Here is a 114,152-nt window from a genome sequence, read left to right as displayed (position 1 = left end):
CGGCGTCTGTTCATATCGATCCCGCGCCAGTGCAGCGCGGGACGAACGGGGTGCAACCGGGGCGAATGAAGGAATTGATGATGCGTCTCCCCCGCCCCCTGCTGATCGCCGGCCTGGCCGCGCTGGCCCTGCCCGCCGCGCCGGCCGTCGCCCAGGATGATCCGCCGCAGAAGATCTTCAACCTCATCGTCTATGGCGATGATCCCTGCCCGACGGGCCAGGGCGAGGAAATCGTGGTCTGCGCCCGCAAGCCCGAATCCGAACGCTATCGCATCCCCAAGAAGCTGCGCGAAAAGCCCGAAGAAGTGGGTGGCCCCGGCTGGGGCAGCCAGGTCGCGACGATGGAACAGACCCAGCGCCAGATCCTGCCCAACAGCTGCTCGGCCATCGGCAGCAACGGCTTTACCGGCTGCACCGCCCAGATGCTGCAGCAATGGTTCGCCGAACGGCGGATGCAGCAGAGCAGCAGCACGCCCTGAGCTGCTTGCCCTAGCGCGGATACAGCCCGTCCATATGCGCCAGACTCTGCGCGATCAGCGCCTCCAGCGTCCCCATGTCGATATCGGCCAGCCGCTTGACATAGAGGCAGCCCTTGCCGCGCCGATGCCTGCCTAATGCCGTGAAATCGGCGTCATCCAGACCGGCGAGATAGAAGACCAGCTCCGCCTTGCGCGGCGCAAAGCCGATCCGGCACATGTCGCCCTCGCGCCCGCTGTCATAGCGATAATGATAGCGGCCAAAGCCGATGATGCTCGGCCCCCACAGCCGCGGCGACTCGCCCGACAGCCGCGCCATCAACGCCGCGACGACCCGACCATCCGCCTGTCGCTCGGCCGGTTCGACCGTGTCGAGATAGGCGGCGACATCCGCCATCGTCTCCGTGGTCTTGTTCTCGCCCGTCGCCATCGGCTTGCCTTTCGCGGCCTGTCCGACTACAGGCTAGCGCGTCATCTGGGGAGTAGCCAGCCGTTCCGCTGACGGGACGGGCCATATGTCAACATATTTGGCCGAGAGGCCATGGCATATGGGATGCGGTATCAGCCGCATCGGGCGAGACCAATGGCATCGGCTTCCCAGTCCGGCCGGGCGGGGAAGACGGTGGCATTGTGTCTTTTGTCAGAGCCCGGCCCGGACGTTCTTCATGGAAGCCTTCCTCACCTCCACCGCCCTCGTCGCGCTTGCCGAAATGGGCGACAAGACGCAGTTGCTGGCCATGCTGCTCGCCACCCGCTTTCGCAAGCCGGTGCCGATCATCCTGGGCATCTTCGTCGCCACCATCGCCAATCATTTCCTCGCCGCGCTGGTCGGCCATTCGATCGCCGGGGTGCTGACCCAGCCCTGGTTCCGCTATGCCGTGGCAGGCAGCTTCATCGCCATGGCGCTCTGGACGCTGGTGCCCGACAAGATCGATGAGGATGCGCCGCTGAAGGCCCCGTCCAAGGCCGGCGTGTTCGTGACCACCCTGGTCGCCTTCTTCCTGGTCGAGATGGGCGACAAGACGCAGGTGGCGACCGTGGCGCTGGGCGCCCAGTTCGACAATCTGCTCGCCGTCACCGCGGGCACCACCTGTGGCATGATGCTGGCCAATGTCCCCGCCGTGCTGTTCGGCGAGGCGCTGGCGAAGCGCGTGCCGATGCGCGCGCTGCAGGTCGGCGCCGCCCTGCTCTTCCTGCTGCTGGGCCTGTGGATGATCGCCGGACTGCAGGGCTGGATCGGGTAAAATCGGAACGCCGCCGCCGGCGGGCGGTTGTCAGCGGGCGGCGGAAGTTGCATGGGAAACGGCACGAACTTTCCCCTTTTCGAACAGCATGGGACGCGCGTGATGAAGGACAATCTGGTAACCATCTTCGGCGGCGGCGGCTTTCTCGGGCGCCAGGTCGCCCAAGCGCTGATGGCTCGCGGCGCGCGCGTGCGCATCGCCCAGCGCGACCTCGCCAATTCGGTCAAGGTGAAGGCGCTCGGCAATCTGGGCCAGACCCAGTTCGTCGCGGCCAATATCCGCAAGCCCGACACCGTCGCCCGCGCCCTGCACGGCAGCGACATCGTCATCAACCTGGTCGGCATCCTCAGCGGCGATTTCGACGCGGTCCAGCATGAGGGCGCCGCCAATGTCGCCAAGGCGGCGGCCGCCGCCGGCGTCACCGCGCTGGTCCATGTCTCGGCGATCGGCGCCGATGCGGCCAGCCCCTCGGCCTATGGCCGGTCCAAGGCTGCGGGCGAAGCGGCCGTGCTGGCCGCCTTCCCGACCGCGACCATCGTGCGCCCGTCGATCATCTTCGGCCAGGAAGACCAGTTCCTCAATCGCTTCGCCGGCGTCGCCAGCAGCGGCCCGGTCGTGCCGGTGATCGGCGCCGCCACCAAATTCCAGCCCGTCTATGTCGGCGACGTTGCCGAGGCGATCGCCAACGCGGCGCAGCAGCCCGGCCTCTTTGGCGGCAAGACCTTCGAACTCGCCGGCCCGCAGGTCATGAGCATGAAGGAAATCAACGCCTGGGTCGCCAAGGCGATCGGCCGTGGCGACAAGCCGCTGGTCGAAGTGCCCGGCGCCTTCGCCTCGCTGCTGGCGATGCTGCCCGGCGGCCCGATCACCCGCGACCAGCTTGCCATGCTGGGCCAGGACAATGTCGCCGCGCCCGGCGCGCCGGGCCTTGAGGCGCTGGGCGTCGCGCCCACGCCGATGGCCGCCGTCGCCGAACGCTGGATGGTCCCCTATCGCAAGCATGGCCGCTTCGCCGGCCGCGTGAAGGCCTGATCCATTCCCGCCATCGGCTCGACGGGCCGATGATCGGCCACGACCGGCCGTGGCCATGCCGCTTTGCCTTTTCGCTGCACTGCGGCATGGTGCATCCCTGACATATAGGCATTGCCCGGCCCTCTCCCTTCGCGGGGGGAGGGCTTGGCTTATGCGCCCCCTGCTTGAGGATCCGACATCCCCATGGACATGCATTATCTGACGGTCATCCTGCTCGGCATCGTGGAGGGATTGACCGAATTTCTCCCCGTGTCCTCGACCGGCCACCTCATCCTGGCGAGCGAGCTGCTCGGCTATGATGCGTCGGTCTGGGCGATGTTCAACGTCATGATCCAGCTCGGCGCGATCCTCGCCGTCGTCGTCCTCTACTGGCGCACCTTCTGGGCGGTGGCCATGGGCCTGCTCCGCCTCGATCCGGTCAGCATCCGCTTCGTGCGCAACCTGCTGGTCGCCTTCATCCCCGCCGTCGTCATCGGCCTTGCCCTGCACGATTATATCGACACGCTGCTCGGATCGCCCCGTGTGGTCGCGTGCGCCCTGGTCGTCGGCGGCGTCGCCATCCTGGTGATCGAACGCCTGATCAGGGAACAGCGCTTCCACGGCATCGCCGACATTCCGCTGGTCCGCGTCATCGGCATCGGCTTCATCCAGTGCCTCGCCATGGTGCCGGGCGTCAGCCGCTCGGGCGCGACCATCATGGGCGCACTGACCCTGGGCGTCGAGCGCCGCACCGCTGCGGAATTCAGCTTCTTCCTCGCCATCCCGACCATGCTCGGCGCCTCGACGCTGGAACTGCTCAAGAAGGGCGACCAGCTCACCAGCGCCCAGGTCGGCTGGGACAGCATCGCGCTCGGCTTCGTCGTCTCCTTCATCGTCGCGCTGCTGGTGATCAAATGGTTCGTCGGCCTGGTGTCGCGCCATGGCTTCGCGCCCTTTGCCTGGTATCGAATCATTGCCGGCATCGGCGCGCTGGTCTGGCTCAGCCTGAGATAAGTCCGATACGGACCTAATATTTGAAAGATAATTACAGCGCCGCGACAGTCTTTTCTCAAACCGCCAGATAATAGGTCAGCTTAGCTGTCTTAAATACCAGAATCCGCGTGACTCCGCGGGTTTTCCTGCTATGCGCACTGCAAACAATCGTTGCAGGGAAATGCCATGGCTGAAAATCCGATGCTGAAGTTCGTGGGCAAGGAACAGGCCTATCCGGAAAAGCGCGGCGCTGATGCGCGCGCCGAGGACTTTCTGGAAATCAGCAAGTCCTTCATTCTGGACAAGGCCGAGGAACAGGCGTCGCGCTGCTCGCAATGCGGCGTGCCCTATTGCTCGACCCATTGCCCGCTGCACAATCATATCCCCGACTGGCTGCGCCTGACCGCCGAAGGGCGCCTGCGCGAAGCCTATGAACTGTCGAACCTGACCAGCACCATGCCGGAAATCTGCGGCCGCATCTGCCCGCAGGACCGTCTGTGCGAGGGCAATTGCGTGATCGAATTTTCCGGCCACGGATCGGTCACCATCGGCTCGGTGGAAAAGTTCATCACCGACACCGCCTGGAAGGAAGGCTGGGTCGAACCGCTCGTCCCCGGCGCCGCGCGCGGCCAGTCGGTCGGCGTCATCGGCGCCGGCCCAGCCGGTCTCACCACCGCCGAATATCTGCGCGTCGCGGGCTATGAAGTGCATGTCTATGACCGGCACGACCGCGCCGGCGGCCTGCTGACCTATGGCATCCCCGGCTTCAAGCTGGAAAAGGATGTCGTCATGCGCCGCGTCCAGCGCCTCAAGGATGGCGGCATCATCTTCCACGAAGGGTTCGAAGTCGGCCGCGACGCCAGCATGGAACAGCTGCGTGCCAAGCATGACGCGATCCTGATCGCCACCGGCGTCTACAAGGCCCGCGACATCAAGGCGCCGGGCGTCGGCGCACCGGGCGTGGTCAAGGCGCTCGACTATCTCACCGCCTCCAACAAGGCGGGCTTCGGCGATGCCGTACCCGGCCATGAGGATGGCACCCTGCTCGCCACCGGCAAGAATGTCGTCGTGATCGGCGGCGGCGACACCGCGATGGACTGCGTCCGCACCGCCATCCGCCAGGGTGCCAAGTCGGTAAAGTGCCTCTATCGCCGCGACCGCGACAATATGCCCGGCTCGCAGCGCGAAGTCGCCAATGCCGAGGAGGAAGGCGTCGAGTTCGTCTGGCTGACCGCCCCGATCGCCTTCGAGGGTACGGAGCATGTCACCGGCGTCAAGGTCACCAAGATGCGCCTGGGTTCGCCCGACGCGTCGGGCCGCCGCGCGCCCGAGCCCGATCCGGGCAGCGAGCATACGCTGGAAGCCGATCTGGTCATCAAGGCGTTGGGCTATGACCCGGAAGACCTGCCTCGCCTGTTCGGCGCCGACGACCTGTCGGTCACCCGCTGGGGCACGCTGCGCGTCGATCACAAGACGATGATGACCAGCATGGACGGCGTCTTCGCCGCCGGCGACATCGTGCGCGGCGCATCGCTGGTGGTCTGGGCCATCCGCGATGGCCGCGACGTGACCGACCATATGCACAAATATCTCAAGGCCAAGGCCGTCGCCGCTGCCAGCGAGAAGGTTGCCGCGTGATGCGCCTCGCCTTCCTGTCCCTGTTTCTGCTGGCGGCCCCGGTCGCCGTGCAGGCGCAGACGCCGGCGGCGCCTGTAGCCGCCGAGCAGCCGGTCGATCCGGCGCTGCTCGCCAAGGCGCAGCCGATCGCGGCCCTCATCCTGCCCGACGGCACGATGGAAAAGATGATGGGCCCGATGATGCAGAAGATGATGGGCCCGATGATGGACAGCATGACCAAGATGCCCATCCGCGAGTTCCTGAAGGTCGGCGGCATCGACCCCGAACGGGCCGAAGGTCTGGGCGAAGGCACGATGGAGGAAATGATGGCGATCCTCGATCCCAATTTCCGCAAGCGGATGGACGTGATCGTCAACACCATGATGCCGGCCATGGGTCGCTTCATGGGCCGTTACGAACCGGACATGCGCGCCGGCATGGCGGAGGCATTTGCCTATCGCTACAATGCGACCGAGCTGGATCAGATCGCCGCCTTCCTGAAGACGCCGACCGGCGCCAAGTTCGGCGAGGGCTTCATGCAGCTGGCAACCGACCCCCATTATATCGGCCGCATGCAGAAGATCATGCCCGACATGATGAAGGCCATGCCGGAGATCATGCAATCCTCTCAGGCCGAACTCGCCAAGCTGCCCAAGCCGCGCACCTATAAAGACCTGACCAAGGCCGAACGCGACCGCCTCACCGCATTGCTCGGGGCGGACACGCAAAAGGCAAACTGACGATCGACGCCGGCACGCCGGCACCAACAGAATGAAGGCGGCCGTGCCCCAAGAAAGGGACGGCCAGATGCAAGGGTAAGTCATCATGACCGACACCAATTTCATGGCCAGCCCCGAAGAGCGCGCACGCATCGCTGCCGAGGGCATGTATCATCCCGAGATGGAGGGCGATGCCTGCGGCGTCGGCCTGGTCGCCGCGACCGACGGCCGGCCCAGCCGCCGCGTCGTCTCCTCCGCGATCGATGCGCTCAAGGCCGTGTGGCACCGCGGCGCGGTCGACGCCGATGGCAAGACCGGCGATGGCGCGGGCATCCATGTCGACCTGCCGGTCCGCTTCTTCGACGATGCGATCGCCGATTCGGGCCACAAGCCGCTGCCCAACCGCCTGGCCGTCGGCATGATCTTCCTGCCGCGCACCGACCTCAGCGCCCAGGAAACCTGCCGCACCATCGTCGAGGCCGAGATCATCGACGCGGGCTACACCATCTATGGCTGGCGCCAGGTGCCGGTCGACGTCTCCGTCATCGGCGAGAAGGCGCAGCGCACCCGTCCCGAGATCGAGCAGATCATGATCGCCGGCCCGATGCCGGAGGAACGCGACGTCGGCGAGTTCGAGAAGGATCTCTACCTGATCCGCCGCCGCATCGAGAAGAAGGTGATCGAAGCGCAGATCAGCGATTTCTACGTCTGCTCGCTGTCGTGCCGCTCGATCATCTACAAGGGCCTGTTCCTCGCCGAATCGCTGTCGGTCTTCTATCCGGACCTGCAGGATGAGCGGTTCGAGAGCCGCGTCGCCATCTTCCACCAGCGCTATTCGACCAACACCTTCCCGCAATGGTGGCTGGCCCAGCCGTTCCGCACCCTCGCCCATAATGGCGAGATCAACACGATCCGCGGCAACAAGAACTGGATGAAGAGCCACGAGATCAAGATGGCTTCGCTGGCCTTTGGCGAGCAGTCGGAAGACATCAAGCCGGTGATCCCGGCCGGCGCGTCGGATACCGCCGCACTGGACGCCGTGTTCGAAGCGATCTGCCGCTCCGGCCGCGACGCGCCCACGGCCAAGCTGATGCTGGTGCCCGAGGCATGGCAGGCGGAAAGCGCCGAGCTGCCCAAGGCGCATGCCGACATGTATGAATATCTCGCCTCCGTGATGGAGCCGTGGGACGGCCCGGCCGCGCTCGCGATGACCGACGGCCGCTGGGTCGTGGCCGGCGTCGACCGCAACGCGCTGCGCCCGCTGCGCTACACGCTGACCGGCGACAATCTGCTGATCGTGGGTTCGGAAACCGGCATGGTCGTCGTGCCCGAAACCACCATCGTTCAGAAGGGCCGCATGGGTCCGGGCCAGATGATCGCGATCGATCTGCAGGAAGGCGAAGTCTATGACGACCGCGCGATCAAGGATCGCATCGCGGGCGAGCGCCCCTATGGCGACCTGATCAAGGACTTCCTCGACATCACCGACCTGCCCGACGTCCCCAGCGCCCTGCCGGCATGGGACAAGGCGGAACTGACCCGTCGCCAGGTCGCGGCCAACATGACGCTGGAGGATATGGAACTGATCCTCGCGCCGATGGTGGAGGATGCCAAGGAAGCGATCGGCTCGATGGGTGACGACACGCCGCTGGCGGTCATCTCCGACAAGCCGCGCACCATCAGCCATTTCTTCCGCCAGAATTTCAGCCAGGTCACCAACCCGCCGATCGACCCGCTGCGCGAACGGCATGTGATGAGCCTCAAGACGCGCTTCTCCAACCTCCACAACATCCTGGAGGAAGATGCGCAGAACAGCCATGTGCTGGTGCTGGAATCGCCGGTGCTCAACAGCGCCGAATGGGCGCGGCTCAAGGCCTATTTCGGCCCGGCCGTGGCCGAAATCGACTGCACCTTCCCCTCGACCGGCGGCCAGGAACAGCTGCGCGCGGCGATCGCCCGCATCCGTGAGGAAGCCGAGCAGGCGGTGCGCGAAGGGCGCAGCGAACTGTTCCTGACCGACGAGCGTGCCGGGCAGGACCGGGTCGCGATCCAGGGCGTGCTGGCCGCCGCGGCCGTCCACACCCATCTCGTCCGCAAGGGCCTGCGCAGCTATGCGTCGATCAACGTGCGGTCGGCCGAAGCGCTCGACACCCATTATTTCGCGGTGCTGATCGGCGTGGGCGCAACCACGGTGAACGCCTATCTGGCCGAAGCCAGCATCGCCGATCGCCACGCCCGTGGCCTGTTCGGCGACCTGACCCTCGACCAGTGTTTCGAGCGTCAGCGCACCGCGATCAACGAAGGCTTGCTGAAGATCATGTCCAAGATGGGCATCGCGGTCGTCAGCTCCTATCGTGGCGGCTATAATTTCGAAGCGGTCGGCCTGTCACGCGCCCTGGTAAACGATCTCTTCCCCGGCATGCCGGCGAAGATTTCGGGCGAAGGCTATGCCTCGCTCCACTATTCGGCGATGCTGCGCCACGACAAGGCCTATGACAGCGCGGTCGTCCGCCTGCCGATCGGCGGCTTCTATCGCCAGCGCAACGGCGGCGAGGCCCATGCCTATTCCGCCCAGCTGATGCACCTGCTGCAGACCGCCGTCGGCACCGACAGCTATTCGACCTATCTGCAATTCTCGCGCGGCGTGCGCGATCTGCCGCCGGTCTATCTGCGCGACCTGATGGAGTTCAACTTCGCCCGCGAGGCGGTGCCGATCGACGAGGTGGAAGCCACCACCGAGATCCGCAAGCGCTTCGTGACGCCGGGCATGTCGCTGGGTGCGCTCAGCCCCGAAGCGCATGAGACGCTGGCGATCGCCATGAACCGCATCGGCGCCAAGGCGGTGTCGGGCGAGGGTGGCGAGGATGCCGCGCGCTTCAAGCCCTATGAAAATGGCGACAATGCCAATTCGGTGATCAAGCAGATCGCGTCGGGCCGCTTCGGCGTCCATGCCGAATATCTGGGATCGGCCGAGGAAATCGAGATCAAGGTCGCGCAGGGTGCCAAGCCCGGCGAGGGCGGCCAGCTGCCCGGCTTCAAGGTGACCGAATTCATCGCCCGCCTGCGTCACTCGACGCCCGGCGTGACGCTGATCTCGCCGCCGCCGCACCATGACATCTACTCGATCGAGGATCTCGCGCAGCTCATCTATGACTGCAAGATGATCAACCCGCGCGCGCGCGTCTGCGTCAAGCTGGTCAGCCAGGCCGGCATCGGCACGGTCGCGGCCGGCGTTGCCAAGGCGCATGCCGACGTCATCCTGGTCGCCGGCCATGTCGGCGGCACCGGCGCCAGCCCCCAGACCTCGATCAAATATGCCGGCACCCCCTGGGAAATGGGCCTGTCGGAAGCCAATCAGGTGCTGACCCTCAACGGCCTGCGCCACCGCGTGAAGCTGCGCACCGATGGCGGCCTCAAGACCGGACGCGACATCGTCATCGCCGCGATCCTGGGTGCCGAGGAGTTCGGCATCGGCACGCTATCGCTGGTCGCCATGGGCTGCATCATGGTGCGCCAGTGCCACAGCAACACCTGCCCCGTGGGCGTCTGCGTGCAGGATGAGAAGCTGCGCCAGAAGTTCACCGGCACCCCGGAAAAGGTCATCAACCTGATGACCTTCATCGCCGAGGAAGTACGCGAGATCCTGGCCCGTCTGGGCTTCCGCAGCCTGGACGAAGTGATCGGCCGCACCGAACTGTTGAAGCAGGTCAATCGCGGCGCCGAGCATCTCGACGATCTCGACCTCAACCCGATCCTGGCCAAGGTCGACGCGCCCGACGAGCATCGCCGCTTCAGCCTGCCCCAGTGGCGCAATGAAGTGCCCGACAGCCTCGACGCGCAGATGATGAAGGATGCCCGCGCCGTGTTCGAGCGCGGCGAGAAGATGCAGCTGACCTACACGGTGCGCAACACGCACCGCGCCGTCGGCACCCGCCTCTCCTCCGCCGTGACCGAAAAGTTCGGCATGTCCACCTTGGCCGACGGCCATCTGACCGTGCGCCTGCGCGGTTCGGCCGGCCAGTCGCTCGGCGCCTTCCTCTGCAAGGGCATCACCCTAGAAGTGTTCGGCGACGCCAACGACTATGTCGGCAAGGGGCTTTCGGGCGGCATCATCAAGGTGCGCACCACCGTCTCCTCGCCGCTGTCGTCGAAGGACAACACCATCCTTGGCAACACCGTCCTCTACGGCGCGACCAGCGGCAAGCTGTTCGCGGCGGGCCAGGCCGGCGAGCGCTTCGCGGTCCGCAATTCGGGCGCAAAGGTGGTGGTCGAAGGCTGCGGCGCCAATGGCTGCGAATATATGACCGGCGGCACCGCCGTGATCCTGGGCAAGACCGGCGCCAATTTCGGCGCGGGCATGACCGGCGGCATGGCCTTCATCCTCGACGAGGATGGCAGCTTCCCGTCGCGCGCCAACCCGGAAAGCATCGTCTGGCAGCGTCTGGACAGTGCCCATTGGGAAGGCGAGCTCAAGGCCCTGATCGCCGAACATGCGGTCGCGACCGACAGCAAATGGTCGAACACCATCCTGGAGGATTGGGATCGCTGGCGCCGCTACATCTGGCAGGTCTGCCCGAAGGAAATGGTCAATCGCCTGGCCCATCCGCTGAGCGACGCATCGACCCCGGTCGCTGCCGAATAATTACTGCGGCAAGCCCGCCTCTGCCGGTTCTGCGGGGACCGGCGGGGGCGGCGCCGTCGTCGCCGCGACCGGCCTCAGCGCCGGCCCCGGTTCCGCCTCGCCCGCCGCGAATCGCTCGATCCGCGGCGGCAGGCGATCGACCCGCACCGTCGGCTGCGGCAGCGGCGGATAGCCCAGCGCCGCCGATTCAACCGGCTGTTCCTCCTGCGCCAGATAGTCGCGCACCGCCGGATCGCGCGATTCGCCGATCATGCCATCGGCATCCAGCCCCGCCATGTCGGCTTTCATCCGCCGTTCCTCCAGCGTCGGCCCGCATCCGGTGCAGGTCACGAACGCCGGTCCGCGCTCGGCCTCCGGCAAATTCGGCACCGTCGCCATGTCGCCGTTATCCAGTTCCGCCTCCAGCGCAAGCCGCACCGGCTTTTGCGGGCTGGTGACATAGGCGCCCAGGCCCAGCCCCATCACCGCGGCGACCACCAACGCGCCGCCCGACCCCACCCAGAAATGCAACGACATGGGGCCAGCCCCCTTTCGCAACCGACTTTCTGCCAAACAAAGATAACGTTGATGCCGATCACTGGTTGCATGACCCAAAAGCCTTTGCTAAGGGCCGCCTCCTACCAAGGCACCGGCCCCGCCGGTTTCCCTGTTGATGTGCGGTCGTGGCGGAATTGGTAGACGCGCAACGTTGAGGTCGTTGTGGCCGAAAGGCCGTGGAAGTTCGAGTCTTCTCGACCGCACCATCACTTTCCCGATAGCTGCAGATGATGATGACAGCCCCCTGCGGGCACGCCCCATCCTGCCTGCCCGGCCTTGGTTCTCCAGCCGAATTTTCCTATATCCCACGCGGGGCACCGCGATGATGTGGGACAGACGACCATGGACAAATCCGCCGAAGACCTGATCCCCGACACGGTGGAGGGCGTCTCCAATTATGACGGCCCGGCCGGCGGCTGGGGCGCCCTGCGTGCGGTCGCCAGGACGGTCGCGGAACAGATGCGCGCCAGTCCCGACACCCGCGCCCTGCTCCAGATGAACCAGCCCGATGGCTTCGACTGTCCCGGCTGCGCCTGGCCCGATCCCAAGCACACTTCTTCGTTCGAGTTCTGCGAGAATGGCGCCAAGGCGGTCACCTGGGAAGCGACGGTCAAGCGCGTCGATCCCGATTTCTTCGCCCGCCACAGCGTCAGCGAATTGTGGAACTGGACCGACCACAAGCTCGAAGATGCCGGCCGCCTGACCGAGCCGCTGCGCTATGATGCCGCGACCGACCATTTCGTGCCGATCAGCTGGGACGAAGCCTTTGCCCGCGCCGGCGCCGCGCTCCAGGCGCTCGACCATGCCGACCAGGCCGAATTCTACTGCTCGGGCCGCGCGTCGAACGAATCCGCCTTTCTCTACCAGCTGTTCGCCCGCGAGTTCGGCACCAACAATTTCCCCGACTGCTCGAACATGTGTCACGAGGCGACCAGCACCGGCCTCCCCAAGTCGATCGGCATCGGCAAGGGCACGGTGACGCTGGAGGATTTCGACCATGCCGACGCAATCTTCTGCATCGGCCATAATCCGGGCACCAACCATCCCCGCATGCTGAGCACGCTCGCCGCCGCCTCCAAGCGCGGCGTGCCGATCATCGTCGCCAACCCGATGCGCGAACGCGGGCTGGAACGCTTCAAGTCGCCCCAGCATCCCACCGAAATGCTCTCGCCCGGCGCCACCCCGCTCGCGTCTGCCTATCATCAGGTGCGGATCGGCGGCGACATGGCGATGCTCAAGGGGATGATGAAGGCGCTGCTGGCGATCGAGGCGCAGCAGCCCGGCACGCTCGACCACGAATTCATCGCCCAGCATACCGAGGGCCTCGACGCCCTGCGCGCCGATATCGAGGCCACCCAATGGCCATGGATCGAGCGCCTGTCCGGCCTCACCCGCGAAGCGATCGAGAGCATGACCCATGTCTATGCCAGGGCCGACCGGGTCATCATCTGCTATGGCATGGGCATCACCCAGCATCGCCACGGCACGCAAAATGTGCAGGCGTTGGCCAACCTGCTGCTGCTGCGCGGCAATTTCGGCAAGCCGGGTGCCGGCATCTGCCCGTTGCGCGGCCATAGCAATGTGCAGGGCGATCGCACCGTCGGCATCACCGAACTGCCGACCGAGGCGATGCTGCAACGGCTCGACACCGCCTTTTCCATCCAGTCGCCGCGCAAGCATGGCCATAATGCGGTCGAGGCACTGGCCGCCATGCACGCCGGGGACTCGAAAGCGCTGATTTCGCTTGGCGGCAATCTCGCCGTCGCCATGCCCGATCCCGACGCCTGTTTCGCCGCCGTGCGCCGGCTCGACCTGTCGGTCAACATCCTCACCAAGTTCAACCGCACCTGCCTGCTGACCGCGCGCGAGACACTGGTCCTGCCCTGCCTTGGCCGTACCGAACTGGATCTGCAGGCCGCCGGCCCGCAATGGGTGACGGTGGAGGACAGCATGTCGATGGTCCACGCCTCGCGCGGCAAGCTGAAGCCCCCCTCGCCCCATGTCCGCTCCGAACCGGCGATCGTTGCGGGCCTGGCCAGGGCCGCCATGCCCGCCAGCCGCACCGACTGGGACGGCATGATCGCCGATTATGACCGCATCCGCGACGGGATCGAGGCGGTCTATCCCGATTTCCGCGACTTCAACATCCGGGTGCGCGAGCCCGGCGGCTTCCGCCTGACCATCGGCCCCAGCGACCGGATCTGGAACACGCCCAGCGGCAAGGCGCAGTTCATCACCCACCCGGTCGCCCCGGACGAGGGCGCGCTGCCGCTGCTGCTCACCACCATTCGCAGCCATGATCAGTATAATACGACCATCTACAGCTATGATGATCGCTATCGCGGCATCCATGGCCGGCGCGACATAATCTTCGCGAACGAGATCGATCTGGCGGAGATGGGCCTGGCCCATGGCGACAGGGTCGATGTGACCACGCCGGCCGGGCGCGAATTGCGCGGCTTCACCATCGTCATGCACGCCATCGCGCGCGGATCGCTCGCCGCTTATTATCCCGAGGCGAACAATCTCGTCCCGCTCGACGATTATGATCCGGCCAGCGGCACCCCCGCCTACAAGTCGATTCCCGTCACGGTGCGCGCCGCCCGATGAGCGACGCCGACCGGCCCGTCCGCTTCACCCGGATCACCCCGGACGGCGGCCGCGCGCCCGTCACCCGCGCGGTCGCGGTCGAATGCCCGATCGCGCTCGAATATAATGGCATCGGCTATGCCGTGCTGATGGCGACCCCGGCCGATCTCGACGATCTCGCCACCGGCTTCGCCTTGTCCGAACGGCTGATCGATACAGCCGCCGACATCATCGACATCGACATCCATGAAGCGCCCCAGGGCCTGTTGCTGCGCATCCGCCTGATCGCCGATCGGCATGACCGCATCCTCGCCCGCGTCCGCCACCGCGTCGCCGAATCCTCCTGTGGCCTGTGCGGCATAGAGAATCTGGAACAGGCGCTGCGCCCGCTGCCGCGCGTCACCGCCGTCACCCAGGCCAGCGACGATGCCCTGTTCCGCGCCCTCGATGCGCTCGACGCGCGCCAGCCGGGCAATCAGCGCACCGGCGCGCTCCATGCCGCCGCCCTCGCCGCGCCCGACGGCACGCTGCGCTTCGCGCGCGAGGATGTCGGCCGCCACAACGCCTTCGACAAGCTGATCGGCGCCATGGCCCGCGCCGGCCTTGGCTGGGATGGCGGTTTCGCCCTCCTCTCCTCGCGCTGCTCCTATGAACTGGTGGAAAAGGCCGCGCTCGCCGCCTGCCCGCTGCTCGTCACCCTCTCCGCCCCCACCAGCCTCGCACTCGATCGCGCCGCCGAATCGGGCCTGCGCCTCATCACCCTCGCCCGGCGCGACGCCATGCTCGAACGGGCGGATGGACCGGCACAGCGCAATTTGGGCACGGCCAAGCAAAACTTGGTTGAGCCAGACACTCTATCTTATAAGTAGAGATTGCCTGAAACGGAGCGGACTGGTCCCCGCCCGGATGACGACATCGGCATCGGACCCGCGGCTTTTGATCGGGATGCAGCTTGCTCCGCGTCACCAACAGCTAAAGCGCACGATGCTCGGGCGACGACGCCAGCTTCGTGTTCCCCCCAACAGAATGGGGAATGAAACGATGTGCCATCCATCTGAAATCTAGGGCCTGACGCCCGCCACGCAGCGCGCTGCTTCTCAGCGCGCCTCCATCCGCCCGTCCTCCGCCGATGCGTCGTGCGGGAAAGGGGGGATCGCATGCCCGTGGAAGCTCGCGGCCGACGCGCGTCGCCGCACCCAGCCTATTCCGTGTCGCTGCTCCAGGCGGCCGCCGCGCTCTACGGCCTGAATGCCGTGCGCGACGATGCCCTGCGTCCGCAGCCCACAAGCAGAACAGACAAGAAATTCAGGGAGTAAGCCTTTTCATGTCCCAAGTCCTCGCGCCCAGCCGACCCCGGCACGGCCAGTCCGTCCGTCGCCTGCTGCTCGCCGGCGTCGCCATCGGCCTGTTGCCGAGCGCCGCTCATGCTGCCGACGAACCCGCCACTGCGGCGCCTGCGCCCGCGCCCGAAGCGGCCGTCGATGAAGGCGATTATGGCGCCCCCATCCTGGTCACCGCGCGCCGCCGCGCCGAAAAGGCGCAGGACGTGCCGGTCGCCCTCTCGGTCGTCGGCGGCGATCTGGTCGAACAGCGCGGCGACTATACGCTCGCCGCCGTGCAGCAGGTCGCGCCCAGCCTCCAGCTGTTCAGCTTCAACCCGCGCAACACCAACATCAACATTCGCGGCCTCGGCTCCAACGTCGCGCTGACCAATGACGGCCTCGAAAATGGCGTCGGCGTCTATATCGACGATGTCTATTATGGCCGCGTCGGCGCCAGCCAGTTCGACCTGGTCGACCTTGAACGGATCGAGGTGCTGCGCGGGCCGCAGGGCACGCTGTTCGGCAAGAACACCACCGCCGGCGCCATCAACATCACCACCCGCCAGCCGAGCTTCGATTTCGGCGGCCAGGTGGAAGCGACGCTGGGCGACTATGGTTTCCATCAGGTGCGCGGCTCGGTCACCGGAGGCCTCACCGACTGGGCGGCGGTGCGCGTCAGCATTGCCGACACCCATCGCGACGGCTTCCTGACCAATGTCTATAACGGCAAGAAAGTCCATGATTACGACAATTTCACCGCGCGCGGCCAGCTGCTGCTGACCCAGGGTGAGGGCTTCAGCCTGCGCCTGATCGGCGACTATGCCAAGCAGACGCTCAATTGCTGCGTCCGCCTGCCCAGCACCGTCTTCACCACCTATGATGACGGCAACACGATCGCGAACAATTTCGCGATCCGCGCCGCCCGCGCCGGCTACACGCCGCTCGCCACCGATCCCTTCGCCCGCAAGGTCGATGTCGATGGCCAGTTCCAGGCGAACATGAATCAGTGGGGCATTTCGGGCAAGGCCGACTGGGATGTCGGCCCGGTCACGCTCAGCTCCATCACCGCCTATCGCGCCTGGAACTGGTATCCGCGCAACGACAGCGATGCCACCTCGCTCTCGGTCAACACGCTCAACCATCAGGAAAATAACCAGCGCCAGTTCAGCCAGGAATTTCGCGTCGCCTCCAATGGCGACACCCGCCTCTCCTATGTGCTGGGCGCCTATTATTTCTGGCAGATCATCAACGGGTCGGGCGCCGCCGGCTATGGCCCGGACGCCCCGCTCTGGCTCTTCCCCAATGCCGATCCGGTGGTCAGCAATGCGGCGGTCAACGGCTTCGTCGCCCGCTCCAGCTCCAATCCGGAAACCAAGAGCGCCGCGCTGTTCGGCCAGGCCAGCTACGCCATCATCCCCGACAGCCTCTCGCTAACGCTCGGCCTGCGCTACACGCACGAGAAGAAGCAAGGCAGCTACAGCCAGTGGTGGGCGGAGGGGAATGATCTCTCCAGCCTGACCGCGGCCCAGCGCACCGCCGCGATCGCGCTGCGCAACAGCCTCAGCCCCGTCACCAGCTACTCGACCGGCTTCACCGACAACAGCCTCTCGGGTCTGGCCACCCTGTCCTACAAGGTGACGCCCGACGTGCTGGTCTATGCCACCTATTCGCGCGGCAACAAGTCGGGCGGCCTCAACCTCACCAACATCCCGGCCGGGGTCAGCCCCGATGTCGGCGGCGAGAAGGTCGACAATTACGAAGCGGGCGTGAAGAGCCAGTTCTGGGGCGGCAAGGCGACGCTCAACGCCGCCGCCTTCTGGACCAACATCTTCGACTATCAGACCGCGATCACCGAACAGATTGTCGGCACCAACAGCACCCGCAATTATATCACCAACATTCCCGAGGCGCGCGCGCGCGGCTTCGAACTGGACGGTGCGCTGGCGCTCAGCCGCTATGTCAATCTCAACGCCTCGCTCGCCTATACCGACGCCTATTATGTCGACTTCAAGAACGGCCCGACCCCGGTCGAGGCGCTGAACCCGACCACCGGCGGCTCGGCGGTGACCGACCTTAGCGGCAAGCCGCTGTCGGGCGTGCCCGAATGGTCGTGGAGCGCGGGCGGCGACTTCGCCATTCCGCTCGGCACCACCAAATGGGGCGACGCGCAATTCTATGGCCGCGCCGACTATAGCTGGCGCTCTTCCTACTACACCGCCGTGTCGGACAGCCGCTACTCGCTGGTGCCCAGCTACGGCGTCGCCAATGCCCGCATCGGCGTGCGGCTGGACGATGGCCTGATCGACCTGTCGCTCTGGGCCAAGAACCTGTTCGACAAGGATTATGTCGACACGCTCTCGGTCGCGAACACCGGTCTCGTCACCGCCACCGTCGGCGATCCCCGCACCATCGGCGTCACCCTGCGCAGCAAATTCTGACCCCCAATCCGGAGGCAAGATCATGGCTACCCTTCCCTACGCAGACTATCTGGATGACCGGAGCATCACCCGGCCGGAACCCGCCCGCGTCGGGGAGGGGGAGCCCTCCCGCCTGCGCCTCACCGGCTTCGCCTCGATCGCGGTGCCGATCGCCGGCGCCGGCCTGCCGCTCGCCTTGTTCGTGCCCCAGCTTTACGCCACCCAGTTCGGCCTCTCGCTCGCGACCATCGGCTTCATCTTCCTGCTGGGCCGCATCTGGGATGTCAGCGCCGATCCGCTGGTCGGCGCGCTCAGCGACCGCACCCGCAGCCGCTTTGGCCGGCGCCGCCCGTGGATCGCGGCCGGCGGCCTGCTGTTCGGCCTGTCCTCGGCCCTGCTCTTCTTCCCGCCCGCCGCGCTGGTGACGCCCGCCTATCTCGGCGCCGCCCTCTTCTTCTTCTATCTCGGCTGGTCGATGATCGAGATACCGGCCTCTGCCTGGGCCGGCGAGCTGTCGCGCCATTATCATGGCCGCACCCGCGTCGTCAGCTATCAGGCGCTGCTGCGCGCCATCGGCCTGCTCGCCGTGCTGGTGCTGCCAACCATCCTCGACCAGGTCGAGCCCGGCAATGGCACGCTGAAGCTCCAGCTGGTCGGCGGCTTCATCATCGCCACCCTCATCCCCAGCCTCGCCCTCACCCTCTTTTCCGTGCCCGAACCGCCGGTGCCCGCCACCCCGCCGGTCCGCCAGAGCTTCTGGCGCGCCACCAGCGTCATCTTCTCCGACCGGTTGCTCCTGCGCGTCCTCGCCTCCGACGCGGTGGTCACCGCCGGCCAGTCGATCCGCGCCAGCCTGATCGTCTTCTTCGCCGTCTGGTATATGGGCCTGCCCGCCTGGGCGAGCGGCCTCTATCTGCTCCAGTTCATCTTCGGCGTCGCCGCCGCGCCGATCTGGCTGCGCATCGGCACCCGCATCGGCAAGCGTCAGGCCGCGATCAGCGGCGAAATCGCCCAGGCGGCGATCAATATCGGCCTGCTCTTCGTCTTCCCCGGCGGCCTGCCGCTGCTGCTCGCCCTCACCATCGCCCAGGGGCTGACCCAGGGTTCGGGCAACCTCATGCTGCGCGCCATGGTCGCCGATGTGGCCGACGCCCACCGGCTGCGCACCGGCCATGACCGCACCGGCCTCTTCTTCTCGGTCTTCACCCTCTCGGCCAAGCTCGGCCCGGCGATCGGCATCGGCATCGCTTTGCCGCTCATCGCCTGGCTCGGCTTTGCCGCCGGCCCGCACAACGATCCCACCGCGCTCGAAGGATTGAAGACCGTCTTCGCCCTCGGCCCGGCCCTGGCCCACATCATCGCCACCCTCATCATCTGGCGCTTCCCGCTCGACGAAGCCGCCCATGCCGAAATCCGCCGCGCCCTCGACCAGCGCGACGCGATCCCCGCCTGACCGTCCACGCATAAACTCAAGGAGACCTGCCATGACCATCCTGACCCAGAGCTTCCTCAACGCCGCCGATGCCGACGGTCCGCTCGATGTCGTTCCCGTCGCCGGCCGCATCGGCGCGGAGATCCGCGGCGTCGCGCTGGGCGGCGACCTTGACGACGCCACCATCGCCGCGATCCGCGCCGCCCTCGTCCGTCACAAGGTGATCTTCTTCCGCGCCCAGCATCATCTCGACGATGCCGGCCAGGAAGCCTTTGCCGAACGGTTCGGCAAGCCGGTCGCCCACCCGACCGTCCCGGTCGTGCCCGGCTCGAAATATCTGCTGGAACTGGATTCGAAGGAAGGCCGCGCCGCGTCGAGCTGGCACACCGACGTCACCTTCGTCCCTGCCTATCCCGAATCCTCGATCCTGCGCGCCATCGTCATCCCGCAGGCGGGCGGCGACACGCTCTGGGCCAATACGGCGGCCGCCTATGAGGAACTGCCCGAACCATTGCGCCAGCTCGCCAACAGCCTGTGGGCGGTCCATTCCAACCTCTATGACTATGCCTCGGTCGTCACCAACGCGAATGAGGAAGCGGTGAAGCGCTATCGCGAGGTCTTCGCCTCGACCGTCTATGAAACCGAGCATCCGCTGGTCCATGTCCATCCCGAAAGCGGCGAGCGTTCGCTGATCCTGGGCCATTTCTTCAAGCAGTTCGTCGGCCTCAGCCAGGCCGACAGCCAGCGCCTCTTCGCCACCTTCCAGGATGCCGTGACCCGGCCGGAAAACACCGTGCGCTGGCGCTGGCAGCCGGGCGACGTCGCCATCTGGGACAATCGCGCCACCCAGCATCGCGCCATCGCCGATTTCGGCACCCAGCATCGCCAGCTGCGCCGCGCCACCATCGCCGGCACCGTCCCCGTCTCGATCGACGGCCGCAACAGCCGCATCATCAAGAAGGAAGATGGCAAGATTGCCGAAGCCGCCTGAGCAGGGCTTGCTCACCCCCCCACCCTGTCCCTGAACTTCGGCACACTGGGCCGCGTTCCTTTCGGACGCGGCCCCTTTTCACGGAAGACCCCATGAAGCTCCGCACTATCCTTGCCAGCCTGGCGCTGGCCACCGCCCTCACCACGCCCGCGGCGGCGCAGGAAAAGCGTCCCAATTTCCTGGTGATCGTCGCCGACGACCTGGGCTATTCCGATCTCGGCGCCTTTGGCAGCGAGATATCCACACCCAATCTCGACCGGCTCGCTTTGTCGGGCGTGCGCCTCACCGGCTTCCACACCGCGCCGACCTGCTCGCCGACCCGCTCGATGCTGCTGTCGGGCACCGACAATCATCGCGCCGGCCTTGGCACCATGGCGGAAATGCAGGCCCCCAATCAGGTCGGCAAGCCCGGTCATGAAGGCTATCTGCGCACCGACATCGCCGCCCTGCCCGAAGTCCTGACCGCCGGCGGCTATCGCACCCTCTTTTCGGGCAAATGGCATCTGGGCCTCACGCCCGAGCAGGATCCCCATGCCCGCGGGTTCCAGCACAGCTTCGCGCTGCTGCAGGGGGCGGGCAATCATTATGGCACCGACATTTCGGCCACGCCCAAGCCCGGCTTCACCACCTATCGCGAGGATGGCCGCACGCTCGAAAGCCTGCCCAGCGACTATTATTCCTCCGACGCCTTCGCCACCAAGCTGATCGACCAGATCAAGACGACGAAGGACGACAAGCCCTTCTTCGCCTATCTCGCCTTCACCGCGCCGCACTGGCCGCTACAGGCCCCGGCCGAAACCATCGCCAAATATAAGGGCCGCTATGAGGCGGGCTATGAAGCGCTGCGCGCCGAGCGGCTCAAGAAGCAGGTCGCCCTCGGCCTGGTCCCGGCCAGTGCCGCGCAGCACCCCCTTGAAAACAGCAAGCCTTGGGCAGAGCTGACCCCGGACGAGAAGAAGACCGCGTCGCGGACGATGGAAATCTATGCCGCGATGGTCGACCGCCTCGACCAGAATGTCGGCCGGGTGATCGATGCGCTCAAGGCCAGTGGCGAATATGACAATACCGTCATCCTCTTCCTCGCCGACAATGGCGCCGAGGGGATGGACCTGGTCCATGCCAAAAATCCCCGCTTCCGCGCCCGCGCCGAGGCGGCCGACAACAGCTATGACAATCTCGGCAAGGACAGCAGCTATATCAGCTATGGCCCCGGCTGGGCGCAGGCGGCGACCACCCCCTCCTGGCTCTACAAGGCGTTCGCGACCGAGGGTGGCACCCGCACCACCGCCTTTCTCTCCGGACCAGCGGTGAAGAAGCCCGGCAGCATCGCCCATGATTATCTCAATGTCATGGACGTCGCGCCCACGCTGATCGACCTTGCCGGCATCGCCCCGCCCAAGGGGACGTTCCAGGGCCGCACCGTCCAGCCGATCCGTGGCACCAGCTGGGCGCCCTGGCTCGCCGGCACGGCGCAGACGGTGCATCCCGCCAGCGAGGCGATCGGCACCGAATTGTTCGGCTCGCGCGCATTGCGTCAGGGCGACTGGAAGATCACCGATGCCGGCGATGGCCAATGGCATCTGTTCAACATCGCCGCCGATCCGGGCGAGACCACGGACCTGTCCGCCCGCGAACCGGCACGCCGGGCGGCGCTGGAAAAGGCGTGGGACGCCTATGCCAGCGATGTCGGCGTCGTCCTGCCCAACCCGCGCATCATGGTGGAATAACCCGCGCATCAGGGGGATGGCACGCCCATCCCCCTCTTCTCCATCGCATTTTCCCCTTGCCCCGGCGGCGATCCCATGCACAAAGCTTGCCAATTGCCGCAGGCGGACCCATGTCCGCCGCACCCCGATTTGGCGGCACAAGGATTGAAGTGATGGACGATGTGACGATCCAGGACAGGGCCGCTTCGGCGCGACCGCTCGCTCCGCAGGAAGTGGGCGAGGGCCTGTCCGTCATCTCGATCGCGAAAAGCTATGACAAGCGCGTCGTCCTGTCCGACGTGTCGCTGACCGTGGGCAAGGGCGAGGTCGTCGGCCTGCTCGGCCCCAATGGCGCGGGCAAGACGACCTGCTTCTATTCGGTCATGGGCCTCGTCCGTCCCGATCAGGGCCGCATCATCCTCGACGGCCAGGATATTACCGGCCTGCCCATGTATCGCCGCGCGATCCTGGGCCTGGGCTATCTGCCGCAGGAGACCTCGATCTTCCGGGGCCTGACGGTCGAACAGAATATCGGCGCCGTGCTGGAAATGGCCGAACCCAACAAGGCCGCCCGTGCCGAGAAGCTGGAACAGCTGCTCGACGAATTCGGCCTGACCCGTTTGCGCGATTCCGCCGCCATGGCGTTGTCGGGCGGTGAACGGCGTCGCTGCGAAATCGCCCGCGCGCTGGCCGCCGATCCCTCGATCGTGCTGCTCGACGAGCCATTCGCCGGCATCGATCCGCTGTCGATCGCGGACATTCGCGACCTGGTGAAGCAGCTCAAGACGCGCGGCATCGGCGTCCTCATCACCGACCATAATGTGCGCGAGACGCTGGAAATCGTCGACCGCGCCTGCATCATCTACAGCGGCCAGGTGCTGTTCGCCGGCAGCCCGACCGAACTGGTCGCCCATCCCGATGTTCGCCGCCTCTATCTGGGCGAGAATTTCCAGCTCTGACATGATTGCCCGGCGCCCCCTCGCTGATGCAGGACGGCCCGGCTGATGGCGCTCGGGCCACGCCTCGACATCCGCCAGAGCCAGTCTCTGGTGATGACGCCGCAGCTCCAGCAGGCGATCAAGCTGCTGGCGCTGTCCAATCTGGAGATCGAGGCGTTCGTCGCGGGCGAACTGGAAAAGAACCCGCTGCTCGAACAGGGCGCCGCCGATGACGGTGGACGGGAAGGCAGCGGCGTCGACCGCGAGGTGGAGGCGCCGACCCTGGCCGCAGAAACCGGCGCCAGCGACGATCTGATCGCCCAGGGGCTGGGCGGCGCCGACAGTCCGCTCGACGTCGATCATGGCACGGAAACCTTCATCGACGATGGCCCGGCCGACCGCATGGCCGCGGGCAGCGGTTCAGGCTCGCTCGACATGCTCGGCGGTGGCAGCGGTTCGGGCGAAGCGGTCGATTTCGACAGTTTCGCCAATGCCGCGCCCAGCCTGCAGGAACATCTGATGGACCAGGCCCGCAGCACGCTGTCGGGCATGGAGCTGCTGATCGCCACCCAGTTGATCGGCCAGATCAGCGAAGCGGGCTATCTGGAGGCCAATCTGCTCCAGACCGCCCATGGCCTGGGCGTGCCGCTCTTCACGGTCGAGGCCGTGCTCGAAGTTATCCACAGCTTCGACCCCACCGGCGTGGGCGCCCGCTCGCTCGCCGAATGCCTCGCCCTTCAGGCGAAGGAGGCGAACCGCTACGATCCCTGCATCCAGCGGCTGCTCGCCAATCTCGACCTGCTGGCCAAGGGCGCCCTGCCCCAGCTGCGCCGCATTTGCGGCGTGGATGAGGAGGATCTGGCCGACATGATCCGCGAACTGCGCGGCTATGATCCCAAGCCCGGCCTGCGCTTCGCCAGCGACAGCGCGACGCCGGTCACGCCCGACCTGTTCGTCAGCCGCACCCGCGAAGGCTGGGGCATAGAGGTCAACAGCGCCACCCTGCCGCGCGTGCTGGTCAACCGCACCTATTATGTCGAACTGGCCGGCGGCCCGCAGGACAAGGCGAGCAAGGCCTGGCTGGCCGACTGCCTCGCCAGCGCCAACTGGCTGGTGAAGGCGCTCGACCAGCGGCAGAAGACGATCATCAAGGTGGCGAGCGAGATCGTCCGCCAGCAGGAGGATTTCTTCCGCAATGGCGTCGCTTATCTCAAGCCGCTGACGCTGCGCGCGGTCGCCGACGCGATCGAGATGCATGAATCGACCGTCAGCCGCGTCACCTCGAACAAATATCTCTCCTGCCCGCGCGGCCTCTACGAACTCAAATATTTCTTCACCAGCGGCGTCGCGGCGGCGGATGGCGACGGCGCCGTCTCGGCCGAGGCGGTGAAGAGCCATATCAAGGCGCTGATCGGCGCGGAGGAGGCCCATGCCATCCTCTCCGACGACACTTTGGTCGACCTGCTGCGCGCCAAGGGCATGGACATCGCCCGCCGCACCGTCGCCAAATATCGCGAATCCATGGGCATCGGCTCCTCGGTCCAGCGCCGCCGGCAAAAGGCGCTCAAGGGCAAGGCCGCCTGAGCCTGTCCTACAGCGGGCCTTTCCCCTATCATCGGCGCTGCCATCCCCTGACTTTCCGATAGGATCAGGCCAGCGCAAGATAATGTCACGATGTGCGGGAAATATGCGAAGTTAAGCGCCGCAAATCCTATTTCGCTGCCTTGACCCCGGCCGCCGCGGCGGCAAAAGCGGCGGCGTAAATCACCAGACCAAGGATCGCCCGCCGCCATGTCCGTCGCCTATCTCAACGGCCAGTTTCTGCCGCTCGAAGACGTCCGCATCTCCCCGCTCGATCGCGGCTTCCTGTTCGCCGACGGCATTTATGAAGTGGCGGCCGTGATCGATGGCCGGCTGGTCGACAGCGCCAGCCATCTCGCCCGGCTGGAACGTTCCTGCACTGAAATCGGCATCGCCCTGCCGCTGACCCTGGACGAGATCGAGGCGGCGCAGAAGGCGCTGGTCGCCCATAATGGCCTTGGCGAGGGCCTGGTCTATCTCCAGATCACCCGCGGCGCTGACGTCACCCGCGACTTCATCCCGCCGGCCGGGCTACAGCCGACCCTGTTCATGTTCGTCCAGAACAAGACCTTCCTCGATGTGCCCGCCGCCAGGACCGGCGTCGCGGTCGCCACCATGGCCGACCTGCGCTGGGCGCGGCGCGACATCAAGAGCGTCGGCCTGCTCGCCCAGGCGATGGCCAAGATGGCCGCCAAGGAAGCCGGCGCGCAGGAAGCCTGGATGATCGAGGATGGCTTCATCACCGAAGGCGCCTCCTCCACCGCCTTCATCGTCACCGACGAAGGCATCGTCACCCGCCCCTACAGCCAGTCGGTGCTGGCCGGCTGCACCGGTGCGGCGCTGACCGCCCTTGCCGAGGAAAGCGGCGTCGCCGTCATCCGCCGCCCCTTCACCCTCGCCGAAGCGCTCGCCGCCAAGGAAGCCTTCATGACCAGCGCCTCGACCTTCTGCCTTTCGATCGTCAAAATCGATGGCCAGCCGGTCGGTGACGGCACGCCCGGCCCGGTCGCGACCCGGCTGCGCGAACTCTATATCGACTTCGCCCGCCGCACCGCGGTCTGACCTGCGACGAAATGACTCCATTTCGGATCGAATAGGCAGAACAGGGCGCCCGCATCAGCCGGCGCCCTTTTCGCTTCCGCATTCCCGCCGATATCGCGGGCGCGTGACGGCCATCACGACAGCCCCGTGCATTTGCGCCATTATGGAGTCAGCGCCGGCTGCGCCCGGTGGGCAAGCGGCTAAGCTGCGGAACATAACAGGCACGGGAGATTGCGTGGTGATGGCCGATCCCTTCTCGACCGATCATAATAGCCCCTATGCCGCGCCGGATGACCGGCGCGGGCTGCTGATCGTTGCCGATGACGAATGGTTCGACGATGCCGCCATGCTGGCCGATGCCGCCGGCCTCCGCCTGCTCGGCACCGTGCCGCTCGGCCAGGCCGCCGCCCGGCTCGACATGCAGGTGGGCTGCGACGTCGTGCTGCTGCTCTGCCACCAGCCCGATCCGTTGCTCGAACGGCTGATCGTCCAGGTCGAGACGATCGCGATTCAGAATCGCATGGCGGTCGTGCTGCTCGCCGGGATCGAGACGCTCGACATGGCCTATGCCTGCATGCGCAGCCCGCAGACCCAGTTGCTGTGCAGTCCCGACAATGGCGACATCGCCGCCGCCCTGCTCGCCGCCGCGCACGGCGATGCTATGCCCCATAATCTGCACGACGCCACCCATGAAAGCGACGGCAACCGGCTGCAGCGGCTGAGCGAGGAAGTCAGCCGTCTTGCTCGCACGATCGAGGCCCTGACCGATCGGCCGCGCCCGACGCTCCCCGCGTTCGACATGCCCGCCCGCATCGCCGATCGCCAGGGCGGCTATACCGCCATGCCGGCCATGGCCGCGATCGGTGCGGCCACCATGGCGGAAACCGCCTGCGTCACCGCCGCACAGGTCCGCGACCTGCTGCGCGCCCGCCGGCTGCGCGCCGATTTCCTGCCCGGCGACCTGTTCGCCGATCCGGCCTGGGACATGATGCTCGACCTGCTCGCCGCCCGGCTGGAACAGGCCCATGTCTCGGTCTCCAGCCTGTGCATCGCGTCCGCCGTGCCGCCGACCACGGCGCTGCGCTGGATTCGCACATTGACGGACAAGGCCCTGGTCGAGCGTCGTGCCGATCCGCATGACGGTCGCCGCATCTTCATCGCGCTCGCCGACGACGCGGCTGACCAGTTGATCCGCTGGTTCGGCGCCAGCCATCGCTATCGCGCGCACTGATCTACCCCATCGGATAAAGGCCGCTTGACCCGCGCGCCAAAAGCCCTAGAAGCGCCCGCACCCCATGGGGGCGATTAGCTCAGTTGGTAGAGCGTCTCGTTTACACCGAGAATGTCGGCGGTTCGAGCCCGTCATCGCCCACCAGTTTTGCGGCCTTTAGAGCCCGTCCGGGGGACGGGCGGCCGCAAAACTCCGAGCAGCTATGCTGCGAGGGCGCCGGATATGGAACGTCCGTGGGACGGCTTCCGGCAAAACTCCCGAGCGACAGCGAGGGCTTAGCCATCCAGGCAAAACCCGCCCCAATCCGCACCCGTAACATTCATCCTGCAGCAAGCATGGTTCCGGCATCTTCCCGCCCATGCCGATCAGCTTCTTCCTTGGCGGCTCCGTCGCGCCGATATTGCTGATGCTGTCGCCCTTCGCGGTGATGGCGGTCGGCAATTGCGCCGACTGGCAAGCCAAGGCCCCAAGCGCAAGGATCGCGGCAAAGCCCCCCGCCGACGCCGGCTGTACCCAGCCCCGCTATCCGCTGATGTAATCGCGCGCTGCCAGATATTGCGGCGGCGCGTCACCGCTGCTAATTCCGCCTCCCATGATCCAGCCGCCCGAAATCATCCGAGTCACCAAGTCCCGCGTCTCCTGCGACGGTTCGGGTGACATTCCCGCCGCCCTTGGCCATCCGCGCGTCTTCCTGGAAATCGACGAGCATGGCTATGTCGATTGCGGCTATTGCGATCGCCGCTTCGTGCTGGCCGGCGGCGTCGCCGACAATGCCGATCTCGGCAACAAGCCGGACATCGCTTCGGGCGCCAGCCTTTAAAATTTCCATTGGGCATCCGTCATGCCGCGCCTATATCGGGCGGCATGACCGATCTCGCTTCGCAATTCACTGATGCCCGCGGCCTGCTCTATCGTCCGGGCCTGCTCGATCCCGATGGCGCGCGCCGCCTGACCGCGCAGGCGCTTTCGGCCTGCGACGATGGCGAGCTCTACCTCCAATATCGCGCCAGCGAGAGCTTCGGCTTTGACGACGGCCGGCTCAAGACCGCCGATTATTCAACCGATGCGGGCTTCGGCCTGCGCGGCGTCTCGGGCGAGATGACCGGCTTTGCCCATGCCAATGACCTCAGCGAAGCGGCGATCGCCAAGGCGGCGCAGACGCTGACCCTGCTCGATCCGGCCAAGGGCCAGCCCGCCCCGCCGCCCCAGCGCACCAATCGCCACCTCTATACCGACGCCAATCCGCTGGAGCTGGTGCCCTTCGCCGAGAAGGTGACCCTGTGCGCCGCGATCGATGCCGCCGCCCGCGCCCGCGACCCGCGCGTCGCCCAGGTCTCGGTCAGCCTCGCCGGCAGCTGGTCGGTGATCGAGATCGTTCGCGCCGACGGCTTCACCGCCAGTGACATCCGCCCGCTCGTCCGCCTCAACGTATCGGTCACCCTGGAAGAAAATGGCCGGCGCGAAACCGGCGTGTTCGGCATTGGCGGCCGCTATCTCTACGATCAGGTGATGGACCCCAAGATCTGGAACCGCGCCATTGACGAGGCGCTGGCCCAGGCCCAGGTCAATCTCCGCTCGGTCGCCGCCCCCGCCGGCGAGATGACCGTGCTGCTTGGCCCCGGCTGGCCGGGCGTGCTGGTCCATGAAGCGATCGGCCATGGCCTGGAAGGCGATTTCAACCGCAAGGGCACCAGTGCCTTTTCCGGCCGCATCGGCCAGCGCGTCGCCGCGCCGGGCGTCACCGTGGTCGACGATGGCAGCATCCTCGATCGCCGCGGTTCGCTCTCGATCGACGACGAAGGCACGCCGACGCAGGAAAATATCCTGATCGAGGACGGCATCCTCAAGGGCTATATGCAGGACCGCCTCAACGCCCGGCTGATGGGCGTCGCGCCGACCGGCAATGGCCGCCGCGAATCCTATGCCCATGCGCCGATGCCGCGCATGACCAACACCTTCATCAAGGGTGGTCAGGACGATCCGGAAGAGCTGCTGTCGCGCGTCAAGTCGGGCATCTTCGCCAAGAGCTTTGGCGGCGGCCAGGTCGACATCGTCTCGGGCAAGTTCGTCTTCTCCTGCACCGAGGCCTATAAGGTCGAAAATGGCAAGATCGGCGATCCGATCAAGGGCGCGACCCTGATCGGCGACGGCCCGACCGCACTGACCAAGGTGATCGGCATCGGCAATGACTGGGCGCTCGACGAAGGCATCGGCATGTGCGGCAAGGGTGGGCAGAGCGTGCCGGCCGGCGTCGGCCAGCCGACCCTGTTGATGGACGGGCTGACCGTCGGCGGCACCGCCGCCTGACCCCATTCCTGCCATGGCGGCGCGGTCACCCGACCCGCCGCCGCCATGGGCCGAGGAACCGGGCGGCGATCGATACGTATTTTGCGTATGAACATGCTGACCGACAGCCATGACGCCGTGACCGCCGACTGGGCGGCGGCCCTGCTCGACTTCTGGTTCAACCAGGTGGGCGAGGAAGGCTGGTACAGCCATGATCCGGCGCTCGACCAGCATTGCATCGACCGCTTCGCCGTCCTGTGGAGCGAGAAGCGGACGCTTCCGGCCGAAAGCTTCCTTGACCGCGCCGACGATGCGCTGGCCGCGGTGCTGCTGTTCGACCAACTGCCCCGCAACATGTTCCGCGGCCAGGCCCAGGCCTTTGCCACCGACCCGATCGCCCGTGAGGTAGCGCGCGGCGCCATCGCGCTGGGCTATGACATCCAGATTGGCGGGGCGGGCCGGCTCTTCTTCTACATGCCCTTCCAGCATAGCGAGGATCTGGCCGATCAGGAGCTGTCGCTCTCCCTATTCGAAGGGACCGGCGACGCCCGGTCGCTCGATTTCGCCCGCCAGCATCATGCAACCATCGCGCGCTTCGGCCGTTTCCCCCATCGCAACGCTACCCTTGGTCGCACCACCCTGCCCGCCGAAGCGGCAGCGGTCGCCGAAGGATCGCAATGGTAGGCGGGAACATGCCTATTTTTTAGGCATGGCTGTGCATCTGCACATTTTTTCGGCGGCACAACAATCTCCCCTAGTGGAAATCCCGCGTTAATGCGTCATTAGCAAATTGGCACGCCTCTTGCTGGTATGTCGCCGCACACCAAATAAGGGGGCGACATGAAACTTGTCATGGCTATCATCAAGCCGTTCAAGCTTGACGATGTCCGCGAGGCTCTTTCCTCGCTTGGCATCGCCGGTATGACGGTCAGCGAAGTGAAGGGCTTTGGTCGCCAGAAGGGCCAGACCGAAATCTATCGCGGCGCCGAATATTCCACCAACATGGTTCCCAAGATCAAGATCGAGGTGGTCTGCGACGACGACCTCGCGCCGCGCGTGGTGGAAGCGACGCAGGCCGCCGCCAATTCGGGCGCGATCGGCGATGGCAAGATCTTCGTCCTCGATGTCGGCCAGGCCGTGCGCATCCGCACCGGCGAGACCGGCGAAACCGCGCTGTAAGAAGGGGGGAATGATGACCTTTTCGAAGAAGATTTGCGGCGCGCTGGGGGCCACCGGCCTCTCGCTGTTCGCCGCGCTGCCCGCCTGGGCACAGGACGCGGCCGCGCCGGCCGCGACCGTGGACAAGGGCGATACCGCCTGGATGATGACCTCCACCATCCTCGTCTTCCTGATGATCCTGCCCGGCCTCGCCCTGTTCTACGGCGGTCTTGCCCGCAGCAAGAACATGCTGTCGGTGATGACGCAGATCGGCGCCGCCGCCTGCCTCGCCATGCTGATCTGGGTCATGTACGGCTATTCGATGGCCTTCGGTCCCGATTATACCAGCGGCCTCTCCAACTTCGTCTCGACCTTCGACAAGGCCTTCCTGAAGGGCATCACGCCCGCTTCGCAGGCCGCGACCTTCACCGCCGGCGTCGAGATTCCGGAATATGTCTTCGTCTGCTTCCAGATGACCTTCGCCGCGATCACCGTTGCGCTGGTGCTGGGTTCGGTGGTCGAACGCATCAAATTCTCGGCCGTGATGGTGTTCGCCGCCATCTGGCTGACGATCGTCTATTTCCCGATCGCGCACATGGTCTGGGCTGCTTCTGGCTATTTCTTCAAGGCCGGCGCGCTCGATTTCGCGGGCGGCACCGTCGTTCACATCAACGCCGGCGTCTCGGCGCTGGTGGCCTGCCTCATCCTAGGCAAGCGCATCGGCTTCCCCAAGGAACCGATGGCCCCGCACAGCCTGACGCTGACCGCCGTCGGCACCGGCCTGCTGTGGGTCGGCTGGTTCGGCTTCAACGCCGGTTCGGCGCTCGAAGCCAATGGCTCGGCCGCCCTCGCCATGATCAACACCTTCGTCGCCACCGCATCGGGCGCTCTGTTCTGGATGCTGGCTGAGCGCGTCAACGGCCACAAGGCGTCGGCCCTGGGCTTCTGCTCGGGCGTCATCGCCGGTCTCGTCGCGGTCACCCCGGCCGCCGGCAACTCGGGCCCGTTCGGTGCGATCGTCCTGGGCGCCGTTGCCTCGATCGTCTGCTTCTATGCCGTCACCGTGCTCAAGCCCAAGCTTGGCTATGACGACAGCCTGGACGCCTTCGGCATCCACGGCATCGGCGGCATGATCGGCGCCATCGGCACCGCGATCGTCTACTCGCCGGCCCTCGGCGGCCCCGGCGCGGCGGACTATGAAATCGGCGCCAAGCTGCTCGTCCAGATCGAAGCGGTCGTCGTGACCATCATCTGGGCCTCGATCGGCACCGCCATCGCCATCTTCATCGCCAAGGCCATTACCGGCCTGCGGGTCAGCCAGGAGGTCGAATATGAAGGCCTCGACCTCGGCGAGCATGGCGAGCGCGCCTACAATTACTGAGATTGGCAGAGCGGCCCATCCCACGGGCCAGGGCCGCCCGCCTCACCTTGTTCCTCCTGCGAACATGCCTTGGGGTCGGTACGAAAGTACCGGCCCTATTTTTATCCCCAGGGCAGGCAGTCGGAATTGGGGGGCTGGCAGCGACCAGGAGCAACCCTAACCATCATCGTCACCCTGAACTTGTTTCAGGGTCCATTCCTCCGAACAGACCAATGGCTTGTTGGGCTTGATGGATGCTGAAACAAGTTCAGCATGACGTTGGTGGAATAGCGGAACCCACCCCAATCAGGCAGTCGGCCGCGTCCACAACCCGGCAGCCCGCGCCGTTCCTGCCGGCCAGCGCCGCGCCCGTCCCGGCACCTGCCGTCCCGCGCGGATCACCCAGCCCAGCTTCTCGCGCCCCGGCGTCACCACGCGATGGTCCCAGGCATGCTCGCCCCGCCGCGCCACTTCGCGCGCAATGTCGCCATAGATGCCCGCCGCCGCCAGCACTGCCCAGGCCGCCCGCGCCGGCAGCGCGCCGGTGCCATGGCGCGCGCTGTCCTCATAGGCGGCCGCCATGTCGGCCAGCCGCTGGCCCAATATCGCCAGCTTCGGCGGCAGCCAGGGCTTCATATGCTCGCCGGGTGGCATGTCCATTTCCACCAGCCATTCGACCGGCAGGTAGCAGCGGTCGGCCAGTTCATCCTCGCTGATGTCGCGGGCGATATTGGCGAGCTGGAAGGCGATGCCCAGGTCGCAGGCGCGGTCGAGCGTCGCCTCATCATCCGGGTCGACGCCCATCAGCACCGCCATCATGCAGCCCACGGCGCCCGCGACATGATAGCAATAGCGCAGCATGTCCGTCTCGCTGCGCGGCCGCCAGTCGCGCGCATCGAGCGCAAACCCCTCCAGCAGGTCATGGGCATAGCGGTGCGGGATCGCGCATTCGCGCATGACGACGCCAAAGCCGTCAAAGGCCGGGTCGCCGGTCGGCTCGCCGCGCAGCGCCGCATCGGTCAGCACCCGCAGCGTCGACAGCCGCGCCTGCCCGTCGGCGACGCCGCGCATCGTCCCGCCATGGTCCTGCCCATCGGCGATATCGTCGCATTTGCGGCACCAGGCGTAGAGCAGCCAGGCCCGCTCGCGCGTCACCCGGTCGAACAGCTTCGACGCCATGGCAAAGCTCTTCGAGCCCCGCGCGATGCTGTCGCGGGCATGGGCGACCAGGGCGGGGCGATTCCATTCGCCCCTCCCGCCTGCGGGAGGGGCCGGGGGAGGGCCTGTTAAGTCCATGAAGCGGACATGCCCTCCCCTAACCCCTCCCGCAAGCGGGAGGGGAATATTATTTCAGAGCCGTGCGGCCTTCATCGCGAAGATCGTCTCATGCGGCTGATAGGCGGCCATCTGCTCCAGCAGCCCCTCGATGCTGTCATCATGGATCATGATGCCGGCATGCTGCGGCCGGATGAAGCCGGCTTCCACCATCTGCCGGTTGAAGCCGATCAGCTGGTCATAGAAGCCCGCGACATTGAGCAGGCCGACCGGCTTGTTGTGATAGCCCAGCTGCGCCCAGCTGATCGCCTCCCACAGCTCGTCCATCGTGCCGACGCCGCCCGGAATCGTGACGAAGCCGTCCGACAGGTCGGTGAAGAGCTGCTTGCGCTGGTGCATGGTCTGGACAACGTGCAATTCGGTGCAGCCGCGATGCGCGACTTCGGCGCCGACCAGCGCCTCGGGGATCACGCCGATCACCTCGCCGCCCGCCTCCAGCGCCGCATCCGCCACCGCGCCCATCAGGCCCAGCCGCCCGCCGCCATAGACGACGCCGATTCCGCGCTGTGCCAGGGTGCGGCCGACATGGCGCGCCGCGTCGATATAGGTGAGGTCGGCCGGCGTCGCCGAACCACAATAAACAGCCAGTCTTTTCATCATCTTCCAGTCCCGAAGCGCCGCGCGCTCCTCAAGCCATGTCCTGCAGCATCAGCGCCGCGGTCGCCTTGGCGCTGCCCACCACGCCGGGGATGCCCGCGCCGGGATGGGTGCCGGCCCCTACCAGATAAAGGTTGGGAATGACATCATCGCGATTATGGGCGCGGAACCAGGCGCTCTGGGTCAATAGCGGCTCCAGGCTGAAGCCGCTGCCCAGATGGGCATTGAGGTCGCGGCCGAAATCGCTCGGCGCATAATGGAACTGGGTCACGATGCGCGACCGGATGTCGGGGATCAGCCGATGCTGGATCTCGTCCAGGATGCGCTCGGCATAGGCCGGCGCGAAGCGGTCCCAGTCGATCGGCAGCTTGCCCATGTGCGGCACCGGCGCAAGCGCATAGAAGGTCGAATAGCCTTCCGGCGCCATCGACGGATCGGTGACGGTCGGATGGTGCAGATAGAGCGAGAAATCCGCCGGCAGCACGCCATGGCTGTAGATATCGGTCAGCAGCCCCTCATAGCGCGGGCCGAACAGGATCATATGGTGGGGAATGCCCGGCCAGCTGCCCTTGATGCCGAAATGCAGCACGAACAGGCTGGGCGACCATTTCTTGTGCTGCAGCTTTTCCGCCTGCTTCTGCCCGCGCGGGTGATGGCCCAGCAGGTCGCGATAGCTGTGCATCAAATCGCCATTGCTGGCGATCGCGTCCGCCTCCCCGCGCCAGCCCGACGCCGTGCGCACCGCCACCGCCCGGTCGCCATGGGTCTCGATCTCGACCACCGCGTCGCCCAGTCGCAGCACGCCGCCCAGCCGCTCGAAATGGGTCGCCATGCCCTGCACCAGCCGGTTGGTCCCGCCCTTGGCGAACCACACCCCGCCATCCTTCTCCAGCTTGTGGATCAGGGCATAGATTCCGCTGGTCGTCATCGGATTGCCGCCGACCAGAAGGCTGTGGAAGGACAGCGCCTGGCGCAGCTTCTCGTCCTTCACATGGCTCGACACGATCGAATAGACCGATCGCCAGGCCTGATATTTGGCAAGGCTCGGCCCCGCCCGCACCATTGAGGCAAAGTCGAGGAAGGCGACCGAGCCGAGCTTGCGATAGCCCTCCTCATAGACGCCGTCGGCATAGTCCAGGAACCGCTCATAGCCCGCGACATCCTCGGGATTGAGCTTGGCGATCTGCGCGCGCAGCGCCACCTCGTCGTTGGAATAGTCGAAATTGGTGCCGTCGCGCCAGTTGAGCCGGTAGAAGGGCGACACCGGCACCAGGCTGACATCCTGCGCCATGTCGTTCCCCGACAGGCGCCACAATTCGGCGAGGCAGGCCGGATCGGTGATGACCGTCGGCCCCGCGTCGAAGGTAAAGCCGTCCTTCTCCCACATATATGCGCGGCCACCGGGGCGGTCGCGCGCCTCGATCAGGGTGGTTGCCACCCCGGCCGACTGCAGACGGATGGCCAGCGCCAGGCCGCCAAAGCCCGCGCCAATGACAATCGCTTTCCGCTCCATCAGGCGGGTGGGTTCAGCAATGCGTGCATGGCATCCCTTATGCGCACCGGGGGACGCCCGCACAAGATGCGGATGCGATCGGCGATGGTCGATCGCCCAGCATAGAAGCGCTGGATCAGCCCCGGCCGCAACCGATAGAAGCGGGCAAAGATGCGCCAGCGCTGGTCCGGCACTGCAGCGCCGAAGAGCATCCGGCCAAGCAGCCGATAATAAAGTCCCTTCTTCCAGTGCGCCGCAGCATAGGTCCGCGTCGCCACCGGCAGGCCCTTCAGCGGCTGTTCCAGCAGCCAGGTCGCGAATCGCACCGCATCGGGCAGCGAATAGCCGGTCATCGGCTGGAACAGCCCGGCCTTCACCCCGGCCCGCGCAACCGGGTCATCGGCCGGCCAGTAACGGTCGAAATCGCCGCCATGCACCACCGGCAGCACCCCGCTCTCGCTGTGGATAACTTCCTCCACCTGCCAACCCTGCGCGTGCGCATAGGCGGCGATCCGCTCCGCGATCCCTGCCTCGTCCAGCGCGGGGCCGTCGCTATAATAGGTATCCTCGACAAAGATCGTCCGGGCGTCGCGCGGCAGCAGATAGACGAAGCGATAGCCGTCAATCTGCGCCACCGTCGCATCCATGATCACCGGCCGCGTGATCCCGTGCGGCTGTGCCAGCCGCAGCGTCTGCCCGACGAATTTCTGCCAGCCGCAGCGCAGCGCCGACAGCTCGCCCGCGCCGCGCGCATCGATCATCGCAGACGCGCTGATCCGCCGCCCGTCCTCCAGCACCAGAAATTGCCGGCCGATCGTCGCCACCCGCGCGCCGGTCAGCAGGTGATCGCCCAGCGCCGCCCGCACATGCGCGTCGAAACGGGGGGAGGCGATGCTGTTATAGGGGGTGTCGAGCTGCCGCCGATAGCCGGGAAAGCGCACTTCATGCCCCTGCGACCAGCGGCTGCTGACCAGCGGATCGACCAGCCAGCGGTCGCGCGCATCGACATCCCCGTCGAAGAAGGACCAGATATGATTGCCGCCGACATGATCGGCCTGCTCGATCAACAGGATGCGCGTACCCGGCCGCCGCTCGGCAAAGGCAAGCGCGATCAGCCCCCCGGCAAGGCCCCCGCCGATAATCGCAAGATCGCATTCCAGATCAGCCACTCACTCCTGTTAGCGACGCCAACGCCAAAGGCAAAGCCGGACGGGCAGGCAGGGGTGTCCGGGATGGGTGGGAACAAGACATAGCCCCTCCCTTCCAGGGAGGGGTTGGGGTGGGTTGCGAGCGTAGCGAGCTTCTGCCCTATCGACCGTAGACCGCCGCTACGCGGCGCACCCACCCCCGGCCCCTCCCTGGAAGGGAGGGGAGTAGGAAACGTCCGCTTCTGGTCGTTTCTTGTCCGGCAGCTTCGCCGTGTTGAATCAGCTTTCCTTGATCATTGAAACCCGTCTGTAGGCCCGACAATGGAAATGCGATAAACCTGCCTGCATGGCAGAACCATTCAACGATGACCTGATCGCTGCAAAGTCGGTGTTTGCATTGGCGGGACTTGCAGCGATCATTGGAGGAATACTCCTATTCAATGCTCACGCCCAATCGGTCTGGGGCATTGTAAAAGGCCTCGTCGGCATCAGCCTGTGGATCGCTGCCGTCATCGGCGGCCGCGCATTCTATAAAGGCCTCTAGTTCAAAACGCGATGTATGAGTTCACCGCCTGGTTACCCACCCGGCGGTTCTGGGCAAGAGTGCCTGCTTTTTGGCAGATCAACAAGGGATGGGAATGGCAAGAAATGGTCCTGGCCGCCCTACCCACATCCGTCATGCCGGGCTTGACCCGGCATCCCACTTTTCTATGCAACAAATAAAGAAGCGAGACCCCGGCTCAAGGCCGGGGTGACGATGGCTGCTTCTGGTCGCTTCCGGCCACCCGCTTTCCTACCCGGCCTTTCTCTGATCTCCCCTGGGCGATGGACACCCGCTCCACTTTCCAGCCCTCGCCGCCAAGCCGCTGTCGCCCGACCGGCGCGCAAGTGTCGTTTTCCTGTCGCCTCGTTGCCCTCTCCCTGTCGCGTCGAAGCCGCGTCATCATGCCCCGGTTGTCGCGCGCCTGTCGCTTCATTGGCGCGTGGCAGGCGCTTGGCCGGCGCATTGGCCCGAATTTACCCGCACGACACTGTGAACTTCGACTGTCGCGTCGATTCTCGGCTTCAATTGGCATCCCAGCCATCGCCAGCGCCTTGCCCGACTTATCCACATAGTATAGGGGGGTATCCTATGCACATCATCGCGGATCGGGACAAATTGCTGGCGCGGGTGCGCCGCATCGCGGGGCAGGTCAACGCCGTCGAACGCCAGTTGGCGGGCGATGCGGGCTGTTCGGAGACACTCCAACTGGTCGCCTCGGTGCGCGGCGCCGTCGGCAGCCTGATGGAGGAGCTGATCGAGCAGCATATGCGCGAACATGTCGCCCGCCCCGGCCTGACCGACGAAGCGCGCACGGCTGCCACCGAAGAAATGCTGGCGCTGATCCGCCGCTACGGGAAATGACGATGCACGACGATCACGCCCATGGGCACCATCATCATGGCGCCGGCTGCAACCATGACCATGCGCATCATCCTGCCCCGGCCGCTCCGCCGCCGACCGACAAGGATGGCGCGGAACGCCATTATTTCGACCATATCTATCTGAGCGCCGGGCATGACAAGAATGCCAGGCGCACCCTGTGGGTCGTCTGGCTGACCGCCGCGACCATGGTGGTGGAAATCGCCTTCGGCTGGATCACCGGGTCGATGGCGCTGCTGGCCGACGGCTTCCACATGGCGACCCATGCCGGTGCGCTGGCGGTGGCCGCCGCCGCCTATAGCTACGCAAAGCGCCATGCCCGCAACCCGCGCTACACTTTCGGTACCGGCAAGGTCGGCGACCTGTCCGGCTTTGCCTCGGCGCTGCTGCTGCTGCTGACCGCGCTGTTCATCGCGATCGAATCCGGCATGCGCCTGTTCGAGCCGGTGCAGGTCGCCTTTGGCGAGGCGACCCTGGTCGCGATCATCGGCCTGGTCATCAATCTGGTCAGCGCCCTGCTGCTCGGCCACGACCATAGTCATGATCATGGGCACGGCCACGCGCATAACGATCATGACCATGATCACGACCACAAGGGCGGCCATGCCGACAATAATCTGCGCGCCGCCTATGTTCATGTGCTGACCGATGCGCTGACGTCGGTGCTGGCGATCGCCGCGCTGCTGGCCGGCCGCTATCTCGGCTGGTGGTGGCTCGATCCGGCGGTCGGCCTGCTCGGCGCCGTGGTCATCGCCCGCTGGGCCTGGGGCCTGATGAAGGACACCGCCGCCATCCTGCTCGACACCGCCGAACCCGCGCTGATGGCCAGGGTGCGCGGCCTGGTCGAAGCCGAAGGCGCCACCATCCGCGACCTCCATGTCTGGCGCATCGGCCCGCACGCCCATGCCGCGATCATCAGCCTGGCGCCCGGCGCCGACGGCGCCCGTGTCCGTGAACGGGTGCGCAGCCTGCCGCGCATGGAGCATGTCACGGTGGAGTGCGGCTGAGCGGCCGCTTGAGAAAGCCGGTTCCGGCCCGCTCCCCCGCGCTGTCCTACAGAGCCGGGCCCATGTTAGGTTGCACCCGGCTTTTTCCCATCGTCCGGCGTCCCCATCCCCCTCGCAACATGATTTCCTACTTGAGCAAGGAAATGTCGAAATGTGCGGGAAATATGGGAAGTTAAGCGAACGAAATCCTATTTTCAGGCGGGCTTCAACGCATCCATGATCTGGCGCACCGGGCCAAGATCATAGCCCGCAGCCGTCGCCTGCGCCGACAGCGCATCGGCATCGTCGCCGGCCCGCGCGCGGGTCAGCGCCCACAGCAGGGTGCTGCGCGTGCCCGACCGGCAATAGGCCAGGATCTTGCCCTCGCCCGCCTGCTCGATCGCGGCGGCCATGCCGTCGAGCTGCCAGGGCGCAAAGCCGCCATGGGCCACCGGCACGGCGGCATAGGCGACACCAGCGTCGATCGCCGCTGCCTCGACCGCGGCACCGTTGGTCTGGCCCGGCTCCTCGTCATCGGGACGGTTGTTGATGATCATGGTCACGCCCAGCGCCTTGGCGGTCTCCACCTGATCGACACTGATCTGGGGCGAGACATAGAGGCGGTCGGTCAACTGGCGGAACATGGGCAAATCTCCTTCGCCCCCGCCATGCGCCCGCCCGCCACAGGATTCAAGCGTCTGCACGCCCAAACCGGCATCGATGCCCCGCCATCCGTTCGTTTCGAGCCTGTCGAGAAACGGGGCCACACGCTCATCAGCTACAGATAGGGTCGGATCGCCGCCAGGAAGGCATCGCCATAGGCGTCCAGCTTCTTCTGCCCGACGCCGCTCACCATGCCCAGCTCATGGATGGTCGCCGGCCGCTGCTCGGCCATCTCGCGCAGCGTCGAATCATGGAAGATGACATAGGGCGGGACCCCGGCATCCTGCGCCAGTTCGCGGCGACAGGTGCGCAGCGCGTCGAACAGCGGATCGCCAACCGGATTGGCGTCGCTGCCATTGCGGGCGTTGCGCTTCTTCCGCTCGCGCCGCGGCGGCACGAGGATGCGCACTTCCTCCTCGCCGCGCAGGATCGGCCGGGCATTGGGGCCGAGCATCAGCCCGCCATGCTCGGTCGTCTCCAGCGCGTCCCGCACCAGCAGCGCCCGCGACACCGGCCGCAGCAGCGTCGTCTCATCGCCATCGACGATCGCATAGACGGAAATCTTGTCATGTCCGCGCTCGCGAATCTTGTCGGTGACGGCACCGCTCAGCACCGCCTCGATATGGCCCGCGCCAAAGCTCTGGCCGGTGCGATAGACGGCCGACAGATATTTGCGCGCCGTTTCAGTCGCGTCAACGCTGGCCGGCGGGGTCAGGCAATTGTCGCAATTGCCGCAGGTCGCCGGCGGGTCTTCGCCGAAATGGCGCAGCAGGATCGCCCGGCGGCAGGTCGCGGTCTCCACCAGCGCCCCCAGCGCCGCGATCCGCGCCCGCTCGCCCTGCTGGCGCGCCGGCTCCAGCTCCATGATGCGCTGGCGGGCACGGGCGAAATCCTCCGCCCCCCAGAAGAGATGGGCGACCGCCGGTTCGCCGTCGCGGCCGGCGCGGCCCGATTCCTGATAATAGCCCTCGATCGACTTGGGCAGGCCGGCATGGGCGACAAAGCGCACGTCGGGCTTGTCGATCCCCATGCCGAAGGCGACGGTGGCGACCATCACCATATCTTCGCTGGCGATGAAGGCGGCCTGGTTGGCGGCGCGCTGGGCCGGATCCATGCCGGCATGATAGGCGCGCACCGCCCGGCCGCCGCGTCCCAGCGTCTCGGCCAGCTTCTCGGTCGCGGCGCGGGTCGGCGCATAGACCACGCCCGGCCCCGGATTGGCGGCAAGCAGGTCGGCCAGCTGCCGGGTCAGCCCATCGCGCGGATGGACGGCATAGCGGATATTGGGCCGGTCGAAGTCCGAGATGATCAGGCCATCCTCGGGAATGCCGAGCTGAACGAGGATATCCTTGCGCGTATGCGCATCCGCCGTCGCCGTCAGCGCCAGCCGCGGGACATCGGGAAATTCATCGAGCAGCGGCCGCAGCAACCGATAGTCGGGACGGAAATCATGCCCCCATTCGGACACGCAATGCGCCTCGTCGATCGCGAACAGGGCGACCTTCGCCGACCGCAGCAGATTGCGGAACCCCTCGCCGCTCGCCCGTTCCGGCGCGACATAGAGCAGGTCCAGTTCGCCATTGCGCAGCCGATCCTGCGTCTCGCGCCAGTCGGCATCGACGCTGGTCAGGCTGGCGGCCCGGATGCCCACAGCGGTCGCCGCCCGCAACTGATCATGCATCAGCGCGATCAGCGGCGAGACGACGACGCAGCAGCCATCCAGCGCTACGGCCGGCAGCTGATAGCAGAGCGACTTGCCCGCGCCGGTCGGCATGATCGCCAGGGTCGGCTGCCCCGCCATGACCCGGCCGACCACCTGTTCCTGCACCCCGCGGAACGTCGTGAAGCCGAAAATATCGTGGAGCAGCGTGGGAATGTCGCGGGGCATCATCCGGCCTTAGCGAGTCAAGCCTATCGGTGCCAGTGGCGCTTAGCTCGCCGGATCGAGCAGACAGCCCCAGCCCGGCTTGAAGCGTGCGGTGCGCGACGCCAGCAGCGGGACATGCGCCTCGACCGCCCGCTCCTCCGGCTTGTCGGTCAGCCGCACCATCGCCATGCCCGGCTCCTTGTCGCCCTGGCAGCTGCCCATGGCGCGACCCTCGACATAGCGGCAGGAACAGGTCAGCCGCGCGCCATAGGCCGAGCCGAGCTGCGCGCGGGCACGCAGGGTCGACCAGTTCCACGCCAGCGCGGCCAGCAGCGCGACGACGATCACCGCCGCGACGATCCACCATTTACCACGAACCGCCATGGTCCTTCTTCCCGCCTCCATGCTAAGGGCGCCGGCTTATGCAGATCGAGAAGCGAATCGTAAAGCGCCTTGCCATGGGTGCCGGGCTGGTGGCGCTCGTCCTCGCCGGCACGCTGGCGGGGCGCGCGGCCCATGCGCCCGAGCCCGTCTATAGCGTGTCCACCGACGCGGTGGTCAGCGCCAGCGCGCTGCGCGGCGCGATCGATCCGCTGTTCGACGACAAGGACATGGGCGATACCCGCGCCCTGCTGGTGATGCGCGACGGCAAGGTGATTGCCGAACGCTATGCCCCCGGCATCACCCCCGACACGAAATTGCTGTCCTGGTCGATGGCCAAGAGCGTGACCGCGGTGCTGGTCGGCCTGATGGTGTCGGACGGACGGCTGGCGCTCGATTCGCCGGTGCCGGTCGCGGCCTGGAGCCAGCCGGGCGATCCGCGCGGCCGCATCACCCTGCGCCAGCTGCTGTCGATGACCTCGGGCCTCGACCATGCCGAGGATGGCGAGCCGATCACCGACGGCGACACCGTGCGCATGCTGTTCATGGACGGCGCGCAGGACATGGCGGCCTATGCCGAATCCAAGCCGCTGGCGCATGTTCCCGGCGAGACATTTTCCTACTCCACCGGCAGCACGATGATCCTGTCGGACCTGATGACCCGGATGCTGACCAACAGCCCCCATCCCGACGTGCGTCGCCGGGCGATGCAGATGTTCATCGACGGCCGGCTGAAGGCGCCGGGCAAACTGTCCAGCCTGACCCCGGAATATGACGCCAACGGCACGCTGATCGGCGGATCGATCATGCACATGACCGCGCGCGACTATGGCCGCTTCGGCGAATTGCTGCGCAACCATGGCCGCTCCCCCAACGGCCATCAGATCGTGCCGGAAAAATGGGTCGACTATATGCGCGCGCCCTCGCCCCGGAACGCGGCCTATGGCGCCCATCTCTGGCTCAACCGGGACAGCAGCGAGAGCGCGCTGATGCCCGGCCTCGCCTCGGCCAGCCTGTTCGGCTGCGTCGGTCATAATGGCCAATATATATTGGTCGCGCCCGGCCAGCGGCTGACGATCGTGCGGATCGGCATGTCGCCAAAGAAGGAACAGCGCGCCGCCGTGAAGGCGCAACTGGCCCGGCTGATCGGCCTCTTCCCCGGTTAAAGGGTGAATATGCCCTCGATCACCGTGCGGCAGGCGCCGGTCATCACCACCCGGTCGCCCTCCAGCCGGCAACCGAGCCGCCCGCCCCGCGCCGACGCCTGATAGGCACTGATCGCATCCTTGCCGAGCCGCTCGGCCCAATAGGGCGTCAGCAGGCCATGGGCCGATCCGGTCACCGGATCCTCGTCAATCCCGCCGCCGGGCACGAAGACACGGCTGATGATGTCGCTGTCGTCGCCCGGCGCGGTCGCCATCAGCAAATTGTCGCCGAGCTTGCGCAGGGTCGCGAAGTCAGGCTCCAGCGCACGGATCGCATCGGCATCGCGATAGACGAAGATCGCATAGCCGCCATCACGCCAGCGCGTTTCGACGATGTCGCCGCCCATCCCCGCCGCCAGCGCCGGCAGCGCCTTCGGCGCGCTGGTCCAGGCCGGCAGCGACAGTTCATAGCCCTCGCCCGCGCGGGTCACGGTCAGCACACCGGCATGGCACGTGCGAAAACGGATGGCATCGCCCTGCATCAGCACATGGCCGCTCGCCAGCGTGGCATGGCCGCACAGCTTCACCTCGACCGCCGGGGTGAACCAGCGCAGCGCATAATCGGCCTCCGCATCGTCCGGCGTCGGCACGGTGAAGGCGGTTTCGGACAGGTTGTTTTCCGCAGCGATCGCCTGCAGCACCGCATCGTCGAGCCAGGCGTCGAGCGGCATCACCGCCGCCGGATTGCCGGTGAAGGGCGCGTCGGCAAAGGCGTCGACCTGGGTGAAGCGAAGGCGGCTCATGGCGATACTCCTGATGGATCGCCGCCTTCATGCCGGGCCCGCACCCGTGCCGACAGGGCCGGATGCGGGCAATTGGTCCCTAGCCCAGAATCACGAGCGCCGCACACACCGCCGTGCCGACGATCAGGTTGAGCGGCACGCCAATGCGCACGAAATCGGCGAAGCGATAATCGCCCGCAGCATAGACAAGCGCATTGGTCTGATAGCCGATCGGCGTCGCGAAACAGGCCGATGCCCCGATCATCAGCGCAATCACCAGCGGACGCGGATCGGTGCCCAGCTGATGCGCCAGCGCGATGGTGAGCGGCGTCAACAGCGCCGCGACCGCATTGTTGCTGAGCAGCTCGGACAGGATCAGCGCCGCGAAATAGACGATGAAGACCAGGCTCCATTGTGGCGCGACCTGCATCAGCGGCGTGATCCAGCCGACCATCAGCGCGACGCTGCCCGCCTGTTCCAGCGCCAGGCCGACCGCCAGCATGGCAAAGATCAGGATCAGCACATCGCCGTCGATCGCCGCCCAGGCCTCCTCCGCATCGATGCAGCGGGTGACCAGGATCACGCCGACGGCGATGAAGGCGGCCAGGCCGATGCCGATCACGTCGAGCGCCGACAGGATAACCACCGCGGCCATTGCCAGGATCGCGATCCATGCCTTGCGCGGGCGGAAGGCGCGGGTGCGGCTGATGTCGACGCCGATCAGGTTGGGATTGTCTTTCAGCGAACGCATCGCGTCGTCGCTGCCCGCCACCAGCAGCCGGTCGGCGCCGCGCACCCGCGTATCGGCCAGGTCCGGCCCCGGCAGATGGCGAGCGCGATGGATGCCGATCAACCGGACGCGCAGGGCATGGAGGAAGGGAATGTCGATCAGCCGCTCGCCGATCGAGGGGTGGCTGGGCGCGACCATCGCCTCGATCACCGTGCCCTCGCGGGCGGAGGTCTCGGAATCGGCGGCGATGCCCAGTTCGAAATCGCCCGATTCGCGTAGGGTCATGATCGCCGTGCCATCGGCGCGGACGATCAGCCGGTCGCCGACATGCAGTTCCTCCTGCTCCAGGTCGTGGCGCCGTATCTCGCCGGCCCGCTTGAGCCCGATCAGGGTGACCGAGCGGCCAAGGACGGACAATTCGCCAATCTCCCGCCCGACCACCTCGCTGTCCGGCGTCACGACCAGTTCGGTCAGATATTCCTGCACATTGCCGCCATTCTCGCCCGCGATCGAGGGCGGGTCGCTGGGCAGCAGGAAACTGAGGCAGGCCAGGCCGATGACGCCGGCAATGGTGCCGGCCAGGCCATAGGGGGTGATATCGAAAATGCCGAAGGGCTGCATGCCCTGTTCAGCGGCGATCCCCGCAACGATCAGGTTGGTCGACGTGCCGATCAGGGTGACGCAGCCGCCCATCACCGCCACCGCATTCATCGGGATCAGCAGCTTCTTGACCGGATAGGCGGTCGCCTGCGCCAGTCGGAACATGATCGGGATCAGCAGCACGACGACCGGCGTGTTGTTGAGGAAGGCCGACAGCAGCACCGTGCCCACCGCAACCTCCACCAGCGCCAGCCGCGGATGCTTCTGCGCCCGGACCATGACCAGATCGGCGATGCGGTTGATCGTGCCGGTGCGAATGAGCGCCCCCGACAGCACGAACATCGCGCCCACGGTCAGCGGCGCGCTGTTCGAAAAGACGGAGAAGAGCGATTTCTCGTCGAGCAGGCCGAGCAGCGCGAAGGCACAGGCCCCCAGCACCGACACGACGGTCGGGGAATAGCGTTCGCGCACGAAGGCGACGAACATGCAGGCGAGAATGACCAGGCCGATTTCCGCGCGGTAGATGCCCAATAGCGCGGTGATGAAATGCATCTCGTCTTGCCCCCGTTTGATCGCGTGATCGCGTCTCTAACGGAGGTGAAACGAAATGGGCCAGCCATGGTTGCATGGCTGGCCCGTGTCGCGGCGTCAGGGGACGTTTTGACCGTCAATCCACGCATAGCGTGCTGACGCTCCCCAGGCTTACGCTCTGCCGCTCACCCTCCCGCGGGTGACCATGTCATCCTAGCGTAACATGGGTGAGTCGTCTCGCATCTTTTGCACATTCGGCGCGCGATTGGCGCGGTTCGGCGCGTCAGTCGGCCCCGCACTGGGCGCGGTGCAGCAGCTTCTGGTCGGCCAGCACCAGCGCCATCATCGCTTCGACCACCGGCACGCCGCGAATGCCGACGCACGGGTCATGACGCCCCTTGGTGATGATATCCGACGCATCGCCTTCGCGGGTCACCGTCTCGACCGGAATCAGGATCGAACTGGTCGGCTTGAAGGCGATACGGACCTTGACCGGCTGGCCGGTCGAAATGCCCCCAGCGATGCCGCCGGCATGATTGGCCAGGAAGACCGGACCGTCGGCGCCGGGCCGCATCGGATCGGCATTCTGCTCACCGCGCAGCCGGGCGGCTGCGAAGCCGTCGCCGATTTCCACGCCCTTGACCGCGTTTATGCTCATCATCGCACTCGCCAGTTCGCTGTCGAGCTTGGCATAGAGCGGCGCGCCCCAGCCGGCGGGCACGCCACTGGCCACGCATTCGACCACTGCGCCGAGCGACGAGCCATCCTTGCGCGCGCCATCGACCAGCGCTTCCCAGCGCACCGCGGCTTCGGCGTCAGGGCAGAAGAAGGGATTCTGGCCGATCTGCGCCGCGTCGAAATTGCCATAGTCGATCGCGTCGCCGCCGATCTCGCTTACATAAGCGAAGATATCGACTTCCGGGATGACCAGCCGCGCCACCGCACCGGCCGCAACCCGGCTGGCGGTTTCGCGCGCCGAGGACCGCCCGCCGCCACGATAGTCGCGAAAGCCATATTTGGCGTCATAGGCATAGTCGGCATGGCCAGGGCGATAGGCCTTGGCGACCTCCGAATAATCCTTCGACCGCTGGTCGGTATTCTCGATCATCAGGCTGATCGGCGTGCCGGTGGTCTTGCCCTCGAACACGCCCGACAGGATACGCACCTCATCGGGCTCGCGCCGCTGGGTCGTGAACTTGGACGTGCCCGGCTTGCGCAGGTCGAGCCAAGGCTGGATGTCCGCCTCGCTCAATGCCAGGCCCGGAGGGCAGCCATCGACCATCGCGCCGATCGCCGGACCATGGCTCTCGCCCCAGGTCGAGAAGCGGAAGACGCGACCGAATGTGTTGAAGCTCATATCCGTTCCAATCCGGTCGCGTCGTTCTTACTTGTCCAGCGCGATGTCGGGCGCGTCTTCGGCCTTCATGCCGATGACATTATAGCCCGCATCGACATGGTGGATCTCACCCGTCACGCCCGAAGCGAGGTCCGACAGCAGGTAAAGGCCGGCACCGCCGACATCGTCGATCGTCACGTTGCGACGCAGCGGCGAGTTCAGCTCGTTCCACTTCATGATGTAACGGAAATCGCCGATGCCGCTGGCCGCCAGCGTCTTGATCGGGCCGGCCGAGATCGCGTTGACGCGGATATTTTCCGGGCCCAGGTCCATCGCCAGATATTTGACGCTGGTTTCCAGCGCCGCCTTGGCCACGCCCATGACGTTATAATGGGGGATGACCTTTTCCGCGCCATAATAGCTCAGCGTCAGCAGACTGCCGCCTTCCTTCATCAGCTTGCGCGCGCGGGCCGCGACGGCGACGAAGCTGTAGACGGAGATGTTCATGGTCATCAGGAAATTGTCGAGGCTGGTGTCGGCATAGAGGCCACGCAGCTCATTCTTGTCGGAAAAGCCGATCGCATGGACGACGAAGTCCAGCTTGCCCCAGCGCGCCTCGATCTCGGCAAAGGCCTCGTCCAGCTTCGCCATATCGGACACGTCGCAGTCGATCAGGAAGTCCGAGCCCAGCTGTTCCGCCAGCGGCTTCACGCGCTTGGCCAGCGCCTCGCCCTGGTAGGAGAAGGCCAGTTCCGCGCCCTGCGCATGCAGTTGCTGCGAAATACCCCAAGCCAGCGACTTGTCGTTCGCCAGCCCCATGATGAGCCCGCGCTTTCCCGCCATCAAGCCTGTCATATCGTCGTTCCGTTCCCTTTGTCCTGCACGGTGCCGGCTGCTTCGTCTTCCGGAAATTCCGCCAGTGCCGCATTCAATTCGGCGCCAATTACCACGCCGAGCCCCACGAGAAAGAAAAAAATGAGGGTGATCATGACACCGGCCAGACTGCCATAGGTCCGGTCATAGCCGCCCAGCATCGACAATGTGACCGGCAATAGCAGAGTGACGGCATACCACCACAGCGCGGTGGCGACGGCGCCGGGCCATTTGGGAAAGCGCTTGTCACGGTAGAGCGACGGGGTCAGCGAGACATAGAGCGAGTGGAGCGCGACGCATAATATCGCCATCGGCACCAGCTTGGCCGAGGAAACCCAGGCGATCGCCTCATCCGCGAAGGGCAGCAGCCGGTGGAGCAGCTGGTCCACCGCCGTTATCATCACCTGCATCGAAAAGGCGAACATCACCGCCAGCACGCTGACCAGCGTGATCCCGACCGACGCCAGTCGATAACGCCAGAAGGGCTTGGTGCTCTTCGTTCCATAGGCGCGGCGCAATATGTCGCGGATCGTCTCGATCAGGCTGCCCACGGTCCAGAGCCCCACCAGACCGCCGAACCAGAGCAGATTGCCGGAACGCGCCTGTAACACATCGCTGATCGGCTGGCGCACGACATCGGCAACGCCGCGCGGCACGGTATAGAGAAAGGCATTCACCGCCGACAGCCCGTCCGACGTGCGGCCGAAGACGCTGGCGACGGCGGCGGCGACGATGAAGAAGGGAAACAGCGTCATCAGCGAGAGATAGGCCAGGTTCCCCGCATGGATGAACCCGTCGCTATAGACGCCCACCATCACCCGCTTGGCGATCTCGAAGCTGCGCGAACCCGGCCGGACCCGATCGATCTGGCGATGGAATTTCTCCTGCGCCTGCGCCGCCATGTGGCGGCGCGACTCCGGACTATAGGGGGAAGGCAGCGGCACCCTTGCCGAACGTCCTAGACGCCCAGATGGGTCCGCACCGCGCGACCATCCTGCCAATCCTCGACCAGCTGGAGGATCACCGGATCATCGGCAGGCACGTCGATCAGCAAGGTCACAAGCTGGTCGCCGCGCTGGCCATCCTTGCCGGTAAAGCCCTTGCCGCGCAGGCGCAGCGTCTTGCCCGATGTGGTGCCGGCCGGCACGCCCAGCATCACCGGGCCATCGACGGTCGGCACCTTCACCTTGCCGCCCTTCACCGCCTCGTTGATGGTGATCGGCAAATCGAGCAGCACATTGTCGCCGTCGCGCTTGAAGAAGGGGTGCGGCTTCACCTCGATGGTGACGATCGCGTCGCCCGCACCGCCCGCGCCCGGCTGCCCCTTGCCGGTCAGGCGCATCTGCGTGCCGGTCTCGACCCCGGCGGGCAGCTTCAGGTCGATCGTCTTGCCATCCTGCAGGGTGATGCGCTGCGGCGCCAGCGTAGCAGCGTCGACGAACTGCACCGCCAGCCGATAGGCGACATTGGCCCCCTTGGCCGGCGGCGCGCCGCGACCAAAGCCGCCAAAACCACCGCCGCCCCCGGCGCGACGGCCCGCACCGCCGAACAGGCCTTCGAAAATATCGCCGAAATCGGCGCCGCCCTCGTTGAACTCGAACCCGCCGGGACGGCCACGCCCGCCGCCACCGCCGCCAAAGCCGAAGGGCGCGGTCGGATTGCCATCGGCATCGATCTCGCCCCGGTCGAAGCGGGCCCGCTTGTCCTTGTCCGACAGCAGGTCATAGGCATTGGTCACGGCCGAGAATTTCTCCGCCGCCTTGGGATTGTCCTGATTCTTGTCGGGGTGATATTGCTTGGCCAGCTTGCGATAGGCGGACTTGATCTCCGCTTCGCTCGCGCTGCGCGCCACACCCAGAGTGGAATAGGGATCCGCCATCTATCATCCTGTTATGCTGAAACCGGTATCTGCCGCATCACGGCCATATCGCCCCTATGTGGCCGAAGGCCGGGCATCGTTCAAGCTGCGGCGCATCCGTATCGACAGTGCGGTGCCGGGAATCTAAGGCAGGGGCATGACCGATCCCTTCGCCCTTTTCGACGAGTGGTATGCGCAGGCGCGCGAGACCGAACTCAATGACAGCAACGCCATGGCGCTGGCCACGGCCGATGCGCAAGGCCGCCCGTCGGTCCGCATGGTGCTGCTCAAGGGCCATGGCCCCGACGGCTTCATCTTCTACACCAATTTCGAAGGGCGCAAGGCCGGCGACCTGCTCGCCAATCCGCATGCCGCCCTGCTGTTCCACTGGAAGTCGGTGCGCCGCCAGATCCGGATCGAGGGCAGTGTCGGCCCGGTCGACGACGCGACCGCCGACGCCTATTTCGCCACTCGCAGCCGCGACAGCCAACTCGGCGCCTGGGCTTCCGACCAGTCCCGCCCGCTGCCCTCGCGCGCCGTCTTCATGGATCGCTATGAAGAGGTGCGCGCCCGGTTCGAGGGCGGCCCGGTGCCGCGCCCACCCCACTGGTCGGGCTTCCGCCTGACCCCGGAACGGATCGAGTTCTGGCAGGACCGCGAGCATCGCCTGCATGAACGACGCGTCTTCACCCGCCAGGAAAATGGCTGGAACGAGGGGCTTCTCTACCCCTGATCGAGCGTCCTGCCGTTGTCCTGCCGTAAAACAGGGCGCGGAATATGGTGGCTCATTCGTCTATCCCCGCACAGTCCAAGCCTGCCCGATTGCGGGCTGGCCGGGCGCCTGTTAGGTGTCACCACCCAGCAGAACAGAATGAATGCGCGGGCGGACCGCTCGCTGGCTAGAGGAATATAATGCGAAATCGACTGACGGCCTACATCCTGACAGGCATGGTCCTGGGCGTGATCGTGGGCTTCGTGGCCAATCTCTGGGTCGGCGGGGATGAAGCGCTGGCCAAGGATGTGGCGGGCTATTTTCACCTTCTGGCCGACATCTTCCTTCATCTGATCAAGATGATCATCGCGCCTTTGGTCTTTTCCACGCTGGTCGCGGGCATCGCCCATATGGGCGACAGCGCGGCACTGGGGCGGATCGGCGGGCGCGCGCTCGCCTGGTTCATCATCGCCAGCCTCATTTCGCTGACCTTGGGCCTGATCTTCGTCAATTTCTTCGAGCCGGGTGCCGGCCTCAACCTCGTCCGGTCGGGCGCGGATGCGGGCGTCAACACCGAAGCGCTCAATTTCCGCGACTTCATTCTGCACGTCTTCCCGACGTCGATGATCGGCGCGATGGCGGACAACCAGATCCTGCAGATCGTCGTCTTCTCGCTGTTCGTCGGCGTGGCGCTGACCGCCATCGGCGAAAAGGGCAAGCCGATCATCACCGTGATCGAGGCGCTGGTCGAGCTGATGCTGCAGGTTACCGGCTATGTCATGCGGGTCGCGCCGCTCGCCGTGTTCGGCGCCCTCGCCTCGTCGGTGACGGTGCAGGGCCTGGGCGTGCTCAAGACCTACGGCGCGCTGGTCGGCGAATTCTACATCGCCCTCATCTGCCTGTGGGTGCTGCTGTTCGGCGCGGGTGCGATTTTCCTGGGCAAGCGGATGTTCAAGCTGATCCGCTATGTCCGCGAACCGATCCTGATCGCCTTCTCGACCGCTTCGTCGGAAGCCGCCTATCCCAAGATGCTGGAGCAGCTCGACCGGTTCGGCGTGCCGCGCCGCATCTACAGCTTCGTGCTGCCGCTGGGCTACAGCTTCAACCTCGACGGCTCGATGATGTATGCGACCTTCGCGACCATCTTCATCGCCCAGGCCTATGGCATCGACCTGCCGATCGCGACCCAGATCACGATCCTGCTCGTCCTGATGGTCACCAGCAAGGGCATCGCCGCCGTGCCGCGCGCCTCGCTGGTCGTGGTCGCCGCCACGCTCGGCCAGTTCGACCTGCCGGTCGAGGGCGTCGCCTTCATCCTGGCGGTCGACCATTTCATGGACATGGGCCGCACCGCGACCAACGTGCTGGGCAATGCCATCGCCACCTCGGTCATCACCAAGTGGGAAGGCATGCTGGAAGTAGAGGAGCCGGTCGACGTGCCCCATCCCAAGGCGCCGGCCCATACCCCGTCCCATGGCCGGGCGGGGCTGGAACTGACCTCCGACATGGTCGACGAAGACCGCAAGGGCTAAGCGTCCTCAGCCTTACCCAAAGAAAATGCCCCGCCGGCATGATGCTGGCGGGGCTTTTTCTTACCACAGGACGCCGCGCACCGGCGTCACCGGGTCTGGCGCCGGATCGCCGATCGACTGTAGCAGGTCGATCTCGATCGTCCGACACATGGCGGTCAGCGGTACGTCATGCACGCTGTCGGCAAAGGGATCGGTCAGATCATCGCCGATCCGTAGCACCGCCATGAACATCAGGCCCGCGACCGTCGATCCCAGCGGCGTGGCGAAACCCAGCGTCTCGACCAGCCCGATCGGCAGCAGGATGCAGAAGAGATGGGTGAACACGACCGGCAACAGTCGATACTGGAAGGGCAGCGGCGTGTTCTTCAGCCGCTCCATCCCGCCCTGGGCATTGGCGATGTCGACCAGCACCTTTTCCATCTGGGTCTGCTGGATGGTGTCGATCCAGCCTTCCCGCCGCGCCATGTCGATCCGCCGGCCGGTGCTGTCGAGCAGGCCATTGGCCGGATTGGCGCGCGCCAGCGCCTTGCCCTGATCCTCCTCGCGCAGGAATTTGGTCACGTCCTCACCGATCGTCTGGCGCCGCAACTGGCAGCGCAGCGCATTCACATAGGCGATCTGGCGCTTGACGATCTCGCGCTTGAGGTCCCGCGCTTCCGGGTCGGGCAGGAAGTTGCGCGCCGAACGCGCCAGGCTGCGGGAGGCGTTGATCATCGCCCCCCACAATGTGCGCCCTTCCCACCAGCGCTGGTAACTGCTGTTCGACCGGAAGCCCAGGAACAGGGCGAGAGCCGAACCGAAGATGGTGAGCGGCAGCGAAGGGGCCTTGAACGGCAATAGATAATAAGCGGCCGTGACCGCACAGTCCCACACGAATAGCGCGGTCAGCGGTTTCCACACTTCCGATGCGATCCGGCGCATGCTGGGGACGGCATCAACGATCATGCAAGACTCCTTCTGGTGAACCGGCCCAACGCCCGAGCATGCGGCCATGCTCCGTCGATGCCCTAACGAAACGAAATATTGCCGGCCGCGCAACCCGCTTCCTTATGGCTCGTTGGTCGGGAGGAAGAGGAGAAGCCATGAGTGGTTCAGGCACAAAGGAACAGGCGGGCCGGCGCGCGGCCTTCTCGCTGCAATGGCAGATGCTGGCCGGCTTCCTGATCGGCCTCACCGCCGGGCTGATCGCCTATGCCGTAACGCCCGGTGCGCCCTGGATCGATGCGGTCACCCGCTATCTCACCGGCCCGATAGGGCAGGTCTTCCTGCGCCTGCTGTTCATGCTCGTGATCCCGCTGCTGGTCTCCGCGCTGATCGTCGGCATCGCCGAAATGGGCGAGATGCGCTCGCTGCGCCGGGTGGGGCTGCGCACTCTCCTCTACACGCTGATCGTGTCGGGCATAGCCGTCGTCATCAGCCTTGCGCTGGTCAATCTGCTGCAACCGGGCAGCGGCGTCGATCCGGCGCAGGCGCACGCACTGCTGGCCGATGCGGGCCAGGGGGCCAAGGCGATCCTTGACCGCGGCGCCGACACGCCCACCGGCATGCAGGCGCTGATCGCGATCATCCCCGACAATGTGATCGCGGCGATGGCCGACAATGACATATTGGCGGTGATGGTCTTCGCCCTCTTCTTCGGCATCGGGCTGGTGCTGGTGCAGACGAAGGAAACGAAGCTGCTGCTCGATGCGATGGAGGGGCTGTTCACGGTGACGATGCGCCTCATATCGATCGTCATCCGCCTGGCGCCGATCGCCATCGCCTGCTTCATGTTCAACCTCGCCGCCCAGTTCGGCTGGGACTTGCTGGTGCGCCTGTCCGCCTATGTCGGGGTCGTGCTGCTGGCGCTCGCGATCCAGATGTTCGGCATCTATTCGCTGCTGATCGGCCTGCTGGCGCGCCGGTCGCCGCTGCGCTTCTTCGCCGCCGTGCAGGAAGCGAGCGTCATGGCCTTCGCCACCGCCTCCTCCAATGCCACCCTGCCGACCGCCATCCGCGTTGCGGAAGAGAAGCTGCACCTGCCGCGCCGCATCCCCCGCTTCGTCCTGACCATCGGCGCCACTGCCAACCAGAATGGCACGGCGATGTTCGAGGGGATCACCGTCCTGTTCCTCGCCCAATTCTTCCATGTCGACCTCAGCCTTGGCCAGCAGCTGATGGTGATGCTGGTCTGCATATTGGGCGGGGTCGGCACGGCGGGCGTGCCGGCCGGGTCGCTGCCGGTGGTGGCGATGATCCTGGCGATGGTCGGCATCCCGCCCGAGGGGATCGGGCTGGTGCTGGGCGTCGACCGGCTGCTCGACATGTGCCGCACCGCGCTCAACGTCACCGGCGACCTTGTGGCTGCGACGGTGATATCGGCGCGCGAGGAGATCAGCGCTGCGCCTTCGCCGCTTGCGCCCACCAGATGAGCGTGTCGGCGAAACCCGCAAAGCCCCGATCCAGCGCCGCCCCGCCTTCGCCCTGGGGCCGGGCCTGCTCGTCCAACGTCTGCTGGATCTGACCGACGCTGAGGCGCTCGGGCATCACCGCCATGCCCATGGCGGACAGCGTCACCGTCCAGTCGGCATGGCTGTTCACCCCGGCAAAACGCCCCATCGAGTAGCTGGCAATCGCGGCGGGGCGACGGTCGAACTCCTTGAGATAATGGTCGACCAGATTCTTGAGGCCCGGCTGCATGCCGCGATTATATTCGCCCGCGACGAAGACGAAGGCATCGGCAGCGGACAGGCGCTGCGCCAGCAGCGCCATGGCGGCAGGCGCTTCGCCGGCCGGATAATCGCTGTATCGCAGGTCGAGTATCGGCAGGTCGATCGCCTTGGCATCGACCAGTTCCGCCCTATGCCCCAGCCCTTCAAAGCCGCGGATCAGATAGTCGGCCAGCCGGATACCGAGCCGGTCTCGCCGATAGGAGCCGTAGAGGACGAGGATATCGAGTGCCATGCGGAGCCTCCTGTTTTGATGTCGGCAAACTTGTCGCATCCCGCCCCGATCGGGTCCAGCCGGCCTTCCAATCTTTCAATATTTCACGATGCGAAATTGCATTTCACATGGCGGAACGCCATCATCGTATCAATGATCGACACGGGAGGATGCTGATGAAGAGGATGGCGCTGCTCGCCTATATGGGCCTGCTGATGGCCAATGGCGATGTCGAGCCGGGCAAGCCGATCAGTCCGCGCTTCGCCGGCGATCCCTCGCCGCACTGGTTCGACGACCGCTGGTATCTCTATGCCACCGACGATGCGTCCAATTCCGGCCGCTACTGGGACAGCACAAGCTGGCGCCTCTACAGTTCGACCGACATGAAAAGCTGGCAGGATGACGGCGCCTTCCTCGACGTCACCACCTTCCAATGGGCACGGCCCGATGCAAAGGCCTGGGCACCCGAAGTCGCCCAACGCAACGGACGCTATTATTTCTACGCGCCGATCGGCGGCGACCGGATCGGCGTTGCGGTGGCCGACCGCCCCCAGGGGCCTTATCGCGACGCGCGCGGCGACGCGTTGATCGACAAGGCGCGAGACGCCAATGCCGGCGCCGAACCGATCGACCCCGCCGTCTTCATCGACACGGACGGACAGGCCTATCTCTATTTCGGCACCCGCGTGCCCAAGGTGGTGCGGCTGAAGCCCGACATGATCCATGTCGATGGTCCGATCATGGATGTCGTCGTCACCGGACTGCCGGCGAGCGACCCCAAGAAGAAATATGGCGAGGCGCCCTATCTCCACGCCCATGGCGACCGCTATTATTTCAGCTTCTCGACCGGCTGGCCCGGCCAGATCATCTATGGCACCGCCGCCTCGCCGCTCGGCCCCTTCGCCTATGGCGGCGTGATCCTCGACTATCTGCCGATCTCGACCAATCATCAGGCGATCGTCGAGCGGGGCGGCAAGAGCTGGCTCTTCTATCATGACAGGCTGCTGCCCGGCGGCGGCGATCATCGGCGGTCGATCACCATCGCCCCACTGACCTATGCCAAGGACGGGGCCATCCAGCCGGTCGAGCGCCACGCCCCGGAATGAGGAAAGGCCGGACGTTTCCGCCCGGCCTCTCAATCTCTCAGCGCAGCTTGGCGATCGACAGCCCGTCCTGCTTGGCGCGGGTCTTCACCGATTCCTCGCTGCGGGTCAGCGCCTTGGCGATCGCCTTCAGCGCCATGCCCTTCTTCGCGAGCGTATGTAGCTTCTGGACCTCATCCTGGGTCCAGGGCTGCTTGTGTCGCTCGAAACGTTCGCCGGCCATGCCCCTTAATCCGCGAAGGGATCGCGGACGAGGATGGTGTCGTCGCGTTCCGGGCTGGTCGACACGAGCGTGACCGGGCAGCCGATCAGTTCCTCGATACGGCGGATATATTTGATCGCCTGTGCCGGAAGCTCCGCCCAGCTGCGCGCGCCGGCGGTGGTTTCGCTCCAGCCGGCAATGCTTTCATAGATCGGCTCGGCCTTGGCCTGGTCCTGCGCATGGGCGGGCAGATAGTCGAAGCTCTGGTCGCCGATCTTGTAGCCGACGCAGATCTTCAGCTCCTCGAAACCGTCGAGCACGTCCAGCTTGGTCAGCGCAATGCCGGTCACGCCCGAAACGGCGACCGACTGGCGCACCAGCACCGCGTCGAACCAGCCACAGCGGCGCTTGCGGCCAGTGACGGTGCCGAATTCATGGCCGCGCTCGCCCAGGCGCTGGCCGACGTCATTTTCCTGCTCGGTCGGGAACGGGCCGGACCCGACGCGAGTGGTATAGGCCTTGACGATGCCCAGCACGAACCCGGCGCCATTGGGGCCAAGGCCGGTGCCGCTCGCCGCCGTGCCCGCCACCGTGTTGGACGAGGTTACGAAGGGATAGGTGCCATGGTCGATGTCGAGCAAGGTGCCCTGCGCGCCTTCGAACAGGATGCGCTTGCCTTCCGATTTCGCCTTGTTGAGCGTCAGCCAGACCGGCTTGACGAAGGGCAGGATGAAGGCAGCGATCTCGGTCAGGTCGGCCATCAACTGAGCGCGGTCGATCGGCGCTTCACCGAAACCGGCGCGCAGCGCATCATGATGCGCGGTCAGGCGATCGATCTGCAGGTCGAGATCGTCGAGATGGGCCAGATCGCAGACGCGAATGGCGCGGCGGCCGACCTTGTCCTCATAGGCCGGGCCGATGCCGCGACGGGTGGTGCCGATCTTGCCGGCGCCCGACGCATCCTCGCGCAGGCCATCGAGGTCGCGGTGGAAGGGCAGGATCAACGGGCAGGTCTCGGCGATCTGCAGGTTTGCCGGGGTGATCTCGACGCCCTGGCTCTTGAGCTTGGCGACCTCGTCACGGAAGTGCCAGGGGTCCAGCACCACGCCATTGCCGATCACCGACAGCGTGCCGCGCACGATGCCCGACGGCAGCAGCGAGAGCTTGTAGACCTTTTCGCCGACGACCAGCGTGTGGCCGGCATTATGCCCGCCCTGGAAACGGGCGACGACATCGGCGCGCTCCGACAGCCAGTCGACGATCTTGCCCTTGCCTTCGTCACCCCACTGGGCGCCGATCACAGTAACATTTGCCATGGATACACTCCTCCGCCCGCCGCGCGGACCGGCCATGCCCTTCGACGGGACTCGGCATGCCGGTGGAATAGGATGGGCGGGGTACGCCCTGTGCGGGGCGCGCGTTAGCCGGGCATGGCCGATGCGTCAAGGTTGGAGGCACATTACACTTTGATACCAGGTGCCGGCTTTACGGCGCGATGCGCCCTCGCGATCATGGCGGCGCAGGGGCAGTGAAGGACGATCCATATGCGCAGACGGCTGATTCCCATCCTGATTCTCTCCCTGCTCGCGGGCGCGCCGCTGGCCGCCCAGGCCCAGACGGCTACTGCGCCGCAGGCCATGGCCTATGGCCATGATCCATTGCAGGCGATCGACTTCTGGCCGGGCAAGGGCACCAAGGCACCGCTGGTCATCTTCGTCCATGGCGGCGGCTGGAAGCGCGGCAGCAAGGACAATGCCACCGGCGCGGCCAAGGCGCCCCATTATACCGGCCTTGGCTATGCCTTCGCCTCGATCAATTATAGGCTGGTGCCCGATGCGACGGTCGAGAGCCAAGCGCAGGATGTCGCCGATGCGGTCGCCCATCTGCGCAGCCGGGCGGCAACGCTGGGCATCGATCCAGACCGCATCATCCTGATGGGCCACAGCGCCGGCGCGCATCTGGTCGCGCTGGTCGGCACCGACATGCGCTATTTTGCCAAGGTCGGCCTGAAGCCCGATGCCGTGCGCGGCATCATCGCGCTGGATGGCGCGGCCTATGATGTCCCGACGCAGATGGCGCAGGGCGGCCGATTCATGGCAAAAACCTATGAACAGGCGTTCGGCACCGATCCGGCGCGGCAGAAGGCGCTATCGCCCACCTTGCAGGCGGCAAAGCCCAATGCCCCCGATTTCCTGCTGCTGCATGTCGATCGGGTCGACGGCACAGCCCAGTCCAATGCGCTCGCCGCCGCGCTGCGCAAGGCCGGCACGCCAGTGGAGATTCATGCCCTACCCGGACGCGGCCTGCGCGGCCATATGCAGATCAACCGCGAGATGGGCGACGCCGACTATGCCGGCACCGGCATTGTTGATGCCTGGCTGCGTCGCCTGTTCGGTCAGTAGGCGCGGGGCTCGCCGCCATCCAGCCAGTGCGAGCAGCGCTGGGCCGCGCCATCTTCGCCGTCCGCCAGGGCCGCAACCGTGTGCCAGCCCTCGGCCCGCAGCGCGGCCGCGCGCACGACATCATGGCCGACCGGCAGGAACAGGCGCCTGGGCCGCTCGTCGCCAAAGCCCGCGTCGATCAGCGGATCGGGATAGAGCGAAAAGCCCATGGCGGGCTCATCCGTTTCGCCAGCACGAGCAATGGCATAGCTGCCGCCACGGCCGACCTCACCGATGAAGCCCTCGGCAAAGATGGAGAAGCCGAACCAGTTCTGGAATTCGAAACCGTGCCGTTCGGTCGGGTCGAGGGTCAGGGTGATGTCCCAGCCGATCGGCTTGGCGATCGCGCGCAGGCCCGCGATGCGGCTGTCTATGGCGCCACCCAGGCTGGCGCTGAACGCCTCCAGCCGTTCCATCGCGGCGTGGAACGGGCCAGTCGCCTCGATCAGCGGCAGATAGGCGGCGGCGGCCGGGCTGATCGCCACCAGCGCGCCGGCATCCTTGGCGTCCAGTTCGGCGCGCACGGCTTCCAGTTCCTCTGCCCCCAGCGGCAACGGACCAGCAGCCAGCGCGTCGATCAGGTCGGGCAAGGTGAAATCGATGGTGATGCCGGTGACGCCGGCGGCAGTCAGCGCCTCGATCGCGATGTTGACGATCTCGACCGCGGCGGCGGCGCTGTCGCTGCCGATCAGTTCGGCGCCCAGCTGCATCTTCTCGCGCTCGGGGCGCAACTGGCTCGCCTTCTGGCGGATCACCGGCCCGGCATAGGACAGGCGCAACGGACGCGGCGCGCTGCGCAGGCGGGTGGCGGCGATGCGACCGACCTGCGCGGTCATGTCGGGGCGGAAGGCCAAAGTGCGCTGCGACACCGGGTCGACGGCACGGACCAGATCCTGCGCGCGCATCGACTTGAGCCGCTGGGTCAGCGTATCCTCGAACTCCGCCAGCGGCGGCATGACCCGCTCATAGCCATGGGTCGCGACCGTATCGAGCACGCGGCGCGCCAGGCGCGCGGAAGCTTCGGCCTGCGGCGGCAGGCGATCGGAAAGTCCTTCAGGAAGAAGGCCGGGCGGGATCATGGTCATGGGACAGGCCCTTTAGCGGAATTTTTGGGTTAGGCCATCCCCAACTCCGCGCGGCCCGGACTGCGCGATGGCAGCCCGGACCGGCAAAGTATGAATTTACGCGAAGCGCAGCAGCTTCACCTGCTTCACGCCGGCGAGGTTGCAGATCGCCCAGCGCAGCGGTTCGGTGACGGTGCCGTCGACCGACAGCAGCAGCACGGCTTCGCCGCCCTGGTTGCGGCGGCCCAGGTGGAAGGTGCCGATATTGACGTCCGACTCGCCCAGCTTCGAGCCCAGGCGGCCGATGAAGCCCGGCGCGTCCTGGTTGACGATGTAGAGCATGTGGCCGTCGAGATCGGCTTCGACCTTGATGCCGAACAGTTCGACCAGGCGCGGCTGGGCATGGCCGAACAGCGTGCCGGCCACCGACTTGTCGCCCGCTTCGGTCGAAACGGTGACGCGCACCAGCGTCTGATAGTCGCCCTCGCGGTCATGGCGCACTTCACGCACGTCCAGACCACGCTCCTTCGCCAGGAAGGGCGCGTTGACCATGTTCACCGTGTCCGAATAGACGCGCATCAGGCCGGCCAGCACCGCGGCGGTGATCGGCTTCTGGTTCAGCTCGGCGGCATGGCCCTCGACCTCGACCGCGACGCCGGTGATGGCATCGCCTTCGAGCTGGCCGATCAGGCTGCCCAGCTTTTCAGCCAGCGCCATATAGGGCTTGAGCTTGGGCGCTTCCTCGGCCGACAGGCTGGGCACGTTCAGCGCATTGGTGATGCCACCGTCGAGCAGATAGTCGCTGAGCTGTTCAGCCACCTGCAGCGCGACATTGACCTGCGCTTCGTCGGTCGATGCGCCCAGGTGCGGGGTGCAGATGAAGTTCGGCGTGCCGAACAGCGGCGATTCCTTGGCGGGCTCGGTCTGGAACACGTCAAGCGCGGCGCCGGCGACATGGCCCGAATCCAGCGCCTCCTTCAGCGCCGCTTCGTCGATCAGGCCGCCACGGGCACAGTTGACGATACGCACGCCCTTCTTGGTCTTGGCCAGATTTTCCTTCGACAGGATGTTGCGGGTCTGGTCGGTCAGCGGCGTGTGCAGCGTGATGAAGTCGGCCTTGGCCAGCAGCGTGTCGAGATCGGCCTTTTCGACGCCCATTTCCACGGCGCGCTCGGGCGTCAGGAAGGGATCGAAGGCAACGACCTTCATCTTGAGGCCGAGCGCGCGGCTGGCGACGATCGAACCGATATTGCCGGCGCCGATCAGGCCCAGCGTCTTGCCGGTCACTTCCACGCCCATGAAGCCGTTCTTGGGCCACAGGCCTTGCTGCGTCTGGGCATTGGCTTCGGGGATCTGGCGGGCCAGCGCGAACATCAGCGCGATGGCATGTTCGGCGGTGGTGATCGAGTTGCCGAATGGCGTGTTCATCACGATCACGCCCTGGGCCGATGCAGCCGGGATATCGACATTGTCGACGCCGATGCCGGCGCGACCGATGACCTTGAGGTTGGTCGCGGCGTCGAGGATCGCCTTGGTGACCTTGGTCGAGCTGCGGATGGCGAGGCCGTCATAGGCGCCGATCATCGCGGCCAGTTCTTCCGGCGTCTGGCCGGTGATGACGTCGACCTCGACACCACGCTCGCGGAAGATCGCGGCGGCGCGGGGGTCCATCTTGTCGGAAATGAGAACCTTGGGCATGGGAATATCCTTGTCGTTCATCGTCACCCCGGACTTGATCCGGGGTCCCGCTCATCTGCGGGAGTGGACATGAAGAAGCGGGCCCCCGGCTCAGGGCCGGGGTGACGCCATGATGTGATTAAGCGGCAGCCTTGATCTCAGCATATGCCCAGTCGAGCCAAGGACCGAGCGCCTCGATATCGGCGGTCTCGACCGTGGCGCCGCACCAGATGCGCAGGCCCGCCGGGGCGTCGCGATAGCCCGCGACGTCATAGGCCGCGCCTTCCTTCTCGAGCAGGCCGGCGAAGGCCTTGATGAAGGCTTCGTCGGCACCCTCGACGGTCAGGCAGACGCTGGTGGTCGAGCGCGAGGCTTCGTCGATGGCAAGATGGCCGAGCCAATCGCGTTCGGCGACGATCTTGCCCAGCGCCGCCGCATTGGCGTTGCTGCGTGCGATCAGGCCATTGAGGCCGCCCAGCGACTTGCCCCATTCCAGCGCGAAGATCGCGTCTTCCACGGCCAGCATGGAAGGGGTGTTGATGGTTTCGCCCTTGAACACGCCTTCGGCGAGCTTGCCCTTCGCCATCAGGCGGAACACCTTGGGCAGTGGCCATGCGGGGGTGTAATTTTCCAGGCGCTCGACCGCGCGGGGGCCGAGGATCAGCACGCCATGGCCGCCCTCGCCGCCCAGCACCTTCTGCCAGGAGAAGGTGGCGACGTCGATCTTGGTCCAGTCGATCTCATAGGCGAAGACCGCGCTGGTGGCATCGGCGAAGGTCAGGCCCTCGCGGTCGGCCGGGATCCAGTCGGCGTTCGGCACGCGCACGCCCGAGGTGGTGCCGTTCCAGGTGAAGAGCACGTCGTTCGAGAAGTCTACGGTGCCAAGGTCGGGCAACTGGCCATAGTCGGCGCGGATCACGGTGGGATCGAGCTTCAGCTGCTTGGCGGCGTCCGTCACCCAGCCTTCGCCGAAGCTTTCCCAGGCGAGCGTCGTCACCGGGCGGGCGCCCAGCATGGTCCACATCGCCATTTCGAAGGCACCGGTGTCGCTACCCGGCACGATGCCAATGCGGTGGGTGTCGGGCAGGTTCAGCAGCTCGCGCATCAGGTCGATGCTGTAGGCGAGGCGGGTCTTGCCGATCTTGGCGCGGTGCGAACGGCCGAGCGACTGCGTGGCCAGCTTGGCGGCATCCCAGCCCGGAGGCTTGGCGCAGGGACCGGAAGAGAAAAAGGGGCGAGCCGGACGGTTGGCAGGCTTTGCGACAGGCGCAATGGTGGCGTCAACGGCAGTCAGATCAGTCATGTAATGCGTCTCCTTGCAGAGAGCACGCGCGGCGTTGGGACCGCGTGGCCCGTCGGCCGCCCTAAAGATTTCCGAAAAAGAGTCAAGCCGCAGCAAAATGCGACGAAATGACAGCGCCGTTAACCCATCGGCCCGGAAAGCCGTGGTAAATGCGGGATTGATGGTAGAGCGGGCGACGAAAAATTCGGTATGGCGCAGCGCGGCCCTGGCCGCGACGATGGCGAGCATGCTGGCCGCCTGCAGCGGCGACCTGGTGCCCAAGGGCCGAGTCGCGCGTGCATCCAAGCCGGTGAAGAGCGCACGCCCGGCCACACCGCCCGCGCCGCCGCCGCTCGAAACCCGGCAATGTTTCGCCAAGCTGCAGTCCCAGTCGGTCGCTTTCACCCCCCTGCCCGACCAGAATTTCGGGGGTGGATGCAGCGCGATCGGCAGCGTCAAACTGCTCGACATCGGCGTGCCGACCTCGGGCCTTGGCGCCATGACCTGCAATCTTGCTGCCAATTTCGCCGCCTGGTCGCGCTATGCCGTGCAACCCGCCGCCCGGCTGATCCTGGGCGCGGAGATCGAGAAGATCGAGACATTCGGCACCTATAATTGCCGGCCGATCGCGGGCAGCGGCAAGCTCAGCGAACATGCCCACAGCAATGCGATCGATGTATCCGCCTTCGTCCTGAGCGACGGGCGGCGGATCAGCGTCGAGAAGGACTGGCATGGCGACAAGCGGACCCGCCAGTTTCTGGAAGTGGTCCATGCCAGCGCCTGCAAGCGGTTCAACACGGTGCTGTCGCCCGACTATAACGCCGCCCATCATGACCATTTCCATTTCGACATGGGCGGTCGCGGCGGCTTTTGCCGCTGAGCGGAAATAGCCAACTTGGCGGATTTTCCCGCTAACGGTCTTGGCATTGTCACCTGCCGCGCCTAGCTTGTTGGGAATGACCAAGAAAGAAATTGAAGAACGCAAATTCCGCCCCGCACGCCAGGAAGCGGACGACGCCAGGAAGGCGATCGAAACCCCCCAGACCAGCAGCGCCGCCTACAAGCTCGCCTTCCAGGACAATGAGTTCCTGCTGCGCGAGGATCTGCGCCCGGTGCGCTTCCAGCTCGAATTGCTGAAACCCCAGTTGCTGATGGACGAGGCGCGGATCGAATCCACCTTCGTCTTCTACGGCTCCGCCCGCATTCCCGAACCCGATCAGGTCCAGGCGCGGATCGACGCGGCCACCACGCCTGAACAGAAGAAGATTGCCGAAAATCTGGGCAAGAAGGCCCGCTATTATGAGGAAGCACGCAAGCTGGCGCGGATCGCGGCGCAATATCCGGTCAACGCCGCCGGTTGCCGTCACTTCGTCGTCTGCTCGGGCGGCGGCCCCTCGATCATGGAAGCGGCCAATCGCGGCGCGGTCGATGTCGGCCAGACCACGATCGGCATGAACATCGTGCTGCCGCATGAACAGGCGCCCAACCTGTTCGTCACGCCGGAACTGAGCTTCCAGTTCCACTATTTCGCGCTGCGCAAGATGCATTTCCTGCTGCGCGCCCGCGCGCTCGCGGTCTTCCCCGGCGGCTTCGGCACGTTCGACGAGATGTTCGAACTGCTGACCCTGATCCAGACCGGCAAGATGAAGCCGATCCCGATCCTGCTGTTCGGCAAGGATTTCTGGAACAAGGTGGTGGATTTCGAGGCGCTGGCCGATGAGGGTGTGATTTCGCACAATGACCTCAACCTGCTGACCTGGGTCGAGACGGCCGAGGATGCCTGGGCCGCGGTGCAGGACTTCTATCACGACAGCGAAGCGCCCGGCTGCGGCTGATGCGGCCGATCCATGGGGCCTTTGCGCCCTTGCCCTAATCCCCGCCGGGGATTAGGGCGCGGCCATGCGCGCGGACCTGGCCCATGTCGACACCTGGATCTTCGATCTGGACAATACGCTCTATCCGGCGAAGGCGGACCTGTTCGCGCTGATCGACGTGAAGATGGGCGAATATATCCAGGGCCTGTTGGGCTGCGACCCGGCCGAGGCGCGGATCGTCCAGAAACGCTATTTCATGGAACATGGCACGACCCTGTCGGGGCTGATGCACCATCATGGCATCGAGCCGCGCGAATTTCTCGACTATGTCCATGACATATCGATGGAGCGGCTGGCGGTCGATGCCGCCCTCAACGCCCATATCGCCGCCCTGCCCGGCCGCCGCCTGATCTTCACCAATGGCGATGCCACCTATGCCGGCCGCGTGCTCGACCGGCTGGGCCTCGCCGGCGCGTTCGAGCTGATCCACGACATCCATGCCTGCCGCTATGTGCCCAAGCCCGATCCGTCGGGCTATGCCGAACTGTGCAGCGTCCACGCCGTCGACCCGACCCGCGCTGCCTTTTTCGAGGACATGGCGCGCAACCTCAAGCCCGCAAAGGCGATCGGCATGACCACCATCTGGGTCAATAACGGGTCGGAAGCCGGCAATCACGACCATCATCCCGATTTCATCGATTATGAAACCGACCATCTGACGCCGTTCCTGGCGGATATTTTTGGGGAAAGACCATGAGCCAAGACCTGATCGCGATCATCGACGCCGCCTGGGAGGACCGGGCCAACATCAACCTGTCGACCCAGGGCGACGTCCGGCAGGCAGTCGACAAGGCGCTGGCCCTGCTCGACAAGGGCGAACTGCGCGTCGCCGAGCCGACCGAAGCCGGCTGGCAGGTCAACCAGTGGGCGAAGAAGGCCGTGCTGCTCTCCTTCCGCCTCAACGACAATGTCATGATCGACAATGGTCCGGGCGCCGGCCACTGGTGGGACAAGGTGCCGAGCAAGTTCGCCGGCTGGGACGAGGCCGCCTTCCGCGCCGCCGGGTTCCGCGCCGTGCCGGGCAGCTTCGCCCGCGCCGGATCGCACATCGCCAAGAATGTCATCCTGATGCCCAGCTTCGTGAACATCGGCGCCTTCGTCGATGAAGGCACGATGGTCGACACCTGGGTGACGGTCGGCAGCTGCGCCCAGATCGGCAAGAATGTCCATCTGTCGGGCGGCGTCGGCATTGGCGGCGTGCTGGAACCGCTGCAGGCCGATCCGGTCATCATCGAGGATGACTGCTTCATCGGCGCCCGGTCGGAAGTGGTCGAGGGCGTGCGCATCGGCAAGGGGTCGGTGCTGTCGATGGGCGTGTTCATCGGCCAGTCGACCAAGATCATCGACCGCGCCACCGGCGAAGTGTTCATGGGTGAAGTGCCGCCCTACTCGGTCGTCGTCCCCGGCTCGCTGCCCGGCAAGCCGCTGCCCGACGGCACGCCCGGCCCCAGCCTCTATTGCGCCGTGATCGTCAAGCGCGTCGACGCGCAGACCCGGTCGAAGACCGGCATCAACGAACTGCTGCGCGACTAATCGAGCGAAGGGGCGGTCCGCCGCCCCTTCACCCCTTGAGCGCGAGCGGCAGGCCGGCCGCGACGAAAACGACCCGATCCGCCACCGCCGCGACCCGCTGGTTCAATGTCCCGGCCAGATCGCGAAAGCGCCGCGCCAGCGCATTGTCGGGCACGATGCCCAATCCCACTTCATTGGCGACCAGGATGATCGCCCCGTCATGGGCCAGGATCGCGGCACAGAGCGCGTCGGCCGCCGCCTCGCCATCCCGATCCGCCAGCAGCAGATTGCTGGCCCACAATGTCAGGCAATCGACCAGCACGATCTTGCCCCGCGCCGCCGCGATCGCGCCCGGCAGCTCGATCGGCGCCTCCACCGTTTCCCATTCCGGCCCGCGATCGGCCCGGTGCCGGGCGATCCGGTCGGCCATTTCCGCGTCCCAAATCTCGGCCGTGGCGATGAAGACGTGCGCGCCGGGCAGCGCTTCCGCCGCTGCCTGGGCATGGCGGCTCTTGCCCGATCGCGCGCCGCCCAGCACCAGCAGACTGCTTCTCATATCATGTCTCCCGCAAACAGCGCCTGCAGCCCGGCCACCAGCCAGAGCAGCAGGCAGGCCTGAACATAGATGGCCAGCGCCCAGCGCAGGTCGAGCGGATCGGCCTCGCTTCGCCCGCTGCCGATCCAGGGCTTGTCATGGCGTACGCCATCATAGCGGATCGGCCCGGCCAGCCGCAGGTCGAGTGCGCCGGCCATCGCCGCTTCGGGCCAGCCGGCATTGGGCGAGGCATGATTGCGCGCGTCGCGCCACATCACCCGCCAGCCGCCCCCCCCGGCCAGACAGAGCAGGCAACCGGCCAGTCGCGCCGGGATCAGGTTCATCAGGTCATCGGTGCGTGCCGCCGCCCAGCCGAACGGCCCCCAGGGCGCTTCGCGATGGCCGATCATGCTGTCGGCGGTATTCACCGCCTTATAGGCCCACACACCCGGCAGGCCCAGCAACAGCAGCCAGAAGAAGGGCGCGACCACGCCATCGCAGAAGCTTTCCGCCAGACTCTCGATCGCGGCGCGGGTCACGCCGCTTTCATCGAGCGATTGCGTATCGCGACCGACGATCATGCCGACCGCCTCCCGCGCCGTCGACAGATCATCGGCCGCCAGCGCGTGATGGACTGCGCGGACATGGCTATAGAGGCTGCGCAGCGCCAGCGCTGGATAGGCCAGCAGGCCGATCAGCAGCCAGCTCCACGGCTGCGGCAACCAGAGACGGAGCAGATACTGCACCAGCCATCCGCCACCGCCCGCCACCGACAGCAAAAGCAACAACGTTGCAATCCCGCCCATTTTCCGGGCGAGAGCGCTACGCGCCGGATCATTCCAACGCGCGGCACAATGATCGATGAGCCGCGCAAAGCTGCCGACCGGATGGCCGACCCGGCGATAAAGTGCCGCCGGCCAGCCGACCACCGCATCGAGCGCGAGCGCCAGCAACGCAACCGGATCAGCCATGGCGCAGCGCCCGTTCCAGTCGGGCCAGGCCCATCGCGTCTGCCGGCAGGCCGATGCGCAACCAGCGCGGCTGGGCCTCGAACGGCCGGGTCAGGATCGCCTGCCCGGCCAGCCGCTCGAACAGGGCCATGGCATGGGGCGTTTCGATCAGACGAAAGAGCGGGCTTTGGCCGATCGGCTGATAGCCGTGGCCCAGCAGCAACGCATCGAGCGCCTGCGCCTCGCGCTGGAGCTGTTCGCGCATCGCGGCGATCCAAACGGTATCGCGATAGGCCGCCGTACCGATGGCGATGGCGGCGGCCGACACTGGCCAGGCACCCAGCCTGTCCCGCACCCGCGCAATGATCGCGCGCGGCGCCACCAGAAAGCCGAGGCGCAGGCCAGCAAGCCCGAAAAACTTGCCGAAGGAGCGCAACAGCATCAGCCGGCGATCATCGGCGATGACCGACGCCAGGCTGATGCCGGGATGGCCATCGGCAAAGGCCTCGTCGACCACCAGCCAGCCATCCGACCCGCGCCGGTCGAGCAGGGCGAGCAGGTCGGCCACGCCATGGATGCGCCCGTCGGGATTATTGGGGTTGGCGAGGATCAGCGTCTGCCCGTCGGCCTCGTCCAGATGGTCGAGATCGACCGGCGCGGCGCCGGGCACCATGACGCCATGGGTGCGATAGGCCGGGCTGGCATGGCGGACCGAACCGTCAAGCAATGCGCCAACAAGGCGCAGGCCAACCTCCGTCCCCGGCAGCGCGCAGACATGATCGGCCGCGACGCCGAAATGATCGGCCGCCCCCTGTTCGAGCGCGCGCAGTCCCTGCTCGTCGGGCAAGGCGCGCCAGTCGATCGCCTGCTCGGCAGCGCCGGGCCAGGCATGGGGATTGATGCCTGTGGATAAGTCGAGCCAGCTTTCGGGCGCGCCACCGAAAAGCGCGCTCGCCGCCGCCACGCCGCCGCCATGCCAGGTCCAGCGCGTCGTCATGTTGTGCCGCTCGCGATCAGGACGACGAAAAGCAGCCCGCTTTCAACCAGTTCAATGCCCGCGCCATGGCCATCGCCGGAAATGCCGCCCAGCCGGCGCTTCAGCCACAGGCCCCAGACCAGCATCAGCAGCGGCGCCGCGAGCAGGGCCGGCAGCCACCAGGATACGATTATCAACAGACTTATCCACAGGGCGATGTGGATCGTTTTGACGGCATCGGCAAAACGCGCGCCCAGCCCGGCATGCAGCGGCGGCAGCATCCGCGCCCACAGCAGCGGCCCGATCCGCGCGGCAAAGGGAATGAGCAGCAGCGGCGACATCATGCCCCGCTCGACCAGCGCATGGAGCAGCAGCAGCTTGACGATCAGTTGCAGGCCGATCGCCACCACGCCGAAACTGCCGACATGCGGGTCGGCCAGCACCGCCAGCAGCCGGTCGCGCCCTTTATGCACCGCGCCGCAGGCATCGGCGATGTCGCCGAGCCCATCGAGATGCAGCGCCCCGGTCACGCCGACCCAGCAGAGCAGCCCGGCCAGCGCCCCGATCCAGGGATCGATGCGAACAGCAAGATTGACAGCGAACATGACAGATAGACCGACAATCGCGCCGACCGCCGGAAACCATCGGATCGACCGTGCGAAGTCTGTCTCGTTCGCTGTCACCTTTGGCATCGGCAGGCGGGTCAGAAACTGGATGGCAAGGATCAGCCCCTTCATGGGCGCAGGCCCGTGATGCGGGCGAGCGGCGGCTCCCCGGTCCAGCGTTCCAGCGACAGCAAGGCGGCATAGGGCAGGCCGAAGCTCCAGCTCTGCTGCACGCTGAACCCGCACAGATGGGCCAGCGCCGCGCGCATCGCCCCGCCATGGGTCAGCACCAATGTGGGCACGCGCGGCAGATCCTCGACCGCATCGGCGATCCGCCCCAGCAATGCCGTCCAGCCCTCGCTGCCCGGCGGCGCGAAACCATCGGGATCCTGCCAGAAACGGGCGAGCGCCTCGGCATCGACATCGGCCGGGGCCAGGCCATCCCAGATGCCGAAATCCAGTTCCCGCCAGCGCGGATCGACCCAAACCGGCAAGCCGGCGCGCTCGCCGATCGCGGTTGCCGCCTGCCGGGCGCGCTGCAGGTCGGACGTCACGATCATCTCGATCTCCAGCCCCTCCGTCTGCGCCAGGCAGGCGTCGATGCCCGCGCGCGTCGGCACGCTGTCGGTCCGCCCCAGCAACAGGCCGGGCGTCTCGGGTGCGCCATGCCGCAGCAGATGGAGCGGCATGCCCATCATGTCGCGGTCGACACCGCCGCTTCGGCAAATGTCGCCATGCCGCTATGCGCGGCTACGGCCGCACGGACGATATTGGCCGCCACCGCCGCGCCGCTGCCTTCGCCCAATCGCATGTCGAGGCGCAGCAGCGGTTCAAGGCCCATCCGCTCCAGCAGCAGGCCATGGCCCGGCTCGGCCGAGCAATGGCCGGCCAGGCAATGGTCGGCAAAGGCCGGCACCTGCGCCACCAGCGGCGCGATCGCGGCGCAACTGATGAAACCGTCGAGCAGCACCGGCACGCCCAGCTGGCGGGCGCGCAGCACCGCGCCGGCAATCGCCGCCAGTTCGCGTCCGCCCAGCCGGCGCAGCGTTTCGAAGGCGCTGTCCGGCGCATCGGCATGGAAGGCGAGCGCGCGATCGATCGTCGCGATCTTGCGCGCGATCCCCTCGCCATCGACGCCCGTGCCGGGACCAACCCAGTCGCGGACCGCACCGCCAAAGCTGCGCGCGCTCAGGGCTGCGGCGGCGGTCGAATTGCCGATCCCCATTTCGCCCACGACCAGCAGGTCCAGATCCTCTTCGGCGGCCGCCGCGCCGATCGACAACGCCGTCAGGCATTCCTCCTCGGTCATGGCCGGCGCGATGGTGAAGTCCGCCGTCGGCCTGTCCAGATCGATGGACCGGACCGCCAGCTCCAGCCCGGCGACACCGGCCAGGGCATTGATCGCCGCGCCACCGGCGGCGAAATTGGCGACCATCTGGGCGGTCACGGCGGCGGGATAGGCGCTGACGCCATGGACGGTGAAGCCATGATTGCCGGCAAAGATCGCGGCACGCGCCCGCTCCAGGCGCGGCACCGCGCGCCCCTGCCAGCTTGCCATGAAGATCGCGACATCCTCCAGCCGGCCGAGCGCGCCGAGCGGCTTGGTCAGTTCCGCCTGCCGCGCGCGTGCAGCCGCGCTGGCCAGTTCCTCGGCCGGCGGCAGATTGGCCAGGGCATTTTCGAAATCGGTGATCGAGGCGAAGCTCATTCGACGACAAATCCTTCCGGCGGGGTACGGGTGATGAAATGGCCCTTCACGCCTTCGGGCCATTCGCGAAAGGCGACGCGGCCATGCTCGCTGGCGGCATAGGCAATGGCATAATCGAGGATCGCGCGCGCCGCATCGGCATCCGGGGTGAACCGCCCCATGACATAGCCGACCTTGCCCGGCGCGCGCAGATGGACGGTGCAATGATCCTGGCAGGCGAACAGGCAGGACATGTCCTGCACCGCGACGGTGGCATAGCGCGGGTCGGAGGCCTGCACGCTGCGCAGCGCCTCCGCCAGCCGGGCCCCGCCACGCACGCCCTCCGCATCCTCCCGCATCGTCGCCGAATGACGGCAGGTATTACAGGTGACAATGGCGGGGCCGGGTTCGACGGGGCGCAGCATCAGAAACGCCCCCGGAAGCCGGCATAGATGCTGCGGCCGAGCGTGCCATAGCGATAGGCCGTCATATAATTCTCGTCGAAGAGATTTTCGACGCGGGCGAATAGGCGCAACGCCGGGGTGAACGCATATTCGGCGCGCAGGTCGACCAGCGTATAATCGTCCAGCCGCGTCGTGTTGACCGCATTGTCATAGCTGTGGCCGGACCAGCGCAACGCCGCGCCGGTGGTGAGGCCGAAGGGCCAGGCATAGCTGATCGAACCATTGGCGCTGTTGCGCGGCCGGCGCGGCAGCCAATTGCCTTCGTTCGCGGTGCCGTCCGAACGATCCTCCGCCACGGTCCAGCTATAATTGCCGTCAATGGTCAGCCCCTTGACCGGCTCGACCGCCGCCTGCGCCTCTATCCCATGCGCCTTGGCGCGCGCGACATTGAGATAATAGCCATAGCGGCGGGTGGTGGTGCCGGGCGTGAAGCAGAGCGGATCGGTCGAACTGGAGGAACAGCTATTATAGATGATCTGGTCGGTCGTGGTCCGGTCGAACCAGGTCGCGCCCAGCCGCAGTTTCTCGCCAAGGAAGCGCTGCTCCGCGCCCGCTTCCCAGCCATGGGCGCGTTCGGGATCGAGCGCCTGGTTCCCATATTCGGAAAAGAGCTGATAGAGGGTCGGCGCCTTGAATCCCTCGCCATAGCTGGCGCGCAGCACCGTCCCGGTCGGCAACGCCCAGACGCCACCGGCAGAAAAGAGGGTGCGGCCGCCATAGCGATCATGATCGTCATAGCGCAGCCCGCCGGTCAGGGTCAGGCCCGTGATCGGCTGGGCATTGAGCTGTCCATAGACGCTGGTGATCTCCGCCTTGCCGCGGGCCGGATCGGGAATCGGCACCGAAAGCGACGCCGAAGGCGACACGCTGCGGAAGCGGCTATTCTCATTCTCCACCCCGAACAGCGCGGTCCAGCCGTCGGCGATCGCGAAGCTGCCCTGATATTCCAGCCGCTGGTTGCGCCCCGCCGCGTCGAAGGTCTGCTTGCGCGGGTTGCGCGGATCATAATTGTCGCGATCAGTATCGGTATAGCCATAGCCGAAACGGTTGCGGAACCGGCCGTCGAGCAGCGCGACGTTAAGGCCGGCATAGCCGACAAATTCGCGATTGGTGCCATAGGCCGGGCTGTCCGCGCTGGTGGCGTCGAAATCGACCTGGCCGTCGGAATAATAGCCGCGCAGGTCCGCGCTGATCCCGTCCGCCAGAGCCACCTCGACCCGGCCGGTGACGCTGCGATTGGTATAGCCGTCCTTCTCCTTGCCGCCAAAGGCCGGGCTGATCGCGGAAATACCCTCGGTGGTGAAGCTCTGGCCGCCGATCCGCCAGCTGACCGGGCCGGTCTTCCCGCCCAACGCCGCACGGGCACTGACCGTGTCACGCGACCCCGCCTCGATATCGAAGCTCCCCTCCAGCGCCTTTTCGGGCATGGCGGTGACGACATTGACGACGCCGCCGATCGCCTGGCTGCCCCACAGGGTCGACTGCGGGCCGCGCAGCACTTCTATACGCGAGGCGTCACCGACCAGCAGATTGGCGAAATTATAGCCGCCACCGGCCGAAGAGGGATCGTTAAGCTTCACCCCGTCGATGACCACTACGGTCTGGTCGGACTCGGCGCCACGAATGCGCAGCGACGTCGCCGTGCCATAGCCGCCATTGCGCGAGATGCTGACACCGGGCGTGCGCAGCAGCAATTCGGTGACGCCCAGATCCTGCGCCCGGTCGATCGCTGCCTTGTCGAGCACGGTGACGGAGGCCGGCACCTGATCCACCGGCGTGGCGAGGCGGGTCGCGGTGACGAGGATAGAGGATGCCCCGGCATCGGCGGCGGCATCGGGCGGTGGCGCCTGCTGCGCGTCTTCGGCGAAAGCGGTGGTGGAGAGAAGGAAAGAACAGAAAGTCAGATATTTGAACACATAAGCCCCCGGACGAGGGACCGCATCCCAGGGACGATATCGGTGCCCGGCCGGGCGCGACATGGTCCCCGCAATTTGCGGTCCACCTGTCGCCACGCGGGTTCACCCCCGTCCGCTCGGCACACCCTGTCCGCGCGAAGGACGACCGCGACCGGCAGGTCTCCTGGCTCGCGGGTCATCGCTGATTCATGCCGCCTTCTCAGAACCTTGTGGTCCCAATGGCATGTGGCACAAAGGCTCGCCGCTCACAGTTGCAGGGGCAGCCGGGGTCTTGAACCCCATTCCCTTTTCATCCCCGTTGCCGGGGAACCTGTCGCAGTCCGGGCGATAGGCGAGCCCGACTGGAGCGTCAATCTTCCTTGCCTGGCGGAGCGCGCCGGCTAAGGGAGGTGGCCATGCGGATATTTGCCCCCATCGGCCCCGGCAAGGGGATGATCGCCCTGGTGATCGCCCTGGTCGGCGGTGCCACATTATGGGCGGCCACCGCGCGCCAGCCTGCCAGTGCAGGCAAGCGTCCGCAACGGATCGTGTCGCTCAACCTGTGCGCCGACCAGTTGCTGGTCGCGCTGGCCGATCGCGACCAGATTGCCGGCCTGACCCATAATGCCGCCGATCGGCAGATGTCGGCGGTGGCGGCCGTAACGAAGGGCCTGCCCATCCTCGACGGATCGGCCGAACAGATTTTGGCGACCAATCCCGATCTGGTGATCGGCATGCCGGCGCGGCGCAATCCGGCGATCGCGATCCTCAAGGCCCAGCATTATCCCGCCGTCGATCTGAAAAGCGCGGACAGCTATGCCGATATCGTCGCGTCGATCCGCACCGTGGCGCAGGCGATCGGCCATGCCGACCGCGGCGAAGCGATGATCGCGCGGATGGACCGGGAACTCGCCGCCCTGCCCCGCGCGCCGAAGCCCAAAGTCGCGGCCTATTATCAGCGGCGCGGCTACATGACCGACACCGGCACGCTGGTCGACGACCTGATGACGCGGGCCGGCCTGCGCAACCTGGCCGCCGACCTTGGCAAGCCGGCGATCGCGCAGGTCAGCTTGGAGGAGATGGTCGCCGCCCGGCCCGACTATCTGATCGTCGAGAGCGCCACCGACCGCATCACCGACCAGGGCACCGAAATGCTGCATCATCCGGTGCTGCGCGACATAGCGCGCATCAGCCTGCCCCAGGCCTGGACCGTGTGCGGCGGACCGGCCTATGTGCAGGCGGCACGCGCCCTCTCCCAGGCCGTCAGCGCCCGCTGAAGCTGGGCCGGCTCAGCCCTCGATGAAGTTGGCGGCGACTTCGGCCGGCACCCGCATCAATCGGCCGCTTTCCTTGTCGATCATCGCCCAGGTGGATTTGGCCGACACCTTCACCTTGCCGTCCGGCCCGGTGAACTCGATCAGCCGGTCGAACCGCGCGCCGCGCGGTCCTTCCGGAATCCAGGTGCGGCCCGACACGACATCGCCCTCGGTCACGTTACCGCGATAATCGACCTCATGCCGGGTCACGACCCAGATATAGGCGTCGACATGGGCCGGATCGGCATCGGTCATCCAATGTTCGACCGACAATTGCTCCATCCACTGCACCCACACCGCGTTGTTCACATGGCCCAGCACATCGATATGCTCGGGCCGTGCGGTGAACTGCTTGGTGAAGCTCGACGCCATCAGCCTTCCACTCCCAGCTGCCATAGGATGAACGCAAATTCCTCGGCGGTCTCGTGCAGGCTCTCGAACCGGCCCGACTTGCCGCCATGGCCTGCGCCCATATTGGTCTTGAGCAGCAGGATATTCTTGTCGGTCTTGGTGGCGCGCAGCTTCGCCACCCACTTCGCCGGCTCCCAATAGGTGACGCGCGGATCGTTGAGCCCGGCGGTCACCATCAGCGGCGGATAATCCTGCGCGGTGACATGGGTGTAAGGGTCATAGGACTGGATGGTGCGGAATGCGGCCTCATCCTCGATCGGATTGCCCCATTCGGGCCATTCGCCCGGCGTCAGTGGCAGCGTTTCGTCCAGCATGGTGTTGAGCACGTCGACGAACGGCACATGTGCCACCACCGCGCCCCACAGGTCGGGATCGCTGTTGATGACCGCGCCCATCAGTTCGCCGCCGGCCGATCCGCCCGAAATGCTGATCCTGCCCTTGGCCGAATAGCCAAGATCGATCAGCCCCTTCGCGACATCGACGAAATCGGTGAAGGTGTTGGTGCGCTTGTCGAGCTTGCCATCCAGATACCATTGCTGGCCCATATCGTCGCCGCCGCGAATATGGGCGATGGCAAAGGCAAAGCCGCGATCGAGCAGCGACAGGCGGCTGGTCGAGAAACCCGGCTCCATCGCCAGACCATAGGCGCCATAGCCATAAAGGTGCAGCGGCGCGCTGCCGTCACGGGGGAAGTCGGCGGGATAGACGATCGACACCGGAATCTGCGTGCCGTCGCGCGCCGGGATCATCAGCCGCTCGGTGGCATAGCGGCTGGCGTCATAGCCCGAGGGAATTTCCTGGACCTTGAGTATCTCCAGCTCACCCGTTGCCAGATGATAATCATAGATGGTGTCGGGCGTGACCATCGATTCATAGCCGATGCGCAGCTTCGTCACCTCATATTCGGGATTGTCGTCGAGACTCGCCGAATAGCTGGCTTCCGGGAACGGAATGCGCTTTGCCGCATGGGTCGCATAATCGCGCAGTTCGATCTGGTCGAGCCCGTCCTGCCGCCCTTCGGTGACGTAGAAGGTCTTGAACAGGGTGAAATCGGTCAGGTAGAAATGGGCGTCGGCGCCGATCACTTCATCCCACTGGTCGGGCGCGTCGAGCGATGCCTTCACCAGCCGGAAATTGGGATGGGTGTCGTTGGTCTTGATGTAGAGCGTGCCCTCATGCTCATCGACATCATATTCGCGGCCGGCCTTGCGCGCGGAAACAAGCAGCGGCGTCGCGGTCGGATTGTCGGCCGGGATCAGCCAGGCTTCGCTGGTGACATGGTCGCCGGTCGCGATGACGATCCATTTTTCCGATGAGGTGAGGCCGATCGAGACGCGGAAGCCCTCATCATCCTCATGGAACAGCTCGACATCGCTCTCGACGCTCTGGCCCAGCCAGTGCAGCCGCGCATTGTCGGTCCGCCAATTCTCGTTGGCGAGGCCATAGAGCAGCCCCTTTGAATCGCTGGTCCACACCAGCGACGACAATGTGTCGGGAATGACTTCGGGCAATATCTCGCCAGAAAAGAGATCCTTGATCCGCGCCTCGAACCGTTCGGAGCCATTGGTGTCGATGGCGTAGGCCAGATAGCGGCCGTCCGGGCTGACCGACATGGCACCCAACCGGAAATAGTCATGGCCCTGTGCCAGTGCCGGTTCGTCCAGGATCAGCTGGTCGTCACCGCCTGCTGCGGGCTTGCGATACCATTTGCGATATTGCGCCCCGGTCTCGAACGCGCGCCAGTAGATATAGTCGCCATCCTTCTGCGGAACCGACTGGTCATCTTCCTTGATGCGCCCCTTCATCTCGTGGAACAGCGTGTCGAGCAGCGGCTTGTGCGGCGCCATCGCACCCTCGAACCAGGCGTTCTCGGCCTCCAGATAGGCCAGCACATCCTTGTCCTTCACGTCGGGATAGCCGGGGTCGCGCAGCCATGCGTAAGGATCGTCCACCGTGATGCCATGATGCGCGAAACTGTGCGGGCGACGTTCGGCGATCGGCGGGGACAGGGGCGGCTGCATTTGATCGGTCATTAACTATCCATGGTCCAGACGGGGGCTGCGCTGGAATAAGCGCGCCGGCCCCTCTATGTTGTCGGCATTATGGCCAACGCAAGAGGCCGGAATGATCCAAGGGAAGTTCGATGTCCAGTTATGAAGATCGCCTGAAGGCCCTGCGCGCCCAGCTGGTACGCCAGAAGCTCGATGGTTTCGTGGTCCCCCTGACCGACGAGCATATGAGCGAATATGTCGGCGCCTATGCTCAGCGGCTCGCCTGGCTGACCGGTTTCCAGGGTTCGGCCGGCAGCGCCGTGGTCCTGCCGGAGGAGGCCGCGATCTTCGTCGACGGTCGCTACACGCTGCAGGTGCGCGAGCAGGTGGATGGCGCCCATTGGCAATATGAAAGCGTACCGCAGACTTCGATTGCCGCCTGGTTGAAGGACCACGCGATCGAAGGCGCGCGCATCGGCTATGATTCCTGGCTGCACACCCGCGCCTGGGTGAAGCAGGCCACCGAAGCGCTGGCCCAGAAGGGCGCGGAGCTGGTGGCGGTCGACACCAATCCGGTCGATGCCGTCTGGCCCGATCGCCCGGCGCCCAGCGACGCCAAGCTGGTGGTCCATGAGGATCGCTATGCCGGCAAGAATGCGGCCGAGAAACGCGCCGACATCGCCGACTGGCTGGTGTCGAAGAAGGCGGATGCCGCCGTTCTCTCCGCGCTCGATTCGATCGCCTGGGCCTTCAACATCCGCGGCAAGGATGTCGAGCGCACCCCGGTCGCGCTGGCCTATGCCATCGTCCATGCCGATGCGACCGCCGACCTCTATGTTGCGCCGGAGAAGATGGACGAGGCGGTTGCCAAGCATCTGGGCAATGCGGTGCGCATCCATGACCGCGCCGCCTTTGCCGATGCGCTCGCCGACCTCAAGGGCAAGACCGTCGTCGCCGACCCCGAGCGGGCCGTTGCCGCCATCTTCGAGGCGCTCGACGCCGGCGGCGCCCAGATACTCAGCCTGCGCGACCCCGCCGTGCTGCCCAAGGCGATCAAGAACGACACCGAGATTGCCGGCCACAAGGCGGCGCAGGCGCGCGATGGCGCAGCCCTGAGCCGCTTCCTCCACTGGATCGCGGTGGAAGCGCCCAAGGGCGGCCTGACCGAACTCTCCGCCTCGGACCGGCTGGAGGCGTTCCGCAAGGATACCGGCCTGCTGGAGGATCTGTCCTTCGACACGATCAGCGGCGCCGGTCCCAATGGCGCGGTCGTCCATTATCGCGTCGAGGAAAAGACCAACCGGCCGATCGAAACCGGCAGCTTCTATCTGGTCGATTCGGGCGGCCAGTATCGCGACGGCACCACCGACGTCACCCGCACCATCGCCATCGGCAGCCCTAGCGAAGAGATGAAGCAGCGCTTCACCCTGGTGCTGAAGGGTCATATCGCGCTGGCCCGCGCGGTCTTCCCGGTCGGCACGCGCGGCGGCCAGCTCGACGTGCTGGCGCGCCAATATCTCTGGGCGCAAGGGCTGGATTATGCCCATGGCACCGGCCATGGCGTCGGCAGCTTCCTGTCGGTGCATGAAGGGCCGCAGCGGATCGCGACCTTCGGCGGCGGCGACGAGCCGCTGGTGGCGGGCATGATCCTCTCGAACGAGCCGGGCTATTACAAGACCGGCGAATATGGGATCCGCATCGAGAATCTGGTGCTGGTCGAGGAACGGGCGATCGCCGGCGGCGAAAAGCCGATGCTGGGTTTCGAGACACTGACCTTCGCGCCGATCGACCGCAACGCCATCGCCACCGACCTGCTGGATGCCGGTGAGCGCGCGTGGGTCGACGCCTATCATGCGCAGGTGCTGGCCGTGGTCGGCCCGCAGCTCGAAGGCGAGGCGCTGGCCTGGCTCCAGACGGCCTGCGCGCCGCTCTGACCCGAATCAGTCCTTGGACGATTCCGGCGCGGGGGTGGGCTCAGCCCCTTCCCGCGCCACATCGCGGCTCTGGGCCTTGCGCCGCCGCAAATTGTCGCGCAGCGCCTGCGCCAGCCTGGCTTTCTTTTCGTCCTGGGTCTCGCTCATGACGAAGCGCATAAGCAAAATGCATTATCTGCTGCAACCCGCCTTGACAGGACGCGCAGGGGCGGCCATAGGCGCGACCTCCGAAGCGCACGGCGCGACGGAGACGAAATAGAGTGCTGCCGTAGCTCAGTGGTAGAGCGCATCCTTGGTAAGGCTGAGGTCGCGAGTTCAATCCTCGCCGGCAGCACCATTTCTTCCCCCGACAGATGAAAAATCAGATCATCGCCCATCCGGCGAGAACCAGCCCCTGCGCCGCGGCGATCAGCCATAGCCACCGGGTGAAAGGCTGTTTACGCGTCTTGTGACGAAAAAGGTGGCGGGCGGCAAATGCACCCGGCGTCCCGCCTGCAAGCGCCCAGAGCAGCAAGGTCCGCTCGCGGATTCGCGCCATCCCCCGCACGGCCCGGCGCTTGTCGAACCCGAACAGCATGAAGGCCATCAGGTTCGCCAGCAGCAGCCAGGCGAGGGCAAGAAACTGCGCGACGGGAATCGGCTCAACCGCGCACGGTGACGCCGATCCAGAGCGTCCTGGGCGTGCCCAGATCGATCGATCCACCGGCATTGCGGGTGACGATATCCTCGTCGAACAGATTTTCTCCGCGCGCGACCAGGCTGATGCCATGGCCGATCGGCAGCCGAGCGAGGGCGTCCAAGGTCAGCGCATCGGGCAGCACATCGCTCTGCAGATCATCCTCATATTGCTTGGCCGTGTAGCGCAGCGTCGCCGACAGTTCCGGTCCGGCCTTGGGCGCCCAGGCCAGCGTCGCGCTGGCCGAGTGGCGCGGCACCTGCGCCGGCGCGAAGCCATCGAACGCCATGCCCGGCGCATCGACCTTGCTGTGACTATAGGCATAGGAAGCGAGCAGCGAGAAATTGGCCGGCAGTTGCGCGCTGGCGGTCAGTTCCACGCCCTTGGCCACGATCGCGTTCACATTCTGGCGCTTGCGGGTGACACTATCGATGGTGACGTTCGCGATCGCATCGTCGAGCCGGTTGTAGAAGAGGGTGGCGGACAGCTGCACGCCCGATGCTGGGTTGAGGTCGATGCCCCCTTCCACGCCCTTGAGCTTCTCGGGCTTCAAGGCCGCATTGGCCTGGGTGGTGATCGGGAAGACGACGAAGGGGCGATACAGCTCATTGAGCGTGGGCAGGCGGAAGCCGCTATAGGCCGCCCCGCGCAGCGCCACCGCATCGCTGAGATGGTAGAGCGCGCCGGCCCGGCCGGAAAATTCCCAGTCGGAGCGATTGGCATAGCTACTGTCCTGCGTCACCAGGCCGGCCGCACTGACCGCCCTGTAGAAGCCGTTGCGGATCGACCAGCGATCGGCGCGCACGCCCCCGGTCAGGACAAGCTTGCCGCCAAAGACATCGGGGCTCCAGTCATCCTCGGCAAAGATGCCGCTGGTGATCTGGTCGCCACCGGCATGGCGGCGCGCTGTCAGCGGGTTGGTGGCGAGGCCCGCATTATAGGCGTCCTCATACATGTCGCCGGTGGCAAAGCGGGTGTCCATACCGATGCGCAGCACATGATCCTCGCCGACCGGCGGGCGCAGCTCGATCTTGCCGCCGATCCCGGTCGAGGGGGTGTTGCGCTGGTCGAGCGACTTGCGGAAGCTGGTGGAAGAGATGACGATGTTCGAGAAATTGCGCGCCTGGAGATAGGCGAGCGCATCGACCTGCCAGCGGCCGCGGCTGATATAGCGGATGCTGGCATCCTGGCCCTGGCTCATGCTGTCGGCGCCGGCAAAGCGCAGCGTGCGATTATCCTGGAACAGGGTGCCACGAAACTGGAGTTCCGATGTCGCGTCGATCGGCGCTACCGCGCGCAAATTGGTCGACCAGCTGTCATAGGCGGCTGGCACGGTGGCGGCGACGCGCTGGTCACGGGGCGTGGTCTGGAAGCCGTCACCCCGGTCCCAGCGGCCCGAGAGCGAGACATAGCCGCTGCCCATGTCGGGCGCGATGCTGGCGGACAGCTCGGTCGCGTCCCTGCTGCCATAGAAGGCGCTGGCGCCAAACACCGGCATCTGGTCGCGGGTGGCGCTGGCCAGTTCGATCGTGCCGGCGACCGCGCCCGCGCCGAACGCGCCACTGCCCCCGCCGCGCGTCACCCGCACCAGCGCCAGCCGGTCGGGCACCAGTGCGGAGAAGGGAATATAGCCGAAAAAGGGATCGGCCACCGGCACGCCGTCGAGCAGCACCAGCGTCCGGCTCGACGCATTGCCGCCCAGCGCGCGCAGGGTGGCGCCCTGGTTCGAGGGGTTGGAGGCGCGGCTGTCGGAGCGGCGGAACTGCTGGAAGCCCGCGACATCGGCCAGCACGCTCTCGATCCGCCCCGACGCCGCATCCTCAAGCCGATCCCGGTCGATCACCACCGACCCATAGGCCGGCGTCCCCGGCGGCAGGGCGAGGCCCGTGCCCGTCACCACGATCGACGCGGCCTCATCCGCCGTCACATCGGGCGCCTGGGCAGCGGCGACGCCGGGCAACGCGCACAGCATCAACGGCAGCGGCAGTATTTTCATGAAGCGCGTCCCCTTGGTCCGATTTTGCATCGGGGACTAGGAAGTCGCGCCCGCCACTGTCAAGCCGCGACCACCGCCTGCCCTGCCATGACCAATATCACGCAGATACATGCACGCCATGGCCAAAGGCGGCATGATTCGACGATTCGCCATGGGCCGATCCACAGCCGCGTTCGCCCCGGTGCCACCCGCCAATTTAATCGCACTGCCAAAACCCCCGGAAAACGGGGGATTTTTTCCTTTTTCGAAAAGTTTTTCATTTTTCTGCAATTCAGCCCTTGCCGACTTTGGAAACCACTGCTAGTTCGCCGCCACCCGCCGAGAGGGACACACTCTCCCGGCCGCCAAGAGCGGGCGTAGCTCAGGGGTAGAGCACAACCTTGCCAAGGTTGGGGTCGAGGGTTCGAATCCCTTCGCCCGCTCCAGTTTTCCCAGAAATCGATGCGATAATCACCCTTCGGGGGCAGCAAGGCCGCGTTGTCTTATACGCTTCCTTCTGCGGCCACGCGGCCCTGATCTGCCTGTGGCCCGCCCTGTCATGTGGTCAAGGGCTGCCAATGGCGATAAGCCACCAGCCCCATTCCCACCGCCCTTGTCGCACAAATGAAAGAATGCGCTTCTAGGCGCGACGCATTCCGCAATTCCCCGTGCGGTCATGACCATCAGGGGCGATCGAGGTGATCTGGACACGGGACGATAGCCGCATGCTGGCCTATGCCTCCGGCAATTTCGGCAAGGCACTGGTTTTCAGCGGCGCGGATCTGACGATATTGTTCCTGCTGAGCGACGTGCTGAACCTTGGCGCGACGACGGCGGGATGGCTGATGCTCGCCGCGCTGTGCGGCGACCTGATCTTCGATCTGCTGGCGGCGCGGCTGACGATCCGCCTGCGGCATGTCGGCAAGGGCTATCGCTGGATGGTGGCGGTCGCAGCAACGCCCTGCGCGATCGCCTTCGCCCTGCTCTATGCCATGCCGTTGCTTGGCGCCCGACAGCTATGGATGCTGGCCATGGCCTTGCTGATATTCCGGGGCGCCTATGCCATCATCGACGTGCCGCACAATGCGCTGATGGCGCAGGTGACCAGCGACAGCAGCGCGCGCGGCCGTGTTTCGGGCTATCGACTGCTGTTCAGTACGACAAGCGCGCTGATTGTCGCGACCTTGTTGACGCCGCTGGTGCAAGATGCGGGCAATACCCGGTCCTTCGATCGGCTGGCGCTCACCGGCGCGGCGACGGGCGCCGTCTTTGCCCTGACGATGATCCTGTGCGCATGGACCTGCGGCGGCGACGCAAGCGGTGATGCGGCCCGCACCACCCGGCAAAGCGCAAGGCAGGACGGCATCGACATCCCGTTTCGCGACCCGATGGTCGGGGCACTGGCTCTTCTGGCCCTGCTCACCGGATTTGCCGCACCGGCATTCGGACGCTCCCTGCTCTATATTGGCAGCTATGTCGTCCGCCGCCCCGATCTTGTCGCAACCTTGCTGCTGGCCGTGACGATCGGCCAATTCGCCGGCGTGATCCTGTGGACCGCGATGACCAGACGTTTCAGCAAGAGCGCTCTGCTCGCCATGGGTCATGGAGTCAGCATCATCGGGCTGGCGGGTGTTGCCGCCTGCCTGTCCTGGCCACCTGCCCTGGCCATCTGTGCGGCGGTGATCGGCGTCGGCCTCGCCAGCATGTTCATGCTGCCATGGGGGCTGCTGGCCGATGCCGTCGATGTGGTAGAATGGCGCCATGGCAGGCGCTTCGAGACGGGCCTGTTCGCCTTCTATCTCGTCGTGGTCAAGGCAAGCGGTGCCGCCTTCTCAAGTCTGACCGGCTGGACACTTGGCCTACTGGGCTATGTGCCGGGGCAGGCACAGACTGCGGCAGTCCAGGCCGGCATGCTCGGCCTGGGACTGGGCATTCCTGTCCTTGGCAGCCTTTGCGCGATCCTGCTGATGCGGCGATTCGACCTTGGCCATGCCCGCCATGCCCGGCTGCTCGCAGCGCTGGCATGGCGGGAGGAACGCGATCAGTCGGGCGCCGATCCGGTTTCCGGGTTGAAGCGCGGATTGGAGAAATCGAGCGGCGCGGGCACGACCCTGACCGGCGGGCTGGCGCTTTCCGCCCAGGCGCGGCAGAGCATGTCGCGCAGCATGGCAGCGCCGGCAGCGGTCCGTTCATAGACGAGGGCGCGCACATCCTTGTCGGTGAAATCGGCAAAGCCGTCCCGCTTTTCCAGCTGATAGACATATTCCATCCGATCGCCGGCCTGATCCAGGAAGGCGAGGATCGCGTCGAACATGTCGCCGTCGCGATGGCCGGGCGCGCCGATGCGCGGCGCGATGTCGGCCACGGTCAGCTTCATGCCATCGACGAACTGGCTTTCGAAGCGGCCGTGGATGCTGCGATCGCGGGTGTAGCCGCTGGGATTGTCGCCGCGCCAGCCATCCGAATTGACCGAGTCATGCAGGGGCTGGGCGCCGTCGCCGATATAATGGCCAAGGCGGATCGTCTGGAAGGCGCAATGCTGGGCCGGGACGGATATGTCGCCCCCTTCGGCCTGCGCCTTGCGGACATGGCGCATGCAGACGACGAGCCGGTCATAGGCCTCAATCGCGGCATAGGGCAAAGTGCCGGTCCAGCGGACATTGGTGCGCGCGGCGGTCGCCGGATCGCTGTCCTTGATCGTCTCATAGCGTTTGTAGAGCGCCAGGATGAATTCGTAGCGCGAGCGCGGGATCGGCTTCACGAAGCGGAACTGCTCGCGGAACCAGCCATGATTGGGGTCTTCCTCCATCTTGGAGAAATTCTCCGAATCCCCGCGCCAGCTGTCGGGCAGCGAGGCGGAGGCGGCGATATAGTCGGTATAGGCCTTGAGGAAGACGGGACCGTCCTGCGGGATGGCATCGAGCGCGGCGCGATCGATCACTTCATGGGCGGTGCCGCCCCAGGCCATGGCGGCGCCGGGGCTGAACGCCAGCGCACCGAGCGCCAGGGCCAAGGTCAGTTTACGTGTCATCATGCCTCCCTTCAGGGGTCGAGCGGATCGCGCGGATCGACCCGCGCGGACAGCCGCGACGGGCGAAACAGCAATTCGGTGGGAGTCAGGCGCGCGCCGATGGCACCGGGCTGATAGCCCAGTTCCTTGTCGTTGCGCTGCACGAACAGCGGATTTTCGATCATCGCGCTCTGCCCCGGATTGCAGACGATGAGCGTATCCTTGTCCAGCGGCGCCGCCATCGCCATCAGCAGGCGGGTGGCGTTGCGCAAATTGGTGGTGGTGTGCCGGGCATAGGGCTCGATGATGATGGCATCGGCGGGCACGCCATAGCGCTCGATCAGCGCCTGGCGCATCTCCTGCGCCTCGGCAAAGCGGGTCGCGCGCGGATGGGCGCGGCTGCCGGTCAGAATGAGGAAGGGCGCGTCGCCATCGGCAAAGCGGTTGGCGGCAAGACGCAGATGATATTTGCCGAATGGGCTCAGCGCCATGCCGTCGACTTCCGGGCCGACGCCGGTGACGATCAGCGCGCTGTAGCGATAGCGTTTCCAGTCGATATTTTTGGCCCGCGCCATGGCGGGGGCGTTGAGGCCGCCGGTCAGCGGTTCGAAGCCGATCGCGTCGGTGCGGTCGCTGACGTCGAGCAGCGCAAGGGCATAGTCGATGCTGGAATCCAGCGCCTGGGCCGATCCCTTGCGCGGCGTCTGCGCGATCCAGGCGGCGGCGCGCAGCCGGGCCTGGCGCTCGCGCGGGTCGATCGTACCGGCGCCGTCAATATCGGGATAGGCGGGCATCTGCCCCAGCGCATAGCTGCGCAGGATGGCGTTGATCCCCTCCACCTCGCGGCGGATCTGCGCACCGGCACCATCGTCCGCGACTGGCACATCACGCAGCGATAGCGCAGCCTGCACCATCAGGGCGATTTCGGTCGGGGTCCAGATATGGGCCTGTGCCACGCAATCGACATCGCCTGCACATGCCGTGCGGCGATCGTTGCGGGCATGGAGCAGCGCATCCATGTCCGGCCGGGCGCGGAAGGCGGCAAGGGCGGCCGGATCGTGTCCAAGGGCGTCCAGCACGGGAAAGAGGCGCCGGGACAGCGCCTCCGTCACGGCGTCGCGCGCCGCCCCGGCCAGAGCCGGGACGGGCGTGATCGCCACCACCGCCATCGTCATCAACGACGCCGCAACGCGGCCGAGGCGGCGGGCCATCACCAGGACTTGCTGATGACGAGGCGGAAGTTGCGGCCGAAGATCGGGCGACCATAGATCGCCTCGGCACTGCCCTGACCGCTCAGCGAGTCGGTGCGGGTATTGCCTTCGGTCAGGCCATGGGCGTTGAACAGATTGTCGCCCACAATCTGTGCCTGCCAGCTGCCATGGCGCGCCGTGATGCCGGCGCCGATCGTGCCATAGGCCGGCAGCGCGGTGTTGTTGTAGAGGTCGACATAGCGCTTGCCCATATAGGTGTAGCGCCCATAGACCGACACGTCGGTGTCGCCCGTCTGGAAGTCGAAGCTGGGACGGATATTGCCGTAGACCTTGGGCTGGCGGACGATCTGGTTGCCTTCGGCCTGTTCCGGATCGGCGCCGGTCGAGCTTTCGAAATTCTTGTATTTGGGATCGCTGATGGTGAGCGCGCCGTTGAGCGAGAACCAGTTGGTCAGCGCCAGCTTGCCGTCGAATTCGACGCCCTTCACCTGCGCCTCGCCGATGAAGGGCACGTTGACATCGTTGCGGCCCGTGGTCGGATCATAGGCCAGGAAGCTGGCGTTCAAGGGATCGAAATTGGTGTAGAAACCGGTGACGTAGAGATAGGAGCGGCCGAAGGCGAGCTTCAGCCCGGCCTCGAACTGATCGGCCTTGGTGGTGATGATGGTCGGGTTGATGCTCATCACCGTCTGGACGTTGGGCGGTGTTTCGAGGTGCGATGCGCGGCCATAGATGCCGACATGGCTGGAGAAGTCGTAATTGGCGCCGACTGTCCAGTTGGTGACGTTGGGCTTGAGTTTCTGGTTCAGGATCACGCCGGTGAAGGCGCGGGTGCTGTCGTCCGCCAGGGTGCTGGAGTCGCCCAGATTGGCCGCCTCGGTCAGCGCGGCCCAGCCCTTGTAGCTGTAGCGTTCGTGACGGATGCCGGCGTCGATGCGCAGGCCCGGCACGATTTCCCAGGTGTCGTTGGCGAAGACGGCGAACATCTTGGCGTCGCTATCGCCCTGATTGAGGGTGGCGGCATAGTTGAGCACGCCATTGTCGGTGACACGGCCGATTTCCGCGCCGGCGGCATTATAGGCGACTAGGTCCAGCGTGCGCGGCTTGCCCGCCACTTCGATCAGGTAATTCTGATAGAGGGTGCGGCTGTCCTCGCCATAGAAGCTGCCATAGAGGCCGAGCTTGAGGTCATGGGTGCCAAAGCCGGTCTCGAACTTCTTGGCGACCGACAGATTGGCCTGGGCCGAATAGAATTTCGAATGGATGTCGCGATACTGGCCCTGCATCACCAGGCCCGACGCCGCATAGGGATCATAGACGGTGTTGGTGCCGGCCAGCGTATAGCCGAAATGGTCGACTGCGCCGAAAGCGGTCGTGGCGCGGGCGAGATAGCCGGCGGCAAAGGCGTTGCCATCGGCCGGGTTGGTGGTCGAGTAGAAGGCGCTGAAATCGAGCTTGCCCTGGGTATAGCCGGCCTTGGCCGAGACCAGCCAGCCGTCGAAATCGCCATCATATTGCGCGCCGAAATTGACCATCTGCATATGGCGGCCATCCGACAGGTCGCCGGTGCGGCTCTGGATCTGGCCGGTGCCGTCGCGATATTTGAGGTTCACGTGGCGCAGCGCCGGCGAATTCATCGTGCCGTCGAAATAGTCGATATATTTGTCGAGCGAGACGCTGGGATCGCGCGGGTCGGAGATCGGGATCGGCAGATAGAAGACGTTGTGGTCGTTCACATAGTTGAGGTTCAGCTTGATCGAGCCATTGTCGAAATCATGCTTGATATTGGCGCGCAGCTGGCCGCCCTTGTCATTGGCGAAGCCATTGTCGCGATAGCCGTCATGATAGCGGATGAAGCCGCCGATCGCATAATAGGTGTCGTTGCCGAGCGGCCCGGCCTGATAGGCGTCGAGGCGATAGAGGCCGGTGTCGCCGAGCGTAACCTGTGCCTTGCCGCGCGCTTCGTCGCTGCCGGTGACGGTGATCGCGTTGATGATCGCGCCGGAATAGCTGGCATAGACCGGGGCCGGGCCGCCGCGCACGACCTCCACATGGTCGGTCATCAGATCCTGTTTAAGGATCGCATCGCCGCGGAAGAAGACGCCGTCATTCTCATGGAACAGCGGCAGGCCGTCCTGCTGGAAGCTGACGAAGCCGCCGTCGTTGGGCAGGCCGCGGATGCGGTAGATATTCTGCACTTCGCCGCCGGTGATTTCGGTCTGGAAACCGGGCAGCTGGCCGATCAGGTCGGCGAAATTGACAGGCGCGATCTTCTCCACATCCTCGGCCGAGATGGTGTTGATCGCATAGGATACGTCGAAGCGGCGCTGGGCGCGGGTGGAGCCGGTGACGATGATGTCGTTGGGGCCGTTGCCGGCGTCGGCGGCCGCTTCGGCGGCAGGCGCGGCGTCGGTGGCGGCCTGCGCCAGGGCGGGCGTGGTGATGGTGCAAAGCGCGGCAAGCGCCGTGCCGGAGGCAAGGAAAGTCTTGAGCATGATGCGTCCCCTCTGAATTGGTCGGGGCGCCTCTGGCCGTGCGATATGACATTTTTAATTATTGTTGTGAAAATAAATAAATCCCCATAACCGGTCGTCGCTTTTCACCGATAGCGGGATCGATCATGCTATTTCCCACTCTGGACAAGGACCAGCGGCGCATCCTCCAGATGCTGCGCAAGTCAGGGCCACTATCCCGTTCCGCGCTGGCATCCGCACTGGAAATCAGCGGCACCGCCCTCACCCGCCTGTCGCGCGACCTGATCGGGCTCAATCTGGTGGAGGAAGTGCCTGGCGCGGAAGCACAGGGCCGCGGGCGCCCGGCCATTCCCCTGCGGCTGGCCGGCCATGGCGGCTATGCGGTCGGCGCGACGGCGCACAAGGGCTTCATCGACATCGCCCTGGTCGATTTCACCGGCGCCACCATCGCCACCCATCATGAGGCCGTCGCACCGATCGATCCCCAGGGTTTTGCCCGCAAGGTGCGGCGCATGACGCATGAACTGGTGGACCGGCACGGCCTGCTGGGACGCCGCATGCTGGGCCTGGGCGTGGCGGTGCCAGGACCATCCCTGTCGCCGGCTGGCGATCGGTGGAGCGTCGTCGACGTCCTGCCCAACTGGCGGGACGCGCCGCTGCGCGATATATTGTCCGCCGAAATGGGCTGGCCGCAGTGGATCGAGAATGACGCCAATGCCGCAGCGATCGCCGAATATTATCTGGGTGGCCTGCTGCGCGATTTCGGCACGATCGTCGTGCTGCTGCTGGGCTTCGGCATCGGCGCCGGCGTCATTGTCGACGGGCGCCTGATGCGCGGTCAATATGGCGTCGCGGGCGAGATTGGCTGCCTGTTTCCAGGGCATCTGCCGCGTCCCAGCCCGCTGGATCTGCTGGCGATGCTCCGCAGCAATGGTTGCGACCTATCCTCGGTCGCGGACATTGATTTCCATGCTGCCGACCAGGCACCGACGATCGACATCTGGCTGGACCGGGCGGCCGAGCAATTGCAGATGGTCAGCAACACCGCCTTCGCCTGGCTCGATCCAGGGGCGATCGTGCTGGCCGGCACCTTACCATCGACCATCCTGCAGGGGCTGGCCGATCGCCTGCATCAGGCGGACCTCGTCACCACGGCCCATCATCGCCGCCCGCCGGACAGAATATCGAACCTGCATGGATCGCCGATCACCTTCGGCGCGGCCCTGCTGCCGATCCATGCCCTGTCTGCCGAGACATAGGATCGGCGTCGCGCCGGTGATGAACGGCAATGCCGAAAACGGGCCACGACGCGGCTCCATCGCCATGAACCACAGCATGCGCCGCCGCCGCTATGTCACCTCATTGCGCAGGCAGGGTGCCGGGCCGCAAATAGGGGAACATGTGGGCCACATAATCGACCTTGCCCAAGTCCACGCCCTGCGCCCGCAGGATCGCGTAGGCGGTCATGATGTGGAAGTAGAATTGCGGCAACGCCCAGTCGCGGACAAATTGACCGGCGGTGAGGTCGAAGATCATGCCCTGCGGCAGAGCATGGGCGATCGGCGCAGCCGGATCGATGGGCGGCGCATCCGCCGCCAGGCTTTCCACGATCGCAATCGTCTCGGCTATTCTCGCCTGCGCGTCGGCGATCGATCCGGGATGCTCGCCCGCGTTGCGGCCTTCATCGAGCAACTGCCCGACCAGCGGCGGGAAGGCTTCGCCGCGCAACCGGTACATGCCCTCCTGCGCCTGGACGCAGGCGAAGCGGATCTGGGTCGACAGCGGGAACATGTCCGGCGCCAGCCGCGCGCCCGGCAATGTTTGTGCCGTGCCATCCTGTTTCCCGGCCTCGGCCTCGGCCTTGACCAGCCAAGCCGATAGGGCGCCCAGCATCTGGACATAGGTGGGGGCAAGAATATCCGGCAGAATCATGATCTTCTCTTGTTCAGGCTGATGAGCGACCCTAGCGCGGATCGGGCCGTCTTGCGATGCCCGGCTCAGCGATCCGGCACGACCTGCATGTCGTAGACCACGACCTTCGCCCACAGATGCTCGCAGGATTTGACGAAGGCCTGATGAATTTCGTGGTCCTGATAGACTTTCTGGTCGACCGCATTGTCGAAGACCATCAGTTCCGACACGTCGAAGGAGGAATCGACCACATCGCGCTTTTCGGTGCTGGCGGGCACGCCGATCTGCAGGTCGCGGATCACCGGGATAGCGCGCAGCGTGCGCAGGCCGGCGATCAACTGGTCGCGATCGGCTGGGTTGCCCGGCCGCTTCAGCCAGAAGAAGACATGATGGACCAGCTTCGCCTGAACCGGGGTCGCGGCCTGTGCCGAAGCCTGTGTGGAGGACAGGGCCATGCCTGCGCCGCCCAATGCCATCATCGCCGCCAATTCCCTTCTGCTCGTTTCCATGATGCTCTGTCCCCTGTCGCTGAAAGGGCGGCGATCCGCGCCACCCGGTGAAACCCTAAGTGCTGGCCGGCGCGATCGACGCGCGCTGCACCAGTTGATGGTCGAATATCTCGTCGCTGACGCGCATCCCGCCCTTGCCGAGCGCGCCGATCAGGCATTGGGTGGCGCGAAAGGCCATGTCCTCGACCGGCTGGCGGATCACGGTCAGCGGCGGCCAGACGCGCGAGGCGAGGATGGTGTCGTCGAACCCGGTGACGCTCAGATCATGGGGCAGGGTCAGCCCCATCTGTCCGGCCTGGGCGATGACGCCCGCCGCCAGATCGTCGCTGCTGCACAGGATCGCGGTCGGCCGGTCGGGCCGGGCGAGCAGCGCCTGCGCCGCCGCCATGCCGGACGCATGGTCGAACGCGCTGTGCTCGACGATCAGGCTGTCGTCCACGCGCAGGCCGGCATCCTGGAGGGCGGCGTAGAAGCCGTCGAGCCGGGCGGCGACCACGCTGTAATGATCGGGGCCGGCGACATAGGCGATGCGGCGATGGCCATCGGCGATGACGCGTCGGGTCAACGCCTCCATCGCCGCCTGATTGTCGATCCGCACCGTCGATATGCCTGACAGCGGCGTGCCGGTGGCGATCGCGGCGAAAGGCACGCCGAGCGCCGGCAATATCGCCGATCCGCTCAACTGCTCGGCAAAGGGCGGGATCAGCAGCAGTGCGTCGGCGCCACTGCGCACCAGTTCCTGGGCGATGCGTTCGGCCTCGTCCAGCGTCACGCCATCGCCGTCGCGCAGGATCAGTTGCAGCCCATTGGCGTTGGTCGCCCGCAGCGATCCGACCAGTACCGCGTCGAGAAAGGGCGTGCGCCGGTTGCTGTAGATGAGGCCCACCGTCGTCGCCCGCGCCTTGGCCAGGCGACGGGCGGCCAGATTGGGCACATAGCCCAGTTCCGCGATCGCCGCCTGCACCGTCGCGACCGTGGTCGCGCTGGCGCGGCCGGCGCCGTTGATGACGTTGGATACCGTCATCGCCGACACGCCGGCCCGTTCCGCCACGGCGCGGATCGTCACGCCATTTTCCCGCCGCCGGGCCATCAGAAGCTCATCCTCATGGCCCCTGATAGCCGGTTTTGCGGCGCAGCACAGCGTCGGGAGTGGGCCGACGCTGTCAGACCCGGCCTGCCTTCATTTCCTTGACCGCATGGTCGACCGCGCGGGCAGTCAGCGCCATGAAGGTCAGCGACGGATTGACGCAGGAGATGGACGCCATCTGCGCGCCGTCGGTCACGAACAGATTGCTGGCATCATGCGCCTGGCTCCACTGGTTGAGCACCGATGCGCGCGGATCGGCACCCATGCGTGCGCCGCCCATTTCGTGGATGGCGTCGCCCGGCACATGTTCGCGGACCGAACTGGTGACGTTGGTCAGGCCCGCCGCACGCAGCATCTTTTCGCCCTGTTCGCGCGCGTCCGCCATCATCCGCATCTCGTTGTCGCGGAAGGTGACGTTGAACTGCATCAGCGGCATACCGAACCGGTCGGTCTTGTCGGGGCTCAGCGCGACATAATTATCCTCATAGGGCAGGCATTCGCCAAAGGCGCCCATCTGGAATTTCCAGCCGCCATATTTGCGCATGCCCTGCTTCATCGATGCGCCGAAGCCGACCGGCTTGGACGGCTCGCGATAGGCGCCGCCCTGATAGCCATAGCCGCGCTTGAAGCCGACATCCTCGCTGTCGCCATTGTTGCGGAAGCGCGGGACATAGATGGCGCCGGGGCGGCGGCCATATTCGATGAACTCCTCCATGCCGGGGATGTCGCCCTTCACGCCGACGCGGAAGATATGGTCCATGACATAGCGGCCCAGCGTCCCGCTGCTGTCGAAATGGCTCTTGCCGCTGCCCGCCGGGCGCGAGTTCATCAGGATCTGGGTCGAGGCCAGCGCTGACGCGCACAGGAACACAAGCCGCGCGGTCACGGTTTCGGCCTGCCCGGTCTTGGCATCGACGAAGCGCACGCCGCTGACCTTCTTGGTCGCCGGATCATAATCGAGGTTGGTGACGACCGCGTCGGACCGCAAGGTCAGCCGCCCGGTCGCCCGCGCAGCCGGCAGCGTGACCGCCTGGGTCGAGAAATAGGCGCCGAAGGAACAGCCGTTGCCGCACTGGTTGCGCAGCTGGCATTTGGTGCGGTTCTGTTCCGGCTTGTCCTCGGTCATGTTGGACAGGCGGGCATTGATCATCTTGCGGCCGGGGAATTGCGTTTCCAGCCGCTGCTTCATCCATTTTTCCGCGATGTTCATCGGCATCGGCGGCTGGAACTCGCTGTCGGGCAGATAGGCCAGATTCTCGCGCGATCCCGATACGCCGATATATTTTTCGACATAGCTGTACCAAGGGACCAGATCCTCATAGCGGATCGGCCAGTCGCCGCCGATGCCCTCGCGCTTGTTCGCCTCGAAATCGGCCGGGCTCCAGCGGAAGCTCCAGCGGCCCCAGATCAGCGATTTGCCACCGACCGCCGCGGGGCGGATCCAGTAGAATTTGCTGCCCGCGCCATAATCATAGGGGTTCAGCCGGTCATTATTATAGAAGGCCTGGTTGCTGGGCGCGACATAGCCATGCTGGGCGATGAAATAATCGCTCTGCTTGAGCGGGTCGGGCATGATGTTGCGAGCGGGCACCTCATAGGCGGGCTTGCCGTCATAGGCATAATCCTCGCCATGTTCGACCATATGGCCGCGGTCGAGCATCAGCACCCGCAGCCCCTTTTCCGTCAATTCCTTGGCAGCCCAGCCGCCGCTGATGCCCGAACCGATGACGATCGCATCGTACCTGTCTGTCGAAGCCATGATGTCCTCTCCTGGAGTTTTCTGTCTTGAGGCAGGTGGGGATCAGAAGCGCAGCGCGCGCAGCGTCTGGAAGCTCTTGGTGATGTCGGGAATATAGGGCGCGGGCGCCTGGTCATTCTCGACATAGAAATGCTGGACGCCGGCGATGGCGTTGAGCTTGAAGATCGCGCCGAAATCGACCGTGCCGCTGCCGACCGAGGTCATGCTGCGATCCGCGCGCATATCCTTCACATGATAGGAATAGATGCGACCGGCCAGGCTGCGGATCAGCGCCTGCGGATCCTGCCCGGCATAGATCGCCCAGTAGAGATCCAGTTCGATCTTCACCAATTCGGGGTCGCACGCCTTCACCAGCTGGTCGAACAGGCTGACGCCATCCGGCTTGGTGGTGAATTCGAAATCATGATTATGATAGGCAAAGCCCAGGCCAGCGGCCTTGAGCTGCGCACCGAAGCGGTTGATGTTGACTAGCGCAGCCTTCCAAGCTTCCGCATTGCGATATTTGTCGACCATATAGGGCAGGACGACGGTGCCCGCGCCCAGCGTTTTTGCCATCGCCACGCTGGCATCGAACTTGTCGAGCAGCGCGTCATAGCCGATGTGCAGCGACGGGCAGGTGAGGCCCAGCCGGTCCATCGTGCTGCGCAGCAGCTTGTGGTCCATGGCGTCATAGCCGCCACCGCCAAATTCGACCTCGCGATAGCCGACCTTGGCGACCTTCTCCAAGGTGGCGACCGGATCGGCGGCGAACAATTCGCGCACGGTGTAGAGTTGCAGGCCGACGCTGGCGATCTTGCCGGAGGCCCTGGCGGCCTGCGCGGCGAAGGGAGAGGCGGCGAGGGCGGCCAGGCCGCCGGCGCCCAGCATCATGGAACGACGGTTGAGGTTCATGCGGAATAGACCTTGTTGACCTGGGAATAGGGGAAGGCGCCGTTATATTCGCCCGGCACCGGCAGATATTCGCGTTCCTGGGTGATCCCGATCTCGGACGTGTAATAGCCCACGATCACCATCTGCCGGAACGCCTCGAAAAACTCCTCGCCCTTGGGGATCTGGTCGTTCATCGCCAGGGTCAGCAGCGCGTCATGCTGCGCCGCCGATGCCTTGGTCGCGGGGATCTTGTAATCCTGCCAGCTGCGCGCATCGATTTCGGCCAGGCCGGCGATGATCGGGTCGCGATCCTCCGCCACCGACCAGTCGGCCAGCAATTTCTCGATATAGGCGGGGACGCCGGCCTCGATCGCGCCGGGCGTGTCGGTCGCCGGCAATATGCGTTCGCACAGCGCGGTCATCAGCGCCCGCTGATCGGGCGTGAACAGTTGCAGGCTGGGCGCGCCCTGGTCGATCACGCCAGCGGCCGGCATCACCCCGGCGGCGCGCGCCAGCGGCGCGAACAGCCCGGCGCCGAACATGGCGACCATGCCCGCCAGCGCATGTCTGCGGTCCATCATTGTCCTGCTCCCTTCAGATCCTGTGCGATGGCCTCGTCCGGCAGCGGCCGGACCCAGATGTTGCGGAACGACACGGGGCTGTCATGATCCTGCAACTGGATCGGCGCCTTGTCCCCATGGACCTGATATTGGGCGATCGACCGCCATTTGGTGGTGCCCAGCATCGCCTGATGATTCTGCACCAGCACGCCGTTCAGCAACGCGGTGACATAGGCCGGCCGGACCAGGCTGCCGTCGGCGGCGAAGCGCGGCCGTTCGAAAATGATGTCATAGCTCTGCCATTCGCCCGGCTGGCGCGACGGGTTCACCAGTGGCGGCTTCCAGGCATAGACCGCGCCGACCGTGCCGTCGGCATAGGTCGGGTTCTGATAGCCATCCAGGATCTGCACTTCGTAGCGCTGCATGAACCAGATGCCGCTATTGCCGCGATCCTGCGAGCTTTTGGTCGGCGGATTGGGCGACCGAAATTCAAGATGCAACTGGACGTCGCCAAATTCCTGCTTCGATATCAGGTTGTTCTCGCCGCCGCTCTGGCTGCGCGGCGGGATGGTCATGATCCCCTTTTCCAGCGTCCAGGGGCCACGCTCGCCGCGCCATGCGTCGAGCGACTGGCCGTCGAACAGGATGGTTGCGTCGGACGGTGCGCCGCCGGCCTGTGCACCGCCAGCCTGTGCCGCCGGGGTGACGACGGTGGGGGCGGGGCGATCGGGATCATGGACGTGCCAGTTGCCGCCGGGCAGGATCGGCGTGTCCTTGAAACCCAGCTTGCCAGGCTTGTCTTGCGCCTGCGCCGCTGTGCCCACCAGCAGAGCCGTGGCCAGCGCGATACCCGTCCCTGCAAAGCCAGTCGGGATGATTTTCATCCTCGTCCTCCTCTCATCTTATATTTGGTCGATGGCGCGATAAGCGGCGACCAGCCGATCCTCGCCCTCGCGTCCGGCCAGCGAATTGCCATGTTCCATGCCGATCACGCCGCCATAATTGCGGCCCCGCAGCCAGCGGACGATATTGGCGTAGTTGATCTCGCCGGTGCCCGGTTCCTTGCGGCCGGGATTGTCGCCGAACTGGATATAGCCGACCTCCGCCCAGCAGACCTCCAGCGTCGGGATCAGGTTCCCGGACTGGATCTGCTCATGATAGAGGTCCGCCAATATCTTGACGCCCGGACTGTTGGCGCCGCGCGCCACCGCATAGCCCTGGGCGATCGACTGCATATAGACGCCGGGATGGTTGGTCCGCGTATTGAGCGGCTCCATCACCAGCGTCAGGCCGTGCGGCGCGACGATGTCGCCGGCGCGGCGCATGCAATCGATGATCCGGCCGGTCTGGATATCCTGCGGCACCTTGCGGTCCATGAAGCCGGTGACGACGGTCGCATGTTTCGCGTTCAGCCGCTTGGCGACCTCCACCGATGTGCGGATGTCGGCCAGGAAGGCTTCGCGCTCGGCATCGTCATTGCTGCCGAGCAGCGGGCGGAACTCCGCCCATTTGGGCATGCTGGCGACGAACACGCCCATGGTCATGCCGCGCTGCGCCAGCGCCTTGGCCATGGCTTCCTGCTGTTCGACCGGACGCTTGCGCGCTTCATTATCCTCCCAGGCGCGAAAGCCCTGGTCGGCGGCATAGGCGATCTGCTCCAGCAATCCGCCCCGGCTGGCGAAGCTGCCTTCATGCGGGGCATAGCCGAGCGAGAAGCGGGCGGCATTGGAGGATCCCCTGCCGGCCGCAGCGGCGATGGCGGGGCTGGCGGCTGCGGCGACGCCGGCGGCGATCAGGTTTCTGCGCGACAGCTTCATGCCACGGCCTCCGCCCGACGACCGGCGCGCCGGTCGGACAGCCAGATCAGCCCGAACACGACCAGCAGGATCAGCGGCACGAAGGCGAGGCGGGCGAAGGATTGCGACGCGGCCGCATCCTCCACCGCGCGCAACGCCGGTCCGGTCAGGCGGGTGAAGGCTTCCGGCCCACCGGCCAGTTCCACCTTGGCCTGATCGAACATCTCGCCCAGCCGCGGCAGCACGAAGAAGCTGGCCAGCGCGCCGGCCGAGCCCACCAGCCCCAGCGCCCAGGCGTCACCGCGCGGATAACGTTCGGCCACCGACGCCAGCATCGTCGGCCACATCGCGCATACGCCCAGGCCCCAGACGGTGGAGGCGAGGATGGCGGAGGCGGGCGACTGCGCCTGCGACAGCATGAACAGGCCGATCGCGGCGAGCAGGCTCGACACCCAGAGCAGGCCGGGGTTGGACAGGCGGCCGGCGATCCGTCCGGCAAAATGGCGGAACACGAACATCAGCGCGCTGACATAGACCAGCAGCAATATGCCGCGCATGCCGACCCGGTTGCTGAGCGCGACGTCGAGCCACTGGCCCGGCGCCAGTTCGGACGAGGCGGTCAGGAACATCGCGCCGAACCAGATGAAGAAGCTGGGGCGACGGACCACCTCCAGCATCATGTCCTTCATCGCCCGGCTGCCGGCGGTGGCGGGCGGTGCGGGGAAGCGGGTGGTGGAGGCGATCAATACGACGCCGATGGCCGGGATATAGGCCAGCGCCATGATCGCCTGCCAGGGCAGCGCGGAGGCAAGGAACACGCCGGCAAGGCCGCCGACGATCAGCCCACCGGGATACCAGGCGTGCAGCACGTTGAGGCGATGGGTCGTATCCTCGGGATAGAGGCGGGCGGTCAGCGGATTGATCGACGCTTCGGCAAAGCCCCAGCCGATGCCCGACAGCAGCATGCCCAGCCATACGAGGTGATAGACGGTCATGCCGGTCGCCATGCTGCCCGCACCCACGATCAGCGTCGTGCCGATCAGGAAGGCGATGCCGCAGCCGATCAGCACGCGGCGGATGCCGATCGTGTCGAGAAAGGCGCTGACGACGAAGACGGTGATGGAAAAGCCCAGGAAGGCCGATCCCAGCGCCGCGCCGATCATCTCGCCGGCTGCGATCGGGGCGATCGGGTCGATCCATTCCGCCTTCAGGCTGCTCGCCACCGCCGCGCGGAGCGATGCGCTCATCGAGGCGGTGAACAGCGCCAGGACGCTCAGCCAGAAAAGTCTGTGCCGGTTAATCGCCGTCATATCGGCTCCTCTCCCTTTGGTCCCGCCGGCCTTCCGGTCAGGACATGTGTCGATCGTCGGTTGCGGCGTCAGCTGAGCCCCAGCCAGCGCCGGTTGTTGGCGGGATCACCGCCCCCTGCGAAATCGTCGAAGGCCCGTTCGGGCCGGCGGATCATGTGCGCCTCGATGAAGGGCGCGCCTTCGCGTGCGCCATCCTCGGGATGCTTCAGGCAGCATTCCCATTCCAGCACCGCCCAGCCGTCATAGCCATATTGGGTCAGGCGCGAGAATATGCCGGTGAAGTCGACCTGGCCGTCGCCCAGCGAGCGGAAGCGGCCGGGCCGGTCGATCCAGTCGGCATAGCCGCCATAGACGCCCGCGCGACCGGTCGGGTTGAACTCCGCATCCTTGACGTGGAACATCCTGATGCGGTCATGATAGATGTCGATGAACTGCAGATAGTCCATCGCCTGCAGCACGAAATGGCTGGGATCATAGAGGATGTTGGCGCGCTTGTGGCCGCCGACCGCCTCCAGGAAGCGCTCGAAGGTCAGGCCGTCATGCAGATCCTCGCCCGGATGCAGTTCGTAGCAGAGGTCGATCCCCTGTTCCTCGAACGCGTCCAGGATCGGGCGCCAGCGCTTCCCCAGTTCGGCAAAGGCCTCTTCCACCAGACCCGCCGGCCGCTGCGGCCAGGGATAGACGAAGGGCCAGGCCAGCGCGCCGGAGAAGGTCGCATGCGCCTTCAGCCCCAGCCGCCGGCTGGCCACGGCGGCCAGCTTCAGCTGCTCGACCGCCCAGGCCTGCCGCTCGGCCGGCTTGCCGCGCAGTTCGGCCGGCGCGAACGCATCGAATGCCGCGTCATAGGCCGGATGAACCGCGACCAGCTGGCCCTGCAAATGGGTGGACAGTTCCGAAATCTCGACCCCGGCCTCGCGGCAGCGGCCGATCAGGTCATCGCAATAATCCTGGCTTTCCGCCGCCAGCTTGAGGTCCATGCAGCGCGGATCATTGCTGGGCACCTGAATGCCCTTATAGCCCGCCTGCGCCATCCAGCGCGCGGCATTGTCCAGATTGTCGAATGGGGCGGCATCGCCCATGAACTGCGCCAGGAAGATAGCCGGGCCGCGCATCGCGCCCTTCGACGCCGTCATTTCACGCTCTTGAGATAGGTGATGATCGCGGCGCGCTTGGCCGGATCGGGCGTGGAAATGGGCATGCGGCTGCCGGGCACCTTCTTGGTCGGCGCGGCGAGATATTCGTCCAGCGCCTTCTCGTCCCATTTCAGCTTCGACGCCTTGAGCGCGGGGGAATAGTTGAAGCCGGCCAGGGTGCCGGCGGTGCGGCCGACGACGCCGACCAGATTGGGGCCAAGGCCGCTCTTGCCGCCGGGCTGCACGCTGTGGCAGGCGCGGCAGGCGTTGAAGGCCGGCGGCGCCGCTGGTGCGGTCTGCGCCTGGCTCGACATGGCGGGGATCATCACTGCGCCCGTTGCGAGCGCTACCAGGCCGAAGCCCATTACCCTTTGCACCCTCGACTCTCCGTCTTGTCTGTGGCTTTTATTTACCGGTAAACTGTTCCAATATGATCGGAAGATCAAGAGGCAGAATGAACGGTCTGTCGACTAATGGGAAAGAGGGATGAGGATGACAGGAAAAGCGTTGCGCCTGGGCATGGTCGGCGGTGGCGAAGGCGCCTTTATCGGAGCGATCCACCGCGCTGCCGCCGCACTGGATGGTGATTGGCGACTGGTGGCCGGCGCCTTCAGCGGCGACACGGATCGCAACCGGCGCTCGGGCGAGGCGCTGGGAATCGACCCGGCGCGCACCTATGATTCGCTCGACGCGCTGCTGGCGGGCGAACAGGCGCTGCCGGCGGACGAGCGGATCGACGCCCTGTCGATCGTGACGCCCAATCATCTCCATGCGCCGATGGCGATCGCCGCGCTCGACGCGGGTTTCCATGTCTTCTGCGAAAAGCCGATGGCGCTCGATCTGGCCGAGGCGCGCCAGATCGCTGCCGCCGCCGAACGCTCGGGCCGGCATTTCGGCCTCGCCTTCACCTATAGCGGCTATCCGCTGGTGGAAGAGGCGCGGGCGCGTGTCGCGCGCGGTGATCTCGGCAAGATCAGGCTGGTGCAGGTCGAATATTCGCAAGGCTGGCTCAGCCAGGCGATCGACCGCGACGGCAACAAGCAGGCCGAATGGCGCACCGATCCGGCCCGTGCGGGCCTCGGCGGTTGCCTGGGCGACATCGGCACCCATGCCTTTCATCTGGCCGAACATGTGTCGGGCCTGCGCGTCAGCGAAATCTGCGCCGACCTCAGCATCCATGTCGAGGGGCGCCGGCTCGACGACGACGTCAATGTGCTACTGCGCCTCGACAATGGCGCGCGCGGCATCCTCAAGGCGACGCAGGTCGCGGCCGGCGACGAAAATGGCCTGAAGCTGCGCATCCATGGCGAACATGGCGGGCTGGAATGGGCGCAGATGGAACCCAATACACTGACCCTGCGCTGGCTCGATCGGCCCGCCGAAGTGCTGCGCGCGGCCGGACCGGGCCTGCTGCCCTCCACCCTGCCGCTGCTGCGCACGCCCAGCGGCCATCCCGAAGGCTTTATCGAGGCGTTCGCCAATCTCTACCGCGCCTTCGCCACGCGCATCCGGGGCGGCGAAGCCTGGTTCCCGTCGGTCGGAGACGGCCTGCAAACCATGGGCTTCGTCGAAACCGTCATCGCCAATGCGGCGGGCGACGCCAAATGGACCACGCTGCCCGGCGCATGACATGAAAGGGGAAGCGCGACATGATCGCCGCGCTTCCCTCAATCCTCAGTGCGCCGCGCCCTTCTTGGGCAGCAGCGGATTGATCGTCTGGATGCTGCCATCGGCATTGTAGCGCAGTTCCGTCACCTTGACGTTGCGCAGGCGAGTCTGGCCCGACAACTGGCTGTCGGCATAGAAGAGCCAGGACTTGCCGCCCCATTCGACGATCGAATGGTGGGTGGTCCAGCCTTCGACCGGCTCCAGGATGCGGCCCTTGTAGGTGAAGGGGCCATAAGGGGAATCGCCGACGGCATAGACCAGATAATGGGTGTCGCCGGTCGAATAGCTGAAATAATATTTGCCATCATGCTTGTGCATCCATGACGCCTCGAAGAAGCGGCGATCATGGTCGCCACCCAGCAGCCGCTTGCCCTTGTCGTCCAGGATCTGGATCTCGCGCGGGGTCTCGGCAAATTCCAGCATGTCGCCGTTCAGCCTGGCGACGCGCGGCGCGATCGCCGGCTTGTCATCCTGCTTCAGGTCGGTCTTTGACCCGTCCGGATCATATTTCCCGCCGATATTGCGCTGCAACTGGCCGCCCCAGATGCCGCCGAAATAGATATAGCTCTGCCCGTCGGCGTCGGTGAAGACGGCCGGATCGATCGAATAGCTGCCCTTGATCGGTTGCGGCTGGGCCTTGAACGGTCCCATCGGATCCTTGGACGTGGCGACGCCGATGCGGAAGGCGCCTTCCTTGTCCTTGGCCGGGAAGTAGAGATAATAGGTGCCATTCTTGTAGGCCGCGTCGGGCGCCCACATCTGCTTGTCGGCCCAGGGCACATCCTTCACGTCCAGCGCCACAGGGCCGACCGTCACCGGCCCGCCGATCTTGTCCATCGACAGGACATGATAGTCGCGCATTTCGAAATGGCTGCCCAGATCATCCTCGGGCGTCGGCCCGTCAATGTCATGGCTGGGATAGACATAGATCTTGCCGTTCCACACATGGGCGGACGGATCGGCGGTGTAGATGTCGCTGACCAGCGGCTGGGACAGATATTCGGACGCATCGCGCTTGCCGCCCGCGGCATTGTCGGCCGCCTGCTCGGTCTTCTGCTCGCCCTTCTGTTCCGGCGCCTGCTGGCAGGCGGCGAGCGCCAGTCCCAGGGCCAGCGGCCATGCGTGCAGGCACATTCTGCGCTTGATCGTCATATCATCCTCTCCTTGCGATTTGCGCAATTGATAGCGTTATCATAAATCGCGCGCAACGCTCGATTGGCGCCGCCCTTTCAGCGGTTGAGGCGCTGCATCACCATCGCCCGCAGGCGTCGCGCCTCCAGCGGCGTCAGCGGCGCCAATGGCCCCTGTGCATGATCGGGCAGATGGTCGCGCGCATGCTCTATCGGTCCGAACAGATAATGGTCGAACAGCGCGCGCCAGGCCATGCGCTCGGGCTCCGGCCGCTCGCGGATGCTGAGCAGCCCGTGCAGCAGCGTCGCCATCGGCGTGTCGATGAAGTCGGGGACGGCGTCCCACCAATAGTTCATCATGATGTTGAAGCCGTCGCGCGCCTCGACCTGATGCCACCAGAGCGCCGGGTAGAAGAGCGCGTCGCCCGGCTCCAGTTCGGCCACCTCACCGGCCGCCAGCGCCTGCGCAAAGCGCGGATAACGCGCCAGATCGGGCGCAGCGGGATCGACCATGCTGACCACCTGGCCGCCGGGCGTCGGCGACAGCGGGCCGGGATAGAGATTGCTCACCTGATCGGGCGGAAAAAGGGTGAAGCGGCGCCGCCCGACCAGGCAACAGGCCAGGTTGTGCGAGCTGTCATAATGGGTCGCGGCGACTGTCCGGTTGCCGATCCACAGGCTGACGGTCGGCACTGCCGCACCGAACAGGCCGGGCAGGTCATGGTCGGCGCGCAGGCCGGGGAAATAGCGGTCGACATCGGTCGATCCGATATAGATGGCCGGCCCCTCGCCACTGGCATCCGCCCGGATCCTATCGAGATAATGGGGCAGCGGCGCCTGCCCGCGATCGAAATTGAAGCCGGTCAGTTCATCATTGTAGAAGAAGCGGCCCCCGGCCTCCTGCGCCCCGACATAGCCGGTAACCGGCGCGCCGCCATAATTGGCCAGCAATCGGTCCATCGCCGCCTGCGCCGATAGCCGCCCGGCAGCGACCAGCGGCCAGCCATCGACCAGTCCGCCGATCACGACCGGCCTCTGCGCCGCCATCAGATCGTCGAGCCAGCTAGGCGTCAGGTCGCTGGCGGCAATCCGCCGGGTCTGGCGCAGCGTCACGCCGCCTGCCGCGTCCGCTTGCGCAGGATCAGATCCTCGATATTGGCGAGCGAGGAGCGGATCGCATAGGCCAGTTGCAACAGGCCCGCCTGATGCAGCGCCTGCAGCGTCGGACCATCCAGCGCCTCCAGCCGATCGGCATCGATGGTGAAGCGACCGGCAATGTCATAGCGCTGCGCGTCATCGATCGCGATGTCCAGTGCGATCGGTGCCAGCAGCCCGGCCTGTTCGAACGCGGTGAACATCGGCGCGCTCAGGCCATGGCCTTCATGAATGGTGCGCAGCGCATCGGCGACATGGTCCAGATAGGGCGCGTTGCCGCCATGGGGCAGGAACAACGCTTCGCCCGCCGCGCCGACGCGCGGATCGTCCAGGTCGACATGGATCACCGGATGATCTTCGCCGTCGCGCTGCTGCATGCCGATCAGGAAAGGGCCGCGCCGATGGACGGCGGGCACATAGCGTGCGGTCCAGCCCCCGGCGTCGAGAAACAGATTTTCGTCGCGATCGAACCCCAGCAGCGCCGTGAGCTGCCAGGCGCCCTGGCCATCGCGCTGGATCAGGATCGGATATTCCCGCTGGATCGCGTCGATCTCGGTCGGGAAGATCAGGGTCTGGTTGACGGCATCGCCGAAGGCAGCGCCATTGCCCGGTGCGACCCGAAGCGCGGCATGGGTGATGGGATCGAGTATCATCGTGCTGGTCATGGAATATCCGGCGTGCCGCATGAACGGGCGGCCATAGTAGGGCGTCGGCGGCGCAGGAAAAGCCCTTTGCGTAGCCCGCCCCGATGCTGTCCGCCCGACGCAATTATGAAAGTCGGGGCCGCCCGGCAGGACGGCCCCGGCTCACCCCCTTAGAAGCGGAAGCGACCACCCAGCAGGAAGCGGCGATCCAGTTCCTGCGCATACCACAGGTTGCTCTTGTCGCGGCCATAGGTGCGGATGTCGCTCTCGGTCAGGTTGATCGCCTCGAACGAGACGGCAAACTGTTCCGACACATCCCAGCTGATGTTGAGATCGAGCTGGCCGAACGGGCGCACGAACACCGGGTTGCGATCGCCGCCGCCACGGTTGGCCGACTGCAGGAACTTGTCGCGCCAATTATAGGCGAGACGCGCCGACAGGCCGTTCTTGTCATAGATCAGCGTGGCGTTGGCGGTATCCGACAGGCCGACCAGCGCGAACTGGTCCTCGCTCGGATCGGCGCCGACATCGATGCCCACGTCACCCCGGACCAGCGTATAGGCCGCCGACACACCGAAACCGGTATTGCCGAAGAAATGCTGGGCCGCGAGTTCGAAGCCCCAGATCTTGCCCTGCCGGTTGTTGATCGGCTGCGTGACCTCGAAATCGTAGAGCGGATCATTAGCGTCCGGCGTCAGGTCGACTTCGGTCAGCACTTGGTCGATGAAGGCCTGGCTGAGCGCCCCGTTCGAATAGTTCGCCTGGAACTGCTGCGACGCGGCATCGATATTGCCCTGCTGCTGCAGCAATGCCGTCATCGTGAACAGGTTGACGTCGCTCGGGTCAGCCCCCAGCCGCTTGAGTTCAGCCAGTGCCGTGCCCGATCGCGATCCCGCCGCGCCCGAACTGACATCGCGCAGCCCGAACAGGTTGCGCGTCGTCTGGCCGGTGCCGACGAAATTCTGCACCCGCTTTTCGAACACGCCCGCCGAAATATAGCTCGACGGCTTGTAATACCATTCGAACGACAGATCGAGATTGTCGGAAATCAGCGGTGACAGGCGAGCATTGCCGGTCGAGCCAGTGGCAAAGCCACCGAGCGCGATCGGGCGCGGCGGCGTGCCGACCGAGCTTGCCACGAACAGATTGCCATAATCGGGCCGGGCAATGGTCTTGCTGAACGAGAAGCGACCGATGAAATTCTTCGCCAGCTCGATCTGGAAGTCCATCGCGGGCAGGAAGTTGTTGTAATTGCCGCTGTCCGAAACCGGCTGGACCTCATCCGACACCACCAGAGTGAAGTCGTTGTCCGACACCCAGTTGATCGCCTGCGGCACCGCCACCAGCGATGTCGAACGCACCTTGGTCCGTTCATAGCGCGCGCCGACCACCAGCGATGCCGGACGGCCCGCCAGTTCGCCCTTCCAGGTCAACTGGCCATAGGCGGACCAGATATCCTCCTTGACCCGGTTATCCTCCTGCTGGGTGATGCCGATCGCATTGCCGCGCTGGGCATAATAAGGCGACAGCGCATTATAGAGGTCGACGGCGCTGCCCTGGAAGGCGGTCAGCGTCGCGCCCTGGCCCTTGGCATCGAAATTGTCGAACTTGCAGACCAGGCAATATTCCTGCAGCACACCCGGCGCGACCGATGCGATATCGCCAACATTGCTGATGCCCCAGTCGCCCAGCGTCTGCTGCGTCTGGGTGCGGGTCTGGCGCATCTTGGACGTGCGGTAATTGGCGCCGACATCGAAGCGGCTGCCGCCATCATCCAGTTCCCAGCCCAGGTCGGCGCGGATCTCGTTGAGCCGCTGGCGCTGCGCCGAGGACACGGTGCGGCCCATCTGCGACCCCAGATCACCCAGATCCAGCACGCCATTATTATTACCGCGCAGGGCATCGTTGATGGTGATCGACTGGACCGGGATGGTGCCGCTGAAATCGGCCGACTGCGACGCCACGATCGGCGCGCCCAGGCCCACCAGCGTCGAACTCACGCCATTGGGATTGTCCGGGGAGCTTTGCGCCAGGCCGGTATGGCCGTCGATCGACAGGGTGACGCGGTCGTTGATCTCCCACTTGGCGTTCAGGCCATAATCCTGCAGCCGGTTGCGCACGCCGCGTTCGGCCTGTTCAAACGCCGCGTCCTTCACGCCGGCGATATTCTCCTGCAGATAGCTGGTCGTGGCGACCACTGGATTGCCGTCAAACTCCACCTGGGCGAAGGGCCGGTTGAACCAGTTGCCCTGGCTGGCGCGCTGCTCGCGCTGCTTGTTCTGGGCGAACAAAGCGTCGGCGGTGAAGGTCAGCGTCTCGGTCGGGCGGAATTGCACGACCGCCGATCCGTTGATGCGTTCGCGCGAGCCCTGCGAATAATAATAGCTGCTGTCATTGGGCACCGACACCAGGGTGTTGGGGTCGGTCGGCGCGTTCTTGATCTGGGTATTGGCGTTGACGAAGCCATTGGCCGGATCGGCGAACTGGCTGTAGCGGCGGATGTTCCAGTTGTTGACGGTCGCACCACGGGTCGAGAAATTGCGCTTCTGATAGCTGCCGAAGATCGACACGCCGAACACTTCATTCTCGTCGCGCCAGCTCAGCAGGCCCGATGCTTCGGGCGTGATCTTGGCCGGATCGCTCAGGCTCTTCTCGACGCTGGTGTCATAGAGCGCCTTGACGCCGATCGTTCCGCTGAAGCCCGCCTCGCGCGCGTCGAGCGGCTTGCGGGTGACGACGTTGATCGACGCGCCGATGCCGCCCGACGGGATCGCCGCGCGACCGGTTTTGTAGACTTCCAGCGTGCTGACGCCTTCCGACGCCAGATTGCCGAAGTCGAAGGAGCGGCTGGTGCCCGACGAATAGTCGGCATTCTGGTCGCCGCCGACGGAGGTGACATTGGCCGATGGCAGCGCGCGCCCGTTCAGCGTCACCAGGTTGAAGCCGCCGCCAAAGCCGCGGACCGTGACCTGAGACCCTTCGCCATTGACGCGATCGATCGACACGCCGGTGATACGCTGCAGCGATTCCGCCAGATTGGTGTCGGGGAACTTGCCGATATCTTCGGCCGAAATGGCATCGACCACACCGCTCGAATTGCGCTTGATGTCGATCGCGCGATCAAGGCTGGCACGCACGCCGGTGACAATAATGTCGGCTTCGGCATTCTGGACGGCGGCATCCTGCGCCTGCGCCACCGTTGGTGTAACGCTATACGTTAGCGCTATCAGAGACGCGCAACGCATGAATCTGGAATATGGTAAGCCCATTTCAGAATCCTCCCTTTTTTAACAGCTCGCCCACATCGAGCCTTATTGGACGTTCATGCTAGCCTAATGGCCAGCGTTGTCAATTATGATGCTATGATCGGTTAAAGTCCCTAAGGGTTTGATTTACAGATTTATATTTTACTGAAAATAATGGTTTTTTATGTTTTATTGTGCATTGCAAAAAATATTCTACCGATGCGCATTTTTTGACTAGACCAATTCTGCGGGACAATAGCGGCGCAGGAATTCGCGATGACTGGGCATCTCCGCCACGACCCCGGCAATGTCCTTGCGCATCCGCGCCAGTTCCTCGCGCAGCTGCGGTTCGGGCATCATCGCCGCGACATGATGATAGCCGCGCGGGTGCATGCCCTGACCCAGCAGCACCGATGACCAGCTGTCGACGCGGAACAGCTCATGCCCCAGTTGATAGGCGCGGCCATTTTCCTGCCACAGCGCCAGCCTTTCCTTCAGGCTGTCGGGTATCTCCATCGTCCGGCAATGATCCCAGAAAGGGGAATCGTCGCGCTGGGTCACATGATAGTGAAGGATGATGAAATCGCGGATATTCTCGAACTCCAGCCGTGACTTGCGGTTGAAATGGTCGAGCAGCGCGTCGTCGAACCCGTGGAAGGGAAAATCCTCGATCAATCGCGTCACCGCCGCCATCATCAGGTGGATGCTGGTCGATTCGAGCGGCTCGATGAAGCCGCCGGCCAGTCCCAGGCCAACGCAGTTCTTGTGCCAGGCCCTGGTCCGGGTGCCGGTCTTGAACCGCACCAGCCACGGGTCGACGATCGGTTCCCCCTCAATCTCCGCCAGCAGCCGGGCATGCGCCTCGTCGTCGGACATGAAATCGCTGGCAAAGACGAAGCCGTTGCCGTCGCGATGCTGCAGCGGGATGCGCCAGCGCCAGCCCGCCTCATGCGCGATTGCCGAAGTATAGGGCTGGGCCGGACCGTCGGAGGTGGACTGGACAGCGACCGCACGGTCGGTGCGGATCCACTGGCCCCAATCCTCGAAGCCGACACCCACCGCCTCGCCCAGCAACAGCGATCGAAAGCCGGTGCAGTCGATGAACAGGTCACCCTCGATCCGCGTGCCCGATTCCAGCACCAGCGCCGCGATATGCCCGCTCTCGGGCGTCAGTTCGACATTGCGGATCTTGCCTTCGACCCGCTTCACCCCCGCCGGCTCGGCCAGGCTGCGCAGGAAGCGGGCATAGCGCGCGGCGTCGATATGATAGGCATAGCTGGGCGCGACCGAGCTGCTGAGCGACATGCGATTGGCCTCGCCCGCCGCCCATTCCAGGCAATATTCGCCCAGCTCGCCGCCAAAACCCTGCGCCCTGGCATGCAGCCAGAAATGGTGGAAATCGGCCATCCAGCTCCATTGCAGCCCGATCGTGCCAAACGGGTGGATATAGCGGTCGCCGACCCGCCCCCAATTCTTGAACTCGATGCCCAGCTTCACCGTCGCCTGTGCCTCGGCCATGAAGCGGTCTTCGCGGATCTTCATCAACTGGTGGAAACCACGGAAGGTCGGCACGGTGGATTCGCCCACGCCGATGGTGCCGATCGCGTCGGATTCAATCAGCGTGATGTCGATCAGCGGCCCCAGATGACGCACCAGCGCGGTCGCCGTCACCCAGCCGGCCGTGCCGCCGCCGGCGACCACCACCCGCTTCACCACCCGGTCGGACGTCGGAAAATCTGCATGCATGTCGGTCATTCCAGCGGAAGGGAAAAGAGGATGGGGCGCTGCATCGGTCAGGCAGCACCGGGCGTGGCGACGGTGCGCGCGCCGGGGTCATCGTCCGGCCCGTCGGCAATCGGGCCGTCCAGCCCCTTCCGGCGTGCCAGCCGGTCGATCGCCGGAACCGTCATCATCGTCGTCACGATCGTCATCAGCGCCAGCATCGCGAACAGTTCCGGCCCGATGATGCCGCGCTGCAGGCCGATATTGATGACCAGCAATTCCATCAGCCCGCGCGCGTTCATCAGCGCGCCGACGGCGAGCGCGGTGACATTGTCCTGCCCGGTCAGCCGCGCCGCCGCCCAGCAGGCGCCCCCCTTGGCCAGGATCGATGCCGCCAGGATCGCCAGCGCAACCAGCGCCAGCGACAGGCTATCGACCATCGTCACCTGCGTATTGAGGCCGGAGACGGTGAAGAAGATCGGCACGAGGAGGCCGATGGTCGTCGGCTCCAGCCTGCGGGCCAGCCCCTGCGACAGGATGCCGCGCGGCATCGCCACCCCCAGCAGGAAGCCGCCGAACACCGCATGAAGCCCGGCCATGTCCATCGCCCAGGCGCACCCGCCGAACAGCAGCAGCACGACCAGCAGCATGGCCGGCGTAACCCGCCCCTCCCGCTCTGCCCAGCGAGCCAGCGGCGCCAGCAGCCGGCTGCCCAGGAACAGCATGATGATCGCGAACAGCCCGCCGCCGCCCAGCGCCCGCACCGCGATCATCCCGTCCGCGCCGATGCAGGCGAGCAGGATCGCCAGAATCGACCAGGCGATCGCATCGTCGATCGCCCCGGCCGACAGCGCCAGCGCGGCGAGCGGCGTGCCGCCCAGCCCCCGTTCGCGGATGATCCGCGCCAGCACGGGAAAGGCGGTGATGGAAATGGCGACGCCGATGAACAGGGTCGCCTCGAACGGCGTGACCGTCGGCCCGAACAGCCCCATGGCCGACAGCCAGGGCGTCAGCGCCACCGCGCCCAGGAAGGGCGCGATGATGCCGCACAGCGAAACCGCAACGGCGCTGCCCGCCTGAAGATGGAAATGCGCGCGGCGAAAGCCGAGGCCGACGAGGAACATGTAGAGGCCGATGCCGGCCTGCGCGACAAATTGCAGCAGTGGCCGGGTCTCGATCGGGAAGAGCAGCGCCTGGGCCTGCGGCGCCAGCCAGCCAAACAGCGAGGGACCAAGCAGGATGCCCGCGATCATGTCGCCGATCACCCGTGGCTGGCGCAGGAACCGGCCGACCAGCCAGCCGGACAGGCGACAGGCGCCAAGAATGACGACCATCTGCACCGCCAACGCCGCGCCGACATGGACCAGATCCATGCACCCCTCCTTGCCCCTGTCCGGTGCATGGGAATCCCCGTTCCCCGCATCCGACGCGCCGGACAATGGCAGGATGGCGCAGGGGGACAAGTGTTTTTCGCATCTCGCCGCAAAAAATGGGAGCGCTACCCCCGATCGCGCCCGATCGCGGCCAGATCATCGGGCCGGTTGATATTGGGCAGCACCAGCCCCGGCAGCGTCACGGTGCGCGCATCGATCCGCGCCAGCCAGCCCCGGATCGACCGGTTGTTATCCTCCGCCAGATGCGCGTCCAGTTCGGGCGCCAGCGCGGCCGGCCACCAGCCGAGCAGTTGCTGCCCATCGAGGATCGCCGCCTGCTCGCCGATCAGCAGCGCGGGCAGGTCGGCGGGATAAAAGGGCATGTCGCAGCCGCTGGTCAGCACGCCGTCAAAGCCATGGGCCTGGGCATGATGTAGCGCGGCGTTGAGGCCGCCCAGCGGCCCCATGTCCGGCCCCGGCCGGTCGGGCAGGCTCAGATGTCCTTCCTCGGCCCGGCCACAGATTGCGATCGCGGCGACATGGGGGGACAGCGCATCGATCGCATGGTCGATCAGCCGCCGCCCGTCGAGCAGCGCCGCTGCCTTGTCGCTGCCGAAGCGGGTCGCGCGTCCGCCCGCCATTATCGCCCCCAACAGCCTGGCCATGCCCGCCCCTCCTGCCGATCCGGTCCCATCCGCTTTGACATTGGCAGGGCACAGGGGCAAGGGTTCGCGCCGATGGCAGGCGCGCCCCGCGCGCCGCCCCTTCCCGGCGAGACCCCGATGCATCTGCATGATTTCGATATCGACCTGTTCCTGCGCGACTATTGGCAGCAAAAGCCGCTGCTGATCCGCAATCCCTGGGCGCAATGGACCAATCCACTGGCGCCCGATGAACTGGCGGGCCTCGCCTGCGAGGAGGGCGTCGAGTCGCGGCTGGTGGTGCAGGCGGACGGCGACTGGAAAATGGAACAGGGGCCGCTGGCGGAGGATCGCTTCGCCGCGCTCGGCGCCAGCCCCTGGACCCTGCTGGTGCAGGCGGTCGATCATCAGGCGCCCGATGTCGCGGCGCTGATCGCCCCGTTCCGCTTCATCCCCGACTGGCGGATCGACGATGTCATGGTCAGCTATGCCAGCGACGGCGGCGGCGTCGGCCCGCATTTCGACCAATATGACGTCTTCCTGATCCAGGGCGCGGGCCGCCGCCGCTGGCGCATCGGCCAGGCGTGCGACGATAGCAGCCCGCTGCGCGCCCATGCCGATCTGCGCCTGCTGGCCGAATTCGACGCGACCGACGAATGGGTACTGGAACCCGGCGACATCCTCTATGTCCCGCCCGGCATCGCCCATGATGGCGTCGCGGTGGGCGATGATTGCATGACCTATTCGGTCGGCTTCCGTGCGCCGGCGCGCAGCGAACTGATCGAGGGCTGGACCGACCGGCTGCTCGAAGGGCTGGGCGAGGATGACCGCTATGCCGACCCCGCCTTGGCACGCCAGGCCAATCCCGGCGAGATCGCGCCGGCCGCGCTGGCCCGGTTGCAGGCGATGGTGCTGGAGCAACTGGGCGATCCGGCCGGCTTTGCCCGCTGGTTCGGCGAATATAGCAGCACCCGCAAATATCCCGAGATTGACTGGTCGCCCGAGGAGGCGATCGACCCGGCCACGATGCAGGCGCTGGTGGCGGAAGGCGCACCCCTGCGCCGCAATCCGGCCAGCCGCTTCGCCTTCGTCCGGGCGGAAGAGGCCATCCTGCTGTTCGTCGATGGCGCGTCGCATGACTGCACCGGTGCCAGCGCGGCACTGGCGCAGCAATTGTGCGCGGACAACGCGCTGGAGCTTGATCCGGCGCTGGCGGGCGACGCCGCCGCAATCGCGCTGCTGGTGCTGCTCCACAATCAGGGCAGCATCGCGTTCGAGGACGAAGAAGAGGAGGAGGACGACGCATGGGACGAATGATCCTCCTCAACAAGCCCTATGGCGTGCTCTGCCAGTTCAGCGACGAGCGCACCGGCCCGCCGCGCCCGACCCTGGCCGACTATGTCGACGTGCCCGGCGTCTATCCCGCCGGTCGGCTCGACCTCGACAGCGAGGGGCTGTTGCTGCTGACCGATGATGGCCGGTTGCAGGCGCGCATCGCCGACCCGCGCTTCAAGATGCCCAAAACCTATCTGGTCCAGGTGGAGGGCGACCCCGACGATGCGCCGCTGGCGGCGCTGCGGCGCGGCGTGCAGCTCAAGGACGGCATGACCCTGCCGGCGGAGGTCGAACGGATCGACGATCCCGCGCTGTGGCCGCGCGACCCGCCGGTGCGGTTTCGCAAGAGCGTGCCCGATTGCTGGCTGCGCCTCACCATCCGCGAAGGCCGCAATCGCCAGGTCCGCCGCATGACCGCGGCGGTCGGCCTGCCGACCCTGCGCCTGGTCCGCTGGCGCATCGGCGACTGGACGATCGACGACATCGCGCCGGGCAGCTGGCGGGAGGCGCCGGCGATCCTGCGCCAGGGCCGATAGAAGACGCCTCTCCCGAAGTTCACAGTGTAAACGGGCTTTTAGGGCCTTTTGCGCCGGTTTTGCCTCTGCGACGCGCCGGTCGCGCATCCATGACGCGTCACCTCCAACAGGGGGCGGGTCCGCGCACCGCGCCCGGATCGCCCCCGCCGCGCGCCGCCGACGCCACACCCACGCACCGGTTGCACGCCGGGCAGGCGCCGGATGGAGAAGACGGGGTGACGAAGGAACGCGCTGTCGCATCGCCAAGGGTAGACCAGAGACAGGGCGAATAGGAAAGCGGCGGACGATAACGGCCACGCGCGCGATCGGATCGCGTCCGGCGTGACATTGCTGGGGATGAGCGGAAGCGACTATCTCCCGTCATTGATGGCTGACGACCCAATACTGCCCTCTCCCTCGTCGTCATCCCGGACTTGATCCGGAATCCATTCAGCAATCCCTATCTGGCGCAGTGCAGAATGGATCCTGACTTTCGTCAGGATGACGCCTGTGGGGATTGGCAGGCTTCGACCAGATGCGGACGTTCCCTACTCCCCTCCCTTCCAGGGAGGGGCCGGGGGTGGGTGCGCCGCGCAGCGGCGGTCTACGGTCGATAGGGCAGAAGCTCGCTACGCTCGCAACCCACCCCAACCCCTCCCTGGAAGGGAGGGGCTATGCCTTGTCCCCACCCTTCACCCCTCCCGTTCGCGCGCCTTGACCTTGCGGACCTCGGCCAGCTGGCCCATCAGGATCGTCAGCGCATCGCGCTCCGCCTGTGGCAGATCCCTGGTCTCGAAATGGCGGATCAGCACTTCGAGCGCGTCGCCGATCCGGCCGATCTGCCGGCCATAGCTGCCGACCTCGTTCAGCACCGTGCGCTCTATGTCGGGACGTGCCGTCTAGCCGAGCGCGATATTGATGAGACCGACCTGACCGCCGCTCTGCGTCCAGGTCAGGGGATTGATCGCCTGCCACAATCGTTCGGGGGCCAAAGCCATGCTGAAGGGGGCTGCGCTGAAGGGTTCCATGCCGTGCTCCTTGTCGGGGAAGGATGACGGAGGCGAAGCCTGCCATGGCCGCCGCATCGGGGCAAGATGCTGTCCTACAGCAGCCCGCTTTGCTATTCTTGCCACCCGGTTCCCGACTTTTCGATAGGATCGGCGGGGCGCAAGAAAATGTCAGAATGTGCGGGAAATGTGCGAAGTTAAGCGGATCATCTCCAACAAGGGACGCTTTTGCGTGGCCGGCCGGATGGTCGCGCCACTGGATTGCCGCCCGTCATGCCCTAAATAGCGACAAATGCCCCCAGCCACGCCCGATTCCACGCCCCTTCCGCCCGCCTGGGCCACGCTGCGGCGCTTCATCCCCTATCTCTGGCCGGCCGATGCGCCGGCGCTGCGCCGCCGGGTCGCGGTGGCGCTGGCGCTGGTCGCGCTGGCCAAGGTCGTCACCCTCGCCATGCCCTTCGCCTATAAGGGCGCGATCGACCGGATGGCGCCGGGGCTGGAACCGGCCGCCGGCCTCGCCATGGCGCTGGTCGTTGCCTATGCCGGCGCGCGCTTTGGCGGCGTGTTGTTCGACAATCTGCGCAACGCCATTTTCGAGAAGGTCGGACAGGAAGCGGGCCGGCGCCTGGCCGACGATGTCTTCGTCCATCTCCACCGCCTGTCGTTGCGCTTCCATCTCGACCGGCGCACCGGCGCCGTCACCAAGATCGTCGAGCGCGGCACGAAAAGCATCGACACGATGCTCTATTTCCTGCTGTTCAACATCGCGCCGACGGTGCTGGAACTGCTCGCCGTCTGCGCCATCTTCCTGGTGAAGTTCGGCCCCGGTCTGGTCGCCGCGACGCTGGCCATGGTCGCCCTCTATATCTGGTTCACCCGCCTCGTCACCGAATGGCGCAACCAGTTGCGCCGCGACATGGTGGACATGGACACAAGTGCCGTTGCCCACGCCGTCGACAGCCTGCTCAATTTCGAGACGGTCAAATATTTCGGCGCGGAGGAGCGCGAGGCGCGGCGCTACGGCACCGCCATGCGCCGCTATGCCAAGGCGGCGGTAAAGTCGGAAAACAGCCTCGCCTGGCTCAATATCGGCCAGTCGCTGATCACCAACCTGATGATGGGCGGGGCGATGGCCTATACCGTCTGGGGCTGGAGCCGGGGGCAATTCTCCACCGGCGACGTGGTGCTGGTGAATACGCTGTTGTCGCAGCTGTTCCGCCCGCTCGACCTGCTCGGCATGGTCTATCGCACCATCCGTCAGGGCCTGATCGACATGGAGGCGATGTACAAGCTGATCGATACCGAGACGGAGG

The 114,152-nt window shown here is 65.8% G+C and carries 102 protein-coding genes, 4 tRNA genes, 1 pseudogene and 2 riboswitches (1 of these 109 cut by a window edge); of the genes and pseudogenes, 49 read left to right on the top strand and 58 right to left on the bottom strand.

Annotation, left to right across the window (positions count from 1 at the left end):
- Nucleotides 1-80: 80 nt before the first annotated feature.
- Nucleotides 81-479 (top strand): hypothetical protein, encoded by a 399-nt coding sequence (locus HH800_RS23080; protein WP_004209832.1) that lies wholly within the window; start codon nt 81-83, stop codon nt 477-479.
- Between the two features lie 10 nt (nt 480-489).
- Here HH800_RS23080 and HH800_RS23075 read toward each other — a convergent pair whose 3' ends face one another.
- Nucleotides 490-906 (bottom strand): DUF1801 domain-containing protein, encoded by a 417-nt coding sequence (locus HH800_RS23075; protein WP_169862638.1) that lies wholly within the window; start codon nt 904-906, stop codon nt 490-492.
- 34 nt (nt 907-940) lie between these two features.
- Nucleotides 941-1,048: riboswitch (yybP-ykoY riboswitch) on the top strand.
- A 93-nt stretch (nt 1,049-1,141) separates the two neighbouring features.
- Between HH800_RS23075 and HH800_RS23070 the strand changes: the two genes are divergently transcribed.
- The 6 genes from HH800_RS23070 (at nt 1,142) to gltB (ending at nt 10,702) form a co-directional block, all read left to right on the top strand.
- Complete coding sequence (locus tag HH800_RS23070) at nt 1,142-1,720, top strand: TMEM165/GDT1 family protein (protein ID WP_010336962.1); 579 nt, start codon at nt 1,142-1,144, stop codon at nt 1,718-1,720.
- Between the two features lie 102 nt (nt 1,721-1,822).
- Entirely contained in the window at nt 1,823-2,752 is a 930-nt protein-coding gene (locus HH800_RS23065) for a complex I NDUFA9 subunit family protein (protein WP_169862636.1), read from the top strand.
- Between the two features lie 183 nt (nt 2,753-2,935).
- The gene (locus HH800_RS23060; protein WP_169862634.1) at nt 2,936-3,745 is read left to right on the top strand and encodes an undecaprenyl-diphosphate phosphatase; all 810 of its coding nucleotides are present in this window, start codon (nt 2,936-2,938) and stop codon (nt 3,743-3,745) included.
- A gap of 165 nt (nt 3,746-3,910) precedes the next feature.
- On the top strand, nt 3,911-5,362 hold the full coding sequence (locus HH800_RS23055; protein WP_004209812.1) for an NAD(P)-dependent oxidoreductase: 1,452 nt from the start codon (nt 3,911-3,913) through the stop codon (nt 5,360-5,362).
- Nucleotides 5,362-6,081 (top strand): DUF2059 domain-containing protein, encoded by a 720-nt coding sequence (locus HH800_RS23050; RefSeq protein WP_169863410.1) that lies wholly within the window; start codon nt 5,362-5,364, stop codon nt 6,079-6,081. Before HH800_RS23055 ends, HH800_RS23050 begins: the two co-directional genes overlap by 1 nt.
- 85 nt (nt 6,082-6,166) lie before the next feature.
- Entirely contained in the window at nt 6,167-10,702 is a 4,536-nt protein-coding gene (gene gltB / locus HH800_RS23045) for a glutamate synthase large subunit (RefSeq protein ID WP_004209810.1), read from the top strand.
- On the opposite strand, the gene HH800_RS23040 is transcribed toward gltB, so the two are convergent.
- Nucleotides 10,703-11,218 (bottom strand): hypothetical protein, encoded by a 516-nt coding sequence (locus tag HH800_RS23040; protein ID WP_169862633.1) that lies wholly within the window; start codon nt 11,216-11,218, stop codon nt 10,703-10,705.
- Nucleotides 11,219-11,358: 140 nt separating this feature from the next.
- Here HH800_RS23040 and HH800_RS23035 point away from each other — a divergent pair.
- The 19 genes from HH800_RS23035 (at nt 11,359) to HH800_RS22945 (ending at nt 31,312) form a co-directional block, all read left to right on the top strand.
- Nucleotides 11,359-11,445, top strand: a tRNA-Leu gene (locus HH800_RS23035).
- 136 nt (nt 11,446-11,581) lie between these two features.
- A complete protein-coding gene (locus HH800_RS23030) occupies nt 11,582-13,849 on the top strand; it encodes an FdhF/YdeP family oxidoreductase (RefSeq protein WP_169862631.1) in 2,268 nt (755 codons plus the stop codon).
- Entirely contained in the window at nt 13,846-14,697 is an 852-nt protein-coding gene (gene fdhD / locus HH800_RS23025) for a formate dehydrogenase accessory sulfurtransferase FdhD (protein WP_169862629.1), read from the top strand. Before HH800_RS23030 ends, fdhD begins: the two co-directional genes overlap by 4 nt.
- Before the next feature lie 288 nt (nt 14,698-14,985).
- On the top strand, nt 14,986-15,144 hold the full coding sequence (locus HH800_RS23020) for a hypothetical protein (protein WP_004209804.1): 159 nt from the start codon (nt 14,986-14,988) through the stop codon (nt 15,142-15,144).
- Nucleotides 15,145-15,152: 8 nt separating this feature from the next.
- Complete coding sequence (locus HH800_RS23015; RefSeq protein ID WP_169862627.1) at nt 15,153-17,588, top strand: TonB-dependent receptor; 2,436 nt, start codon at nt 15,153-15,155, stop codon at nt 17,586-17,588.
- Between the two features lie 22 nt (nt 17,589-17,610).
- Nucleotides 17,611-19,020 carry an MFS transporter gene (locus HH800_RS23010; protein ID WP_169862626.1) on the top strand — a complete coding sequence of 470 codons (1,410 nt, stop codon included), beginning with the start codon at nt 17,611-17,613 and terminating at the stop codon, nt 19,018-19,020.
- A gap of 31 nt (nt 19,021-19,051) precedes the next feature.
- Nucleotides 19,052-19,990 (top strand): TauD/TfdA dioxygenase family protein, encoded by a 939-nt coding sequence (locus tag HH800_RS23005; RefSeq protein WP_010336953.1) that lies wholly within the window; start codon nt 19,052-19,054, stop codon nt 19,988-19,990.
- Nucleotides 19,991-20,082: 92 nt separating this feature from the next.
- Nucleotides 20,083-21,717, top strand: coding sequence for an arylsulfatase (locus tag HH800_RS23000; RefSeq protein ID WP_169862624.1), 1,635 nt, complete (start codon nt 20,083-20,085; stop codon nt 21,715-21,717).
- A gap of 152 nt (nt 21,718-21,869) precedes the next feature.
- Nucleotides 21,870-22,655 (top strand): LPS export ABC transporter ATP-binding protein, encoded by a 786-nt coding sequence (gene lptB, locus HH800_RS22995; RefSeq protein WP_010336951.1) that lies wholly within the window; start codon nt 21,870-21,872, stop codon nt 22,653-22,655.
- 45 nt (nt 22,656-22,700) lie between these two features.
- Nucleotides 22,701-24,218: an RNA polymerase factor sigma-54 gene (gene rpoN, locus HH800_RS22990; RefSeq protein ID WP_169862622.1), complete on the top strand. Its 1,518-nt coding sequence runs from the start codon at nt 22,701-22,703 to the stop codon at nt 24,216-24,218.
- A 207-nt stretch (nt 24,219-24,425) separates the two neighbouring features.
- On the top strand, nt 24,426-25,277 hold the full coding sequence (locus HH800_RS22985) for a D-amino-acid transaminase (protein ID WP_097385227.1): 852 nt from the start codon (nt 24,426-24,428) through the stop codon (nt 25,275-25,277).
- 220 nt (nt 25,278-25,497) lie between these two features.
- A complete protein-coding gene (locus HH800_RS22980; protein ID WP_169863409.1) occupies nt 25,498-26,487 on the top strand; it encodes a MarR family transcriptional regulator in 990 nt (329 codons plus the stop codon).
- Between the two features lie 68 nt (nt 26,488-26,555).
- Nucleotides 26,556-26,631 (top strand) — tRNA-Val (locus HH800_RS22975).
- A 214-nt stretch (nt 26,632-26,845) separates the two neighbouring features.
- Nucleotides 26,846-27,025 carry a hypothetical protein gene (locus tag HH800_RS22970; protein ID WP_017501515.1) on the top strand — a complete coding sequence of 60 codons (180 nt, stop codon included), beginning with the start codon at nt 26,846-26,848 and terminating at the stop codon, nt 27,023-27,025.
- Nucleotides 27,026-27,079: 54 nt separating this feature from the next.
- A complete protein-coding gene (locus tag HH800_RS22965; protein ID WP_037518483.1) occupies nt 27,080-27,307 on the top strand; it encodes a zinc-finger domain-containing protein in 228 nt (75 codons plus the stop codon).
- Between the two features lie 44 nt (nt 27,308-27,351).
- Nucleotides 27,352-28,794, top strand: a complete 1,443-nt coding sequence (gene tldD / locus HH800_RS22960; protein WP_169862620.1) for a metalloprotease TldD — start codon at nt 27,352-27,354, stop codon at nt 28,792-28,794.
- A gap of 87 nt (nt 28,795-28,881) precedes the next feature.
- On the top strand, nt 28,882-29,457 hold the full coding sequence (locus tag HH800_RS22955) for a DUF924 family protein (protein ID WP_169863408.1): 576 nt from the start codon (nt 28,882-28,884) through the stop codon (nt 29,455-29,457).
- 156 nt (nt 29,458-29,613) lie between these two features.
- Nucleotides 29,614-29,952 carry a P-II family nitrogen regulator gene (locus HH800_RS22950; protein ID WP_004209785.1) on the top strand — a complete coding sequence of 113 codons (339 nt, stop codon included), beginning with the start codon at nt 29,614-29,616 and terminating at the stop codon, nt 29,950-29,952.
- Nucleotides 29,953-29,965: 13 nt separating this feature from the next.
- A complete protein-coding gene (locus HH800_RS22945; RefSeq protein WP_161730557.1) occupies nt 29,966-31,312 on the top strand; it encodes an ammonium transporter in 1,347 nt (448 codons plus the stop codon).
- A gap of 285 nt (nt 31,313-31,597) precedes the next feature.
- On the opposite strand, the gene HH800_RS22940 is transcribed toward HH800_RS22945, so the two are convergent.
- From HH800_RS22940 to crtY, 4 genes are read right to left on the bottom strand one after another with little or no spacing between them, the layout of a single operon-like run.
- Entirely contained in the window at nt 31,598-32,587 is a 990-nt protein-coding gene (locus tag HH800_RS22940; RefSeq protein ID WP_169862618.1) for a phytoene/squalene synthase family protein, read from the bottom strand.
- A gap of 54 nt (nt 32,588-32,641) precedes the next feature.
- Nucleotides 32,642-33,223, bottom strand: a complete 582-nt coding sequence (locus tag HH800_RS22935; protein ID WP_169863407.1) for a TIGR00730 family Rossman fold protein — start codon at nt 33,221-33,223, stop codon at nt 32,642-32,644.
- 31 nt (nt 33,224-33,254) lie between these two features.
- A complete protein-coding gene (locus tag HH800_RS22930) occupies nt 33,255-34,736 on the bottom strand; it encodes a phytoene desaturase (protein WP_010335595.1) in 1,482 nt (493 codons plus the stop codon).
- A complete protein-coding gene (crtY, locus tag HH800_RS22925; protein ID WP_169862616.1) occupies nt 34,736-35,884 on the bottom strand; it encodes a lycopene beta-cyclase CrtY in 1,149 nt (382 codons plus the stop codon). Before crtY ends, HH800_RS22930 begins: the two co-directional genes overlap by 1 nt.
- A gap of 325 nt (nt 35,885-36,209) precedes the next feature.
- Here crtY and HH800_RS22920 point away from each other — a divergent pair, with 325 nt between their 5' ends.
- From HH800_RS22920 to dmeF, 3 genes are all read left to right on the top strand, one after another.
- A complete protein-coding gene (locus HH800_RS22920; RefSeq protein WP_017502519.1) occupies nt 36,210-36,407 on the top strand; it encodes a hypothetical protein in 198 nt (65 codons plus the stop codon).
- Between the two features lie 588 nt (nt 36,408-36,995).
- Complete coding sequence (locus HH800_RS22915; RefSeq protein WP_010335593.1) at nt 36,996-37,268, top strand: metal/formaldehyde-sensitive transcriptional repressor; 273 nt, start codon at nt 36,996-36,998, stop codon at nt 37,266-37,268.
- Nucleotides 37,265-38,293: a CDF family Co(II)/Ni(II) efflux transporter DmeF gene (gene dmeF, locus HH800_RS22910; protein ID WP_169862614.1), complete on the top strand. Its 1,029-nt coding sequence runs from the start codon at nt 37,265-37,267 to the stop codon at nt 38,291-38,293. Before HH800_RS22915 ends, dmeF begins: the two co-directional genes overlap by 4 nt.
- A 194-nt stretch (nt 38,294-38,487) precedes the next feature.
- On the opposite strand, the gene HH800_RS22905 is transcribed toward dmeF, so the two are convergent.
- The 3 genes from HH800_RS22905 to HH800_RS22895 form a co-directional block, all read right to left on the bottom strand.
- Nucleotides 38,488-38,916 (bottom strand): TIGR01244 family sulfur transferase, encoded by a 429-nt coding sequence (locus tag HH800_RS22905; protein WP_004209769.1) that lies wholly within the window; start codon nt 38,914-38,916, stop codon nt 38,488-38,490.
- Nucleotides 38,917-39,050: 134 nt separating this feature from the next.
- The gene (recQ, locus tag HH800_RS22900) at nt 39,051-40,823 is read right to left on the bottom strand and encodes a DNA helicase RecQ (RefSeq protein ID WP_169863406.1); all 1,773 of its coding nucleotides are present in this window, start codon (nt 40,821-40,823) and stop codon (nt 39,051-39,053) included.
- A gap of 42 nt (nt 40,824-40,865) precedes the next feature.
- On the bottom strand, nt 40,866-41,186 hold the full coding sequence (locus HH800_RS22895) for a hypothetical protein (RefSeq protein ID WP_169862612.1): 321 nt from the start codon (nt 41,184-41,186) through the stop codon (nt 40,866-40,868).
- 38 nt (nt 41,187-41,224) lie between these two features.
- Between HH800_RS22895 and HH800_RS22890 the strand changes: the two genes are divergently transcribed.
- Complete coding sequence (locus HH800_RS22890) at nt 41,225-42,349, top strand: serine hydrolase domain-containing protein (protein ID WP_169862610.1); 1,125 nt, start codon at nt 41,225-41,227, stop codon at nt 42,347-42,349.
- Here HH800_RS22890 and HH800_RS22885 read toward each other — a convergent pair.
- From HH800_RS22885 to HH800_RS22860, 6 genes are all read right to left on the bottom strand, one after another.
- Complete coding sequence (locus HH800_RS22885; RefSeq protein WP_169862608.1) at nt 42,346-43,131, bottom strand: PhzF family phenazine biosynthesis protein; 786 nt, start codon at nt 43,129-43,131, stop codon at nt 42,346-42,348. The two genes, HH800_RS22890 and HH800_RS22885, sit on opposite strands and share 4 nt — an antisense overlap.
- Before the next feature lie 79 nt (nt 43,132-43,210).
- Nucleotides 43,211-44,992 (bottom strand): SLC13 family permease, encoded by a 1,782-nt coding sequence (locus HH800_RS22880; RefSeq protein WP_169862606.1) that lies wholly within the window; start codon nt 44,990-44,992, stop codon nt 43,211-43,213.
- Nucleotides 44,993-45,254: 262 nt separating this feature from the next.
- Nucleotides 45,255-46,328, bottom strand: a complete 1,074-nt coding sequence (gene aroC, locus HH800_RS22875; RefSeq protein ID WP_097385215.1) for a chorismate synthase — start codon at nt 46,326-46,328, stop codon at nt 45,255-45,257.
- A gap of 27 nt (nt 46,329-46,355) precedes the next feature.
- Entirely contained in the window at nt 46,356-47,162 is an 807-nt protein-coding gene (gene fabI / locus HH800_RS22870) for an enoyl-ACP reductase FabI (protein WP_004209757.1), read from the bottom strand.
- Nucleotides 47,159-48,082 carry a YihY/virulence factor BrkB family protein gene (locus HH800_RS22865; RefSeq protein ID WP_004209756.1) on the bottom strand — a complete coding sequence of 308 codons (924 nt, stop codon included), beginning with the start codon at nt 48,080-48,082 and terminating at the stop codon, nt 47,159-47,161. Before HH800_RS22865 ends, fabI begins: the two co-directional genes overlap by 4 nt.
- Nucleotides 48,083-48,138: 56 nt before the next feature.
- Nucleotides 48,139-49,059, bottom strand: a complete 921-nt coding sequence (locus HH800_RS22860) for a DnaJ C-terminal domain-containing protein (protein ID WP_169862605.1) — start codon at nt 49,057-49,059, stop codon at nt 48,139-48,141.
- Between the two features lie 136 nt (nt 49,060-49,195).
- On the opposite strand from HH800_RS22860, the gene pdxH reads away from it, so the two are divergent.
- Together pdxH and HH800_RS22850 are read left to right on the top strand one after the other, a co-directional pair.
- The gene (gene pdxH, locus HH800_RS22855) at nt 49,196-49,771 is read left to right on the top strand and encodes a pyridoxamine 5'-phosphate oxidase (RefSeq protein WP_037521916.1); all 576 of its coding nucleotides are present in this window, start codon (nt 49,196-49,198) and stop codon (nt 49,769-49,771) included.
- A gap of 179 nt (nt 49,772-49,950) precedes the next feature.
- Entirely contained in the window at nt 49,951-51,282 is a 1,332-nt protein-coding gene (locus HH800_RS22850; RefSeq protein WP_169862603.1) for a dicarboxylate/amino acid:cation symporter, read from the top strand.
- 60 nt (nt 51,283-51,342) lie between these two features.
- Here HH800_RS22850 and HH800_RS22845 read toward each other — a convergent pair whose 3' ends face one another.
- On the bottom strand, nt 51,343-52,227 hold the full coding sequence (locus HH800_RS22845; protein WP_099232821.1) for a bestrophin family protein: 885 nt from the start codon (nt 52,225-52,227) through the stop codon (nt 51,343-51,345).
- Between the two features lie 137 nt (nt 52,228-52,364).
- On the opposite strand from HH800_RS22845, the gene HH800_RS22840 reads away from it, so the two are divergent.
- Complete coding sequence (locus HH800_RS22840; protein WP_169862601.1) at nt 52,365-53,693, top strand: dicarboxylate/amino acid:cation symporter; 1,329 nt, start codon at nt 52,365-52,367, stop codon at nt 53,691-53,693.
- Here the strand turns inward: HH800_RS22840 and HH800_RS22835 are convergent.
- Complete coding sequence (locus tag HH800_RS22835) at nt 53,656-54,225, bottom strand: NADPH-dependent FMN reductase (protein WP_169862600.1); 570 nt, start codon at nt 54,223-54,225, stop codon at nt 53,656-53,658. The genes HH800_RS22840 and HH800_RS22835 overlap by 38 nt on opposite strands.
- Nucleotides 54,226-54,380: 155 nt before the next feature.
- On the opposite strand from HH800_RS22835, the gene HH800_RS22830 reads away from it, so the two are divergent.
- Entirely contained in the window at nt 54,381-55,310 is a 930-nt protein-coding gene (locus tag HH800_RS22830) for a family 43 glycosylhydrolase (RefSeq protein ID WP_169862598.1), read from the top strand.
- A gap of 37 nt (nt 55,311-55,347) precedes the next feature.
- Here HH800_RS22830 and HH800_RS22825 read toward each other — a convergent pair whose 3' ends face one another.
- Together HH800_RS22825 and HH800_RS22820 are read right to left on the bottom strand one after the other, a co-directional pair.
- Nucleotides 55,348-55,530, bottom strand: coding sequence for a hypothetical protein (locus tag HH800_RS22825; protein ID WP_004209747.1), 183 nt, complete (start codon nt 55,528-55,530; stop codon nt 55,348-55,350).
- A gap of 5 nt (nt 55,531-55,535) precedes the next feature.
- Nucleotides 55,536-56,825: an adenylosuccinate synthase gene (locus HH800_RS22820; protein ID WP_169862596.1), complete on the bottom strand. Its 1,290-nt coding sequence runs from the start codon at nt 56,823-56,825 to the stop codon at nt 55,536-55,538.
- A gap of 228 nt (nt 56,826-57,053) precedes the next feature.
- On the opposite strand from HH800_RS22820, the gene HH800_RS22815 reads away from it, so the two are divergent.
- Nucleotides 57,054-57,911: an alpha/beta hydrolase gene (locus HH800_RS22815; protein ID WP_169862594.1), complete on the top strand. Its 858-nt coding sequence runs from the start codon at nt 57,054-57,056 to the stop codon at nt 57,909-57,911.
- On the opposite strand, the gene HH800_RS22810 is transcribed toward HH800_RS22815, so the two are convergent.
- From HH800_RS22810 to HH800_RS22800, 3 genes are all read right to left on the bottom strand, one after another.
- Nucleotides 57,905-59,035 (bottom strand): ATP phosphoribosyltransferase regulatory subunit, encoded by a 1,131-nt coding sequence (locus HH800_RS22810; protein WP_169862592.1) that lies wholly within the window; start codon nt 59,033-59,035, stop codon nt 57,905-57,907. The genes HH800_RS22815 and HH800_RS22810 overlap by 7 nt on opposite strands.
- Nucleotides 59,036-59,131: 96 nt before the next feature.
- Complete coding sequence (serA, locus tag HH800_RS22805; RefSeq protein WP_026109465.1) at nt 59,132-60,712, bottom strand: phosphoglycerate dehydrogenase; 1,581 nt, start codon at nt 60,710-60,712, stop codon at nt 59,132-59,134.
- Between the two features lie 118 nt (nt 60,713-60,830).
- Complete coding sequence (locus HH800_RS22800; RefSeq protein ID WP_169862590.1) at nt 60,831-61,994, bottom strand: phosphoserine transaminase; 1,164 nt, start codon at nt 61,992-61,994, stop codon at nt 60,831-60,833.
- Between the two features lie 160 nt (nt 61,995-62,154).
- On the opposite strand from HH800_RS22800, the gene HH800_RS22795 reads away from it, so the two are divergent.
- The 4 genes from HH800_RS22795 to dapD all read left to right on the top strand — a co-directional run bounded on the left by HH800_RS22795 (nt 62,155) and on the right by dapD (nt 65,380).
- Nucleotides 62,155-62,853 (top strand): extensin family protein, encoded by a 699-nt coding sequence (locus HH800_RS22795; RefSeq protein WP_169863405.1) that lies wholly within the window; start codon nt 62,155-62,157, stop codon nt 62,851-62,853.
- Between the two features lie 76 nt (nt 62,854-62,929).
- Entirely contained in the window at nt 62,930-63,808 is an 879-nt protein-coding gene (locus HH800_RS22790; RefSeq protein ID WP_004209740.1) for a TIGR00730 family Rossman fold protein, read from the top strand.
- 64 nt (nt 63,809-63,872) lie between these two features.
- Nucleotides 63,873-64,544, top strand: coding sequence for a pyrimidine 5'-nucleotidase (locus HH800_RS22785; protein WP_017502547.1), 672 nt, complete (start codon nt 63,873-63,875; stop codon nt 64,542-64,544).
- Complete coding sequence (gene dapD / locus HH800_RS22780) at nt 64,541-65,380, top strand: 2,3,4,5-tetrahydropyridine-2,6-dicarboxylate N-succinyltransferase (RefSeq protein ID WP_017502548.1); 840 nt, start codon at nt 64,541-64,543, stop codon at nt 65,378-65,380. The genes HH800_RS22785 and dapD overlap by 4 nt, the downstream gene beginning before the upstream one ends.
- A 28-nt stretch (nt 65,381-65,408) precedes the next feature.
- On the opposite strand, the gene cobU is transcribed toward dapD, so the two are convergent.
- The 8 genes from cobU to HH800_RS22740 are packed head-to-tail and all read right to left on the bottom strand — an operon-like array spanning nt 65,409 to nt 72,492.
- Nucleotides 65,409-65,915, bottom strand: a complete 507-nt coding sequence (gene cobU, locus HH800_RS22775; protein ID WP_169862589.1) for a bifunctional adenosylcobinamide kinase/adenosylcobinamide-phosphate guanylyltransferase — start codon at nt 65,913-65,915, stop codon at nt 65,409-65,411.
- Nucleotides 65,912-66,865, bottom strand: coding sequence for an adenosylcobinamide-phosphate synthase CbiB (cbiB, locus tag HH800_RS22770; RefSeq protein ID WP_169862587.1), 954 nt, complete (start codon nt 66,863-66,865; stop codon nt 65,912-65,914). Before cbiB ends, cobU begins: the two co-directional genes overlap by 4 nt.
- On the bottom strand, nt 66,858-67,841 hold the full coding sequence (locus HH800_RS22765; protein ID WP_169862585.1) for a threonine-phosphate decarboxylase: 984 nt from the start codon (nt 67,839-67,841) through the stop codon (nt 66,858-66,860). Before HH800_RS22765 ends, cbiB begins: the two co-directional genes overlap by 8 nt.
- On the bottom strand, nt 67,838-68,557 hold the full coding sequence (locus tag HH800_RS22760; RefSeq protein ID WP_169862584.1) for an adenosylcobinamide-GDP ribazoletransferase: 720 nt from the start codon (nt 68,555-68,557) through the stop codon (nt 67,838-67,840). The genes HH800_RS22765 and HH800_RS22760 overlap by 4 nt, the downstream gene beginning before the upstream one ends.
- A complete protein-coding gene (locus HH800_RS22755) occupies nt 68,554-69,123 on the bottom strand; it encodes a histidine phosphatase family protein (RefSeq protein ID WP_169862582.1) in 570 nt (189 codons plus the stop codon). The genes HH800_RS22760 and HH800_RS22755 overlap by 4 nt, the downstream gene beginning before the upstream one ends.
- Nucleotides 69,120-70,133, bottom strand: a complete 1,014-nt coding sequence (gene cobT, locus HH800_RS22750; protein WP_169862580.1) for a nicotinate-nucleotide--dimethylbenzimidazole phosphoribosyltransferase — start codon at nt 70,131-70,133, stop codon at nt 69,120-69,122. The genes HH800_RS22755 and cobT overlap by 4 nt, the downstream gene beginning before the upstream one ends.
- On the bottom strand, nt 70,130-70,537 hold the full coding sequence (locus HH800_RS22745) for a DUF1636 domain-containing protein (RefSeq protein ID WP_169862578.1): 408 nt from the start codon (nt 70,535-70,537) through the stop codon (nt 70,130-70,132). The genes cobT and HH800_RS22745 overlap by 4 nt, the downstream gene beginning before the upstream one ends.
- A complete protein-coding gene (locus HH800_RS22740) occupies nt 70,537-72,492 on the bottom strand; it encodes a TonB-dependent receptor plug domain-containing protein (RefSeq protein WP_169862576.1) in 1,956 nt (651 codons plus the stop codon). The genes HH800_RS22745 and HH800_RS22740 overlap by 1 nt, the downstream gene beginning before the upstream one ends.
- 135 nt (nt 72,493-72,627) lie before the next feature.
- Nucleotides 72,628-72,821, bottom strand: a riboswitch (cobalamin riboswitch).
- A gap of 66 nt (nt 72,822-72,887) precedes the next feature.
- Between HH800_RS22740 and HH800_RS22735 the strand changes: the two genes are divergently transcribed.
- Nucleotides 72,888-73,748: an ABC transporter substrate-binding protein gene (locus tag HH800_RS22735; RefSeq protein ID WP_169862575.1), complete on the top strand. Its 861-nt coding sequence runs from the start codon at nt 72,888-72,890 to the stop codon at nt 73,746-73,748.
- A gap of 12 nt (nt 73,749-73,760) precedes the next feature.
- Here the strand turns inward: HH800_RS22735 and HH800_RS22730 are convergent, their stop codons facing one another.
- Both HH800_RS22730 and HH800_RS22725 read right to left on the bottom strand, forming a co-directional pair.
- Nucleotides 73,761-74,159 carry an acyl-CoA thioesterase gene (locus HH800_RS22730; RefSeq protein WP_004209723.1) on the bottom strand — a complete coding sequence of 133 codons (399 nt, stop codon included), beginning with the start codon at nt 74,157-74,159 and terminating at the stop codon, nt 73,761-73,763.
- The gene (locus HH800_RS22725) at nt 74,159-76,231 is read right to left on the bottom strand and encodes a S9 family peptidase (RefSeq protein WP_169862573.1); all 2,073 of its coding nucleotides are present in this window, start codon (nt 76,229-76,231) and stop codon (nt 74,159-74,161) included. Before HH800_RS22725 ends, HH800_RS22730 begins: the two co-directional genes overlap by 1 nt.
- A gap of 110 nt (nt 76,232-76,341) precedes the next feature.
- On the opposite strand from HH800_RS22725, the gene HH800_RS22720 reads away from it, so the two are divergent.
- Nucleotides 76,342-78,123 (top strand): aminopeptidase P family protein, encoded by a 1,782-nt coding sequence (locus HH800_RS22720; protein ID WP_169862571.1) that lies wholly within the window; start codon nt 76,342-76,344, stop codon nt 78,121-78,123.
- Nucleotides 78,124-78,129: 6 nt separating this feature from the next.
- Here the strand turns inward: HH800_RS22720 and HH800_RS22715 are convergent, their stop codons facing one another.
- Nucleotides 78,130-78,270, bottom strand: a complete 141-nt coding sequence (locus HH800_RS22715) for a hypothetical protein (protein ID WP_164522487.1) — start codon at nt 78,268-78,270, stop codon at nt 78,130-78,132.
- Between the two features lie 115 nt (nt 78,271-78,385).
- Between HH800_RS22715 and HH800_RS22710 the strand changes: the two genes are divergently transcribed.
- A tRNA-Thr gene (locus HH800_RS22710) sits at nt 78,386-78,460 on the top strand.
- A 24-nt stretch (nt 78,461-78,484) separates the two neighbouring features.
- On the opposite strand, the gene HH800_RS22705 is transcribed toward HH800_RS22710, so the two are convergent.
- Together HH800_RS22705 and HH800_RS22700 are read right to left on the bottom strand one after the other, a co-directional pair.
- Nucleotides 78,485-78,709, bottom strand: coding sequence for a DUF1294 domain-containing protein (locus tag HH800_RS22705; RefSeq protein ID WP_169862570.1), 225 nt, complete (start codon nt 78,707-78,709; stop codon nt 78,485-78,487).
- Between the two features lie 55 nt (nt 78,710-78,764).
- Nucleotides 78,765-80,795, bottom strand: coding sequence for a TonB-dependent receptor plug domain-containing protein (locus HH800_RS22700; protein WP_169862568.1), 2,031 nt, complete (start codon nt 80,793-80,795; stop codon nt 78,765-78,767).
- A gap of 350 nt (nt 80,796-81,145) precedes the next feature.
- Here HH800_RS22700 and HH800_RS22695 point away from each other — a divergent pair.
- Nucleotides 81,146-81,220 (top strand) — tRNA-Gly (locus HH800_RS22695).
- A gap of 279 nt (nt 81,221-81,499) precedes the next feature.
- Nucleotides 81,500-82,747 (top strand): annotated as a pseudogene (locus HH800_RS22690) (MFS transporter); the annotation flags it as partial.
- A gap of 68 nt (nt 82,748-82,815) precedes the next feature.
- Here the strand turns inward: HH800_RS22690 and HH800_RS29515 are convergent.
- From HH800_RS29515 to HH800_RS22680, 3 genes are read right to left on the bottom strand one after another with little or no spacing between them, the layout of a single operon-like run.
- Entirely contained in the window at nt 82,816-83,808 is a 993-nt protein-coding gene (locus tag HH800_RS29515) for a nuclease (RefSeq protein WP_328805819.1), read from the bottom strand.
- Nucleotides 83,809-83,816: 8 nt separating this feature from the next.
- Entirely contained in the window at nt 83,817-84,995 is a 1,179-nt protein-coding gene (locus HH800_RS22685) for a YdcF family protein (RefSeq protein ID WP_169862566.1), read from the bottom strand.
- Nucleotides 84,995-87,490, bottom strand: coding sequence for a TonB-dependent receptor (locus HH800_RS22680; protein WP_169862565.1), 2,496 nt, complete (start codon nt 87,488-87,490; stop codon nt 84,995-84,997). Before HH800_RS22680 ends, HH800_RS22685 begins: the two co-directional genes overlap by 1 nt.
- Nucleotides 87,491-87,615: 125 nt before the next feature.
- Here HH800_RS22680 and HH800_RS22675 point away from each other — a divergent pair, with 125 nt between their 5' ends.
- Entirely contained in the window at nt 87,616-88,728 is a 1,113-nt protein-coding gene (locus tag HH800_RS22675; RefSeq protein WP_169862563.1) for an ROK family transcriptional regulator, read from the top strand.
- A gap of 100 nt (nt 88,729-88,828) precedes the next feature.
- On the opposite strand, the gene HH800_RS22670 is transcribed toward HH800_RS22675, so the two are convergent.
- The 11 genes from HH800_RS22670 to HH800_RS22620 all read right to left on the bottom strand — a co-directional run bounded on the left by HH800_RS22670 (nt 88,829) and on the right by HH800_RS22620 (nt 98,769).
- Entirely contained in the window at nt 88,829-89,401 is a 573-nt protein-coding gene (locus HH800_RS22670; RefSeq protein ID WP_169862561.1) for a DUF1993 domain-containing protein, read from the bottom strand.
- Between the two features lie 65 nt (nt 89,402-89,466).
- On the bottom strand, nt 89,467-89,889 hold the full coding sequence (locus HH800_RS22665) for a Dabb family protein (RefSeq protein ID WP_235681946.1): 423 nt from the start codon (nt 89,887-89,889) through the stop codon (nt 89,467-89,469).
- 55 nt (nt 89,890-89,944) lie between these two features.
- Nucleotides 89,945-90,979, bottom strand: a complete 1,035-nt coding sequence (locus HH800_RS22660; RefSeq protein ID WP_010336391.1) for a LacI family DNA-binding transcriptional regulator — start codon at nt 90,977-90,979, stop codon at nt 89,945-89,947.
- 73 nt (nt 90,980-91,052) lie between these two features.
- Nucleotides 91,053-92,735, bottom strand: a complete 1,683-nt coding sequence (locus tag HH800_RS22655; RefSeq protein WP_169862560.1) for a GMC oxidoreductase — start codon at nt 92,733-92,735, stop codon at nt 91,053-91,055.
- Nucleotides 92,736-92,777: 42 nt separating this feature from the next.
- A complete protein-coding gene (locus HH800_RS22650) occupies nt 92,778-93,626 on the bottom strand; it encodes a sugar phosphate isomerase/epimerase family protein (RefSeq protein WP_169862558.1) in 849 nt (282 codons plus the stop codon).
- On the bottom strand, nt 93,623-94,186 hold the full coding sequence (locus HH800_RS22645; RefSeq protein WP_004209525.1) for a gluconate 2-dehydrogenase subunit 3 family protein: 564 nt from the start codon (nt 94,184-94,186) through the stop codon (nt 93,623-93,625). The genes HH800_RS22650 and HH800_RS22645 overlap by 4 nt, the downstream gene beginning before the upstream one ends.
- Nucleotides 94,183-95,049 (bottom strand): 3-keto-disaccharide hydrolase, encoded by an 867-nt coding sequence (locus tag HH800_RS22640; protein ID WP_169862556.1) that lies wholly within the window; start codon nt 95,047-95,049, stop codon nt 94,183-94,185. The genes HH800_RS22645 and HH800_RS22640 overlap by 4 nt, the downstream gene beginning before the upstream one ends.
- An 18-nt stretch (nt 95,050-95,067) precedes the next feature.
- Nucleotides 95,068-95,982 (bottom strand): hydroxypyruvate isomerase family protein, encoded by a 915-nt coding sequence (locus HH800_RS22635; protein WP_169862555.1) that lies wholly within the window; start codon nt 95,980-95,982, stop codon nt 95,068-95,070.
- Nucleotides 95,979-97,271 carry an MFS transporter gene (locus HH800_RS22630; protein WP_004209522.1) on the bottom strand — a complete coding sequence of 431 codons (1,293 nt, stop codon included), beginning with the start codon at nt 97,269-97,271 and terminating at the stop codon, nt 95,979-95,981. The genes HH800_RS22635 and HH800_RS22630 overlap by 4 nt, the downstream gene beginning before the upstream one ends.
- A gap of 68 nt (nt 97,272-97,339) precedes the next feature.
- Nucleotides 97,340-98,404 carry a sugar phosphate isomerase/epimerase family protein gene (locus tag HH800_RS22625; RefSeq protein ID WP_169862553.1) on the bottom strand — a complete coding sequence of 355 codons (1,065 nt, stop codon included), beginning with the start codon at nt 98,402-98,404 and terminating at the stop codon, nt 97,340-97,342.
- Nucleotides 98,401-98,769: a c-type cytochrome gene (locus HH800_RS22620; protein ID WP_026109143.1), complete on the bottom strand. Its 369-nt coding sequence runs from the start codon at nt 98,767-98,769 to the stop codon at nt 98,401-98,403. The genes HH800_RS22625 and HH800_RS22620 overlap by 4 nt, the downstream gene beginning before the upstream one ends.
- A gap of 127 nt (nt 98,770-98,896) precedes the next feature.
- Here HH800_RS22620 and HH800_RS22615 point away from each other — a divergent pair, with 127 nt between their 5' ends.
- Entirely contained in the window at nt 98,897-100,033 is a 1,137-nt protein-coding gene (locus HH800_RS22615; RefSeq protein WP_169862552.1) for a Gfo/Idh/MocA family protein, read from the top strand.
- Between the two features lie 45 nt (nt 100,034-100,078).
- On the opposite strand, the gene HH800_RS22610 is transcribed toward HH800_RS22615, so the two are convergent.
- From HH800_RS22610 to mobA, 7 genes are all read right to left on the bottom strand, one after another.
- The gene (locus tag HH800_RS22610; RefSeq protein ID WP_169862550.1) at nt 100,079-101,224 is read right to left on the bottom strand and encodes a glycoside hydrolase family 43 protein; all 1,146 of its coding nucleotides are present in this window, start codon (nt 101,222-101,224) and stop codon (nt 100,079-100,081) included.
- A gap of 77 nt (nt 101,225-101,301) precedes the next feature.
- Complete coding sequence (locus HH800_RS22605; RefSeq protein ID WP_169862549.1) at nt 101,302-102,315, bottom strand: cupin-like domain-containing protein; 1,014 nt, start codon at nt 102,313-102,315, stop codon at nt 101,302-101,304.
- On the bottom strand, nt 102,312-103,022 hold the full coding sequence (locus HH800_RS22600) for a SapC family protein (RefSeq protein ID WP_169862547.1): 711 nt from the start codon (nt 103,020-103,022) through the stop codon (nt 102,312-102,314). Before HH800_RS22600 ends, HH800_RS22605 begins: the two co-directional genes overlap by 4 nt.
- A 149-nt stretch (nt 103,023-103,171) precedes the next feature.
- On the bottom strand, nt 103,172-106,246 hold the full coding sequence (locus HH800_RS22595; protein WP_169862545.1) for a TonB-dependent receptor: 3,075 nt from the start codon (nt 106,244-106,246) through the stop codon (nt 103,172-103,174).
- A 234-nt stretch (nt 106,247-106,480) separates the two neighbouring features.
- Nucleotides 106,481-107,992: a tryptophan halogenase family protein gene (locus HH800_RS22590; RefSeq protein ID WP_169863402.1), complete on the bottom strand. Its 1,512-nt coding sequence runs from the start codon at nt 107,990-107,992 to the stop codon at nt 106,481-106,483.
- A 47-nt stretch (nt 107,993-108,039) separates the two neighbouring features.
- A complete protein-coding gene (locus HH800_RS22585; RefSeq protein WP_169862543.1) occupies nt 108,040-109,341 on the bottom strand; it encodes a cation:proton antiporter in 1,302 nt (433 codons plus the stop codon).
- A gap of 125 nt (nt 109,342-109,466) precedes the next feature.
- Nucleotides 109,467-110,006: a molybdenum cofactor guanylyltransferase gene (gene mobA / locus HH800_RS22580; protein WP_169862541.1), complete on the bottom strand. Its 540-nt coding sequence runs from the start codon at nt 110,004-110,006 to the stop codon at nt 109,467-109,469.
- Nucleotides 110,007-110,078: 72 nt separating this feature from the next.
- On the opposite strand from mobA, the gene HH800_RS22575 reads away from it, so the two are divergent.
- Both HH800_RS22575 and HH800_RS22570 read left to right on the top strand, forming a co-directional pair.
- Nucleotides 110,079-111,299 carry a cupin domain-containing protein gene (locus tag HH800_RS22575; protein WP_169862540.1) on the top strand — a complete coding sequence of 407 codons (1,221 nt, stop codon included), beginning with the start codon at nt 110,079-110,081 and terminating at the stop codon, nt 111,297-111,299.
- On the top strand, nt 111,287-111,853 hold the full coding sequence (locus HH800_RS22570) for a pseudouridine synthase (protein ID WP_169862538.1): 567 nt from the start codon (nt 111,287-111,289) through the stop codon (nt 111,851-111,853). The genes HH800_RS22575 and HH800_RS22570 overlap by 13 nt, the downstream gene beginning before the upstream one ends.
- A 671-nt stretch (nt 111,854-112,524) precedes the next feature.
- On the opposite strand, the gene HH800_RS29165 is transcribed toward HH800_RS22570, so the two are convergent.
- Nucleotides 112,525-112,704 (bottom strand): hypothetical protein, encoded by a 180-nt coding sequence (locus tag HH800_RS29165; RefSeq protein ID WP_235681945.1) that lies wholly within the window; start codon nt 112,702-112,704, stop codon nt 112,525-112,527.
- 27 nt (nt 112,705-112,731) lie between these two features.
- Nucleotides 112,732-112,860 carry a hypothetical protein gene (locus HH800_RS29405; RefSeq protein ID WP_268932897.1) on the bottom strand — a complete coding sequence of 43 codons (129 nt, stop codon included), beginning with the start codon at nt 112,858-112,860 and terminating at the stop codon, nt 112,732-112,734.
- Between the two features lie 271 nt (nt 112,861-113,131).
- Between HH800_RS29405 and HH800_RS22560 the strand changes: the two genes are divergently transcribed.
- Nucleotides 113,132-114,152, top strand: the 5' portion of a protein-coding gene (locus HH800_RS22560) for an ABCB family ABC transporter ATP-binding protein/permease (RefSeq protein WP_169862537.1). It continues 824 nt past the right edge of the window; the window shows 1,021 of its 1,845 coding nt (coding positions 1-1,021); its start codon is at nt 113,132-113,134; the stop codon falls past the right edge of the window.

It is taken from the genome of Sphingobium yanoikuyae (genome assembly GCF_013001025.1).
GTDB classification, from domain to species: Bacteria; Pseudomonadota; Alphaproteobacteria; order Sphingomonadales; family Sphingomonadaceae; genus Sphingobium; species Sphingobium yanoikuyae_A.
The sequence above is the reverse complement of the archived record's forward strand: the minus strand, read 5'-3'. Positions and strand labels throughout refer to the sequence as shown.

Coding starts and splice junctions, on each gene's coding strand:
- HH800_RS23080 (WP_004209832.1), top strand. CDS start 81: ATGCGTCTCCCCCGCCCCCTGCTGATCGCCGGCCTGGCCGCGCTGGCC.
- HH800_RS23075 (WP_169862638.1), bottom strand. CDS start 906: ATGGCGACGGGCGAGAACAAGACCACGGAGACGATGGCGGATGTCGCC.
- HH800_RS23070 (WP_010336962.1), top strand. CDS start 1,142: ATGGAAGCCTTCCTCACCTCCACCGCCCTCGTCGCGCTTGCCGAAATG.
- HH800_RS23065 (WP_169862636.1), top strand. CDS start 1,823: ATGAAGGACAATCTGGTAACCATCTTCGGCGGCGGCGGCTTTCTCGGG.
- HH800_RS23060 (WP_169862634.1), top strand. CDS start 2,936: ATGGACATGCATTATCTGACGGTCATCCTGCTCGGCATCGTGGAGGGA.
- HH800_RS23055 (WP_004209812.1), top strand. CDS start 3,911: ATGGCTGAAAATCCGATGCTGAAGTTCGTGGGCAAGGAACAGGCCTAT.
- HH800_RS23050 (WP_169863410.1), top strand. CDS start 5,362: ATGCGCCTCGCCTTCCTGTCCCTGTTTCTGCTGGCGGCCCCGGTCGCC.
- gltB (WP_004209810.1), top strand. CDS start 6,167: ATGACCGACACCAATTTCATGGCCAGCCCCGAAGAGCGCGCACGCATC.
- HH800_RS23040 (WP_169862633.1), bottom strand. CDS start 11,218: ATGTCGTTGCATTTCTGGGTGGGGTCGGGCGGCGCGTTGGTGGTCGCC.
- HH800_RS23030 (WP_169862631.1), top strand. CDS start 11,582: ATGGACAAATCCGCCGAAGACCTGATCCCCGACACGGTGGAGGGCGTC.
- fdhD (WP_169862629.1), top strand. CDS start 13,846: ATGAGCGACGCCGACCGGCCCGTCCGCTTCACCCGGATCACCCCGGAC.
- HH800_RS23020 (WP_004209804.1), top strand. CDS start 14,986: ATGCCCGTGGAAGCTCGCGGCCGACGCGCGTCGCCGCACCCAGCCTAT.
- HH800_RS23015 (WP_169862627.1), top strand. CDS start 15,153: ATGTCCCAAGTCCTCGCGCCCAGCCGACCCCGGCACGGCCAGTCCGTC.
- HH800_RS23010 (WP_169862626.1), top strand. CDS start 17,611: ATGGCTACCCTTCCCTACGCAGACTATCTGGATGACCGGAGCATCACC.
- HH800_RS23005 (WP_010336953.1), top strand. CDS start 19,052: ATGACCATCCTGACCCAGAGCTTCCTCAACGCCGCCGATGCCGACGGT.
- HH800_RS23000 (WP_169862624.1), top strand. CDS start 20,083: ATGAAGCTCCGCACTATCCTTGCCAGCCTGGCGCTGGCCACCGCCCTC.
- lptB (WP_010336951.1), top strand. CDS start 21,870: ATGGACGATGTGACGATCCAGGACAGGGCCGCTTCGGCGCGACCGCTC.
- rpoN (WP_169862622.1), top strand. CDS start 22,701: ATGGCGCTCGGGCCACGCCTCGACATCCGCCAGAGCCAGTCTCTGGTG.
- HH800_RS22985 (WP_097385227.1), top strand. CDS start 24,426: ATGTCCGTCGCCTATCTCAACGGCCAGTTTCTGCCGCTCGAAGACGTC.
- HH800_RS22980 (WP_169863409.1), top strand. CDS start 25,498: ATGGCCGATCCCTTCTCGACCGATCATAATAGCCCCTATGCCGCGCCG.
- HH800_RS22970 (WP_017501515.1), top strand. CDS start 26,846: ATGCCGATCAGCTTCTTCCTTGGCGGCTCCGTCGCGCCGATATTGCTG.
- HH800_RS22965 (WP_037518483.1), top strand. CDS start 27,080: ATGATCCAGCCGCCCGAAATCATCCGAGTCACCAAGTCCCGCGTCTCC.
- tldD (WP_169862620.1), top strand. CDS start 27,352: ATGACCGATCTCGCTTCGCAATTCACTGATGCCCGCGGCCTGCTCTAT.
- HH800_RS22955 (WP_169863408.1), top strand. CDS start 28,882: ATGAACATGCTGACCGACAGCCATGACGCCGTGACCGCCGACTGGGCG.
- HH800_RS22950 (WP_004209785.1), top strand. CDS start 29,614: ATGAAACTTGTCATGGCTATCATCAAGCCGTTCAAGCTTGACGATGTC.
- HH800_RS22945 (WP_161730557.1), top strand. CDS start 29,966: ATGACCTTTTCGAAGAAGATTTGCGGCGCGCTGGGGGCCACCGGCCTC.
- HH800_RS22940 (WP_169862618.1), bottom strand. CDS start 32,587: ATGGACTTAACAGGCCCTCCCCCGGCCCCTCCCGCAGGCGGGAGGGGC.
- HH800_RS22935 (WP_169863407.1), bottom strand. CDS start 33,223: ATGAAAAGACTGGCTGTTTATTGTGGTTCGGCGACGCCGGCCGACCTC.
- HH800_RS22930 (WP_010335595.1), bottom strand. CDS start 34,736: ATGGAGCGGAAAGCGATTGTCATTGGCGCGGGCTTTGGCGGCCTGGCG.
- HH800_RS22920 (WP_017502519.1), top strand. CDS start 36,210: ATGGCAGAACCATTCAACGATGACCTGATCGCTGCAAAGTCGGTGTTT.
- HH800_RS22915 (WP_010335593.1), top strand. CDS start 36,996: ATGCACATCATCGCGGATCGGGACAAATTGCTGGCGCGGGTGCGCCGC.
- dmeF (WP_169862614.1), top strand. CDS start 37,265: ATGACGATGCACGACGATCACGCCCATGGGCACCATCATCATGGCGCC.
- HH800_RS22905 (WP_004209769.1), bottom strand. CDS start 38,916: ATGTTCCGCCAGTTGACCGACCGCCTCTATGTCTCGCCCCAGATCAGT.
- recQ (WP_169863406.1), bottom strand. CDS start 40,823: ATGCCCCGCGACATTCCCACGCTGCTCCACGATATTTTCGGCTTCACG.
- HH800_RS22895 (WP_169862612.1), bottom strand. CDS start 41,186: ATGGCGGTTCGTGGTAAATGGTGGATCGTCGCGGCGGTGATCGTCGTC.
- HH800_RS22890 (WP_169862610.1), top strand. CDS start 41,225: ATGCAGATCGAGAAGCGAATCGTAAAGCGCCTTGCCATGGGTGCCGGG.
- HH800_RS22885 (WP_169862608.1), bottom strand. CDS start 43,131: ATGAGCCGCCTTCGCTTCACCCAGGTCGACGCCTTTGCCGACGCGCCC.
- HH800_RS22880 (WP_169862606.1), bottom strand. CDS start 44,992: ATGCATTTCATCACCGCGCTATTGGGCATCTACCGCGCGGAAATCGGC.
- aroC (WP_097385215.1), bottom strand. CDS start 46,328: ATGAGCTTCAACACATTCGGTCGCGTCTTCCGCTTCTCGACCTGGGGC.
- fabI (WP_004209757.1), bottom strand. CDS start 47,162: ATGACAGGCTTGATGGCGGGAAAGCGCGGGCTCATCATGGGGCTGGCG.
- HH800_RS22865 (WP_004209756.1), bottom strand. CDS start 48,082: ATGGCGGCGCAGGCGCAGGAGAAATTCCATCGCCAGATCGATCGGGTC.
- HH800_RS22860 (WP_169862605.1), bottom strand. CDS start 49,059: ATGGCGGATCCCTATTCCACTCTGGGTGTGGCGCGCAGCGCGAGCGAA.
- pdxH (WP_037521916.1), top strand. CDS start 49,196: ATGACCGATCCCTTCGCCCTTTTCGACGAGTGGTATGCGCAGGCGCGC.
- HH800_RS22850 (WP_169862603.1), top strand. CDS start 49,951: ATGCGAAATCGACTGACGGCCTACATCCTGACAGGCATGGTCCTGGGC.
- HH800_RS22845 (WP_099232821.1), bottom strand. CDS start 52,227: ATGATCGTTGATGCCGTCCCCAGCATGCGCCGGATCGCATCGGAAGTG.
- HH800_RS22840 (WP_169862601.1), top strand. CDS start 52,365: ATGAGTGGTTCAGGCACAAAGGAACAGGCGGGCCGGCGCGCGGCCTTC.
- HH800_RS22835 (WP_169862600.1), bottom strand. CDS start 54,225: ATGGCACTCGATATCCTCGTCCTCTACGGCTCCTATCGGCGAGACCGG.
- HH800_RS22830 (WP_169862598.1), top strand. CDS start 54,381: ATGAAGAGGATGGCGCTGCTCGCCTATATGGGCCTGCTGATGGCCAAT.
- HH800_RS22825 (WP_004209747.1), bottom strand. CDS start 55,530: ATGGCCGGCGAACGTTTCGAGCGACACAAGCAGCCCTGGACCCAGGAT.
- HH800_RS22820 (WP_169862596.1), bottom strand. CDS start 56,825: ATGGCAAATGTTACTGTGATCGGCGCCCAGTGGGGTGACGAAGGCAAG.
- HH800_RS22815 (WP_169862594.1), top strand. CDS start 57,054: ATGCGCAGACGGCTGATTCCCATCCTGATTCTCTCCCTGCTCGCGGGC.
- HH800_RS22810 (WP_169862592.1), bottom strand. CDS start 59,035: ATGACCATGATCCCGCCCGGCCTTCTTCCTGAAGGACTTTCCGATCGC.
- serA (WP_026109465.1), bottom strand. CDS start 60,712: ATGCCCAAGGTTCTCATTTCCGACAAGATGGACCCCCGCGCCGCCGCG.
- HH800_RS22800 (WP_169862590.1), bottom strand. CDS start 61,994: ATGACTGATCTGACTGCCGTTGACGCCACCATTGCGCCTGTCGCAAAG.
- HH800_RS22795 (WP_169863405.1), top strand. CDS start 62,155: ATGGTAGAGCGGGCGACGAAAAATTCGGTATGGCGCAGCGCGGCCCTG.
- HH800_RS22790 (WP_004209740.1), top strand. CDS start 62,930: ATGACCAAGAAAGAAATTGAAGAACGCAAATTCCGCCCCGCACGCCAG.
- HH800_RS22785 (WP_017502547.1), top strand. CDS start 63,873: ATGCGCGCGGACCTGGCCCATGTCGACACCTGGATCTTCGATCTGGAC.
- dapD (WP_017502548.1), top strand. CDS start 64,541: ATGAGCCAAGACCTGATCGCGATCATCGACGCCGCCTGGGAGGACCGG.
- cobU (WP_169862589.1), bottom strand. CDS start 65,915: ATGAGAAGCAGTCTGCTGGTGCTGGGCGGCGCGCGATCGGGCAAGAGC.
- cbiB (WP_169862587.1), bottom strand. CDS start 66,865: ATGGCTGATCCGGTTGCGTTGCTGGCGCTCGCGCTCGATGCGGTGGTC.
- HH800_RS22765 (WP_169862585.1), bottom strand. CDS start 67,841: ATGACGACGCGCTGGACCTGGCATGGCGGCGGCGTGGCGGCGGCGAGC.
- HH800_RS22760 (WP_169862584.1), bottom strand. CDS start 68,557: ATGAAGGGGCTGATCCTTGCCATCCAGTTTCTGACCCGCCTGCCGATG.
- HH800_RS22755 (WP_169862582.1), bottom strand. CDS start 69,123: ATGATGGGCATGCCGCTCCATCTGCTGCGGCATGGCGCACCCGAGACG.
- cobT (WP_169862580.1), bottom strand. CDS start 70,133: ATGAGCTTCGCCTCGATCACCGATTTCGAAAATGCCCTGGCCAATCTG.
- HH800_RS22745 (WP_169862578.1), bottom strand. CDS start 70,537: ATGCTGCGCCCCGTCGAACCCGGCCCCGCCATTGTCACCTGTAATACC.
- HH800_RS22735 (WP_169862575.1), top strand. CDS start 72,888: ATGCGGATATTTGCCCCCATCGGCCCCGGCAAGGGGATGATCGCCCTG.
- HH800_RS22730 (WP_004209723.1), bottom strand. CDS start 74,159: ATGGCGTCGAGCTTCACCAAGCAGTTCACCGCACGGCCCGAGCATATC.
- HH800_RS22725 (WP_169862573.1), bottom strand. CDS start 76,231: ATGACCGATCAAATGCAGCCGCCCCTGTCCCCGCCGATCGCCGAACGT.
- HH800_RS22720 (WP_169862571.1), top strand. CDS start 76,342: ATGTCCAGTTATGAAGATCGCCTGAAGGCCCTGCGCGCCCAGCTGGTA.
- HH800_RS22715 (WP_164522487.1), bottom strand. CDS start 78,270: ATGAGCGAGACCCAGGACGAAAAGAAAGCCAGGCTGGCGCAGGCGCTG.
- HH800_RS22705 (WP_169862570.1), bottom strand. CDS start 78,709: ATGGCCTTCATGCTGTTCGGGTTCGACAAGCGCCGGGCCGTGCGGGGG.
- HH800_RS22700 (WP_169862568.1), bottom strand. CDS start 80,795: ATGAAAATACTGCCGCTGCCGTTGATGCTGTGCGCGTTGCCCGGCGTC.
- HH800_RS29515 (WP_328805819.1), bottom strand. CDS start 83,808: ATGATGACACGTAAACTGACCTTGGCCCTGGCGCTCGGTGCGCTGGCG.
- HH800_RS22685 (WP_169862566.1), bottom strand. CDS start 84,995: ATGGCCCGCCGCCTCGGCCGCGTTGCGGCGTCGTTGATGACGATGGCG.
- HH800_RS22680 (WP_169862565.1), bottom strand. CDS start 87,490: ATGCTCAAGACTTTCCTTGCCTCCGGCACGGCGCTTGCCGCGCTTTGC.
- HH800_RS22675 (WP_169862563.1), top strand. CDS start 87,616: ATGCTATTTCCCACTCTGGACAAGGACCAGCGGCGCATCCTCCAGATG.
- HH800_RS22670 (WP_169862561.1), bottom strand. CDS start 89,401: ATGATTCTGCCGGATATTCTTGCCCCCACCTATGTCCAGATGCTGGGC.
- HH800_RS22665 (WP_235681946.1), bottom strand. CDS start 89,889: ATGGAAACGAGCAGAAGGGAATTGGCGGCGATGATGGCATTGGGCGGC.
- HH800_RS22660 (WP_010336391.1), bottom strand. CDS start 90,979: ATGGCCCGGCGGCGGGAAAATGGCGTGACGATCCGCGCCGTGGCGGAA.
- HH800_RS22655 (WP_169862560.1), bottom strand. CDS start 92,735: ATGGCTTCGACAGACAGGTACGATGCGATCGTCATCGGTTCGGGCATC.
- HH800_RS22650 (WP_169862558.1), bottom strand. CDS start 93,626: ATGAACCTCAACCGTCGTTCCATGATGCTGGGCGCCGGCGGCCTGGCC.
- HH800_RS22645 (WP_004209525.1), bottom strand. CDS start 94,186: ATGATGGACCGCAGACATGCGCTGGCGGGCATGGTCGCCATGTTCGGC.
- HH800_RS22640 (WP_169862556.1), bottom strand. CDS start 95,049: ATGAAAATCATCCCGACTGGCTTTGCAGGGACGGGTATCGCGCTGGCC.
- HH800_RS22635 (WP_169862555.1), bottom strand. CDS start 95,982: ATGAAGCTGTCGCGCAGAAACCTGATCGCCGCCGGCGTCGCCGCAGCC.
- HH800_RS22630 (WP_004209522.1), bottom strand. CDS start 97,271: ATGACGGCGATTAACCGGCACAGACTTTTCTGGCTGAGCGTCCTGGCG.
- HH800_RS22625 (WP_169862553.1), bottom strand. CDS start 98,404: ATGACGGCGTCGAAGGGCGCGATGCGCGGCCCGGCTATCTTCCTGGCG.
- HH800_RS22620 (WP_026109143.1), bottom strand. CDS start 98,769: ATGGGCTTCGGCCTGGTAGCGCTCGCAACGGGCGCAGTGATGATCCCC.
- HH800_RS22615 (WP_169862552.1), top strand. CDS start 98,897: ATGACAGGAAAAGCGTTGCGCCTGGGCATGGTCGGCGGTGGCGAAGGC.
- HH800_RS22610 (WP_169862550.1), bottom strand. CDS start 101,224: ATGACGATCAAGCGCAGAATGTGCCTGCACGCATGGCCGCTGGCCCTG.
- HH800_RS22600 (WP_169862547.1), bottom strand. CDS start 103,022: ATGACCAGCACGATGATACTCGATCCCATCACCCATGCCGCGCTTCGG.
- HH800_RS22595 (WP_169862545.1), bottom strand. CDS start 106,246: ATGCGTTGCGCGTCTCTGATAGCGCTAACGTATAGCGTTACACCAACG.
- HH800_RS22590 (WP_169863402.1), bottom strand. CDS start 107,992: ATGCATGCAGATTTTCCGACGTCCGACCGGGTGGTGAAGCGGGTGGTG.
- HH800_RS22585 (WP_169862543.1), bottom strand. CDS start 109,341: ATGGATCTGGTCCATGTCGGCGCGGCGTTGGCGGTGCAGATGGTCGTC.
- mobA (WP_169862541.1), bottom strand. CDS start 110,006: ATGGCCAGGCTGTTGGGGGCGATAATGGCGGGCGGACGCGCGACCCGC.
- HH800_RS22575 (WP_169862540.1), top strand. CDS start 110,079: ATGGCAGGCGCGCCCCGCGCGCCGCCCCTTCCCGGCGAGACCCCGATG.
- HH800_RS22570 (WP_169862538.1), top strand. CDS start 111,287: ATGGGACGAATGATCCTCCTCAACAAGCCCTATGGCGTGCTCTGCCAG.
- HH800_RS29405 (WP_268932897.1), bottom strand. CDS start 112,860: ATGGAACCCTTCAGCGCAGCCCCCTTCAGCATGGCTTTGGCCCCCGAA.